Below are 115,343 nucleotides of genomic sequence, written 5' to 3'. Positions count from 1 at the left end.
AGTAACTTATAGCCATCGTCACAAATCCGTAATTCGATAATAACATCGCAATATTTTGAGCTTTTTCAATTCCTCCGTCACTTCCTGATAAAACTATAATTGCCGCCCTAGGATTATTGGGTTCCTCAAAGAACAGTCTTCCCTGCCATGCATTTTTTATGATATCCATATATTGAATACTCTCTTTTTTATACCATCGGTCAAATGATTCTTGCGCAATAATTCTATTAGCTAATAAGGCTGTTATTTGATAAGTAACCTTTTCTTTTAATTGAACACGATTTAAATCTATCACTCTTTTCTGTTTCACTACTTCAATAGGCCGAAGTGTTTCAAACAAACCCATGTCTCTAACCCCAAGATAATCTCCTCCTATTGACGTTGAAGTATTTACGGATACAACACCTGATGCATCACTTAAATAAATAGCCTCTGATTTCCAATATGTTGCCTCAGAAAAATTCATTGGGGCATTAATATTATAAAAGCACTTTGTTTCTAATATAATTGTTACTTTTTCAAAACCCTCAAACCCCTTTATATAGATATCTAATCTTTCATCCATGATCTGTTTAGGATCGTTAATCACAATTTCATAACTCACTAATATTCGCCCTTTCTTAAAAGCCCTCATAATTTTTATAACCGTTGACATCTCTTAAAAATTTCAACTTATCTTTCATAACATTGTAGTGCCTCTCTACCTATTGCACCACCGAAAATCAGCATTACACATTTGTGTATCTTTTTGAGTTATGCTACTCTATAAAACAAATAAAGTAAATAGATTATGAACAAGATACACAATCTTACAATTATGTGTATCTTATAAGGAGATTTTTATGAAAAAAACACAGCATCCTTCTGCTTTAAAATCCAAAAGAGAAATATCCGAAGCTCTGCTTAAACTGATGCAGTTATACCCCTATTCTGAAATATCTGTAAAGCAAATCATATTGGAAACTAATCTTGTCAGAAAAACATTCTACCTAAATTTCAACAACAAGGATGATGTACTCTATTCCATCATTGACGGATTAATTCTCGAATATACAGAGGAAAATTCTTCTTCCGATAATGACCCTATCTCAATTATTTTTAATTTTTGTAGTAGAAATAAAGAGTTTCTTTCATTACTCCATAAAAATAAAATGTTTCACTACTTCCTTCTAAGGATGAACGAAATTCTTCCTACCTATATTGACCAGATTCATGACTACAACAATCCGTTCAAAAAAGTTATCGTCGACCTCGATCCTGATTATCTAATTGCATTTAATATCGGAGCCATTTGGAATGTTATTTTTAAGTGGATTGATCGAGGAATGGTTGATTCTTTAGATACAATCAAAACATCTGTCAGTCAGTATATAAAACGACTATAGAATAACTCCCGATGCAAGATTTAACCACACACAAAAAACGTAATCTGATATTCCTCTTACCAAGCAAATCGGTATGAAGCATATCAAATTACGGTTTTTCAATATTATAATTTCTATCCCTCAACCCTCTTCGGCAAGTACGGTTCGAGCTCTTTTCGTAAGGCTTCGAGTGCTAGGCAATAGGGAATGGGAATGTCATCAATTGGTTCGAGAATTTTCTCTAACTCCGCTTCGCCCTGCTCATCTAAATAGACATTCATTTTTCTTCGAAGCGATAGCAGCTCCTGCACAACATTCTCTTTTCCAAAGGTGATGGCTAAAGAATACGCGTTGTTGTCGCTATCCTCTCTGGCCCCTGAGCGTTCTGCGATATACAGAATTTTCTCCATTAAGTACATCATCTCATAAAAATCTTGCTTCTTGATTTCAACCTTTTCGTCCATGATCGCTACTCCCTTCAAATACAGGCTTTCACCCCCAATAATAAAGGCTCCGGAAGTAAAATTCCGGAGCCTCTGCCATTATTTCTTTATCAAACATTATCTAACTATCCTAATCTCTTCTTACAAATGAAAAATTTGGTTAATATTTTTTTCCATATAAACTTTTTGCTAAATCTGTATATTTTCTTATAAAATCTGTTTTTGCCTCAGTATATCCATCTCTGTCATATTCAAATTTTTTCCAAAGCGATAGTTTTAAGACTTCGTATTCTTTGCCTATTTCCTTATGCTCATTCAAATAATCTCTAAAATACAGTTCATCATTATCTCCGACAATTCTAATATGAAGATGGAATACTCTTTCTGCAAATCCTTGTTCTGTGTATCCTTTGTTTAATGTAATGCGGGCTTCAGTCGTATTCATACATAGCCAACCCTTGTTTATTAGAATATTTTTAACAATATCTAAATCCGTCTTGTCGTTTACTTCAACTAATATATCCACAATATTTTTCGCCCATATTCCTGATATAGCCGTGCTTCCGATATGAGATATTCTTTTTGTGCATTTACTCGGCAATGCTGATAATATTGATTTTCTTTCTTCTTCATACCATTTTGTCCACTCTTTATTATGTTTGACTAAAAATATCGGAAACAGTTGCCAAAGCTCTTTTAAACTCATTTGCTCGAATTTTTTATTCATATCTAACCTCTACAATTCTAATTTATATATTTACAGCATCTCATAGAAATCTTGCTTCTTGATTTCAGTCTTTTCGTCCATGATCGCTAATCCCTTTAAATACAGCCTCTCAACCCCAATAATAAAGGCTCTAGAACTAAAATTCCAGAGCCTATTCCATTTATTTTTAAAAGTTAGCTTACTAAACTAGGTTTTCTTCCTACTAAAATAAATTGGTCCGTTAATAAGGAAAGCTGTCGGAAATGCCATATAGTTGTATTCACCTTTTGTATAATAAACGGCATAGAATACGGTAACTCCCATAATTATACTTACAATAAGATACTTGAAGATACGATTCATATCATTCATCTCCAGTCTATACTCTATTCAATCTTTTTGCTTAAAAACTTATCAAAATAACCCTTGTTTAAAAATATAGAAAATGACAAAAACATTAAGAATATGAATATAAATTTAAATTCTCGATTCCATTGTTCAAACCCAAAAAACAAATTAACAAACAAAAATAACGCTACGTGGCATAAAAAACCAAAGAGAAACACTTTAATACCGCTTAATTGTCTCATTTTAACAATCCCCTTTACTCTTTTCGACAATAACTATATAAAAACTACTCATACTAGTTCCTTTTTCTAATAAAAAATTTTTTGAGAAATTATTTTTCTCCTCGCCAAACATAAATCATGAATAGAATATTGAAAATAAAAATTAAAGAATAAAATAGAGTTGAATTTGACATCACAAAAGCCACAAATTCTTTATTTTGTGCAAGTATAATACCTACTAAAAAAAATATAGTAGATATCAAAAAATGTAGTTGTAATCTTTTACTTCTAGTTTTCAACTGAAATCACCACCTATTTGTTTAGTGTGCTTAAGGCAAATAATTTATTGTGGATTCATCTTTTCTAGGATTTTTACAACTCAAAAATTAACCGCTTTCATCTACTCATATTGTACTGAATCTTTTTGCGAATTACTATATTAGAGTTCGACTTATCTAACATTATTCTTAAAAATTTGGTGCAAAATGGGTTCTGCTTTATAATGTAGTGCACCCCAAAAGTTAGACAGAAAATCTAACTTTTGGGGTGCACTTCATAGCCCTAGGGTGTTTTTATTTAATTCTCCTTTACGGGGGTCAGCGTCATCCTATAATAAAGCTTTTTTCTTGAAGCCTTTATCACTCCAAGAAAGATGGTAAGCATTCTTGTGAGGATTAGACTTAATAACTTTCATTTCATAACCATCCCAAACAATGGCTACTTGATTCTCAAGGGCAATGGCATCAGCAATCTGTCCAGAGTAAAACTCATCAAAAGCTGCTCTATCAGGCTCATCATAATGTGGACAATGTAGATAAGGAATTATACCCAGACCCTTCACCCATTTATGTTTTGGATTCTCTTTCCCCTCAATAAACTCACTATCACAATGACCCGCTATAAACCAACAGATAGAACCTGCACTTAAACCTGACAGCACCTTCCCACTTTTATAAGCTTTCATTAGGGCCTTATCTACACCATATTCTTGCCAAACTTTCATCATATAAGCCGTATTACCACCACCTACATAAATGATATCTGCACTTTCAATCTTTTTATTAACTTCTTCCCTTTTTACTTCTACATTAGATAAATACAAGGTATCAGTTTTGCATCCTAAACTCCCATAATAATCATTAATAGTCTCTATATAAGCCTCAGCATCTTTACTTGCTGTAGGTATAAATAAAAAGTTAGGATTTTCCTTTTTAGCTGACTCGACAATAAACTTGTCTATTTCATAAGTTTCATTACTGACTATTTCTCCACCGCCAATTGCTATAATCATAAATTATCTCCAATATTTAAAATTTGTTTCTATAGTAGAGTGCTTGAAACCAAATCAACACAGTTACTATTTGCTGTTGTCATAATGATTACACTAAATAGACAACCTCCTCTAAAAGAGTTGTAGATTTGAAAATAGAAATTTTCTCATCTCCACAAAGTTATTCATAGTCCTTATCCTTACTTCTACTGCGATATCACTTTTAAGAACGGATGATAGCATCGCAATGCCTTGTTCCGTAAAGACGTAAGATATATATCTTCTCCCATAGGCAGTTTTACGCTTTCAAATCGCTTATATCCGGCGCTTTTAACCGTTATATAACAGAAATGTTTTTGTTACTGTCATTACCACTCGATATGTCCATTGATGTCGTTTGGTATAATCGGCATAAAATCAAGGTTTTTGTTATCGATTTTAGTCTTATTATCCATTTTATTTCTGTTTATCTGATTTTTTGCAAGCATATTGCAAGTACATTTTTTAAACTTTCTTATTTTCCATAGTCAGCGGAAAAGTCATGTTATATGCAATTCTTATATCTTTTGCAAAATCCAATAATATATTAATAGTAGAGTAGTCCATATAATAATACTCTATAAGACTAGATTTAATTATAAAATTCCATAATTCACTACTATCAAGCTGTTCTTTAAATATATTTTTTAAATCATCATTTGTAAAATCCTCTTTAAGATTTTCAAACATATTTTTTATTCTATCAGATGTATATAGTGTTATTTCTTCGGTTTGCTCAACGCCTCTCCAAAAATCAATATATTTAGTCTGATTGTTTATTAATTCATATATTATTCTGTATAAATAACTTTCTGGTGCAAAGTATCCAGGTGCAAATACCAAATTTGGCTTATGTTGTCTATCATTTAAACCTTTTTCCTTAGGATTAAAATCTTTCTCCAAATAATCTTTAACCATTGGATGTTGAGATTTTTCCTTCAATCTTGCATCTCCATCCAAGAATATAATTACCCTATTAAAATATTCATCAGCTTCTGAAATATTTATTAACTCATCACATCCGCAATGTGTTACAACCTGTTTTAACTCGTCTTTAATATTAGCTATATCTTCAAATTCAAGTATTCTTTTTCTAATAGCATCATGATTAGAAACATTCTCAGAATTACGAAAATATGTAGCATCGGAAGATTCCTTTATCGATTTTATTATGTTTCTAAGCGCATTTACATGTTGAATAAACAATTCCCGCCCCACATGATCTTCAAAATATATTTTAGGAAGTGTTTTCTGAAAATTTATTTTATTAAACATATCATTTTTTAATAGCTCATAAGATTTAATGCTGGCCACTATCGGCATAGATGGATTCTTTAGATATATAACTTTAGTATCTTCAGAATTTTTTTGTTCTTGTTTTAAACTTTCTTTTAAGATAGTTAAAGAATGTGTGCTAACAATAACCTGAAGAGAGATTTCATTACATAGTTTTTTCAGCAGTTCAAATAATCGTATTTGAGTATCTGGATGTAGAGATACATCAATTTCATCAATGCAAAGCAGAGCCCCATTATAGTCACTCTCCTTTGATAGCAAGTAAATATCAATCAATGCACTTATTATATTCCCAATGTTATCCTGCCCTATAGATTGTGAAAGAGCCGGTGTTCCTTCTATTTCCATATGTAAAGAAGATCTTGGACAGGCCTTTTTCTCTATTATCGAAATTTCATCAGATAATTTAATCGAACCGGGAATAACAGAGTTATACCACTCTCGGTAAATATTCAGAACTTCTTCTTTTGCAAAAGGATTATTTTTTCTTATTTTACTAATATGCGTTAAGTCTTTATTTTCTCCTAGTGGATATAGTCTAGATAAACTTAAATAAATAGTTGGTATTTTTACTCTTCCCGCTCCTCCTACACCAAAATTTGATTTAGCCTCTTCTTCAGCTTTTTTTATTGTGTAACCATCCAGATATTTATTTGTAGTTCGTGGAATTATTCTAATACCACGATTAGTACCTGTATCATCTTTAAACGAAAGTCTTTTAGTCAATGCGATTGACTCACTACTTTGTCCATATTTTAAATATATTTTATAGTCCTGATATTCTTCGGTTTGATCAATATTAAAAAAGTCTAAAAATTCAGGTTGAAAATTGCTACCTAACGAACTTCTCTTACTAATTCCAGAACCGGACGCAATTAATGATAAAATATTAGATTTTCCCACACCATTAACTCCGCTTACAATGGTTATTTTTTTACCTAATGGAATAATAACATCTCTAAAATTTCTAAAATTTTCTAAAATTAACTCTGTAGGCTTCGTGTACATATATCTCTCCTTAGAATAAATTTACATTAATATTATTCTTCATTAATTCATTAATATCTGGGGCACTAGAACTAGATTCAAATATAATTAATTCCTTGGCTTTTCTTTTTTTTGCCACACTATAATTAAGCTCAATTCTTTTTATACAATATTTTTCATAAATTTTTTCTATCTCTGGTTCATCGTCATATGTTATGATCCAATCACAATTAACTGTATCGCCTATTAATTTTTCTATTCGAATATGGTCATTGTAATTAAAAAAATTAAGATATAATTGTTTTCCTTTATTAAAGTATGGTGGATCGAAATATATAAATGCGTTTTCTTCATATTTAGGCACATAATTCTCTAAAAATGATTTTATGTCTTTGTTGTATAGATGGATTTTCGATTTATTTTCCGCAATTTTTTTAATTCTGAACATTAAATCTTCACGATTAAATCTGGCGTCTAGTTTCCATTGTCCAGATTGTTCCATTCCACCTATCACTCCTGCTTTTATAATCCCTGAACGGTTCGTTCTATTCATATAAAATGTTGCAAATCCAAGTTCAAAACTATATTTTTTATTATTTTCAAAACAAATATTTCTTTGTCTATTCCATTCATCAATTGTAAGAGGAACTCTACTCAACTGTTCTAAAAACCTATCTGTTTCCTCCAATATTGCTCTCCAAAAAGAGTATATTCCTTTATCTAAATCATTTATGACAATTTCAGAAACTACGCCCTTTTCAAGCAACTCGATTGCAACTCCAGCTCCACCAGCAAAAGGTTCGATATATATTCCACCCCTATGCCCATATTTATCAATCAGTAATTCTATCAGTGGCGTAAGTTTTCCTTTTCCGCCTGGATACCTCAATGGTGAATAAAACATCTATTCCACCTCCTAAATCTGCAAATTAAGTCTTATACTCTCAAGTAGCCTATTTTCTCATTCTATCATGCCAACCTACAGTCTCTAATGGCATTTCAAGATATTTATCAGATACTTCATACAGATACTTTACTTAAGTTTATTTTTAATTATTTTCTTAAGAGCATCTCTATCCATTGAAATAATTTTCATTCCAGCAAATGTTTCTTCATCTCTAGTATAAAATTTTAGAAAAAATTTTTCTACTCCCACTCTATTGTTGCCGGCGGTTTGCTCGTGATGTCGTAGACGACGCGGTTGACGTGCGCTACTTCGTTGACGATACGGGCGCTGATGGTTTGCAGCACTTCCCAAGGGATGCGAGCGAAGTCACTCGTCATGCCGTCGATACTTGTTACGGCACGGATTCCAATCGTGTAGTCGTACGTTCTGCCGTCTCCCATTACCCCGACGCTGCGGATGCCTGGAAGAACCGTGAAGTATTGCCATACGTCGCGCTCAAGGCCGTTTTTGGCAATTTCTTCGCGTAAGATGGCGTCTGATTCACGAACGATTTCGAGTTTTTCTTCGGTTACTTCGCCAAGCACACGGATTCCAAGTCCTGGTCCTGGGAATGGTTGGCGCCATACGATTGAGTCTGGCATGCCAAGCGCTGTTCCAAGAGCGCGCACTTCGTCTTTGAAGAGCGTGTTTAAAGGTTCAATCAGCTCGAATTGCATGTCCTCTGGAAGTCCCCCTACATTATGGTGAGACTTGATAGTTTGCGCTGTTTTCGTTCCCGATTCGATAATGTCTGTATAGAGCGTTCCTTGCGCAAGGAAATCCACGTCTGTGAGTTTTGCCGCTTCGTCGTCGAATACGTACACGAACTCATTTCCAATGATCTTCCGTTTTTGTTCTGGGTCACTCACGCCTTTTAGTTTCGATAGGAAACGTTCCTGAGCATTCACGCGGATAATATTGAGGCCAAATTTACCAGAAAGGCTCTCCATTACTTGGTCGCCTTCCCCCTTACGAAGCAAGCCGTGGTCTACGAAAATACAAATCAGTTGGTCGTCGATTGCTTTTTGCAAGAGAACCCCAACCACACTAGAGTCTACTCCACCAGATAGCCCAAGTAAGACTTTCTTATGGCCCACTTTTTCGCGAATTTTCGCAATTTCCATTTCAATAAAGCTATCCATCGACCAGTCGCCTGTTGCCCCACAAATATCGAACACGAAGTTACGAAGCATGTCGTTCCCATGAATACTGTGGCGCACTTCTGGGTGGAACTGTACGCCGTAAATGCGACGTTCTTGGTTTTCAAAAGCCGCAAATGGCGTGTGCGCATTCGAAGCCGTCACGCTGAAGCCTTCCGGAATCGCTGTAATACGGTCTCCGTGGCTCATGAGTACCTCTTCCTCTTCAGCTAACCCTTTAAATATGCCTGAAGTCGTGTTAAAGACATCGACTTTCGCAGAACCATATTCACGCGTTGTGGAAGATTCTACCTTCCCGCCGAACAGATGCGTTGTCAGTTGCATCCCGTAGCAAATCCCAAGCACCGGAATTCCCAATTCAAAAATCGCAGGATCCACGGTAAAAGCATCCTCTGCATAAACGCTATGTGGTCCCCCTGAAAAAATAATCCCTTTTACGTTGCCATGTGCCTTAATTTCTTCGGCTGTAATGTCGTTGTGTAGCAACTCGCTGAACACACCGAATTCACGAATACGGCGCGTAATCAACTGATTGTACTGACTACCAAAGTCAAGCACGATAATCTTTTCTAATGAAGTGGTTTGAGCTGTCATAAGAGGCCTCCTTAGTTTTAGTTCTTTTTCATTGTAACAGAAAAGCCCGAAAATTACTTAAAAAAACAGAATTTTTTGTTCGGATTTTTTAATCCTGTTTTTCGCGTCGCACCAAGCTTTCATTCGGATATATAAATTAGTATATAGAGTGTACACTTGCTTCCTGCACTCTCTACAAACATTATTAAATCAACGTTTCTAGTTATTGACACTCCGTTTAAAAATTGTGTTTTTAATTTTTGAAAAGTAGCATATATGCTACTTTTCGTTTTTTGCAAAAAGAGGAAAAGGACTTACCGTCTCTTTCCGTATACGCTTAACAGTGCACATCATCGGTAACTCTTTTGACAAAACCTCCTTAGTTCTTTCGATGTCGTTTGCAGACCACATACGAAACTTCACTAGGGAGGCTTATTTTCTATTATCAGACTGCGAAGCTTTTTGATTGGTGACCAATCCAAGGTTGCATTAAAAAACAAAAAACAGTAAATCCTTTTTTGATTTACTGTTTCTTGTTAATCTTTTATCCTATTTTTCTTTCACATATTCCAGAATGGCATCGCAAATATACTGCGCAGTTCCATCGCCGAATTGATCTAAGTTATTTTTAAATTCTGGATTTTGAACATAGCCATAACCAATGTTTGAAAATACATCGATTGGGCATTCGAACGAGTATTTGCAAATATGTTTATGAAGTTTCTCTGCTAAATCTACATTTTCTTTAGATGCCACGCTCATTTCCTTTGACATATTTTCAGAGAAAGCGAAGAATATTTCGTTAAAACCATCCGTCAATTCTTGTTCCTTGCCCTTTTGTTTTTCAATGGCTTCTTCAATAACTTCCTTCCCGTACATATCGATTGCAGCTTGCTTGTATTTTTGATTATCTTGGTATGTAAACCCATTAAATTTTTCTTTTGTTGACATTGTAATTTTCCTTTCTTCATAATCAATCGTTTTCCGTAATGTTTCCATCAATGTTAAGAGTCTTTCGTTTTCCTTTTGCATTAAGGTCAACTGTCTTTTCAAGTGAGTTAGTAGTTCGGTATCATCTTTTGCCATAAGTGATTTAATTTTTTTAAGTGGAAATCCTAAGTATTTGTAAAAGAGTATGGTTTGCAAGCATGCCATATCTTCTTCTGTGTAACACCTATATCCATTCTCTGATTTCTGGGGAGATAATAACCCAATCTCATCATAATGGTGCAACATTCGTACTGACACACCACTAATCTCACTTGCTTTTTTTATCATGTACATGTATCCACCTCCTAACAATTTACATTCTAAACCATGACACAATGTTATAGTCAACACTTATTGCAAAATATTTTTTTAATTATAACTCACTGCCTTTTATAGCTTATCTTTAGATGTTTCTAAAAGTACTTTTCGGATATTTCATTTCAGATTTAATTAGAACCCAAAAAAAACTCCATCCATTAGACATGCTATTGGATGAAGTTCAGGAACCTTCTACAAATATGTTTAGTTTGGTTACTTAATTTTCTTAATCGGAATCCATCGATTCACTCTCGCGCAATAGTCCTTATAGGCTTCTCCGTGCAGTTCGTAGAGCCATTTTTCATCGGTAATACGAATCACGACGGTTAATAACACCCACTGAATCGGAATAAGAAGTAGTAACCACACATTATGGATGGTTAGGGTAATCCCGATGCTGCTGAGCCACCACGAAAAGTAAATTGGATTGCGAGTGCGCGCGTAAATTCCTGTTGTCTTGAGTTCGCTAGTTTGGATACTTGTGCTAATAAACGACTTCACCCCGCTGAGCCACTGAATTCTCGCTGCAACGAACATTAAGAGGAAGCCAATCAGATAAAACAAATCTTTAAAGCCACCCTTTAACAGTCCGCTCTCGAGCACTGACTGACTCAGCAGCAAACCCGTCAAATTCGGCACAAGGATAGTTATGTATATGTAAGGCGCTGCTCCATAAGTCGGTATTTTTTGATGTTTTTTTTGATCACTTTTTAAGTACATGTTCTCACCTCATTATTAAAGAAACCATACTATAAGCTACAATTTTTCACCTACATTTTACCACTACTATTCCGCGTTTTAAACAGGATTTTTAAGGATTTTACAAAAAAAGAGATTCCCCCACAAATAGGAATCTCTCTTCATTTATTGAGTATTCAGTTATGTCTTTTTAGTCCTCTAACACAAAAATCTCTTCAACATTGAGCTGGAGTAACCTTGCAATCTTCATTGCAAGTTCAAGGGTAGGATTATATTTATCATTCTCAATGGCAATAATGGTCTGTCTGCTTACACCCAATGTTTTTGCCATATCCTCTTGTCGCAATCCTGCTGCTTTTCTTAGCTGTTTTATATTATTTTTCATATGCCATCACGCTTTCTGGAAAAAATACACGCCAACAGCCAATACCACGATAACAGCGACAACTGCTAGAATGACTCCTTGAACAAGTTTATTTGGTTCTTTATACTCTTCATCACCAGCAATCATATTGCGTTTCATTGCGGTTTGAGCAAATCCTTGCACACTTACAGATAAGAGCAAAATCAAGCAAGGTAGCATTTCAAGTTTGCCACCACTAACAAGTGCTTGATAGATATTAAATCCTGTCCATGCACATAAACCCAAAAGCGCTGTTTTATAGCCCCACGCCTCAGAACGCAACTGAATATCTCTGTCCATTTCATCCATCTTTTTCATGGCTTTGTTCCTCCAAATTTTCGTAATAATGTCAAGAGCTCTTTACATTTAAAATTATACTCTCCTACCTAAAAATGTCAAGAGGTTTTTACATTTTATTTTTGCAATGAACATAGATGTACTCTTTCTTACGATTCCCCGTACTCTTACTAAGAATCCCGTACCGCTTCACCTACTAAAACAGTGGCACAATTTTTTGTAAAAAAATAATCGATTACGAAAAATCAAGCGGATTTTATAATCGCAGTAATGGGGGATAGCAACCAATGTGAATTACTGACTCTAGGGTGAAACCCGTAGAGTCAGTTTGAAGCTTGGTAGAGGTTGAGACGTAGGCTCAATCTGGTGCCCCATTACAGTGATTATAAAAAAATCCGCAAGGATTTTAAGTAATCGATGTACCTAATATTTTTTAATTTGCACAAAATCAATGTGATGTCCCACTGTTTTATGGAGGATGAAGTCGGCGCGGGTTTTCGTTGGTAAGATGTATTCTTTAAGGTTCTTCAGGTTAGTCTTCTTCCACACATCTTTCGCCATCGCAATCGCGTCCGCACGATTCCCAATCGCATATTGATAGTAATAGTTATCTGGCTGTGATTTCGCACGGTCCATCAAGAGCTCGAAACGCTCCAAGTACCATTGCTCAATCAGCGTTGCATCGGCATCAACGAAAATCGACCAGTCGAAGAAATCACTCACGTAGATTTCACGATTAGGTGGCAGTTGCAACACATTAATCCCCTCTACAATCAAGATGTCGGGCGACTCAATCGTCTGCACTTCCCCTGGCACAATATCGTAAATCTCATGCGAATACACTGGCGCATCCACGCTTGGATTACCGGTTTTCACTTCGAGTAGGAAATGAACGAGAGCTTCCATGTCGTAACTTTCCGGGAATCCTTTACGATCCAAGATGCCACGTTGAATTAACTCTTTTGTTGGAAGCAAGAATCCATCCGTTGTCATCAGCGCCACTCGTTTACTTGGGTAGCGTTGTTGTAGCATCGTTTGCATTAAACGAGCCGTTGTACTCTTCCCAACGGCCACACTCCCTGAGACTCCGATAATAAATGGTACTGTTTTCTTCTGTTGATTCAGAAACTGTTGCTCCTCGGTATGTAGTTCAATATGTTTTTTAAAATATACATCAAAATAATCCAGCATCGGCACATACACTTCTTGCACGTCCTGTAGGGAAATGCGGTCATTTAATGACGTTAAGTGCGCAAGTTCTGCGCTTGTCATCGTGAATGGATGCATGCCTTTATATTGGCTCCACTCACTTCTTAGAATCTGATAATACGTCTCGTTTTCTCTCAACGGATTCGTCTCCTTCAGTTACAGGTTTACTATTCTTGAATTGTACCATAAGTAGCACACTGTTTCTATGATTCGTTTCTTTATAATCTTAAGTTTTTCCCATGAAATCAGCATGCTTGTTTACGAAGGGGAACGAATCTAGTAGAATGTGAATTGAAAACGAAGAAAGGGATGTCGTATGAAACTACAAAAGGGAACAGGCCTTGCCAATGGTAAAATCATTTTAGCCGGTGAACATGCTGTCGTTTATCATAAACCAGCCATTGCACTGCCCATTAATGCAGTGTTCGTGAAAGCCGACATTGTCACAGCAACCAAAGGGCAAACAATCGAATGTGAATTGTACTCAGGGGACCTTCAAAGCATGCCCGCTTCAATGGAAGGATTGCAGTTTGCGATTCAAAAAGCATTTTTACTTGCCTCTTCAAAAGAAGTCACGAGTCATGCTTTTGTCCTCTCCATCGAGTCAACGATTCCAGCTGAAAGAGGCATGGGATCCAGCGCTGCAGTAAGTGTGGCGGTCGTGCGTGCCATTTTTGATTTTTTCAATACGCCTTTATCCGATGCCACTTTATGGGACATCGTTCAAGGAGCGGAAACCATTTCGCATGGCAATCCAAGCGGTGTTGATACAGCAACAACGAGTGGCACTCGTCCGGTCTTTTTCCAAAAGGAACAAGAACTTCAAACGCTTGAACTAGATATGCCAGCGTATCTCGTCATTGCGGATTCAGGCGTTACCGGGAATACGAAGCAAGCGGTCCATCATGTAAGTACCCTGCAAGAACGCATCATCGACCCGACCACTAACGAAACTGGTTCAGACGCGGTTCAATCGATTGGCGCCATCGTTCAAGATACAAAGACCGCCATCGAAACCAAGGATCCTCTAAAACTCGGCCAGCTGATGAATTCTAATCACGACCGCCTTAAAAAATTAGGGGTTTCGCATGATATCATTGAAGCCCTCGTCAGTACCGCTCACGAAAATCATGCACTCGGCGCAAAAGTCACAGGTGGTGGCTTAGGTGGTTGTATGATTGCCCTTGTAGCTACAGAGAACGACGCCCTTCATTTACAAGAACAATTCATGAAAAAAGGAGCGCAAGCGGTCTGGATTCAGTCGCTCGCTAAAAAGGAGAAGAGCTAATGACCACATCGATTGGAATTACGCGTGCGCATACGAATATCGCGCTCATTAAATATTGGGGAAAAGAAAATAAAGAGCTTTTCATTCCGATGAATAGTAGCCTCTCTCTAACCCTTGAAGCCTTTTATACCGATACAAAAGTCGAACTCAGCGATACGTTAACGGAAGACGAGTTCTATCTCAATGGCGCCAAACAAGACGAAGCGGCGATCGCTAAAATCACGCGCTTCTTAGACTTATTCCGCACAGAAACTGGAGATACGCGTCGTGCTCGTGTCGAGAGCTTGAATTTTGTCCCAACTGCAGCAGGTCTTGCGAGCTCTGCTTCCGCCTTTGCGGCACTTGCTGGGGCGATGAACGAGGCAACCGGTCTTAACATGCCTGCTCAAAAACTATCGACTTACGCGCGTCGTGGGAGCGGTAGCGCGACTCGTAGTCTCTTTGGCGGATTTGTCGAATGGAATAAGGGAGACTCCAACGAAAACAGTATGGCCATCCCTGTCGACGATGCCAACTTTGACATTGGGATGATTATTATCGTCGTAAGCGCGGCCGAGAAGAAGATTTCAAGTCGTGCCGGCATGGAATTGACCGTTTCGACTTCTCCATTTTACGAAGGTTGGGTCACTTCAGCGGCAACCGATTTAGCCGACATCAAAGAGGCCATCAAGGACCGCGACATTCATCGTATCGGTTCGATTGCGGAATTTAACGGCATGAAAATGCACGCCACGATGCTAGCAAGTAACCCTCCATTCTGTTATTTTGAACCGGAGAGTATTGTCGCCCAACAAACGATTCGCACGATTCGAGAAGAACGAGGCATTCCGGCCTACTTCACGATGGATGCTGGTCCAAACGTTAAAGTCATCTGCAAGGCGAGTGATATCCCTGCGATTCTGGAAGAGCTTGGTAAAGTATTCCCGAGTGAAAAACTCATCCCAACGCTTCCAGGAGAAGGCATTCGTACATTGACAGAAGACGAATGGAACGCTTCTCGTGCAGCTTTCGAAGGGAAGTGAGCGCGTGACGATTACTTCAAAAGCTCCCGGTAAACTCTTTATTGCCGGAGAATATGCGGTTGTCGAACCAGGTCACGGCGCTATTGTCGCAGCGGTGTCGCGCTATTTAACAGTTACGATCGATGTAACTACTAGTGTAGGAACACTAACCTCTACGCAAAATCCAGACATCAATGTGGAATGGGCTCGCGAAGGAGAACTGTTCCACATAAAGGCAGACCATCCTTATAGACTAGTCGAAGAAGCGATTCTGGTCGCAGAACAATATGTTCGGGAATGCGGCACGCCAACTAACGCACTCTACTCTCTTTCGATTACAAGTGAACTCGATGACGCTAAGCGTGGCATTAAATACGGACTCGGTTCGAGTGGTGCCGTTGTGGTCGCAACGATTCAAGCCGTTCTTGATTTTTACGAAACTCCGAGAACACCACTACTCGTTTATAAGCTGAGTGTTTTAACGAATCTCCTCTTATCCCAACGTGGATCCTTTGGAGATATCGCCGCCTCTTCTTTTGGAGGACTGGTGTATTACACAAGTCCGGACCGAAGCGATTTACTCGAACAATTACAAAAACAATCGATTAAAGACATTTGTGATGCTGTCTGGAAAGACCTCACCATCGTTCGTCTTCCAGAAATCCCAAACTTCACCCTCTTAGTAGGATGGACAGGAAAAGTCGCTATCACAGATTCACTCATTCAAGCCACTGAGAAGAAACGCAAAGTGGCAACCGATAGCGTCTTTTACAAAGAATTTCTTACAAAGAGTCATGCCATCGTTCAAGACTTACAAATAGCTTGGAACAAACAAGATATCCCAGCCTTACAAGAAGGCATCCGTGCCAACCGCGCACTCTTAAATCAATTTGCAAAAGTGATGCAGCTGGAAATTGAAACCCCCGCACTTCAAACACTCTGCGACCTCGCCGAACAAAATGGTGCCTGCGCAAAAACATCTGGTGCTGGTGGTGGCGACTGCGGGATTTGCTTTACACAAAACGAACAACAACGACAACAAATTGAAACCCAATGGGCACATGCTCAAATTCAAGTGCTTCCGCTGACCATTGCTGAAGCCTGGTAAAGGAGATTAATGATGGATTTATTTCAACAACAAATGAATCGAAAGGACGAGCATGTCGGTCATGCAAACCAGCAATACCGTGCAACGAGCGCTCCCGAATTCGTGGAGACGCGCTTCGTGCATCATCCCTTCACAACCGTTGATGTGGCAGATGTGTCATTGCAGACCAAGATCGCTGGACTCACCTTCAACGTTCCATTCTTCATCAACGCCATCACGGGTGGTAGCCCACTCACGACTGCGTTAAACCAGCGCTTAGCCATCTTGGCTCGTGAAACAGGTATGGCAATGGCGACAGGTTCGATGAGTATCGCGATGAAATTTCCTGAAAGTACACAAAGCTTCAAGGTGATTCGTCAAGAAAATCCAAATGGAATCCTCTTTGCAAACCTTGGGGCACATTACAACGCTGAGGCTGCTAAACGCGCTGTCGACATCATCGAAGCAAATGCGATTCAAATTCACGTCAACCGTGCACAAGAACTCGTGATGCCAGAAGGAGACCGAGTCTTTAGCAACTGGCTTAAAAACATCGAAGAAATCGTCAAAGCGAGTGCCGTTCCCGTTATCGTCAAAGAAGTCGGATTCGGATTTAGTCGTGAAGCCATCGCGCAACTAGAGAGTATCGGAGTGAGTGCGATCGACATTAGCGGTACTGGAGGTACGAATTTCGCCAAAATCGAAAACGGCCGTCGCAAAGAAGATAAACTCGATTTCCTAGAAGACTGGGGACAAACGACCTTGACATCGCTCATGGAAGCCCAAGAAAGCCGCACCCCAATCATCGCTTCCGGCGGTGTGAAGACACCGATGGACATGGCCAAATGCTTCGCTCTAGGAGCTAGCCTTGTCGGATTGTCTGGTGAAATGTTGCATCTCGTACGGAAAGACGACTCCCTTCCAGACGCCATTACTACTGTTCAAACCTGGAAAGAGCAGCTGACAACGATCTTAACGCTTGTCGGTGCTGATAGTATTTCTAGTCTCCAACAAGCTCCTATCGTAGTCGCACCAAGCATCCAAAACTGGTGTGATGCCCGCGGGATTGATTGGAAACATCTTGCACAGCGTTAATACTCAAAAACAGCCTACTTTTAAAAAAGTAGGCTATTTTTATATCACTAATCTACTTGACAGTTGATATTTTTATCAGTAGGATTAATGTATTGATAGCGGTATATGTTGTAACAGACTATACTTGCACTCTCGAGAAAATATCGAGAGTGTTTTTTTATTTATTGAATGATAAAACCAGCTTAGACATTCTGCCTAAGCTGGTTTCATTTTTTACGGGAAAAATAAGAAATGGATAATGCGCAGTACGTAGAAGAAAATCCCCACAATCAGTAACAAGACCATCGCGACATGCACATAAGGTCCTACTGGTGTGTTCACGAAGGCTTGTAGCGCTGGGAGTTTCGAATATAAAACAAAGTACAAGGCGCTAATCCAGAACCCGAGTCCTAATAATCTTTTCATGAGATGTCCTTTCTATAAAACGAAGTACTGCATGATTAAGCTAGAAACAGCCACCATAAACCAAGTTGCTAAACCTGTTAAGATTGGTTTTGCCCCTGCTTCTTTGAATTGTTTGAAAGAAACTTGCATTCCGATACCTACTAATGCCATCGCCATCAACCATTTAGATGCTAATTTTGCATACGGTACAAGGAAATTTGGGAATAAGCCCACACTTGTAATAATCGAAGCGACCATGAACCAAATGATAAACATTGGCACGATTTTTTTCCATTGAACGCTTTGTCCTTCTTGTTTCATACGGCGTGCTTCGACTAAAGATAACACAATACACGCTGGAACAATCATCAATGCACGAGTCAGTTTTACGATTGTCGCGATTTCTAGGGCTTCCGCACTGTAACTTGCGCCGGCTGCGACCACGCTGGATGTATCGTTAATCGCTGTTCCTGCCCAAAGCCCGAACTGCGATGCGTCCATGCCCATCATATGTCCTAAGAATGGGAATAAGAATACCGCCATTACATTGAAAAGGAAGATGGTTGAAATCGACAACGCTACTTCATCGTCTTCGGCTTTAATGATTGGTGAAGCTGCAGCGATCGCCGAGCCCCCGCAAATGGCAGTCCCGAATCCAACAAGAATCTTCAATGGACGAGAAAGTTTGAAGAAGTTCCCTACAAATAGCGCTGTTAAAAATGCAATCGAAATCGTCACAATCGTCACTGGGAACGATGACGCACCTGTTTGGCTCACTTGCGCAAACGACATTGTAAATCCAAGCGCAATAATCGAATAATGTAATAATTTTTTCGCTGAATAGTTAATTCCCGGTCTAAAATCACTTGGGATTTTCCAAAATTGGTTTAAGATCATCCCTAAAATAATGGCAAATACCGCACTCCCTATAACTGGGAATAGCTTATCGAGCATCACTGAGACAACCGCAATAGCAAATGTACAAAGCAGCCCTTTTCTTTTTTCCATGAATGATGACATTTCATCAGATCCTTTCAGTACTAAATCTTTACTAGTATAGCACAAAATGCCTTGTTTTTCTTACGCAAATTGAAAGATCCTCCCCTTTTTATCGTATCTCAGGATAGGAGGGATGAAAAATGAGAAAGATTTTACCAACAAATGATTTAATGTTTAAAAAAATGATGACTAGCGAAGGAAAAGAATATATCTTACAAAATTTTATTCAAGTTGTTACTGGGATGAAACTATCTAATGTGAAGCCAACCAATCCATATCAAATTCAAAAATATCGTGAAAATCTCGCTGGAGTAAACTTAGAAATGTACCAAACCATCGTGGATATTGCCGCAACAACAGAAGAAGGCATTGATATTATCATTGAAATGCAACTATATAAGCATAGAGGTTTCTTTGAACGCATTCGCTATTATATGGCATCAACTTATATGGATAGTTATTCTGCAGGCCATCAAACCTATAAACCTGTTATTTCAATTGTCGTAACTGATTTTTCTGTTTTTAAAGAAGATCCTGAACCAAGAGTAGAAATCGGCCTTGTGAATTTAGAAAAAAATCGAGAAGTTTTAAATGAAAAAGGTCAACCTTTCGAACGCGTTTATCTCGTCAATTTAGCAACCACATTACCTAACCAGGACGAAGCCTTCAATGAGTGGAGAAATTTCCTTAAAAATGGTACAATCACGGCAAAAGCATCCAAAGAAATTCAAGACGCTTATGCTGTTGTTGATTTCTATAATTTAGATTCGGAGGAAATGAAGATGGCGGAACAAATGGAAAAATACGAAGAAGTCTATTGGAAAACAATCGAATATGCCAAAGAGACCGCTAGAGAAGCAGGACTTAAAGAAGGTCAAGTTTTGGCATTTCTTAAAATGAATCTTCCTATCACAGAAATCATAAAGCACACCGGATTATCTGAAGAAGAGATTCAAAAAATTATAAATACACTATAACAAAAAACCGCTTAGAATCACTCATCATCGATGACTCTAAGCGGGTTATTTTTTAGAATTGTTTTACGACAACCCCATCAGGAGTTCCTACAAGCACGATATCGGTCATGTTTGTGAAGAGGCCTTGCTCTACCACACCTGTCATGCCTTTGATTTTTTCTCCGAATGCAATTGGGTCTTTAATTGGATACACATCCAAGTCGATAATGTAGTTTTTGCTATCCGTTAAGTAGCGTTCTCCGTCACGTTCGCGGAACGTTGGTTTGTATCCTAGCGCTTCAAAACGTTTGAATAATTGAAGCGAACCATAAGGCACCACTTCCACTGGTAATGGGAAACGACCTAAATAGTCGACCATTTTTGATTCGTCTACAATCCAGATTACGCTCTTTGATTGCTCGGCAACGATTTTTTCGAATAATAACGCACCGCCACCGCCTTTGATTCCTGAAAAATCAGGAGCGATTTCGTCTGCACCATCGATTGTGACGTCGATATAATCCACTTCATCCACGCTCTTCAATGGAATTCCAAGTGCTTCTGCTTGTTTCTTCGTTGCTAAAGAAGTTGTTACTCCAACAATTTCAAGCCCTTCTTCTTTTACTCGTCGACCGATTTCTTCCACAAAATAGTAAGCTGTCGAACCAGTTCCTAATCCAACCGTCATTCCACTTTCTACATATTCTGCGGCTTTCTTGCCGACTAATTCTTTCATGTTCATTCAAGTTTCCCCCTGAGAAATTATCTATGTTGAGTATAGCATAACAACCTTCTTCAAACTATCTCTTCTAGCAATTTTCTACTTCTTTTTATGAGAGGCAGCTGCTTCTAAGGCGCGTTTTAAATAACGACCCGTGTGACTGTTTTTATCTTTGGCCACTTCTTCTGGCGTTCCTGTCGCAATGACAAGACCTCCACCGCTACCTCCTTCTGGTCCCATATCAATGATATAGTCAGCGGTCTTAATCACATCTAAGTTATGTTCGATGACCAGTACAGTATTCCCTGCTTCGACTAAACGATTTAACACTTCAAGCAGACGCGCGATATCGTCTGTATGCAAACCAGTTGTTGGTTCATCGAGCATGTAGAAGGTATTACCCGTTGAGACACGTTGGAGTTCGCTCGCTAACTTCATCCGTTGCGCTTCCCCTCCAGAGAGCGTTGTGGCAGATTGGCCAAGGGTGACGTAGCCTAACCCTACATCTTTAATCGTCTGTAATTTGCGTTTGATTTTCGGTACTGCTTGGAAGAATTCTACTGCTTCATCAACGGTCAATTGAAGAACATCCGCGATACTCTTTCCTTTGTATTTCACTTCGAGAGTTTCAGAGTTATAACGCGTTCCGTGGCAGACTTCACACGGCACATATACGTCTGGTAGGAAGTGCATCTCGATTTTTAGAATGCCGTCCCCTTTACATGACTCACATCGTCCACCCTTCACGTTGAAACTGAAGCGTCCTTTCTTATATCCACGGATTTTCGCTTCGTTTGTGGTCGCAAATAAATCACGAATATCGTCAAATACACCTGTATACGTCGCAGGATTGCTTCGTGGGGTTCTTCCGATTGGGCTTTGGTCGATATCAATAATCTTATCCAGGCTCTCAAATCCTGAGATGCTCTTGAATTTCCCTGGTTTTTCCTTCGTACGTGTAATCTCACGCGCTAAGGCTTTCTTCAATACGCTGTTCACAAGTGAGCTCTTTCCAGAACCGGATACCCCTGTTACGGCAACAAAACGACCGAGTGGCACATCCACATCGATGCCTCGTAAGTTATTTTCCGATGCGCCTTTTAAGTGGATCCAACCCTTATCTTCCCTGCGGCGTTCGCTTGGGACTGGAATGTATTTTTTCCCAGCTAAATATTGACCGGTGAGTGATTTCGCATTCTTCTCCACTTCTTTTGGAGTGCCTGCAGCAATAATCTCGCCACCGAATTCACCCGCACCTGGACCGATATCAATCAAGTAGTCCGCAGCACGCATGGTATCTTCGTCATGTTCTACGACAATCAGCGTATTTCCTAGGTCGCGCATGCTCTTCAAGGACTCAATTAAGCGGTCATTGTCTCTTTGGTGAAGTCCAATCGAAGGTTCATCTAAAATATAGAGGACGCCCGAAAGGTTTGAACCGATTTGAGTTGCTAAACGAATTCGTTGCGCTTCTCCCCCAGATAAAGTTCCTGCGGCACGGCTTAAGGTTAAGTATTGCAAACCAACATTGCGTAGGAATTTCAGACGAGAACTTACTTCTTTTAAGATTGGAGCTGCGATTTGCTCATCCGTTTCAGATAAGTTTAAGTCTTTGAAGAAGTCAATCTCATCATCCACAGACAGAGAGAGGACTTCGCTAATATTTTTCCCGCCCACTTTGACAGATAAGGCTTGTTCGTTTAAACGGAAGCCATGACAAGTCTTACAAGCGGACTCTGTCATATATTGACGCATTTGTTCTCTTGTAAAATCACTATTGGTTTCACGATAGCGGCGTTCCACATTCACTGCCACACCTTCAAATGGAATTTCTACATCTCGGACTCCACCAAATTCATTTTCATGATGGAATTGGAAAGTAGCATCTCCGGAACCATACAGAACCATATTGACTTGTGACTGTGTCAATTTTTCAAACGGAATATTCATCGGAATCTTAAATTGCTCACAAAACTGGCTGAGCATCGATGGATAATAGTTGGAGCTAATAGGATTCCACGGAACAAGCGCTCCTTCTTCCAATGTCAAACTCTTATCGGGAACAATTAATTCCAAGTCCACTTCGAGTTTTGATCCAAGGCCATCACATTCCGGGCAAGCTCCAAATGGCGCATTAAAGGAGAAAAGACGCGGCTCTAATTCGCCTACTGTAAATCCACAAATCGGACATGAATGGTGTTCGCTAAAGAGATGTTCTTCCCCACCGATCACATCGACAATGGCATACCCCTCCGCTAAACGGAGAGCTGCTTCAATCGAATCGAATAGACGTGAACGACTCTTATCACTCACCACGATACGGTCCACAACGATTTCGATATTATGCTTTTTGTTCTTCTCTAAATTCAGTTCTTCGGTAACTTCATGCATCTCGCCATCGACGCGCACACGCACATATCCATCTTTTTGAATTTTTTCAAAGACTTTTTTATGCTCCCCTTTCTTTTGGACCACAACAGGAGCAAGCACTTGAATCTTTGTTTTTTCGGGCATTTCCATCACACGATTGACCATCTGTTCGAGAGATTGGCTTTCAATCGGTGTTCCATCGTTTGGACAGATTGGTTTCCCAACACGTGCATATAATAAACGTAAATAATCATTAATTTCTGTGACCGTTCCTACTGTTGAACGTGGATTTCTAGATGTGGTTTTTTGGTCGATAGCAATCGCCGGGCTTAAGCCATCGATACTATCTACATCAGGTTTGTCCATTTGCCCTAAAAATTGACGCGCATACGCAGACAGACTTTCCACATAACGGCGTTGTCCTTCAGCGTATAAAGTGTCGAAGGCTAACGAACTTTTCCCTGAACCCGATAATCCTGTGATCACGACAAATTGATCACGAGGAATACTCACATCAATGTTTTTTAAATTATGAGATCGTGCTCCATGCACGACAATATGGTCTTTTGCCATTTGAATACCTCTTTATAATTGATACCACTATTGTATCAAATTTTTGCAACACGAACAAATGTTCTACAGTTCGATTTTCATTTCTACTGGACAATGATCGCTTCCGGTAACATCACTTCTGATTTTTACTTCTTGAAGGAAGGCTGTTAATGGTTGTGAAATCACAAAATAGTCAATTCTCCATCCGACATTTCGAGCACGGGCTCCTCCCATGTAACTCCACCAACTGTAGGCTCCTAGGGTGTCTGGATATAAGTAACGGAACGCATCTACTAAGTCATTATTGACGACTTGATCGAATTTTGCACGTTCTTCTTTTGTAAATCCTGCATTCATTGTATTTGTTTTTGGATTTGCCAAGTCGATTTCTTTATGAGCCACATTTAAGTCCCCACAGAAAATTACAGGCTTTGTTTCTTCTAGTTTTTTGATAAAAGCAAGGAAGTCATCTTCCCATACTTGGCGATACTCGAGGCGAGATAAGTCACGTTTCGCATTCGGAGTATACACCGTCACTAAATAGAACTTCTCGTATTCCGCTGTAATCACACGCCCTTCTTGGTCATGCTCTTCTATTCCAATTCCATATTCTACAGATAAAGGTTTTTCTTTCGTAAAAATGGCTGTCCCTGAGTATCCTTTTTTCACTGCTGAATTGAAGAATACCTCATATTCACTAAATTCCATTCCCAACTCTACTTGGTCTTGTTGCGCTTTTGTCTCTTGTAAGCATAAAATATCTGGATTGCTCTCTAACACATATTCTTGCAGCGCTCCTTTATTTAAAACAGAACGAATGCCATTCACATTCCATGTTGCTAGTTTCATCTTGATTCCTCCCTCATAATGTCTCTTGTCATAGTATCAACTCTCTCGCTTTTTTGCGAATAAAAATAACCGAAAAGGAAAGCACGTAGCCGTCCTTCTCGGTATTTATTTGTGATTTGTCATTTCTTTTAAAGATCCTTGGTTTTCAGTGGGTAGACAGACATAGAAACTCGTTTGTCCGTTTTCCGACTCGGCAAACATGATTCCTCCATGGGAATGTACAATGTTTTCCGCAATCGCTAACCCTAAACCTGTGCCACCTGTTTCTTTTGAACGAGAGCCTTCTGCACGATAGAACCTTGTAAAGAGTTGATCCAATACTTCTTTTGAAATCGGGTCGCCTTCATTTCTTACCGCGATGGTAATAACGCCCTCTTTCTTCAACACTTCCATTAAGATGGTTGAATTTTCATGACCGTATTTAATGGCGTTCGATAACAGATTGTTAATCACTCGTACCATTTTCTCAGCATCTAATTCCAGCACCACGTCACGGTTTTCTGAAGACACTTCTATTGCCATGTGACGTTTTTGAGCTTCTAATTCAAAGTCCGCTGCAATTTGCTCAAGAAAATTCACAATCGGAATATCGTTCAGTCGCAGTGGAGCCCCATTCGGTCTACTCGTCGTGTATTCAAACAAATCATCGACAAGCAATTTCATTTGCTCGGCTTTTGAATATGCGATTTCTGCATAACGCTTTGCATCCTCCGTATCAATCTTCGGCTGATTCACAATCAAGCCTAAGTATCCAAGGATGGACGTCAATGGTGTCCGGATATCATGTGAGACGTTTGTAATCAATTCATCTTTTGACTTTTCGATAGCGCGTTCTTCTTCTAGAGCGTTCACCGTCGAATCTACAAGACGATTAATACTATTCACAACTTGTCCCATATCCCCACTTAACTGGAATGGAATTCGTCTATCGTATCGTCCTTCCGCAATCAAATGCAGTTCATCTAAAATATGATTCAATTGCATTTGTTGATATCTTCTCATTAATCTCCAATAGGTAAATGCAATCGCAAAAATAATGGAAGTAATCGTGAAGATATTTTTATAGAGAAGCATTTGATCCGTGCCAATTTGCAACACGTCTCGTGCTGAGAACTGAATCGAAATGATTCCCGGCTCATTCACTAACTGACTAATCATCACTAAGATACCTAGATAGAGTAGAAATACCACACAGAGAGTGACAATCCCCTCTAAAACCAGTTCACTGATTTCTTTACGCGTCAGTGTGAGAATGGTCGGTTCGTTTTTTGCTTTTCCAATTTGAAGAATCTTTTGTTTATTTGTCTTCAATTTTATAGCCTACTCCCCATACTGTTTCGATGACTTTTTCTCCTCCAGTGGCTTCAGCAATTTTATCGCGCAAGTGACTTACGTGTACCATTACTGTTTTTGTAGAAACAATACTTTCTTGTTGCCATACGGTCTCAAAAATTTCATCAGCGCTAAATACTCGGTTTGGATGACTCGCTAATAAGAATAAAATTCCAAATTCTAATACCGTTAATTGAATTTCTTTTCCATCAGAAGTAGTCACTTGATGCGATTCTTTTTTGATTGTTAATGGTCCGATAGTAATTTCTTCGTTTGCTGGACCTTCTTGCGTAATGGTCGAACGGCGAAGTAATGATTTCACACGGGCAATCACTTCTAGTGGGTTGAATGGTTTCGTCACATAATCATCCGCCCCATTGGTTAATCCTTGAATCTTATCGATGTCTGTAGACTTCGCACTTAATAAAAGAATTGGTAATTGCGCATTTTCTTTACGCACTTCATGAACCACTGAGATTCCGTCTAGACGTGGCATCATAATATCCAAAATAATCATATCGATATCTGGATACATTTTTAATTTTTCGAGAGCTTGTTTTCCATCGTATGCTTTTACGATTTCATAGCTTTCATTTTTTAAATAAATGGTTAATAGTTCAACGATTTCGCGATCGTCATCTACTACTAAAATTTTCATGGGCATTCCCTCTTTTCGTTCTTTTTTCAATTTTATCCTATAAAAAAAAACCTATTTATGCTAGTCATTTTTAAGATTCTTGAATTTTACTTAATAATTTCCTAAGAAACGGCTTAAAAACGGCATATCGGACGACCCCATTCTGAACTTTTGTTATAATAAAACACGAAGAACTCTAAAGGAGAAACCTATGACATCATCACCAATTCAACACCAGACCGTTAAACTGGTCGCTACTCAAATCGAAAAAACCACTTCACTAGAACAAATCTTGACTCCTTTTGCTCTAGATGAAACCATTATTCGCCATTTAACGAAAGAGCAAACGGGACCTTTCGTTCATTTTTGGACACTAGAAGATATTATTATTCTTGGAATGACCGATACAAAAGTCCCATTTCTAGAGGAAGGCTTAGATCGACTTCGCTCGCATGGATTTACTCCCATTGTCCGCCAAGCAGGAGGCCTTGCTGTCGTTAGTAACGAAGGGATCTTAAACATTAGCCTTCTTTTCAAAAACGAACAAATGCCTACAATCAATCAAGCGTACGAGTGGATGCAGCAATTAATTCAGCAAAGCTTCCCAGAATCTACCTCGTTAGGTGGAATCAATGCATTTGAAGTCAGTGATTCTTATTGCCCTGGCGATTATGATTTAAGCATTCAAGGAAGAAAAATTGCCGGCATTGCACAACGTCGCTTAAAAGATGTGGTTTGTGTGTCCATTTACTTGAGTGTGTTTGGAGACCAACACTATCGCGGTCAAGTCGTTCGTGATTTTTATGACCATGCAATCCAAGGTCAAGAAACCAAATGGCATTTCCCAACGGTAAACGCCGATAGCATGTGGAATATTGGAGATGCTTTAGGACTCTCCCTCACGATTGAAGAAGTACAAATTCGCGTCTTACAAGCATTAACACAGATGGGTTGCTCTCTTGAAGAGACAAAAATCGACTTCACTCTCACTCCAGAATTCCAGAAAGCACTTGAGCGATTTATTCAAAGACAATAACCCTTCAAAAATAGCGTTATAAAGGCTTTTTTCAACAAAACCCTCTTGCATTTCCGCCAAAAATAGCATACACTGGAAGTGCTTATGATAACATTTCACAATCTAAACGAAAGAAGGAGTAAAACGAATGACAGAAGCATTCAAACGTGAAAAAGTATTTCGTGACCCCGTTCACGATTATATCCATGTGCAACATCCAATTATTCTGGAATTGATTAACAGCCGTGAATTACAACGACTCCGCAGAATTAAACAAACTGGCGCCTCTATGTACACTTTCCATACTGCAGAACATTCCAGATTCTCGCATTCTCTTGGAGTGTATGAAATCGCTCGACGCATTTGCGATAATTTTGCCAGAAATTACGCTACTCAAGAAGAAGGAGATGGCCTTTGGGACGATCGTAATCGCCTCGTAGTGCTATGTGCTGCTTTACTGCATGATGTAGGACATGGCCCTTACTCTCATACCTTTGAGAAAATTTTCGACACGAACCATGAACAAATCACTATTGATATCATCTTGTCTGAAGGAACCGAAGTGAACCAAATTTTACGTAAAGTGTCTTCTACCTTCCCACAAGAAGTGGCCAGCGTGATTCAAAAAACGCATCCAAACCCTCAAGTGGTGCAATTGATTTCGAGCCAAATCGATGCGGATCGTATGGACTATTTGCTTCGTGATGCTTATTTCACTGGGGTAAATTACGGAACCTTTGACCTAACGCGTATCTTACGTGTGATTCGTCCATATAAAGGTGGCATTGCGTTTACGTATTCAGGAATGCATGCTGTTGAAGATTACATCGTGAGTCGTTATCAAATGTACATGCAGGTTTATTTCCACCCCGTTTCTCGTGGGATGGAAGTCGTGCTAAATCACCTATTAAAACGCGCTTCTGCTTGCTACAACTCAGAATCAAATCCTTTAAAACACTCTGCAACATTCTTAAAACCTTTCTTCGAAGGAACTTGGACATTGGAAGATTACTTACGTCTTGATGACGGCGTATTAAACACATACTTCTCCCACTGGCTCTTAGAAGAAGATGCGATTTTAAGTGACTTATCCGACCGTTTCATTAATCGTCGTCCATTCAAATCAGTGCCATTTAACCGCATCAATGATGGCGCAAAAATCGACCGAATGAAACAAATCGTAGAAGCCGTTGGGTTTGACCCTGAGTATTACACTGCAATTAACAACAGTTTCGATTTACCATATGATTTCTATCGTCCAGATTCTATTAAACCAAGAACACAAATCGAACTCGTAGAACGCAACGGAAATATGGTCGAGCTTTCTCAAGTCAGCTCGATTGTAGAAGCCATTTCTGGAAAGGTTCGTGGAGATGAACGCCTCTACTTCCCTCGTGAAATGGTGACACGCGACATGCAAAACGAACTCTTTATGGACGACTACGAAGAGTTCCAAACGATCGCTGCACAATTAGACGTATTTTCGAATCAGATGAAATAACAGGATACGAGGGCGAACGCACAGGACTGAATCACTGGACCGGAGTAACGCAAGGGACTTGGCACAAGTCGTGCGGCTACTACGGGAAGTGGACGTCAGTCCTGTGAGCCCGAGTTCAACTACACAGGATGTGAGCAATCGCGTTCAGAAATGGAACGTTGGACTGGAACGCCGGAAGGAACGTGAAACGTTCTGCGGACGTTTCAGGAAACGCACGCCATTTCTGCGATTGCGAGCTCAACTACACAGGATACGAGGGCGAACGATCAGGTTTGAACTCAACTTCGCAGGATATAAGCATCATCTATCAATTACTTTTTATAAATAAAAAAACACAATATACCTTATAAGGTATATTGTGTTTTCCATATTTTACGGAGCACTCCGAAAGATTTCCGTAATGGACAAGAAGCATTGTATTTTTGCTCAGATTCTTATTTTAAAGACGTCCAATTAACCAGCTCAAAACATTACTTAACGCTATTTAACAAATTTCAAGGAGGAATTATGGCTATCAAATTAATCGCCATCGATATCGACGGCACACTGCTCAATTCAAAACGCGAAATCACACCTCGAGTAAAGGCTGCTTTAAACGCCGCAAGCGCACAAGGAGTCTATGTGGTTCTTTGTACAGGACGCCCATACCCTGGTGTAGAAGGTCTTCTTCAAGAACTCAACCTTGTGAACGACCACGATTACGTTGTGACTTACAACGGAACACTTGTACAACAAACAGGTTCGAAAAAAGCACTCGTTCGCTTCTCAATGACACATGACGACTTAAAACGCGTGAACGATTATGCTACAAAATACAATGTGCACTACCACGCTATTGACGAAGAAGCGATTTACGTTCCAACAGAAACAGTCGGCAAATACTCTATTCACGAGAGCGAACTAGTCGGCATGCCAATCGTGCACCAATTATACAAGGACATTCCAGCCGATAAAGAATTCGTCAAAATCATGTTCGTGGATGAGCCTGAAGTGTTAGAAGAATTAATTCCAAATCTTTCTGACGACTTCAAGAGTAGCTACAACATTTTCCGTAGTGCCAGCTTTTACCTCGAAGTCATTCATCCTGAAGCCAGTAAAGGAAAAGCCGTGCATCATCTAGCCGATAAACTTGGCCTTACACCCGATGAAGTGATGTGTCTTGGCGACCACGAGAACGATCGTGATATGATTGAATACGCGGGTCTTGGCGTTGCGATGGGAAATGCGATTGATTCGATTAAAGAAATCGCCAACTTCGTGACAACAACCAACGATGAAGATGGCGTTGCTGTTGCCGTTGAAAAATTCGTACTAAACAAGGAGAACTAGTCATGCTGCATGAGATGACTCTTTTCCCAAAACCGTATGCTTCCATTTCCTCCGGTCAAAAAACGATTGAGCTTCGTCTGTACGATGAGAAGCGCCAATCGATTCAAATTGGTGATCAAATTCGATTTACTAATACCGAAGATGCTTCGCAAACGACACTCTGCGAAGTGGTTGGGTTGCATGTTTTTAAAAACTTCACAGAACTGTATGAAAACCTCCCGCTACTACAATGTGGGTATACTCCAGATGACGTGGACAACGCACATCCCGATGACATGTTGACTTACTATTCAAAAGAAAAACAAGCACAATACGGTGTTGTCGGCATCGAACTCAAACGCATTTAAACTGTAAAACGGACTCACGATATGAGTCCGTTTTTAATTAACTTTTAAAGTACTTCTACATTTTGATAAGATATCTTTATAAAAATAGAACGTTCGTTTTATAAAGAGGTGTTTTTTGTGCTTTTTCCCGAATGATACGGGTTTTCGAAATTGTAATTTTCGTTATTTTATGTATAATATAAAAGTAGTTCATTCAAAGAGGGAGGACGATACAATGAAATTGAAAAGAAGTGAACGCCTTATTGATATGACACAACGTCTATTAGATAATCCACATACGTTAATTTCATTAACTACATTTACAACTTTGTACCAGTCCGCAAAATCTTCTATTAGTGAAGATATTGCTATCATTAAGAAGACTTTTGAAAAACAAGGTGTTGGGATTATCCGTACAGTCCCTGGTGCTGCTGGCGGAGTGATTTTTGTACCAAAAATCAAACGTGAACAAGCATTGGCTGCTGCGGAGAAATTAAAAGAACAAATGAACGATGCAAGTCGCTTATTGCCAGGGGGATATATTTATCTTTCTGATTTACTTGCAAAACCAAATGTATTACATGATTTAGGAAAAATGATTGCATCTGCTTACGAAGATAAGAAGATTGATGCCGTTATGACCGTTGCAACAAAGGGTGTTCCTATTGCACAAACGGTAGCGAATTATTTAAACGTTCCTTTCGTCATTGTTCGTCGTGATTCAAAAATTACAGAAGGTTCTACTGTAAGTATTAACTACGTTTCCGGTTCTTCTTCTCGTGTTGAGAAAATGGAATTATCTAAACGTACACTTCCTAGTGGATCTAATGTATTAATCGTTGACGATTTCTTAAAAGCTGGTGGTACGATTAACGGAATGCGTAGCTTAATTCAAGAGTTCGATTCAACCACTGCAGGAGCGGTTGTGTTCTGTGAATCTGGAGTGTCTAATCACAATGTGTCTGATTATTCTTCTATCATTAAAATTACAGAAATTGATACCGAATCTCAAAAGATCAAAGCTGTTTTAGGTAACTTCTTTGATAAGCATGAATTTTTATAAGATAAAATGAAATAAAGCGAAGAGCCAAATTGGTTCTTCGCTTTTTTGTGTACTCTGCAATTACCATATATGGTAATTGCGTTAAATTAGAAATAAGAATAACGACCACAATGGCAATGCTGCTAAGTAAGCAATGGTGGTCATCGTCACCACATTCGTCGCAAAATCGACATCTCCTTTAGCTTCTGCCGCTAAAATTGGCATAATCACGAGCGTTGGAATAGTCGACTGAATAATAAAGGTTTCTTTTAATAAGGGATTATCCGCTCCTCCAACAAGTAACACCAATACCATTATGATTGGAAAAATAACAAAGCGCCCTGCTAGCGCAAGTACGGTATCGCGGTCGATGCGCAATGTTCCAAGACCACTTTGCTGAAGGTTGATCCCGATATACATAAGGGACAATGGCGTTACTAAACTTCCTACTATACTAATGGAATTTTGTGCAAATGATGGAATTGGAATTCCAAACGCCACAACTCCTAATGCCACCAAGAACGCAATAAGCGGGGGCGAACAGAGGCTCTTCCACTCGATTCCTTTATTTTTAGTTCCATCAGGACGGTCAATTGCTACGACATAAGTTCCCACAGTAAAAATCGACAATGTATTAATGACGTAGTAAACCAAAAAGTACGGCATCGCTTCTACTCCAAAAAGAGAAAGATTGAGCGGCAGCCCCATAAAAACTGTGTTCGCATTCACGAATGTATTGAGCATCACTCCGCGTCTTCCAACTGGAACTTTGAACAAAACAACAGTGCCCCATGCCACGATGTATCCTAGAATCACCGTAATCAACGGATAAAGGCTTGCTCCAAAGAAGCTCACGAGTTGTTCTTTTGTAATAAATTTTAATACTGAAACAAAGATGGACGCTGGCAAAGCAATCTTCAAAATCAAATCCGCAATGCTCTTACTGAATCCTTCCTTAAACCATCCCTTGACCTGCAAGAGATAGCCGAGCGCGATGACCGCAAGTATCGTCACCATACTCGATAACGCCTGTATAATCACATGCTTGTCCTCCAAAAATAGTTATTTTTACAGATTCTTTCGATCCAACAATGTGAAGGTTAAGTAATCTGTAACAATTGTCTGCAATCTTTCGTTATATCCACAATTCCCAGAAGCGTAGTTAATCACCATTCCTTGCAAAAATAAATAGGTACCACGGACGATATTGAATAATTTCTCTTCACTGATTGATTGATGTAATACTGCTTGAATTAACGATTTTAGTATGTTGAAACTCTTCATTCTTAACTGATTAATTGGTTTTGTGACTTCGGGTAAATCAACTTCTTCCCCTTCAACAATGAATAAAAGCTGGTTAGAGCTCGCATATTGGAATCCAAACTGAATAAAATGATGGCAAACTCCTAATAATCTATCTTCTACACTCTGGTTCGATTGATAGATTTCTAATGACGTTTGATATAACTTTTCTAGTGGGGCACTGGCAACTTCAAACAGAATTTCATCCTTATTTTTGAAATAAAGATAAATAGTTGTATGAGAACATCCTGCACGTTTGGCAATTTCTCGAATCCCAACCTCTTGAAAAGACTTTTCTGCAAAAAGACTACTTGCCGCTTCTAAAATTCTATCTCTTGTTAACTGTTCTGAAACCATTTACTTTTCCCCATTTCTTGCAATGCATTCTTCACTTCTCCACCATGAGCAACAGAAAGTATAGCTTGGCTATATTCTTTCAATACTGTGTGAGCTGTTTCTAAAGCTTTCGGCATATCTGCTGTATATTCTTTCATTGGTGCGCTCAACACTCCCGCCCTGTTCGTCGTCAGAAGATCTCCTCCAATTAGTAGATTATCCTCTACATGATAATAACAGGTATGTCCCGGTGAGTGCCCTGGTGAATAAATTGCTTTGAGCCCGGCTTGTTCTAACAACTCATTTGATTCGGGAGTTCCTAATTCAATAAAATCCTGCTTTTTAAAAGTGATAGGCTCTAACTTCTCTCGACCAGGATATGGTTTTTCTCCTGAGACAAAAGGAATTTCTCTGCTGTCGATTACAATTGGAAGATTTGGTAATAGTGTTTTTAATCTTGGAATTCCTCCAATATGGTCAGAATGTCCATGTGTTAAAAATACTCCAGAAACTCTTTTCTTATCATAAAAATTACGAACAACATACTCTGCCATTCGTGGTAATAATTTAGCTAAGCCACTATCAATCAAGAAGTATTGGTTATCCTTTTCAACAACCCAAATACTAACAATGAATATCCCAATATCAAACTCGAATTTTTCAATATGTGGACTAATTCTTTTTCTCTTGGAAATTAAACGATATATCAATTGATTCATTTCAACACCTCAACTGTCAATACTAACCACTGGTTACCACGTAATATAAACTCTTTTTTCACTCAAGTCAAGAAATAAAAAAAGCCTACCAAATGATGGTAAGCTTTATTATTATGCTTTTTTACGTAAGGCACTCATAATAAATGAGATAAATAAGATTACAAGGAATACACATGTAATCGCAGCTCCTGGAGGTGCTTCGTAAATATAGGACGCTGATAGACCTGCAAAAAATCCAATCAGACTAATGATAATTCCGCCAATAATCACTCCATTAAACTTACTGCTTACTCGAAGCGCGATTGACGCTGGTAATACGATAACGGCCGATACTAAAAGTGACCCTGCGATTGGCATCATCACAGCAATCACAACACCTGTGATAATCGTAAAGAGATTCGTCATCAATCGAACGGGCAATCCCGCGGTCATCGCAGTGTCTTCATCGAATGATAGAACATAGAGTGGTTTACGGAAAATCGCATATAAACCAACTACAACAATAGCTAGTAAAATCATAATCCACATTTGTTCATTTGTAATTGTCACAATCGAACCAAATAAAAATTGATCCACACTCATCGTTGAACGCCCTTTTTGTAAGTTCATTAAAATAAGGGCAATCGCCATTCCACCAGACATCAAAATCGCAACGGTGATTTCGGAATATCCTCTAAAATACTTTCCAATGGCTTCAATAAAAATTGCAGCAATAATGACTACAATTAGTGTTGTGAAGGTTGGATTCATTCCTAGAAGAAACCCTAGCGCTACTCCGACTAAAGAAACATGCGATAAAGTATCCGCCATGAGCGACTGTCTTCTAAGAATTAAGAACAATCCAAGAATTGGCGTGATAAAAGCCATTGCTATTCCTGAGATGAATGCTCTTTGCATGAAACCATAGAAAAACATCTCCATGGAGAATCCTCCTTTCGTTGCAGATGGATATGTTTATCCACATATTGTTCAAGCGCTTCTTCCTCGTGAGTCACCATTAAAATGGCTTTCCCATGATGAGCGCATGCATGATGTAATAGATGATAGAATCGTTCTCTAGAAGCTTTGTCCATACCCGCAGTCGGCTCGTCTAAAACGAATAAATCTGGGTCTGTTGCAAAAATTCGCGCTAAACAAATGCGTTGTTTTTGTCCCCCAGATAAATCTCCGATACGCTTATGACGCTCATCCCACATTCCAACGGATTTGAGAGAACGTTCGATATGTTCGTGATCTTCTGCTGTTAATTTTTTAAACCAGCGACCTTGTTGGTATCGCCCTGAAGCCACTAATTCATAAACATTCGAAGGGAAACCTACATTAAAAGAAGAAATCTGTTGCGGAGCATACCCAATCGATAACTTCTCGCCATTACTATTTTTCTTAGCAATCACTGCTTTCCCTGTCTTTGGTGTTAGAAGTCCCAAAATATTTTTAACGAGTGTTGACTTTGCCGCACCATTTTCCCCAGTCAAAATTACAAATTGACCCGGCTCCACTGTAAAGCTAATATCTTCAAGTACTGTCTCTTGTTCATATGAGAAAGAAAGATGTTCTACTGAAATATAACTCATGACTTTCTCCTTTCTAAATCGTAGTGATTCTTTTTTATACAAAGGATAGGATAGCATATTGAGTGCACTCCGTCAATGTTTCGCTCTTCCTAGGCTTATCATTCGCTTCTGTCAAAAAAACGGGTTATACTCTAGTCTGCTTAATAAAAAGGAGGCAGACAAATGTCTATTATGATTACTATTTTAACCGCTCTCGTGGCACTGGAATTCGTGTATATTTTCTACTTGGAAACACTCCAAACGACTTCAGACGCTACAAGCCGCGTCTTCAATATGAGCGTTGAAGCATTGAAAAATACCAATATTACGACGCTCTTCAAAAATCAAGGCGTCTATAACTTGATGATTGCTGTTGGATTAGTCTTTGGATTAATCGTTGGTTCTAAAGAATTGATTGGATTCTTACTGTTTAATATCATTGCAGTAGCAGTATACGGCGGACTTACTAGCCAAATCAGCATCATCTGGAAACAAGGTGGACTAGCGATTGTAACGTTCATCTTATTACTTGTTTTATAGTTTCAATTTTATCTCTAAGAATTATTGGGAAAATTTACCAATAGTTCTTTTTTTATATTGCTTTTTAGATTTCGTAGTGATATCATTTAGATATCAAATAGACAAAGGAGTCTTTTTTATGAACGAAAAAATTTTAAAAACAAAGTCTAACGGTTTTGCCGCATTATTTTTCATTGTTCTAATGATAATTGTTGCGATTGCAAGCTTTATTTCTTCCATCGCCTTTTTGAAGAATGAAGCATTATCTGTCGTGGGTGTTCTTCTAAGTATCTTTTTATTTATTGGATCGGTCATTTCATTTGGTGGTCTGAAAGTTGTGAAACCTCAAGAAGCCATTGTTTTGACTCTTTTTGGGGATTACACAGGAACGATTAAAGATCCTGGATTCTATTTTGTAAATCCTTTTAGCGTGGCAGTGAATCCTGCTGCTAAAACAAAACTTGGTCAAAGCGGAGATGTCGATCGTCAAAATACACCAATCGCGGTTGGTAACTCAGGAATTGAAGCCAACTTAGATGCCTTTAAAAAACATATTTCCTTAAAAATCATGACCTTAAATAATTCTCGTCAAAAAATTAATGATTGCTTAGGAAATCCTGTAGAAATCGGAATTGCCGTAACTTGGAAAGTGGTTGATACAGCTAAAGCGGTCTTCAATGTAGATAACTATAAAGAATACTTATCGCTTCAATGTGACAGCGCCCTTCGTAATATCGTACGCATCTATCCATATGATGTCGCTCCAAATGTCGACACTACAGGTGATGGGATTGCCGACGAAGGTAGCTTACGTGGTTCTAGTGAAGTCGTTGCAAAACGTATTCGTGATGAAATTCAAGCACGTGTAGAAAATGCAGGACTTGAAATTATCGAAGCCCGTATTACTTATCTAGCATATGCTCCAGAAATTGCTGCTGTAATGCTTCAACGTCAACAAGCTTCAGCAATTATTGATGCTAGAAAGATGATTGTAGATGGTGCCGTTGGAATGGTTGAAATGGCGCTAGAACGCTTAAGTGAAGGAGAACTCGTAGAACTTGATGAAGAACGTAAAGCTGCGATGGTTTCTAACTTACTAGTTGTTCTTTGCGGAAATCATGATGCTCAACCAATCGTTAACACAGGAAGCCTATACTAACGATGGCTGACTTAAAGAAAAAACAAATTCCATTACGACTGTCTTCCAAATTATATGCTGCTATCGCATCATGGGCAGAAGATGATTTTCGATCAGTCAATGGACAAATCGAATACTTATTAACAGAATGTGTGAAACAAAGGAAGAAAGACGGCAAATACGTCTCTGAAACCATTGATGAACCATTTGAAATCGATATTGAATAACAAAGAGGATGGACGAAATTCGTCCATCCTCTTTTTCTATTTATTCAAATTGTCAGCAGATTGTTTATTGCTCCAACCAAAAAAATTAAGCTCTATGATTACGGAGAATCATGCGGATTTTATAATAACAGTAACGTGGTTCGCAAAAAATACGAATTAAAGGGAGTTCGGAATTTATTCCGTACTCCCTTTTTGAGCTTTTTAGGCGAGAGACACTAGGCTCGAGCCGGTGCAACGTTACCGTTATTATAAATAAATCCGCAAGGATTTGAAGTAATCATTTTGCACTTTATTGTTTAATTTTCTTTTGGCTATGCAGCGGTTTGGCGAAAATCATACGACCTGCTGCAGTTTGAAGCGCGCTCGTAACGACTACTTCAATCTCTTCATTCATATAATATTGACCGTCTTCCACGACAATCATTGTTCCGTCATCCAAGTACGCTACCCCTTGCTGACGCTCCGTTCCTTGTTTCACAACGGTAGTCTTCAACGTTTCACCCGGAATCACAACTGGTTTAATGGCTTGGGCTAAAGCATTGATATTAAATACTGGAACATTTTGGAACTCACTTACTTTGTTCAAGTTAAAATCATTGGTGATAATAATTCCATCAATGGATTTGGCCAATCGAATCAATTTGCGATCGACTTCATTGATATCATCATAATCCCCTTCGTAAATTTCTACTTGAATATGCTCTTCTTTTTGAAGGGCGTTCAAAATATCTAAACCTCGACGACCTCTTACTCGTTTTAAGCTATCCGCACTATCCGCAATGTATTGAAGCTCGTTCAATACGAATACCGGAATCACTAGTACCCCTTCTATAAAGCCTGTTTTAGCAATATCGTAAATACGACCATCAATAATAACACTCGTATCAAGCAGTTTATATTTTCTAAAATTATCTCCTGCTTTACGCTCTAACACTGGAGAATCTTCTGTTTTTTTCTTATTGACTGTGAAGACTCTTAAAATATCCTCACGACGAGTGGTTCCTACGTAAAATCCAAGATAACCAAAGATAATGCTAAGCGCAATCGGCAGCGCTTGAGTAATTGCAGGAATTTGCAAATTAGTAAACGGAAGGCCAACTAGCCAAGCCACTAATAGTCCAATCAGCGCTCCTATCATCCCGAAGAGTAAATAACTTACTGATAGTTGACTCACAATTTTTTCAAGTCTACGAATTCCCGCTAAAATTGGATCAGCAACGAAAAATGAAATACAGAATAAAATAATTGCACCTAATAAAATATTCGTTACTTGAGATGTTAGCCATTCATTTGAAATATTGAACGTTTGCCATAGACTTGGAAAGTACGTCGCTCCTAAAGATCCTCCGAGCAATACGAAAATGAATTGTAATAATTTTCTTCCGTATGCTCGAAATTTTTTGGGTTGTTCCATCCAATCCTCTCCTTTCTATTTTTCATGATTGAAGGCTTTATAAATAGCCTCTTTGACAGAAGATACACCGACAACTTCGATATTTTCAGGAATTTTCCATCCATCTAAGTTGTTTTTTGGAATGAAGACACGCTTGAATCCGAGTTTTTCTGCTTCACGGACACGGTCATAGACACGGTTTACTTTTCGAATTTCACCTGTCAAGCCAATTTCGCCGATAAAGCAATCCCCCATCTGCGTTTCTTTTTCCTTATAGCTTGAAACGATACTCATCGCAATCGCTAAATCGACTGCGGGTTCGCCCAGTTTCAAGCCGCCTGTTGATTTAAAGTAAGCATCTTGGTTTTGCAATAGAAGACCTGCACGTTTCTCAAGTACCGCCATCAAGAGCGCAACACGATTATAGTCTAGACCACTTGTCGTACGGCGTGCATTTCCAAAGGCTGTTGGGGACAATAGACATTGCACCTCGGTTAAAATTGGTCTTGTCCCTTCAAGAGACACGACAATTGCGGAACCAGTTGCGCCAGCCAAACGTTCTTCTAAAAAGACTTCCGAAGGATTGGTTACTTCATTCAGCCCTTCTTGATGCATTTCGAAGACCCCAATCTCGTTCGTTGACCCAAAACGGTTTTTCACAGAGCGAAGCACTCGGAAACTATGATGCTTATCCCCTTCAAAATAAAGAACGGTGTCCACCATATGTTCCAACATACGAGGACCTGCCAACGCTCCCTCTTTTGTCACGTGACCCACAATAAAGATGGCGATCTGATTGAGTTTCGCAAGTCGCATGAGTGTTGCCGTTGCCTCACGAACATGAGACACGCTTCCTGCAACCCCATTTGCTTGCGGATGTGTCATCGTTTGAATCGAGTCGATAATGACATAGTCTGGTTTTAAGGCTTCCACTTGCGCAACGATATCTTCTAAGTTTGTCTCCGCATAAATATAAAATCCGTCTGCTTGCATCCCAAGACGCTCTGCACGCATTTTAATTTGAGACGCACTTTCCTCTCCGGATACATAGAGAACGGTCCCTTGTGTTTGTTGTAATTCACTAGAAACTTGTAATAATAAAGTCGATTTTCCAATCCCAGGGTCCCCACCGATTAATACTAAGGAGCCTGGCACCACGCCACCACCAAGCACACGGTCGAGTTCGCTAATGGATGTTTTTACACGGTTGACGCGTTCATAAGAAACCTGGTCCAGTCGCATCGGTTTTGTTTTATGGGCTTCTTCTGACTGTTGGACTAAAGAAGGTCGTTTCGTGTTACTCGTCGTTTCCTTAAACTCTTCCATTGTGGACCAATTTCCACAGTTTGGACATTTTCCTAAATATTTTGGTGAATTATATCCACATTCTCTACATACAAAACTTGTGGCTGTTTTTGCCATATTGGCTCCTTTCTAACGAACGCCAGAAGAACCAAAACCGCCTGTACGTTCATTCATATCATTTTCTTCGTCCGTATCTGCTTTTAAGAATGGTAAGAAAATACCTTGGCCAATACGGTCGCCTTTTTTAATTTCTTTATCGAATAATCCAAAGTTGATTAATTGGAAGTAAATATGTCCTTCGTTATCTGGATTATTATAATAGTCGCTATCAACAACTCCAATTCCGTTTGGTAATACTAAAAAGTGTTTAAGTGGATTACTTGAACGGTTCGCAAGTTGTAAATATTCATCTTCTTGCATATAAGATTTAATTCCTGTTGGAACAAGAATCGGTTTTAATACTTTTTGTTCTTTTTGTAATTCTGCCTCAACCGTTTCTTTATCGGTTGTATAAATCCATTGTTTTAATTGAGTAGCAGCAAATTTAAAGATCATTTTCCAAATACTTGGTAACACAATATCTTCTGCCGCTTCAAAATCATAACCTGCCGAATGTTTTGTAGAACGTTTAGGAACATTAATTCCTTTCCCTTCATAAGCAGATATAACTTCAAATCCACGTTTTCTTTCCATTTCATCACCTTTTCATTTAAAGTTTCTACCTCTTATCATAACAAAGTTTTGGAAAGCTTGCACTCGTGTTCACTCTTTTTTTGAAAATCCTTACATTCTTTATCTTAAGATACGGTAAAAAGAATCCTTCAAATTGTATTTTTCGGCAATATGCACAAAAAACAGGATACTTTTTGTGCAATGTACCCTATCACTTTTCTATTAAAAATCGTAAACTAATAGTGTTAAAACAATGACAGGGGGAAATCCTAATGGTAGAAATGCAATTAAACCATATTCACAAAAAATATGACAACGCGGAAAACTATTCCGTAACAGACTTTAACTTACACATCAAAGATCGCGAATTCATCGTATTCGTAGGACCTTCTGGATGCGGTAAATCAACTACACTTCGTATGATTGCTGGTCTAGAAGATATTTCTGAAGGGGAATTAAAAATCGGCGACGTTGTGATGAACGACGTAGCTCCAAAAGATCGTGATATCGCGATGGTATTCCAAAACTATGCCCTATATCCTCACATGAGCGTATATGATAACATGGCATTCGGTTTGAAATTACGTAAATACGACAAAGCTGAAATTGACAAACGCGTTAAAAATGCTGCTGAAATCTTAGGTTTAGCACAATACTTAGAACGTAAACCAGCTGCTTTATCTGGTGGTCAACGTCAACGTGTGGCTTTAGGACGTGCGATTGTTCGTGATGCGAAAGTATTCTTAATGGACGAACCTCTTTCTAACTTAGATGCTAAATTGCGTGTTGCGATGCGTGCTGAAATTGCAAAATTACACCGTCGTTTAGAAACAACAACTATTTACGTAACACACGACCAAACAGAAGCGATGACAATGGCGGACCGTATCGTTATCATGAAAGACGGTTTCGTACAACAAATCGGTACTCCACAAGAAGTGTACAACACACCTAACAATGTATTCGTAGCTGGATTCATCGGATCACCAGCAATGAACTTCTTCAATGTCACATTAAAAGACGGCGTGATTACAAACGGTAAAGGTTTATCATTACAATTACCAGAAGCGAAGAAAAAACTTCTTGAAGAAAAAGGCTATGAAGGAAAAGAACTTATCTTCGGTATTCGTCCAGAAGATATCAAAGGTTCTCAAATCGCTATCGATACTTATCCTTCATCTTCAGTAAAAGCAGAAGTTGTTGTATCAGAATTACTTGGTGCAGAAACAATGCTTTATACTCGTGTTGATGATACTGAATTCGTATCTAAAGTGGATGCACGTGACTTCCACAGCCCAGGCGAAACAGTTGAATTAGCATTCGACTTAAACAAATCTCACTTCTTCGACAAAGAAACAGAACAAGTGATTCGCTAATCATCTATAATTGAAAAAGCTGACGGCTCTGATATAGAGCTGTCAGCTTTTTTGCATTTTTTACTCTTCTACTTCTTGAAACTCACAGTCAAAGCGATAGGCAAAGAATTTTTCAATCACCGATTTGATTTCATTATCACTAAGATTTTGAATAATACTATCAAAATCAATCGCTTCTAATTCTTCCTCAGTAAGTTTCTGATAAGGAGGTAAATCAGAGTACTGTCTTAATTCATCATAGACAATGAAGTCCCCGTCGATAAATGATTCAATGAGTCCACGTCTTTGAAGCAGGTAAAACAACTCTTGGTAGCTATCCCCTGTAAAACGATACACCGTCTTATCCGAATAAATTCCACAACAGTGCGTTTGATTTAAATTTAATTTTACTTTGGCCATTTATTCTCCGCCTCCATTACTCTATTAAAATGAATCTATCTAAAAAAGCAGCTACAGAACATTTACGGAACAAAACATCTATAAATGTTGATATATAAGGAACTTTTAAGGAGAAGAGGAGATTTGAACTCCCGCGCCGCTTTCACGACCTATCGCATTTCGAGTGCGACCCCTTCAGCCTCTTGGGTACTTCTCCATATTTTAAGTATAGTACGGATTTTTGCTTCAATCAATGCTTTTTTATCAATAGTGTTAATTAACTCTGCTGCTGAAACTTACAGATAAAGTAATTTTATTATTGATACTACTGTCATTCAAAATTTTTAGTTCGAAAATTGATATTCATTCATAGTTTCATTATAATAAACATACATTAGAGGTGCGATTTATCGCAGGCTCTACAGATGATATTTTTTAGAGAGGTTTTACCGGCTCTGCATAGGACACCTAAATTAGGTGTCCTTTTTTATTTTAAAACATCGCACTACTAACTCGGTTGATACTATCCATTATTAAGGTATGAATAGAAAGTCAAAAGGATAGTCAATTTATATCTATACAAAATAAAAAACCACCGACAGCTGTCGGTGGAAAAAAGGATTAGAAATATTTATTTGGGAGGATACAAAAATTACCTGGTTATATTTTTAAAGAAAAGCTCATAAAACGTTGATATAACAACATTTTAATTTTTGCAATTTTAGAAAACTGTGTATTATTTTAGACATATAGAAGGTCAAAAGGATGGTCAAAAAGCAGGAGTTACTTCTCCTGCTTTTGTAATTTTTCAGCATATTCAGTTAATGTACTACCAGTTCTTATAGTCAAGTTTTCTATTTTGCGTTCACCATTAACTAATCGACTTAAAATAGATAATGTAACGCCTGTATCTTTATTAATTCTATATTGAGTTGCATTATTTAACAGCCATTCAATTTTCTTGGTATCTACTTTCATATTATCACCTACTTAAATATAAACCATACTATTAACCCAATAAAGATAAGCCATGCGACAAATGCTTTCCAATCGAAAGGTTGCCACCCTTTTTTAAATGTTACTTTCATAATCGTTATTTTTATGATAAGATATAGGCAATCGAGAGGGGCTATTCGCCCCACTCAATCGTCCACTCGAAGAAGAAGATAAACAAGTTGAGTCTGATTTTGAAACTTTGTTTTAGCTTCATTTTGAGTGGCCTTTTTTTTGCCAATCTTCTCATATTTTTCTCCTTTCTTTATCGTTAAGGGTATCTCCCTTACATTTAATAGTATACCACTTTAGTGGTATACTGTCAACGGTTTTTATTAAATATTTTTGAGAAAATGTAAAAAATAAGCCTGCTCAATGAGCAGGCTTTATAAATTATTTAACTGTAATTAACCCTTCAGGCTCAACAGTGAAGTCAGGTTTTTCTGCCATAGTTCCATCTTCAGTGATGTAGTACCACCCATCTTTTCCTTTAATAAATGCATTTGACTCCATGAAGCCGTTGCTAGTGTTTAGGTAGTACCATTTATCCTTGTATTTAACCCAACCAGTAGCCATACTACCGTCTTCCTTGAAATAGTACCAGCTATTGCCAGCCATAAACCAGCCCGTTACCATAGCACCGCGTACGTCTAAGTAGTACCATTTGTCGCTAAGTTTAACCCAACGATTAAGCATACAATAGCCGTTTTCGTCAAAGTAAAACCACTCATTATCTACCTTGCGCCATTTGTTAGCGGGGTATGTTCCGTTGGCTTCACGATACCACCAGCCTACGCTATTCTTTTGCCATCCTTCGTAGTTTCCAGCGTCCGCTTGTAGCATTTCTTCTACTGTGTCCCCTAACGATTGATAGTACTTGATTTTCTCAATTACATAATTACGTAGCGAATCGTTGCTATTGCCATGAAGCGCTAGCGAACGCGCTGGGCAAGAAGTAGGCGTAAATTCATTATGAAAGGCGATATTTTCACTATTAGGCGTAGCTCCGTAGTATTTCATATCTTCGGACATTTGTCTAAGCGTCATGTCTTCATTTTCTAGAAATTCCGCGTCAGTAGTTCCGTATTGTTGTACGACTTCATAGCCTAGACTGTATAGATTACCTTCGTAGTTCGCTGTACTCCACGTTCCGTTATAAGTGTCTTCTACTCTGGCAATAGTATTACGACTAATGTAGTAGTGAGCGTAGCCCCTGTCAGATTTACCAGCGTTATATCGGTCTCTCAACCACCCTACATACTCTTCTGGTGTCATGCTACCAGCGTCATTATGTAAAATGTAGTATCGTGGCGCTTCTGTTGGGCGTCTTCCTGCTAGGCCGTTAAAAATTGTGTTGTTGATAATGTTAACCATATTCATATCTCCTCAAAAATAAAAGGGAACTCTTTATAGAGGTCCCTTTGTTATTTAGTTTTTTTATTGGTTGTTAGGTTGTTCGTATGTCATAGCGCGCGTGCTGTCGCTGATTCCGCTAGTTGTTGGATCGTTAACAATCCCGATAATCATTAATACAGCAAAGAGTGCATTAATGAATACTAATAGTTTGTCGATTGTTTCTCCTAGTTCTAACTTAACCCCGAATACAGCTAAAAATGTTTGCAATAAAAGCGCTAACGCTGGTACCAGCGTTAACCAAAATGCTTTATTTAATACTCGTACTTTCCAATTGATCATCATAATTATTCATCCTCTTTCTTGTTTGTAATTTTTTTAAATTTATTTTCTTGTTGTTGCCGCATTGTTTTTAGGTACGGTTTGATTGTTTCTGGGAAAGGCAATCCTATCGATTCCCAATTTTCAGCTAGTGATACTGCATAGCTAAAAATAAAAAATAGGCATGTTGTAATGCCAATTTCTCGATGCCCTAAAGCTCTAGCGTATACGGCAGTTACTATTACAACTGCACACACTAGAGCGTGCCTTAGTAGTCCATTCGTACTAGTCTTGCTATCAAATCGTTTTAGTTTAAAGGCCTTGATGTATCCAGAGATGACATCGAAGCAAATCAACCAAAACAAGATTTGAATGTATGGGCTACGCATGAGATTTTGAAGATGCATCGATAATACATGAAATTCTACATCAGATATGCTGAAATCTACCATTTACTACAACTCCATAATCTCGACAGCCGTCTCATATTTTCTGATTTCGTCATCTTTCGTAGCACTTTTTTGTTCTAAACGAGAAATCTCTTCTTGCAGATTTTGAACTTCCTGCTCTTTTTGAATTTTCTGAAATATCAACTTTTCAATTTCAGTTTTTGTATCTTTTCGTTCCTGTTTTAGACTAACTAATCTATTCTTAACTGTTTCTAATTCCATATCTATTCCTCCTTAAATTTCAAATGAAATGTTATCTAAACATACCCAACCGTTGTTAACGGATTGAGAATTATACACCATTCCATAGGGTGTTACACCACCGTAGAAGAGTGAGCCGTTTCCATGAATCCCAGTGAAATACACTTTTTTATTAGGCCTGAATCCTTCGGGTAAATAAAATAACGCTCCTGAACCACCAGAACCGCCTTTGCAACTCCCTCTGATACAAACTTTACCATTTGCATCTTTTTTAAATTCTACTGCTCTATCTTCTCCGTCGTAATGTTGCCAGCCTCTCTGCAATTCTGCTTTTTTCCATCCAGTATCCAAGCTTGAAGTTATAACACTAGTCCAATTAGCCCATCTATTAGACTCACATCTACGAATGTACAATTGGTCTGAATTGAATGGAACATAGAATTGTACACAATAGCTTGAATCATTACTGTGCGTAATGACACACACGTAACCATAATTGTTAGTATTAGTAGGATTGTGTTGCACGCCAAAAGCATGATATCCTCCAGCTGTTCTTAAATTGTTTAAATCGCCATTATATTTTAAGGACTTGCCATCTCTGGATGTCACTACGAATTCCTGAATAGGTTTACCTCGAGACATTATGCCTTCTTCAACATTTAAAGTACTGTGAAACGCAACTGGAAGAAAAGACTCAAAGTGCCCTTCCAGTTCTGGGAATCCACCTACTGCTGCACGATTGTCACCCCATGCCCACAACACTTTTGAAGAGCGTACTACCAACACTGAATCTACTAAATCGCTTAATTTATCTTGAATAACCAATCTCACATTATATGATTTTGAGAGCTCATAGAATGCACCGCAATCAATTTGTCGGTTTATTTTCTCTGTGTTTTCATTTGTGAAATTTACGGCATCAATCCATCGATTATCCTTCTTAGATGAGTACTGGATTTTAAGCGTATATGGATTTCTATTAATTCCATCAATCACTAATGGACTGACGTTTGCAATGACATTAGCCATTATTCTTTTATTAGTTCCATTTCCCGTTCTGTTAGCTAAAAAAGCTATAATTCGTGGTGAGTAATAATCCAGAATTTTAACAGTGGTCGATTTAGTAGCTGTACGTCCTCTTGAATCTGTTACTTTTGCAGTGACGCTTAATGTTCCTGCCTTATTTGCTGGGAAGTCACCAGCATTTGAACGTACTACTAAATTATCAACAGAAATTTCTGTTGATACGATCTTTGAATCATATACTCCAGAAGCTCCTTCTGCAGTCACTCGTATAATCGATTTATCTTTAATGTAATTCCCAGAAGGAACAGATTCGGCAATTTTTGCATTTCTTTCCACAATGTTTATTGTGTTTAAAGTTGGAACGATTGATGTTGGAACTTTAATACTCAATCCTCTTTTGTATTCATCGTTTCCAATTTGAGTACTGTCGTTAAATGTACGAACACATACCTCAAGCGTTCCAGTATCACTGTTTGTAATACGACTTGCATATTCTAACGGAACTGTAAATTGAACATTTGTATCATGCCCTTTACCTAAATCAACCCATTCGCTGTCGTTAACTTTCCACCAAACTTGATGTTTGAAGTTGTTAACCTTTTTATTGATGTTCAGAGTAATTTGTTGGCCAAGTTCAGTTACATTTACTGAATCGATGGAACTTGCTCGAGGGATGTTAGTTAATGTTACTGTTCCGCTAAACCAGTCAATGTCTCCTTGGTCAGCAACATTAAGAATTCTTGCCCAGATAGTGATACTCTTGCTGCCATCTTCATTATGTGGAATGGTTAAACTACCGCTTCCGAGAAGAACCCTGTTAGAATTTCTCAAATCAAAGCTGACATATTTACTTAAGACTCTCTGGTCATTAATTTCTACTTCTGCTAGACTTTCGTTATTTAAGTCATATACCCAAGTACTGCCTCGTTCCAACCACAATTCCCATTTAGTAGGAGAATCGTTGTTTTCGATGCTGTAGCTGGTTTCATTTACTTCTAATGCTAGTTTGGCGTAACCGCTACTTGTATATTTTTCAATTCTAGCCATTTACAGCACCTCCAACGTAAGAAATAGTAGTGAATTCATTATTGAATTTTTCAAAAATATGATTAGCAATAGTAACGGAATTCCAGAATGTGGCACTGACAATGTTCATCTGTTGGCCAGAGACATAGGCAACGACACGACCAGAGTCGATAAATTCCATACGTTCATTATTGATACGTATTTGTAACTTCTCGCCATTCTTACCAATCAACATGCCGTCTTCAGATATGCTGAAATAAGTTGCAATTGCGTTAAGAATAACTTGAGATTGCTCTATATTTAATTCGACAGCTTTAGTCCTTTGTCCAAGTCCTTTAATCTCTGCAGCAGTCTCTAATATACGCTTATAAGATTCTTCCATATTTCCAAAACGGCCTGTTAAATCTCTAAGAGTATCTTCAGTAACAGAGGTCTTGTTGATGATTTCCATTATTTTTGTATACTGATTGGCATGTTCTCTGTTACGCTCTTCAAATTGTTTTTGAAGACGCTCCAACTCTTTATCATCTTTATCAAGAACTGGCTTCCATTCTCCGTTAGAATAAATTTTAGGAACTTCTTTTTCCGGAATACTCGTATCTGTCCATAAATCTCCAGCGCTAGGATTTGCTGGAGGCGTTGAACCAATGGATTTGTTTACTATAAAATCTTTAATAACAATCGAATTTCTAGCAATAACATTGCTAGCTTCTAGCGCTTCACATATAAACGTAGCCTCTCTATCAACATCACTTGATGTGATTGTTAGTTCTCTTGCGGCAGTTTCGTGTAACTTATTCCATTCTGTATCATTAGTTCCATATTTACTTTCTCTAATCCATCTAAAATTAAAACGAATAGTCATATCCGTACCAAGTTTAGAAACAGTTGAAATTAATTTAGTCTGGATGTTCCCATTTTGGAATACAACCCCTGAAGTGGATTTTAATTCTAAAACAAAAGGTACAGCAGTAGAATCAAAGACTCTCTCCTGTACCAATTGACTTAGTCTCTTTAATTTTTCGTTAACGAACACCTCATTGCTCTCTATATTTGAAATCGTTACTGTGCCAACAGTTTTGTTTGACAATGAACGTTTGATGGATGTAATTCTAGCAGATAATGCTATTGCTGGTTTAAATTCGCTGTCTGTAATTTCTGCTCGTTGACCGATTTTTACGTCTAATCCAATTTCAGATAAAGCAACTTCATACTTCACTTCTGGATAAGCCCGTTTCTTTAATTGTCTTAATCCCTCTTGAAATAATAATTCTTTTGACTTGGCAGTACTCTCATAAATATCTACAATATAGCCTCCATCTCGTGCAACATCCGCATGTCGACTCCATCGAGCGCCTTCCTGTAGATCATGTATAGTATCTCCACCAACCCAGTATCTACCATCGTTGTAACTGATTCCTTCAATTGTTAATCCGTCAGGCCCATGCACTCGAAGTGCAGTCGCTAATTTGTCAATACTTGCTGTTTTTTCTATGTTTGAGACGTTAGTTCCATATTCTAATCGGATAACTTTTTCCGCGTTATAATTTTTATAAAAATTAATTAGCTTTCTGTGCGGTTTGTCATGCAACATCTCAACGCTGTATACAATTTCTGCATCGAAATGTTTAGCTAAAGCTCTTAGACGTTTAGTAGCTGTATCGAATTGCTCGAATTTCAATTTTCTAACAGTAGAAGAAGATATCTCATTGATTCCAATTTCCCAACCTGCGTCTAATGTAAATTTGGATACATAGTATTCTAAATTATAAGATTTATCCGCCTCGTACGGCCATACAGATTCGCCTAACAAATCAAGCCCTGCATCCTCGGCTGTAATAATTTTGGTGTTATGATCTTCTTTTGTATTAGTGACTTCAAAACATCGTGTTAAATCTCCATCTGATACAAATAAATAACAACCAAGATCAACGTTCTTCACGGATTCGTGATTTTTATTTACTTTGAATTCGTAAATACCAATTCCGGTATCTAAATCTTGTTCAAACATGTCATCGTATGCGATTAACTCTCCAATCGAGCCGAAGTGTAGTTGGCAAAGTTTATTGTACTTTCTGTCAGTTACTGTAATCATTGCCATGCCTCCCTGAATTTCGCTTCAATTTGAATATTTGTATTCGGCTCTGTTAAAATGCCAATCTCTGTCTGACCTACATTTAATTCAAACCACGAACTACTTATGTTTACATATTTAATTGTTCCGTTAATTGTTAATTGTTTTTTTCTAAAATCGAACACTACTACATCGTTTGGGCTAATGACTACTTCTCCTGTTTCATGGCCAAATTGAACGTACTTTCCACTTGGATGAATAAAACTAATCATCTTATAATTATCCCCTGATGTAAAACTAAAAAGAGGCGCTGTTGGTAGCACCCCTTGATTGTCAAATGTATAAACAAGCTGACCTGTATTTGTTCCTCTAGTAGCAGTCTTCTCAATTTTAGACAATCCTTCGAATGAGAATGTTACTTGTAATTGAACGACGTATATATTTTCGTGTTTAGTAATCGAAGTAACATTGAATTTATATGCAGTATATACACGATTCAATGATGTGTCCGGTTCAAAATCAACATTTTCTTGCATAATCCATCTGTTGAAATGGTCTAAATCTGTCTGTTTAGTCGTATGGATATGAATTTCAAACGTCTTCACTTGCTCTTTTCGTTCATAACTTTTCTTAAAATATGAACTTCCATTTTCACGTCGCTGGATTGAATTATTGCTTTCAGAGAAGAATAGGCGTTCATATTCTGCCACTATTACTCGAATTGGTAAGTCCGTATTTTTAACGTGATTAATACTCATTTCAAATCCAATCACAGAATCACTCCTCTCGCTCTCTCAGCATGTCTTTCTTTCATTTTCATTTTTCTGATAATCTCTTCAGCTAATTTTGTAGCTAACTGAAGTACATCTTCATCATTTCTCACAATTAATTCATGTGGATAGATATTTACATTCACTCCACCGTTACTATCTAAATGTGCAGCAATACCTTTTCCGATTCCTGAAAGTGTATGATCATTCAATGGAAGAATAGCTTCTTTCCCTGCTTCTCCGCCTACCATTAGATTATTTCCGTTTTGGCCAAAGATTGTAGGTTTGGTCATAATCCCACCTTTTGCGTACCATTCAATGCCAATACTAGGTAACCCTCCACTCAACCAATCCAATGGGTTTGGTGAGCCACTAATACTGAAATGTGGCAATGGGATGTGCGGCCAACTAATCTGGAAGTTGAATAATCCTTTGATAGCTTCAATAGCACTACTTACTGCATTGTATGCTCCATTAATTGCACCGGATATAGCTCCTGTAATTCCATTCCATATGCTTTCTGTTGTAGATAAGATTCCATTCCATACACTTGAAATAGCTGAAGCAATTCCATCCATTAATGAACTGATAGTTGATGAAATGGTTCCTAGAACAGTAGATACAATGTTTGATAATGTATCCCATGCTCCTGACCAATCACCAGTCAAGACTTGTAAGACAGCTTGAATGATTCCTAGAATCACATCGAGTGCTCCTTGAATCACAGTAGTAATTACATTCCAAACGGTTTGGATGTAAATTGAAATTCCATCAAATATTCCTTGGATAAATGGAGCTAAAAATGATAGTACTGTCTGAATAACTGTTGAAATAGTATTCCATACAGTTTCTACAACTTGTTGAATACGTTCATGATTTGTTTCCCACCAAGATACTAATGTTCCAAAAATATTTTGAATAAATAAAGAAACAGCACCTACTACAGTTTCGATTACTGATTGAATAGCATTCCATACAGATTCTACTGTAGAACCTAATCCAGGGAAGATTCCTTCTAACCATTCCAGAATAGAACCAAAATTGGTTACTACTGCTGTGACTATGGCAATTGCTGCAGCAACTCCACCAATAATAGCAACCAGTGGCAACATTGAAGTTCCAAACGTTGTAATTGCTATAGCTATCGCAACCAATATAGGAGATAATAAAGCAGCTATTGCAAGTACTCCTCCTAATACAACTATAAATTGTTTAATAGGAGCGGATAAATTTTGAAACCATTCTGCTACTTGTTTTAGTACTGAAATTAATGCATCCATGATTGGAGCAACTGCTTCGGCTATTGCAGCACCAATTTCAGATAAGGCCAATTGCACTGCGTTAATTTTTTGTTGCTGTTTGTCAATCGGATCTAATGTGGCTTCAAATGTTTTTGCTACTGTTCCACTAGCTTCTTTTGCAGTTCCGGATAGTTTTTCGAGCGAAAAAGCGCCACGTTTAATGGCATCTACCATTCGTGTAGCACCCTTAGTTCCAAATACATTAGAAGCTTCAGTTAGTGCCTGAGTCGCACTAGAAGCATTCTTGATTTTATCGATAGTTTCTTGTAAACCTTGAGATAGTGTTTTGCCTTCTTTAGCATAAGCCACTGCAGCTTTACTCATACTCGATAGAGCTGCTCCAGAATCTACACCCGCCTTCTCTAGTGAACCAATCAATGTTGCTGCCTCATCGAAAGACAAACCTAATTCTTTTATTTGAGGAGCTCCTGAAACCATCTTAGAAAATAATTCATCTACGGACACACCTGTTGCTTGAGCAACATAAGTGACTGTATCTAATGTGCTTGATAAATCAGAAGCAGATAGCCCGTATGCTTCTATTGTTTTCTTAGCGTTAATGGTACTTGCAGTAATATCAGAATCGTTAATTTCAGCAAATTGAATAATGCTTCTTGAAGCTTCTTTTAAGGCATCGTCAGTAAGTCCGAATTGTGTATTGACTTCACCTATAGCCGAACCTACTTTTTCAAATGAGTCTACTGGCAAATCTACAGCCAACTGATCATAGATTTTTTTGAATCCTTCTAGCGCTTCGTCTGTGGTTGCTCCCGTTTTAGTAATAATGATATCGAACCCTGAATCAACATTTCTATACGCTTTTTGTGTTTTTCCAGCAAAGTCAATCATTGATTGTCCTGCTTGAGATGCTACTTGAGCTGCTTGCTGTAAGTTTCCTTGTGATAGAAGTTTATTTGTTTTTTCAGCAGAAGATTTAGATGCTTCTCCAACTTCTGTTAGTTCTTTTTTTACATTCTGGATACTTCCACCATCGTCCAACTTATCCAAAGCTTCTCTTAAAGCATTTATATCAGCTTTACCATTAGAAGCCTCTTTGGCCATCAATTCTAAAGCACGTTCCATGTCTTTACTCGATGCTTTACCGTTCTTGATAGAATCAGTTAGTTTATCTCCTAAAACGTGTCTGTAGGCTTCTATGTCTTTACCTGTGGCAGAAAAGAATCTTGATAATCTTTCTGTAGACTTTCCAAGATTATCTTGTTCTTTGTTCAGGTTTGTTAGTTGTGTTTTATAGTGTGTTAAGGTGCTTTCTGTGGTTTCTAATTCACGTTTGAATGCACGATAATTTTCTTCACCAATCTTACCTGCTTTAAATTGTGCTTCGACCTCTGCTTGAGCATTTTTTAAAGTGGTAAGTTTTTCTTTTGTATTTTCAATTTGTTTGGAAAGTAATGTTTGCTTTTGAGTAATTAATTCAACACTGGCAGGATTAAACTTCAAAGCTTTGTCCACTTGTCTCATTTCAGTTGCTGTGCTTTTAGCAGCAGCATTTGCTTTTTTAAGAGCTTGTTCTAGCGGTTGCACATTACCTTGCAATTCAATCGTAATACCTTTAATGTTTCCTGCCATTTTCTCACTCCTTTCTTCAAATTAAAAAGGCTACTGATATTCAGTAGCCTAAAAGTTATCCATATCACTTTGAGTTGCTCTTCTGGAAGTGCTTTGTTCAGATTTATGTTGAGAATGTAATTCAACGTAATCTGTCTGAAAGTCTAAAGCGCCCCCTACTGTTAAGTGTTTTAACTCTTCAATAGATAAACCACTTTCTTTACAGCATAATAAAAAGGACTCTACCGTGAATGCTTCTTCACTCGCTTCTTCACTTGTGTCGGTTTTTTTTTAGTAACTAATGAAACTTCTAGTAGTTTCCCGACATTTTGCATAATGTCTTTAAGTTCTAAATACGAGTTCACACGATAAAAATCTAAATAATCTGGAACTGATGGATCAGCAGTAACAGCAAAAATCCAGAATAAACGATAAAACAATTCTGAATCAAATGCTTCTAGACTGTCTGTATCTAAATCTTCTAAAGAAAAAGATTTTCGTCCGTTAAAAACCTTTGCTACAAGTAGCAATTCTTTAAAGAAGTCTTTATTGAATTGTTTTTTATATAACAAAGTTGTGAAAGCATTGCTTTCTAAAGTGATTTGTTTACCTTTAATTGAAATGGTTTGTTTCATATAAATCTCCTTTTACATTGTAGCTTTAACTTCATCAAAGAATTTGTTATACATTTCTTTTGTAGTTCTCTTAGATGTTTTATATTTAACAACCTTATCGTTTGGACGTGGACTAGCAATAAAGTTTAGTTCTACTTTATTAAAGTTGTTTCCATCTTTTGTAGCTGAACCTACAGTTGGTCGTTTAACAACTACTTGAGTTAAACAGTGTCGTACAGCACGTTTATCACCTTCGATTTGGAACATAAGTGTAATAGGATTGCCTTGTGAAGTACTTCTTTCAGCAATTAGTTCATCAACTTGTTCTTCTCCAACTGCATACTGAAGGAATTCTTCTGATACGTTATAAAACACTAATTTGCCTGTGTATCCATCGTTTGAATATGATACGTAATAATCAATATTATCTGCTTTTAATTTGATGTCTGTACTTTGTGGATCTAATTGTAACTCAACCGACCCTGGCATTTTTTCAGGCTTAGAATATTGAATTTCATCTCCAGCTTGAACAGTTGGTTTACTCCAGTGTACGTTTTCTAAACCGAACGTTACTTTATTTTCTACTTGCGGTGTTTGTGTTGGTGTTTGTGTTTGTTCTGCACCCATTTATTAATCTCTCCTTATAATGATATTTGATATGCTAGCATATACATTCTTTCATCTTTTAAATAAGTTTCTTGGAATGTATACGTTAACTTGTTTGTGTCGAATAATTCTTTTAATTTTTCTTCTAAAGATAAATCTTTAAACTTTGAATAAACTTCAATGATCACATCTTTAGTCACAAAAATTGTGAAGTTATCTGCATTTAAATGCTGTTCTGATGGATTGTAGTAAATAATATATGGCAGGTTAGGTTCTTGGCCTTCTTGGAACATATAATACTGTACTGGCACTCCTAAACTTTTTAGCTTTTTATATAGTTCCTGTAATGTAATCATTTAATTACCTAACCTCCTTCTTATATTTTCTTCAAATTCCTTTATGATTTCTTCTTCAATAGGTTTAATGTGTGTTATTGCTGGAACTCGTCCGCCATCTTTTTTTGCGTGTCCAAATTCAAGAATATGAGCTATTCTATATTCTTCTTTTTGATAAATAGTACGTTTCCCTTTTTTATCTTTTTTAGTATTCCAGTCGCTAGCGTAATCTCCTGTTTTTTTCGGTGAATTACTTTTTAGTTTTGAAACAGTTTTTTCAGCTAGTTCATCAACTGATTCATCTATTTCTTTTGCGACATCTTCACTAAAATTAGTAAGTGCTTTAGCAATTTCTGATTCAAGATCATAACTCAAAATTATCACCTATCAATTCTTCACACTGTAATTCTATAAAATCATCTTTTTCTGATTTAAAGGCTCTTCGTATTACGTACTTCACGTCATCGCATTCAAGGAATGATTCTTTTTCATATTCGAACCATCGTATTAAAACTACAAATACAGGCTTATATCCAAATTGAGCGCCATAAAATAACATACTGTTAGTTACGCTTTTTTCAGTTGCTAAAACTTTCCTCTTAGATAAACGGATGATTGGTTGTCCCAAATCATCCGTTCCATTAATTGCTTTCTTGATTAAAGTTATTTCTTTATTCCACATTATCTTTTCCTCTCAAATTTTCCAACAAGAGATTGTTTAATCGATATTGTAAGTGCTTTGGCATAATAATATTGTTGTCTCTATTGTCATATCTAAACGCTGCATAATCGACTATAAAATCAATGTGGTGATAGCTTTCTGGATTTAATGTGATTCCTTTTTGGTTACAAAGTTCATCAATTACTGATTTGAGTAAATGTTTTAAATACTCATCTCTAAATTTCCCACTAATTCCTAGTTTAGCCTTCAGTATCTCCAGTAACGGTGTCGTCTCCAGTTGAATCAGCTGTTTCTTCAGTTCCTCCTTCGTCTTCTGTTCCTGGTGTTTCTGTTGCTCCATTTTCTTCATCTCCTTCTTCAACTAGTTTGATGAATAGAAAGCCCGCTCGATTATCTGATGTTGACAACTCTCTTAATCTTGTTTTAGTAACTCCTGAAGTAGGGAAAATATCTCCTACATTATAAATACGACCGTTCGGAAATTCTTCCGAACAGTCATTCATATCAGCAAAACTTCTAATTACTACATATTTCATACTTTAATCCTCCTATACTGCATCTGTATAAGTAACAAATGCCCCTGCTTCTTCATTTGTTTTAGTTAAACCAAAACGAGAGAATAAACCTAGTTTTTCTCCATAAATTTCATTAGGTGTCCATTTAACTGTAGTTTGTTCACGGTCAAATAAAGCGACAAATTCGTATACATCTCCAATGAATGCTTTCATGTCGTTTTCTGCTCCTAATAAATCGTCGGGTACAGTATAAATAATTTTATTTTTAAATTTATATCCAGTAGGAGATGTAGGGTCTGGTTGTAACATATAGCGTCCTTCTTTGTCTTTCACTTTATCTAAAGCACTAAACATAGAATCTGTAGCTACAATAGAAACATCGTAAACAGATGGAATTTTCTTATTAATTACATCTTTAAGGCCGTCAAATCCTGAAGCGTTAACAGCAGTTGCGCTCTTCAAAATAGATGCAATTTCAAAGTTTTTAGTATTAACTTCTTGGTTAACAGCATCTTCTTCCACTAATCCCATGATGTTGTAATTAGCGTCATCAATCATTTCTTTAGATACTGATAATTCTCCACGATAAGTATCTACCGTCCAATTAACTTTATTAATTGGAGTTTTTGCTAAATCTGGATTTTTTTCTAACTCTGAGGTTTTTTTCATTTTGTTTTTTGATTTGCTGATAACAGCGTATTCCCCAGAACCAGTAGTTACAGGAACGACACGTACTAATTTGCTTAAATCTACACTTCGAACTTTTGTTTTTTGAGGTTCTAGTACTTCTTTCGGAATCAGAGCTCCACCATCTACGGTTGTTAATCCTTCTCGTTTTTGTCCTTTGCTTCGAATGTACTCATTCAACAATTCTCTAGTTTCTGCAATCTCATTAGTTTGTTTGTTGCGATTTTTTTCATACTTAACTCTTTCCCTTCGATTGTTCTTAATTCTTCATTCAACTCTTCAATTTCGATTTCTAACGCTTCTTTTTCAGAACTTCTTTGATCTAATTCTTTTTGAACTTCTTCTACTTGTGATTCAAGCACTACTAAATCTTCTTCTGTTTCAGAAGCTTCGATAGCAGATAATAGTTCTGCAGAACGTGCGTTGATTCCTTCCAACACTTTATTAATGTCATCCATTTTTTTATTTCTCATTGAAATTTTTGCTTTAATAACTAAACCTTTATTTTTCATTTTTTAATTTCTCCTTTAAAATATTTTTTCGAATATTTAATGCTTCCTTTTTGTAGTCTTCATAATTCTTCTGTCTAGCTGCGATTTCTGTTTGAGGGTAAGCCGGGAATGTACACGGACTTACTTCAATCAGTTCCATTTCTGTAACTTTCTTTAAGATAGTTCCGTCAGTACGCTCGATAATTTCATATCCGTTTTCCCAAAAACCAAAACTACATCCGTCGATGTCTTTTCGTTGGACTCTTGCATGAGCGCCAACAGCATCAGGATCTGAACTATTAATTTCAATAACACCAAATAGTCCAATGTTGTCTGACTTTAATTGAAGAGTTTTGTTTCCAGTTCTTCCTAAACACAAATTTGAATCGTGATTGAATAAAGCTCTAACATCAGGTTTGTTCCCTAATGCTTTATCTACTGCATTTTTTTCAATCAATTCAAAGAAGCCTGGCCACAATTCTGTTTCTACTCCATATTTAATAAAGTAGCCCTCGAGGATAAGTCTTCCATCTTCTTCACTACGTGCATTAAAATTGGTAGTAAGATAACTTTCTCTTTTATTCATCATCATTCTCACCACCCTTCAATTTTTTTTGATTTCCTAAATCTTTTTGTGGAAGATAGTTTTCCAGTACGATAATTTCATTCATGTCTTCATCAGGAGGCATTCCTATCCAATCTCGCAACTCATTTCTTCTTAAAGCTGCAATTTGTACCATTTGAGTTCCGGCACTAACCAATTCAGTAATGTTATATGAGTAAAGCGATCTAGGATTTAAACGGAAATATTTATTTTCACTTGTGATTAAATCTCTAGTGAGTGTTTGAGAAATGATTAAAGAAATTGACATAATTCTTGTGTTGATAAAGTTGTTGTATTCTTCTTTGTCAAACTTATCTACGCCCAAGAAAAAAGCTGGTACTCCAATGAGTCCAGCTATTGTTTTCTTATCAATTTCTACTGATTCGTTGATTGCTATATCTTTAAGTGTTAGTGGCTTTACTTGTTCTACTTTTATCATTTCTGCTGGAATTATCCACGGGTCACCAGCTTGTGCGCTACTTAAATAACTATTTTTTATTGCTGTTTTTCCTTTTTCTGTGGTTAACTCTTCAGTATCTCCATTCACACTAACTACAAGACTAGGAATATTTTTATTTCTCATAAAGCTTTTTTTCGTTTTTGAAGCCTGCGTTAGATTATCTGCTATATCTCTTAACGTGATTCTATATCCTGTACCGATATGAGGTCGGCTTGGGTTAGGGTTCATTGCAAAATGTATTACTTCATCAGGCGTTAGAGTCACACTGCCATATTCAATTTGATATCCATCATCATTTGGATTATCAACAAATCTTACACTTCTCATATTCAGTGGCATTAATTCCCCAATTAATTCTGTATCTTGGATTGTTCCAACGTGTACTACAGAATTTCCGTCTCCATCAAGCAACAAATCTTTTACAATTTTATAAATCCAATTTTTTCTAGTCATATAACGATATGGTTCTATATCGATTTTTCTTGCTAGTTTATTCTTTATCCGTACGTCTCCATTTCCCGTATTCTCCATCAATTGGATTGTCATATTCGATACCAAATCAGCAATTTTATCGACTGCTATCAACACATCTGGATGCTTATTCAATGGAATATACGAATTATCAAAGAATAGTAAATCCTCCATTTGGGTAGGTGTTACATATCGTATTTCAGTCTTCTTTTCTCTTTTCTTTAAAAAGTTTAAGAATCCCATTTTATTCTCCTTTCAGCCCAAAAAAGCTTTTAGCTTTTTCAGAATTGTTATTGTCCTTTTCTTCTAGCATTTGAACAGTTGCGAACACAGTTGCATCAAAAATATCAATACGCTGTGTTCCACCATCTCCATCCGCTTTTTCGTATTGGATCATATCATCCGTTTTTTCAATTGCTCGAACATTCCCTACACAGTATTCAAATGCTTCACTATGTGCATAGTAGAATTCTTTGTTTTTAACTTTCATTTCAATCCTTCTAAAGCCTTCTGACTTTTTCCAGAAAAACTGTGGTTGGTCTTTCATTTTGAATTTATTCTTTTTCATTTTCATAACAAATTCACGTCCGAATTTTCTATCAAATCCAACACTTCGAATATTGAAACCTAACTGTCTCATTTTGATGAACCACTTTACAATGTCATCGTATAAAACTGTTTTTGTATTACTCATCGTAAGCCAGCCGTCATCTTTCCATCCGAACAATGGAATTCCATCATCTTCTGCTTTCTCTTTAGCAGCAACGATAGGAAAGAATGCATGAGTTACTGCTATATCTATTTTCTTTCCATCGTGTTCGTACTCTCCAACCAGCGCTGCAGCAGTTAAGTCGTGCATTTTAGAAAGATCAGCACCGCCATACCACTTAATCGGCAATTTAGCAAGCTCGTCAATTGTCCAATTGAACTGCTCGTCACTTGCGATGAACTCATCCACATTGAAGTAAGTATTCATCGAGTTGGTAAACACGTTCAATGTTGTATTGAAAAATTCCATCCGCGTTTGTGGATCATTAAGCGCCATCTCGGCTTCAGCTCTTAACTCTTCAATAGTCACTGTCACACCGCATGAAGGATTAGCCATCCTTAATGTCTTATCTGAAATGTAATCAATCGGCATTCCGTCTTTATCTTCATTCGCTTTACAAATAAAAATAAATAGTTCGTCGTTCTCAATACTCTGTTCAAGAACTTTCTTACAGTACTTCAAGCGATTAGCTAAGAATCCATTTGGAATATCTCCTGCTGTGCTGATGATAAATAACAGCTTATTTCGATACGCACTTAATGTCTTCTTCATCTTTCCGTACTTCTTAGAGCTACGCATAGTGTGTGCCTCATCTAAGATGATGAAGTTTCCATTCAATGCATCTAATCGAGATTCATCGTTTGCTAGCGCTTGTACAAAGAAAGAGCCTTCCTTACCAAACTCGCCAGTAATGGAATGCTCTGAATTATTATCTTTAATACTGATATGTTTATCATGCCAACGATCTACATTAAATCGCATAAATCCAAATGCTTCTAGCGATTGTCTAATTCCAGCTGCTACGATGTAGCACTTAGACGAACTCTTACGTTCCATTAGTGATCTACATAGAGCAAGCGAAGCAGTGAAAGCTGTCTTCCCTTGTTTACGTGGAATAAATACTAGAGATTCTTTAAACCTAGTTTCTATAGTTCCAGTTTTATAAAATCCTAGAAGATTAACCACAATGAACATTTGCCATTCTTGAAGTTTCATTGGAGTATTACGAAGACTTACTGCACTAACGTCTTCTCCTTGATAATGAACTATCACATTTTCAATGAAGTTAACAGCTACGTTAATATCATCCTCGTTTAGATAGAACTTTGGATTTTCTAAATCTCTAAAAAACCGTTTAGCTTCAAGTATCTTTTCTTCACACGAATCGATTTTTCCATCAATTACATCGTTCGCATAGTTGATAGCTCTCTGAACGTATGGATTCATCGCTTACCACCAAGTTTGTTCATAATATCGATGATAGACGAATCTGAATCTTGAGCGATGATTTCTCCTAGCGATTTAGGATTAAGCATGAGCCTATCTGAGTAAGTTAAAATATCGCGTCTCAGAGTTTCCATAACATTTACTAGAGGAATCTTTCTGTAGTTTTCCGCGCCAGCTTTATTCACGTAAATTTCTGCTACTTCGTAATCCCGTTCAGCGTGTTCTTTTTCATACTTTGTATACTGGAATAACAAGCCGGCATAAATACTAATTAAGTCCGCATACTCTTTGCGATAAGTTCCTAAACTTTTCATTTTCTTTTCTGTTGCTTTTTCAATTGTTTTCTTTGTAATTGGTCTCGCCAAAACTCGTCCTCCTTCCTATAAGCCTTGAGATTTTTACCCCTTTTCTATAAAATGCCCCGCGGTTGGAAAAAGTCCTTTCCACCGGTATTCCAAGTCATCCAAAATTTAATTTTTGAGTGGGGGGGTTGAATAAAATTTTTCAAATTCTCGTTTTTTTCGTTTTTGCCATTCTTTTCCTTTTTTAGTAATTTCATCCGTGTTCCGATTATGCATCTTGTTATGTTGATAGTTCGATAGAGCTACCAAATTCCAAGCTACAAATTCTAGTTCAGGATATTCTCTCACTGGATAAATATGATGAACCATTTCTGCTGGAACTGATTGTCCGTATCTTAGTGACTCTTGACATCGATAACCGTCACGAGCCATTACATAATTTCTCAATCTTTTCCATCGAGATGTATTCAATGTTTTTCTAACCATCTCCTACCTCCCTATTAGGATTTATTCCCTTTGAATTAAACATATCTTATATTCTGTTTAATTCATGATTCTGATTATTTATTTGCTATATCAATGTTTCTAATTCAATCTCGAAACGAACTAACAGTTTCCTCATTATGTTTAGTTGATAATTACAAACCAAAATTAGTCATCACTTTATCCTGCTGGTCTTGTCGAATTCCAATATATTTCAAAGTGATTGCAGGACTTGAATGATTGAATAGTTCCATCAATGTAGCTACATCTTTGTTCTTTTTGTACTGATGATAACCAAACGTTTTTCTCATTGTGTGAGTACCTACATTATCAATTCCACATTCGTCAGCAGCTATCTTAATAATTAAGTATGCAGTGCATCGACTGATGTGCTGATTCTTTCCGTTTCGACTTTGAAATAAATAATGGTGTAGTGGTTTCCCTTTGATGTACTCCCGCAGTTCTTTCTTTAAAACAGGAGGCATTTTCCTTTTGAGTTGTTTACCTGTTTTCAATTCTTTTGTTTTGATGTACCATCCTTGCACATCTTTAACTCGCAGATTGATAATATCGCTAATGCGTAATCCGGAATTAATTCCAAGTAAGAACATCATGTAATTACGTTCGTTCCATTCTCGTAAGTAATCCTTCATCGCTTGAATATCATCTTTATCTCGAATCGGTTCAACGTAATTCATTGCATTCTCCTTTCGATAAAAAATAAGAGCGCACAGTTTAATGTACGCTCTTGATATTCGTTAATAGTCGTCCAAGCTACTAACATGTATACACCTTTTTCAGGACTGGCTTTTTAAAGATGTTTCCGCATCTCTATCCTTGTATCTACACGATACCACAGTACATATTATAAAATATTTCTCTAAAAATGTTTTACAAACTTTTTTAGTCATTTTCTACAACAAATACAACTAATCGTATTCAACACCTTCCGATGTTCCATCTTGATATACATCTACACCTAGTGCGTACGCTAGTTGTTTAATTCCTTCCATTCGTATATCTCGAATAGTGAATTCACTGTAATTCATTTCACTTCCAATTAATACATCGCTTTGTTCCTGGATTAATGATCTGTAAATTACTACTCGGTTAACTGAAGGAATACTATTCAATGCAGTGTTCACACGTTCAACGTAATCTTTGAATTTCTTTCCTACAGTGTCACTCCATAGTGCAGCATCTTCTGTAGATGAGTGAAACTCGTTAGTAAATGAAGGTGGAACAATCGTATACTGAGGAGTGATGCGAGGCGCACTCTTCAGATACAACTTATTTAATGCGTTCTTATATCTACCGATGACTTTCATCACTTCTCGCTTGGTTGCTTTATAATCTAGTTCCGGATAATCAAATAGGTGAATACTTTCCAAATACTTGCACCTCAATTCATTAGAATGGCAAGTCATCGTCAGATACTCCGTTGAATGGACTTTCTTCGATTGGTTGAACTACATTGCTTCTAGATTCTGTTACTTTCTTTGATTCTAATAACGAGAAGTTCTCAGCAACTACTTCTGTGATATATACTCTCTTACCGTCTTTATCATAACTTCTAGTTTGAATTCGCCCTTCGATTCCAACCAATGAGCCTTTGTTTGTGAACTTTGTAAAGTTTTCTGCAGCAGCAGACCACATAAAGCAGCTAATGAAATCTGATTCATATTCACCGTTTTGGCTCTTAAATTTCTTTTGTACAGCTACGCTGAATTGCGTGTACTTTGTACCGTTTGCTGTAAATTTTAGTTCTGGTTTCTTGGTTAGCCTGCCTACTAGCACAACGTTATTAATCATTTATTTACCTCCAAATATTTCTCGTGAGCTTTCAAATCTCCTTTTAGAATTCGACTCACTCGTTTAAATTCTTTGATTGCTTGAGACCTCATAGGTTTAATTCCATCCTTACGTGCCTCGTCTGTTTCTGGAATATAATATCCAGTTCTGCCGTTCCGTTCGCCGATGATCACAATACCGTATCGATTAACTAGCGTATCAATTACTTTCTTAACTCTACGTTCCGATAGCTTAGTAATACTTGAGATATCCACTCGATTAATTCGTCGAGTATCACTCACTGGAATCAGTCTTAATACCATTCGTTCTTCTGGACTCATTCTTTCCATTAGCGGCTCTCCTTAAATTCTTCTAATCTGTCTAAATTAAATCCAGACCAGGCATTTTCGAAGTGGTCATCCAGTGCCACTACAGGAAGCTGCTGGAAGCCGTTTAATTTAATTTCTTCTAGCTTCTCTGGATGCTCAGATACATCCACTGTCTCGTATTTAATTTTATTTCGATTGAGCCACATCTTAGTCATCTCACACTGGATGCAATTTGGTTTAGAATAAACTGTTAACATCGAAGTCCTCCTTGTTGACCGATAATCCTAATACGTTTTTTGTACTAAAGATTGCTCTTTTCTTTTGACCGTCTGACGCGCTTAAATAATAAAAGTAATAATATAATCGAATAGGTACTCTTTCTTCAAGTTAGTCACGTTTTCAAATCTTAATGTTTGTCCATGTTGTAAAAATATAGTAAGGTGCATTGTTATTCCTCCCTGAATACGTTCTTTTGTATTTGTATGATTATTTTGTTAGAAAATGGTTGGTTAATTATTTCTACTGAACCTTTTGGAAGAGTATCAAGTATATCTTTTACTTTTTGTTCGTAATTTATTTCTTTTTCCTTTTCCTTAATACGTTTTTCTAATTCGATATGTTCCATTATTTTTTCAATATAATGAATATCTGAATCTATAGTCTTATTTGACCTATATATAGCTACTAATGACATAACAATCGATAAAATATTTACGATAGTTAGTATTGTTAAATTTAAATCCATGTTATTCCTCCTTTAGATTTCGAAAGAATTCTTTGATTTCTTCAATTTCTCTTGCATTTTCTTTAACCTTTATCATAAACGGTTGACCCATGAGGTGGATTTCTGCATATTTTCCTGTTGCATCTTCCCTAAATTCCACACTTATTACACAACGTGGGTTTATCAACACTGTTCTTTTATTCGAAACGTCATAACAAGTTATCATCTACTCCACTCCTGTATTCAAATTGATTATGTGTGGTTTGTCAGTGTCTACTTCCACTTTTAACACTCCGTAACATTTACCATATTGGATCACTCTAACAGACACTCTCTCACACTCGACATTTGGAAAAATCACGATTGGTTTTACCTTTGAAGGTACGTTGTTAGGTAGTTCAATCTCTAATTTTCGTGATGATACTGATTCACCTACACTGATGTTTTCATGTTTTTCTGTCATTCTAAATTTCCTCCTCTAAATCCACAAAAGGATTGATAGGTTCATCAATGTCATAAACTTTAGCACTTGGAAATTCAGAAATTTCATCAAGTAGCACTTGAAATCTTTGCTTAAATTCTTCGGTCGTGTCATCCCATAAATGTATACTCATTTCTTCGTATCCATCATCTTCCATATCGTCATATATCCAATCCAACACAGATTCCACAGACATTTTTTTAACTCTTTCTTTTGAAATTCGAAAACCGCTTCTATCAGCTACACTTAACGAGTTCCATTCACTTTTTAGATCATAACATTATAATCGGAATTCGCCTTGTTCATCAAAAATTAAAACATCATCCGTTATTTCGTTGATTGTTTTCATTTCCTAACCACCTTATCGTTTCTTCTCTTAATCAATTCTAGTTCTTGGATAGTTTGTTTTCGTGATTTAATTACAGCACTCTTAAATTCATCGCCTTTTATCTTAGATTTTTCCCAAAATAATAAAGAATCTTTTTCTTTCTCAATTCTATCTTCAATACTGCTTACGTGTATTCTTATTTCTGTTTTCGCAAAATTCGAGAACACTTTATTACACTTTGGACAGGTAAGATAGAATTCCATTTCTTTCAATTTTTCCGATGTGAGCATGCTTTCTATGTCTAGCCTGCTTTCGCAATACGGACATATAACCTTATTCATAATTTCCATTTACTCACCTTCACACTCCACAAACAATTCTTTGATTTGATCGCCAAATATTTCAATAGCTTGTTTAGCGTCTCTTTCACTTTGAAAATAACCAAATATATGAAATCCATCTATTCCGTACTGACAATATACTTTCAGTCTGTTGAAATCATAGTCGTATGCTATGAAATACTTCGAATCAAAATGGTTAAAATCTGGTTCCCAATCTCTGTTGGATATGTCTTTAAAATCTTTGAATTTGGTTATCAATTCTCTTCGTTTCGCTTCTAATTCGGCTAATTGCTCTGAAACAAAAGCATTTCCTTGAACTACATTGTTATTATGTAAATTTACATCGTCATAAATTTGTTTTTCACATCCTCCATAACTTTGTAACACAAAATATACGTCGCCTCTTTGAAACGGCATTTCTAATTTCCAATCATTTTGTTTATTTTCTTCTTTTAAACCTAATTGGTGTTTTAAAAGAATTGTTTTCGCTTTTGTTTCAAAATCTATTAACAATTCGTCTAATTCACCTTTTAATTTTAATTTATCCCAAGTATCCATCGTTATCCTCCTTGTGATTTTTCAGGAATTGTTCGAATTCTTTAGAATCCATTTTGATAATGCTTCTAATCTCCTTTTCCTTTTCATTGCCAGCTACCATTCCGATGAATAGCGTAACGATAGCAAACGTGATATGAATTCTACTAATTCCAAACACATTAAGCATAAAAATCGTGTATGTTATGATTTGCCAAAATACTACCCATAATTGATTTGTTTTCATGATTAATCCTCTAACCTTTCAATTAACAAGTCCAAATGTTCCTTTGCTTTTTTTAGATCCTCGAGCATTTTACCTTTGCTAGGCGCTCGCAACACATACTTCAAAACGTTACCTGCAATATATCCATCAAACGAGTTCTCGTATTTTGGAATGAAATTTTCCATTACGGTGAAGACTTCTAACCCGTTAATTCCTTGGTAATGCTTTGGATGTTTTACTGCCTCTTTGATTTTTGCATTTTCATATAATTTACTCACATTCACTAAATCCATTACTGCACCTCTTTAACGAACACACCATTGATAACTTTACCTTTGCGGTCCTTAATCTCATGATAAGCACTTTCTAAGCAATCTAAGAAATCAAGATTACGTTGCATGCAATACCCGATTAGTACTACAGTAATATCTCCAACCGCGTCAATCTCTTCATCGCGGTTGATATGGATATATGCTTCTTTTAATTCATCCACTTCTTCCTGTAGTTTAATTAGCTGGCCACTTCCGTCCAGCGTATCCAAACCACGTTCTACAAACCAGTTTTGAACTAATCGGATTAACTCTTCACGTTCGATTCGTCTTTTTTTAATTGGATCATTTAAATTCATTTAATTCCAGCTCCTTCAAAATATTCTTCTAATCTATCCATGATTTTCTTACGTGTGTTCCAACCAATCTCGTATGGATTACGTAAGAATTGATTTAATGTTGTTGTTCTAATTTTCAAGATATCCTTAGCCATGTGATTGAAATTATTCTCAGAACCTGCAATCATCTTTTCGATATCTTCCCTGGTCTTCTTCAATGCTGAATCGTAGAATGCATCTAATCTATTACGTACTTTAATTTTATCCTTTTGGTTGATTATGAATGGTTTTGTTGATGCAATCACTTCAATTATGTTTCCAGGAATCCCATATTCATGCTTGAATTTTTGTGCAGCACCATAAGTCTTGAATGTCATAGCTTCTCGTTGCTCTGATTTGAATACAGATGTGTGCATTGGATGCTTCTTATCAAGGTATCCCTTCAGAGTGCTGTAATCATTAATTTCCTTAAAGTACATATTCATATTTTTAATTACAAATGCCATACTCTCTCTCCAATTCGGCCATTATTTCGATGTGGCTTCTAATTTTTTTCATAATGTCGCTATGTGGTTTGGATGTTTGGTAAGTGGCTATTATTACACTGTTTCTGTCTTCAATCAGACGGAAGCCATAAAGCTTCTCTAATTGGGCCACTTCCAATGCTTGCCAGATAGCTTTGTCTTTCTGTTCCTTCTGCTGCTCAATGTATGCTGCTGCATACGGAAGATGTTTGTACAGGCTCATTGCCTTAATGTTTTTTTGACACTGTTTTGCTTCCTGCAGCATAACCATTACAGCTCTTGTAGTCCTTAACCCTTCAGACTTCATAATCTTTTCGAACTCTATCGCATTCATAGTCATTTGAATTCCTCCACAAAGTCCATTCGAGCTTTGAAAAATTTGAAAGTAGAATCCATCAAATCTCCTTCTCTGTTCTTTTTGATTGAGAATTTAACTCGTTGATAGCCTTCATGATTGGCTTCTGTTTCTTCATTGCTCAAGAACCCGACTACATTCGAATCTTGCTCAATAGAGCCAGACTCTCTCAAGTCACTTAGTACTGGTGACTTATCCTGGCGCTGCTCCACTCCTCGTGATAATTGCGATAGGATTACGATAGGAACTTGCTGTTCGTTGGCCAAATTCTTCAATTCTCGTGTAATCTGCTCAATTTGTAGCCTTCTGTCACGATTATTATTCACTTTAATAAGTCCCACATAATCAATGACTGCTAAGTATTTACCTGGTGATTGTCCTGCAGCTCTTTCTTTGATAATTCCTAGAATATGGTTCAATTCAGACACTGTGTCATATACTTTCAAGTCTTTGTGTTTAAAGTATTCGATAGTCGCTCTCACTAGCTCCTTATCGCTATCTTTAAGCATCTTATTCATCTTGCGTAAGTAGTATGTGTTAAGTGTCGTCATTTTGGCCACGAATCTTGAGAACACTTCTTTTTTGCTCATTTCTAGGCTAAACAAGTCTACTATTAAATCTTCATTTCGTCTCAAAGCTCTATCAATCAGATTGATAGTCCACGCGCTCTTTCCAACCGATGGACGAGCTCCAACAGTAATTAACATTCCAGGGCCGATGCCTCCGCCTAAAGCCGCATCTAATCCGCTAAATGTCTTGATGCCGTCTTCAATATCATGCTCAAGCTCATACTCGAATTGCTCGAATGTTTCAGCTAAATCACCAACATTCTTTTTGCGTGAGAGCTTAGAAATTGCATTCAACAGTTCTAACATCTCAACTTCAAGCTGCTTAGTTGGGAATGCTGTGTGTTCTTCTTTTACTTTCTCCAACTTAGCTCTTAAATACTCATGATGTAGCTGATTGGCTAGATAGTCCAATCCGCTTGTAGTCGCGTTTTCTTGCTGCAAGGCCATTAGATACTCGTATCCGATAGTCTTATCTTTTAATTCAGCTCTTAATTTAGCAAATAGCTCCATCAGTCCATCTAGACGGTTGCCATTATTATTCAAGATTTCAAAGATCGTTTTGAAATTGTTATCAGTAAACCACTCGGCTTGCAGATATGTTGATTGTGCCTTGTCAAAATCATTCAACAATGCTGCTATGATTGATTTCTCTAGTTCATAGTGGTTCATATCAAGCCTGCCATTCTGAGCCAAATAGCTCTCTCATCTTATCTGCTACCGATTGCCCAGAAGCTCCTTGCTGCTTAGGTCTAGCTGGTGCTTCGTTTAAGTAATCCTCGAATTTCTCACTGAATAGCGTTCTTGGTCTGAGATATTGATTCATCTTTTCATTGTTTAGCCATTGCTTACACTTGATATCAATAACTCTCTCGAAGTCTTCCACTGTGAAGCCATTATCCAGTAACTTATGTACTAGCTGTGCAGTCTTCTTAGTCTTAACAGAGTACTTCTTACCTGTTCGCTTATTCAGATAATCAATGATATGGTTAGTCTCATCAGTCCATACAACCTTAGGCGGTTTCTCCTCTGAGACATTATTCTCTGTAGTACTCTCCTGGTAGTCTCTGGTATAGGTCTGTTCATTTTGAACAGTTCCATCTGTACAATCTGAACAATACGTCTGTTCATTTTGAACACATCGTCTGTTCACTCGTTCATAGTTGATTGTGTACCATTTTGTTTTATCAAATTTCTTCTTGTTGAAATTTCCTACTTTCACTAATTTATTTTTTTCTAAATTTCCTAAAATCCGTCTGATTGTCATTGTTGACCAGAATGGGAATTCTAATTGCCATTCGTCTAGAGTTTTGTAAAACCAATATTCTTGGTTAAACTCGTGTGTGCTTTTTAATAACCAGTAATGCATTTGCTGTAGCATTATTGATTCGTTTAAACCTACCTCTTTAGCTAATGAAGGTAATACCTGTAGAGGTGGTTCATTAATTAATAAACTACTCATTGCTTTTTCCCTTCACCCGTGTTACAATTTATATGTGTGTTGACGGCTGTTTTCAGTCGTCTTTTTTTGTGTCAAAATTTCTTCTGCTAAATCTAATGCATCTTCTTCAGTTCTATGTCTAGTGCTAAATTGAAAATTGTTATCACTTGTTGACATAGTAAGGACAACTCTGTCAAGATTAGGCATTAATGTTCCAACAGTTTTGTTCTTAACAACGATATCTGTTAATCGATTGTCGAATAAATTAACTAATAAGCTATACATAACTTCATCTCATTTCCGTATAATTGTTATTTCTTATCAAGTTGTACTTATTGTGAGCTTGATTAGATGCTCCTACCCATAAATGAAGAAATGCAATCATTCCAACTGCTGTTAATGTTGTGTATCCTAAAAATTTAAAATACAGCTTAATAAAATTTCTGTTGAACTCTTTCCGCTTCATTTTCCTAGATTCGGTACGTGTCATTTTGTCACTCCTTAAATTTTGTATTTTGCCATGAACTCATCTAAATCCCTGGCATCGTATCGAATTGTTGCGCTTCCGCTTGGTCTCTTAATTACGATTTGTTTCAATCCCATCGATACACACTCATCAAAATCTCTATCGTCAATTCCTCCGATATAAGCCTTTGCTTGTTTCTTGTTTAAGTATCTTTGTTGATTGCTCGTTGTTGGCAATCGTTCTATCGCATTCGCTACGATTTCAACAACTTTTGAATTGAGAGTTGTTTCAAAATCTGCGCTTAATAAATTCACTGCTCTTCTCCTCTCGTTTTAACCCATTCATACTCTTCAAGTTTTCTTTTTATCTTTTGTTTAAAAGTCCATAAAATCATCAAAGATAATCCTGATAAGATGATTGCTATTGATAGTGCGATTTTATTAAAGAAAACAATAGCTAAAACTAAAAAAACAAATGCTAGAAAGCTTAAACATCCGAATCCATTAGTTAGTTCTGGATTTTCTTTTATAACTTGTTTAGTAATCCTTCTTTCCACATTTTCACCTCCTATTTCATGTTTTTTCATATTGTTGTAACCTTCTTTCAATCCTATAATTGAGGTTGGGAAAGGAGGTGTTTTTATGGATAATAGACTAGGTACATTTTCAACAGGTGATAGACATGTTAAGTTCACTGATTCTTGCCGATTAGATACCCACACTTGTTTCGAAGTAATGATGTGGGATCAATCATCTACAGAGTTACCTATACATGTTCTTGATATTGATAATAATCATAAAATCCTTGTTTTTAGAAATGGGATTTATATCGACTGTTACATCCATGACCCGTACATTGACTTAAAAGTTAATGGTAAATTTGTTCGATTCGGCCCAAGTCCTTCAGGAGTTGAAATTATTCAAATCGAACCTTAGTTTTTATCGCGCTTTGTCAACGCTTTGACTTAGCGCGTTTTTATATGCAACTTCTAATTCTATGTGTTTCATTAAATCCACAACATTATCAATTTGAAAATTGGAAACAATTAAACCGTTAAAAAAGTGAACTGCTCCAAACCCTCCATCTTTTTGAATAATTGAGAGTTTTATGTTTCCATAAATAATGTCAGCAAAATTCGAACCTATAGAAGCTTCTGGAAATTCTTGTTTTATGAACTCTTTAACTGTATTCCAAATTTCATAATATTCATTTCTTACTTTTTGGATTGTTATTTTTTCCATTCTTATCACCTCCTATTTCACTCATTTTCATATTGTTGTAACCCTCTTTCAGTTCTATAATCGTAATTGGAGAAAGGGGGTGTTTATATGTCTAAACCTATTAAACCAGGAACAGATAACCAACCAAAAGGCACATATCAAGAAGTTGGGCCAAAAGGCGGTGCTGTAAATCGACCTCGTGTTGTTCATATTGGTGATGGAGATCGTCTTCCTCCTACTCAAAAGCCTGGGAACAAATGGGTCAAAAAATAGTTTTATTGGGTCGTCTCTTAGGAGATGGCCTTTTTAATTTTCCAAAAGCAAAAACACAAACTTAGAAAATTAATTTGCAACCAAGATTCTGCATACTTGATGCCATTTTCTTCATAAAATGTCATGTAATGGTGCATTCGTATCACCTCCAATTATTCGAATTAAATCGTATTTCTAGCCTAAAAAAATATGATCTAATTTAACTTTGTATAGTGCACTTAATTGGTGTAGCAAATTCATAGGAATTTTAGTACTATCTTTCTCATATTTTGCGATAGTTTGTTGATGAACTCCTAGTTTTTCGGCTACTTCTTTCTGAGTTAAATTAACGTTAACTCTTGCAGCTTTTAACGAAATTTGTGTCAAAATCCGTTCCTCCTTTCATTTTTCTTTTACTTATGAGTCTATAATAATACGATTTAATTCGTATGTCAACACTTTTATTATAAAAAATTCGATTTTTTTGATATTTTTTTGTTTACAAATACGATTTAAAACAGTACTATAATATCAATAGGAAATAAGGAGGTGCTAGAAATGGCACGAGGAAGAGGAAAATACACTCCAAATGATATAGAAATCATGAAGAGAATATCTGTTAATATCAATGATTTACTTAATCGTACTAGAACTAAGCAAGTTGAATTGTCTAAAAGAACTGGGATACCAACAAGTACTCTAACGGGATATGTTAAAGGAACATCTATGCCTAATCCTGGTAATGTGCAAAAGATTGCAGATTTCTTTAACGTAGAAAAATCTGCTGTAGACCCTCGTTTTGCTCAAAACTCCATTTCGACTGATGCACCAGCGTGGGCAACTAAAGATGATGTTATTGTTTTTGATGAAGCGTTAAAACGTAACAGCGTTATTATGTCCTATAATGGTGTAGAATTATCTGAAGACGATAAGATACAATTAGAAGGCATGATAAAAGCAATGCTGTGGGAGAAAATTCAAGAAAATAAAGGTGGGAATTAATTGGAAGTAACTGAGTTAGTTAATCGTCACAATACGGCTAATCCGTTTATAATCGCTGAATATGAAAATATTGACGTGAAATTTGTGTCGTTACCTAGCGATTTGAAAGGCCTAATGTTATCGACTCCAAATGATAAACCTATGATTTGGATTAATGATAATATCCGTGATTGTAATTTGAGATATCTAGTGATGGCTCATGAATTGAAACATGCATTAGATCATTATGGGTTAGATGGATTCTACACTGCTGCATACCATGGGAAAGGGAAACTAGAGAATGAAGCAGATAGGTTTGCTACGGAATTAATGCTACTCTTCTATCAGGAAAAGTATGAAGATGTTCCGGAAACGTTCGATACGTTAAAAGCAACATTTGGAATCAAGGAAGAAATGAGAAAGTATTACTAAATCTTGATAAATCTTGATAAATCTTAATATATATCAATTGACAAGTACTCTTGGTAGATGTATACTATAAATAATTCAAAAAAGTAAACCATCTCTTGAGAGTAGATACCCCACCATAAGGGGAGCGTCGAAATCAAGAGTTTTTTTTATGCAGAAAGGAAGTTTTTATGAAAGTAGCAATCTTAGTTGATGGTGGATATTACAAAAAAAAAGCTATGAAGGCTTTTGGAAATATTAGTGCAAAAGATAGAGCTATGGAGTTATATAGTTATTGCAATAGACATTTGAAAGAAACTCTCTTTCAAAAAGAAGTTCATCATGATTTGTATAGAATATTTTATTATGATTGTCCACCAATTGATAAACAAGTATTTCATCCGGTACTAGGAACAGTAGTTGATTTTTCGAGAAGTGATACTAAATCTTGGACAAATGATTTTTTTAAGGAGCTAAGCCGTAAAAGAAAAATCGCTCTCCGTTTAGGAGAATTGAGTGAAAATACTGTCCATTATAATTTAAAATACGATTCTACAAAAAAATTAGTAAATGGTTCTAAAAGTGTTGAAGATTTAACTACAACAGATTTCGAGTTAAATTTAGAACAAAAAGGTGTGGATATGCGTATAGGTTTAGATATTGCGCAATTAGCCTTTAAGAAGCAAGTTGAAAAAATTATATTAATTGCTGGAGATAGCGATTTTGTTCCAGCAGCTAAGTTAGCTCGTAGAGAAGGAATTGATTTCATTTTAGATCCTTTAGGAGCTCATATTAAAGATAATCTATCGTTACATATTGATGGACTAAGAACATGTGACAGTGCTTTTAAAACATTATCAAACTAAAAAAATATCACACTGCTATCCGCCAAGAAACCAGTGTGATAAGTCTTAAAAATCACCCTAAAATAGGGCTATTTGTTATGTCCTATTTTACCATAAACAGAAAGGATGGTAAAGAATGGCAAAGAAAAGAATCGATGATAGAATCAAGCCTTATAAGAAGAAAAATGGGCAAGTCTATTATCAATTTAAAATCTATTATGGCACTAATCCTAAGACAGGCAAGAAGCAGTATACTACCAGACGTGGATTTGAATCGGTCTTAGCTGCAACTACTGCACTTCAACGACTAGAAGTTGAGTTGATGGATACTGGATTGGTTGTTAAACAAAAGTTCACTTACAGAGAGCTGTATAACGAATGGCTAGTAACGTATCAAAAAAGAGTAAGACCTAGTACGTTTCAAGCGACTGTGACTTATTTCAAGAAACACATACTGCCTGCGTTTGGTGACTACTACATCGATACAATTACCATTCAAGATTGCCAGGCTCAAGTGAACAGATGGTATTCGAATTATCCAAAGAGTACTCAGTCTTATAAGATATACGCTCAAATGATATTTAAGTATGCTCAGAAGTTGAATCTGATTGAAAAGAATCCTATGAGCTTAGTAGACTTGCCAAAGTCTGGTGATTTTAAAGACGATAAATTAAAGTATTATGATCGTGAGACATTAATCAGATTTCTTGAATATATCGAACCATTTAAGGAAGTATATACCTTCTTTTATCTATTAAGCTATACTGGATTAAGATGTGGTGAAGCATTTGCCTTAACTTGGAATGATATCGACTTTAGAAATCATTCTATAAGCGTAAATAAGACGGTAGCACGCTCAATGGAAGATAAATATATATCACAGACCAAGACTAAGAACGGAATGCGTACAATACGTATAAATGGAAGTTTAGAGCGATTGATTAGTGAGTGGAAGGAATTATCTGGAAATGAAACGTATGTGTTCCAGAATCGCAATAACTCGTTTTATTCATCCAATACAGCCGTTTACTGGTTGAATCAGATACTAGAAGGCACTAACTTTCCTAGAATCACACCTCATGGATTTAGGCACACTCACGCATCGTTATTGGCCGAAGCTGGAGCAGATTTAAAAGATATCCAGGACAGATTGGGCCATGGAGATATACAAACTACTGCTAACATATATACACACGTTACAAACAATAAAAAAGATAATACGAATGATAAATTTGACAAATTGATGTCTATAGAAGGTCAAAAGGATGGTCAAAAACAAAAAACGGAAAATAAAAAAACCACGAAACCGTTGATATAACAGGCTTCGTGGAAAAAAGGATTAGAAATATTTATTTGGGAGGATAAATATTCTCTTTGGGAATAACTAAAGTATAGACACTCCTTATGAAATTAATGTGAAAATATATTCTCTATTTTGCACTTTCTTTTTATTTTTTTTATGAGAATATTTACTTATTTATGATAAGCATGACCAGAATTAATTCGGAATGCTCGGTAAATTTGCTCGGTTAGAACGAGTCTCATAAGCTGATGTGGTAAGGTAATACGACCAAATGATATTTTCCGGTCAGCCCGTTTTTTCACGGCTGGGCTTAACCCTAGAGATCCCCCAATAACAAAGACCATCGAACTCTTACCATGGAGCGCAAAAGTATCCATCTCTTTTGCTAGTTGCTTTGAACTCACTAAGTCTCCTTCAATCGCCATGGCCACAACCACGTCCCCATCTTTAATTTTAGCAAGGATGCGTTCTCCTTCTTTTTCGAGTACTTGCTCCATTTCTTTATCACTTAAGTTTTCAGGAGCCTTCTCGTCTGGCACTTCCACTACTTGGAACTTGCAGTAGCTGCCTAAGCGTTTTGCGTATTCATCTATTCCTTGTTTTAAATATTTTTCTTTTAATTTTCCAACACTCACAATCGTGATATTCATATTATCCCCTCACTTCATCCAATATCTTACCTTTTTTTGAGGAAAAATGCTTGTTTTATCCTCTTATCCCCTACTTATCCACAAAGTTATCCACATGTACACATGTTCGCCACTAAATTTTGATAGTTTTTATCCATACCCCCTAGATATAGATTCCATTCATTTAAATGTTACATAAATGTTATATTTAATTTTCGGAGGGATAAGTCAGTTATCCACAGTTATACACACTAAAGATGACCTTTAAAAAACACTGTTATATCAACGTTCTTTGTCATTTTATAAAAAAGTTATCCACAATAATTCTTTTTCATGTTTATAACTTTTTCCAATCAAAATCCTTATTCTAGGCCTTTTATCACTTTCTATTTTCAAAAGGTGTTTCCCACTGTTTGGACTTGACAAGGAGTTTTCCAAAGACTTTTCCACAGAGTTATCCACAATTCGGTGGATAAGTTTGCGGATAAGTCCAAAAAAATCGGATTACACATTGGTAATCCGATTCTTCATTTACTTTATAAACTTGGGTTATTGGTTTCTGTTAAGGAAACTGTGGTTGTTTGTTTTTGTCCGTTACGATAATACGTTACTTCCAATTTATCTCCCACTTTATGGCTATAGAGTATTTTTCTTAGATTTTGAATTCCCTCTACTTTTTGGCCATCCATTTCTACAATGACATCATATGGTTGAAGTCCTGCCGCTTTTGCACTTCCCTTAGAAGACACTTCAGCAACCACTACACCACTCTTCACATCTTTTGGTAAATTCAATTGATTAACAGCCTGTGAATTCACATTCGATAAGTTCACCATTGAAATTCCTAGAGCTGGACGAACGATTTTACCATTTTTTTCCAATTCATTAATGATGTTTACGACCTCATTACTTGGAATTGCAAATCCCATACCTTCAACAGAGGATTTAGAAATCTTCATAGAGTTAATCCCAATGACTTGTCCCGCGCTATTAATAAGAGCTCCACCTGAGTTCCCTGGATTAATTGCCGCATCGGTTTGAATCGCATTTACAATCCAATCTTGTTGACCATCGCCATCCACATCTGTTGGAACTGGACGATTATTTGCAGAAACAATCCCTTGCGTAACACTGGTAGCAAATTCACTGCCGAGAGGAGATCCAATCGCAATAGCCGTTTGTCCTGCTTTTACCTCATCAGAGTTCGCAAATTCCGCTACAGTACTTACTTTATCTGCAGGAATACGTATCACTGCTAAGTCCGTCCATTGGTCACTCCCAACTAATTCTGCCTTTTCCCTAGTTCCATCTGCTAAAAGAACTTCTAACTCTTGCGAATTTGCAATGACGTGATTGTTCGTTACGATGTAGGCATATCCATTTTCTTTTTTATAAATAACGCCACTTCCTTCTGAAGCTGTCGTTAATTCATCATTTGATTGTTGTTGTTGCTGCTGAGTCCCGTAAAGAGAATTACGGCCAGACGATTGTTTGTTAATAACTGAAACCACTGCATTTTTTACATTTTCTACAACCTTAGAAATATCATTATTTGTATTTGCAGCAGCCGTAGAGGTTTTTGTAGTCGTTACATTACTCTCTGAAGCTTGCGTAGTAGGCGTTGGCGTTTGATGGTTTAAAGGATTTGTAATCGCCATAATTCCAATTCCACTTGCGACTGCAATGGTTCCTCCAACAATCCCACCAACAAAGCCATTTCTAAAGCTTTTATTCTTACGTTTTCTTAACTGTTTTTGTTGTTCTTCTTCCATTTGCTCACTCCTCTCGTTGTTACTTTAAAGATAAATTCTAAATATGAATTTTGTGTGAACAAACACTTATAGTCTATTTAAAAATCTCTTGCATTATTCCTAAGAATTTAAACTTCAAATAGGCTTGTAGGCTCATACGGATCCGTATGAAATAATTCGAAGGAATGATGAACTCCTTTATCGTGCGTTCTAAATACGGATTCTGCTGTTTGATAAGCAATTTCCTTCATATTATTGTCTTGACTTAAATGGCCTAAATAAATGCGTTTCGTCTGGTCCCCAAGCATTTCACACATGGCTAAAGCCCCATCATCATTGGATAAATGGCCTTTATCACTTAAGATTCGTTGTTTTAAATGCCACGCATAAGGTCCCATTCTTAACATTTCAAGATCATGATTGCTTTCAATTAAATACGCATTGGCATTTTTGAGGAGTCCACGAAGTTTGTCACTCACATATCCAGTATCCGTTAGCATAACAAATTGGCGTTGATCCTTTTGGAAGCTATAAAACTGTGGAGCCGCCGCATCATGAGAAACCGCAAAACTCATCACATCAATATCTCCAAAAGTCAGTGTTTCTCCAGTATTGAAGATTTCTTGTTGTTCAAGAGCAACCTTTCCAATTTTTCCGGACATTGCTGCCCATGTTTTTTCGTTTGCATAAATAGGAATGCCATACTTTCTTGCAAGCACGCCAATTCCTTTGATGTGATCTGAATGCTCATGAGTCACTAAAATCGCATCAATATCGGATATAGAACGATTTATTTTCTCCATTTGCGCACTAATAGCTTTACCAGTGAGTCCACAATCCACTAATAATTTTTGCTTAGGAGTCTCAATATAAGTTGCATTACCTGAACTACCACTCGCTAATAAACTCACTTTAAAACCTAATTCTTGCATACTATGTCCCTTCTATTGTTGCTGCACTGTTTGTGTTGTTGTGTTATTGGTTGTTGTACGCTGCGTTTGCGTATTCGTTGTTTCCAAGGTTTCATTCGTTAACACGGTCCCATGAATCGCATCCACACGACGTGCCACTAATTGACCATCCGCTTGACGTATTTCAACATACCAAGCAGGAGAATAAATAGAAAATTCTTTTAGCACTAATGATTGGAAGTAAGATAACTTAACCGTTGAAACTGTTGATTTTGCTGGAATCTTTCCCGCTAGGAATAACACTTCAACAGCGCTTTGAGCAGTAATTAAACTTCTCTCATTTCCAAGCACTTGTACATTTCCCGCATAGGTTTGTTCATAACTAACGGCTTGGTCATTCGTATTCAATGTGACAATAATTTGGCTGGTTCCATCCATAATACTCAATTTATCTGCTTTTTGTGTATAAATCACTTTACGTGTAGTCGCATTATAAGAAGACCATATATATTTATCACCGAATAAAACCTTATTATGGATAAACGCTGTTAAGTCATTAAAACTCTCCTCATTTACTGGATTCGATAGACTTAACTGAATCGGTGGTACTAACTCTGCATTGATGACATTTTTTTCCAATGACACGATCTGGTTTTGTAAATTATTCAAACCTGACTCAATGGAAACAGGGGTTAGTTGGATAATCGGAGCCGTTTCATCCGTTGAAGTTAGTGACGGCAATGTAATTCCATCTTGTTTCATCTGATCGATGACGTTAATACTTGTATTCAAAGGGGTTTTAGATTCTACCTTTTTCTGCCAAACGAGTCCAAATAGGAATACATCTAGGAAAAAGAAACAAACAATCAATACGATTGCACTTCTTCTAAAGTCCATCTCCGTCACCCCCTACTGTTTGTTTATTCGCGGCATCTCCGGCTTTTTTATCCGCTTTTAATTCTGATAATGTCTTCCATTTGTTATTTATTTTTATATACCAAGTCGGAATAAATTCTACGATTTGATTGTTTTCGCTGCTGGTTGTCCAAGAATAACCAATTCGAATATCTTCTATCTCATTCATGGAGAACCCTTCATTAAGCAGTTCCGCTACAATATCTTTTCCACCAACAATCGTTACTTTTTTATTTTTGGTTGGTAGAGGTGTTTGCGCAATTAAAGAGGAAGTTCTTAATTTTTCAATTCCATTTGTAGTCGCTTTTACTTGAGTCATTCCTTCTCTTCCGCTAGAAAGAATTGGATAGGAGCTCACATACCGAACATACTCTACTATATTGGAACTTAAATCTACTGAAGAAAAACTCATTCCTAACTGCCATCCGCCTAGACGCTTCATCTGTGTAAAAGTCTGCGTTAAGTTATTCGTATAAAGAAGTGTTTCATCCCCTGGTTTATTTTCAAAGAAAGTAATGATATTCGTTGTACGATCCATCTTCAATTGCGATAAATTGTCGTTATACACCACACTCTTTCCATCTCCACGTGTTCTAATTTCCGTTTGATTTGAAAAGAGTTGGCGGATATAGAAGGTAATTGGAATTTGCTCAATCAAATACGCAGATTGTTCAACGTTTACCTTATCTTGCTCCACAAAGAATTGTTTTGTCTTTCCTCGATATGATTCTACTTCATAAAATTCATCTGATTTATACAAAGCATCCATCTTCGCACTTAAGCTTTCATTGATTTTCGCACTGTACACATTTTTATTTTCATCATTGACAAAGTATGCCGTATGCGGTTCATCTGTTCGAATAACAATCCGTGAAAATCTCTCATTCACATAATCCTCATTCAACCCGTCAAAATACCGATTCATAATTCCAAAAGAAAGCAAACCATCAAATAAGATTTGCGAATGAGCTTCTCTTAAAACAAGGTTCTCATAACTAGTATCATCTAAGTTAGACAACCGTGTTACATTCGAAAAGCTTTTTGATAGATAGGTATTGACTTCTTTTAGAATCGACATTTGGCTTGTCATTTCAAACTTATTGTTATTGGTTAAGACAAGTCGGGTCGGTCTAAACACATCCTCAAGCGTATAATTCGCTCGAATCTGCGCTCCGGAATCTTGAGAGGTCGTCAAATTAGTTGATTGTTTTTTAACTCCAAAAAATTCAACTGGACGAATAACAATTAAATACGTAAATACAAAGCTAAGGAGCATCAACACAAATAAGGTCGATAATAGTACTCGAAAATTTTTAAATTTCATCCCATTCACCATCCTCTTCAAATGGAACATAAGGTAATGAAATAAAGAATGTGGATCCTTTATTTTCAATACTATTCACCCAGATTTTTCCTCCATGAAGTTGTACGACTTCTTTAGAAATCGCAAGACCAAGTCCACTACCTCCCATTGCTCTTGAACGAGCTTTATCTACACGATAGAAACGATCGAATAGGTGAGGAATATCTTTACGTGGAACTCCTAATCCCTCATCACTCACACTAACAATAAGGTCGGTATGTGTTTCCATGAGTCGAACAATAATTCGTCCTCCATCTGGAGAATATTTAATCGCATTATTGATAATATTATCTAATACTTGCGTCATCTTATCTTGGTCGATTTCTACCCATAGATTTCTTTGGGTAATATCTGTGAGAATACGATAGTTCTTTTCTCTATACTGGTCGGATTGTAAAACCATATCAAATCGATTCACAATATGCTTCACGAGTTCATTCATATTCACAAACTCTTTATCAAGTTCTAATCGATTTTGGTCCATCCGTGATAAGTTCAGTAAGTCGGTAATCATACGCATCATCCGATCCGTTTCGGTTTCAATAACATTTAGAAACTCCGGAGCGATTTCTTTGTTTTCCCATGCCCCGTCCACAAGAGCTTCTGTATAACTCTTAATACTCGTTAATGGAGTTCTTAATTCGTGAGAAACATTTGATACGAAATTACGACGTTCGCGGTCAATTTTTTCTTGTTCCGTAACGTCCGTTAATACGCATACAAGACCACTAATAAATCCAGATTCACGCTGAATCACTGAAATTTCACATTGGACAATGGTTTCCTCGCCATCTTCTTCAATCGTAATCATTCGCTCTTCTTGAGATTCCAATAAATCTCTAAAAGAAACACTATGATCTAAACGCAATACTTCAAGCAATGGCGTTCCTATAATCCGCTCATTTCGTAAATTCAAAACATCTAATGCAGCCGCATTAATAATCACAATTCTTCCACGACGGTCTGTTGCAATAACCCCATCACTCATATGACGTAGGACACTGTCTAAACGTTGTCGCTCCGCTTCTGTTCCTTCTTGGGCTTCTTTGATTTTTACAGATAAATCATTAATCGCTTGTCCTAACTGTCCAAGCTCATCGTCTCCGTAAATCATCACTTCACCCGTATAGTTTCCTTCTGCAATTTGTTCTGTCTGTTGTTTCATTTCCGCAATCGGTCGAGTAATCCCTTGAGAAATCATGACCGTAATCACAATCGCTAAAATAATAATAAAAATGGAAGAACTAATAAAGATAATCCCAATATCTTTAACTTGGGTATAACGAGATTCAATATTAGACGTTACCGAAATGATTCCCACTGGATTTCCTGAAACCCCACTGACGGGATCAATTGGTGAAACGTATTTCCAATATCTAGAATCTCCGTCAATATAGTTATAACTGTACACAGTATTTGAGACCACCACATGTTGCACATCAGCCTCTGTAGAACGAGTCCCAACAATTGATTGCTGCGTTTGATTCGTAGTTCCCAAAATATATCCCTGCATATCCATAATACGAATTTCTACAATACTATTCCCTGTTGGATAATCTTGTAATAATTGCGATATTTCAGCCGATTTGGCCTCGTCTGTTGTATCCTTAGCTAAAATTGGCTGCACATTATTTTTCAAAAACCCTACTTGTAGCTGAATTTGTTCCTGAAAGTTCGAAATCATTTGAGATTCTAATTGCGTTAAGAAGTTCGCGACAATGAGTTGCAACGAAATCATCAAGAGCAAGATAAACAGCATTGGAATCTTAAATTGAATGGAACGAAAAAATCGTTTCATCTTCTTCATGAGTCACTTTCTCCTCTACTTTTTAGCAAAATACGCTTTTCTTGCCAGAATATACCATGGCAAGGAAAAGCGCATTCGTTGTTTAAGCTTCTTTTTCTTGGTCTGGGGTTTTAATATAATATCCTACCCCACGGCGAGTCATAATCCATGTTGGATGACTGGGTGTGTCTTCAATTTTTTCACGTAAACGACGAACTGTTACGTCTACTGTACGAACATCCCCAAAGTAATCATAGCCCCACACTGTTTGCAATAAGTGTTCACGAGTAATCACTTGTCCGATATGTTTTGCTAAATAATGAAGCAATTCAAATTCACGATGCGTTAGTTCGATTTCTTCACCACGTTTTGAAACCACATAGGCATCTTCATGAATCGTTAAAGCGCCTAAAACAATTTCGTTAGCTGTTTTTTCTTCTTCTGTTTCCGCTGGAGCTAATTGTTGACGACGTAAGTTTGCTTTTACACGCGCTATTAATTCTCGGTTTGAGAAAGGTTTTGTTACGTAATCGTCTGCTCCTAATTCCAGACCTAACACTTTATCAATTTCAGAATCTTTAGCCGTTACCATGATAATAGGAACATGACTTGTTTTACGAATTTCACGACAAACTTCTAATCCATCAATTTTTGGTAACATTAAGTCCAAAATGACTAAATCTGGATTTTTTTCATGAAAAGCAGCAAGTCCTTCTTCACCATCAAATGCGGTAATGACCTCAAATCCTTCTTTTGAAAGACTAAACTTGACGATGTCTGAGATTGGTTTCTCATCATCTACAACTAGAATTTTCTTCATATCAATCTTCCTTTACTCTATTCTTTTTTATGCCCAAACACTTTCTAAAATGTTGGTTTGTTCTCTATCTGGTCCTACACTGAAAGTAGAAATGCGAACGCCGACTAATTCTGAAATACGACGTACATAGTTACGTGCATTTTCAGGTAGTTCTTCTAGTGAACGGCATCCTGTAATATCTTCACTCCAACCTGGTAATTCTTCATAGACTGGTTCACATTGACCTAGTTCAACTAAGCTTGCTGGGTAATGGGAAATTTCTTCTCCATTCGGTTTGCGGTAAGCCACACAAATTTTTACTGTTTCTAAACCAGTTAATACGTCAATACTGTTCAAGCTTAAGTTTGTAATGCCTGATACACGTTTAGAGTGGCGCATTACAACGCTATCGAACCACCCAACACGTCTTGGACGCCCAGTGGTTGTACCGTATTCACGTCCGACTTCACGGATACGTGAGCCGATTTCATCGAATAATTCTGTTGGGAAAGGGCCATCCCCTACACGAGAAGTATATGCTTTACATACCCCAACCACTTTATTGATTTTTGAAGGTCCAACACCGCTACCAATCGTTACCCCACCAGCAACTGGGTTAGAAGAAGTTACAAATGGGTATGTTCCTTGGTCGATATCCAACATCACCCCTTGTGCCCCTTCGAATAACACACGTTTTCCTTGGTCTAATGCATCATTTAAAATCACAGAAGTGTCGCAAACGTATTGTTTCATTTGTTGACCATATTCATAGTACTCTTCAAAAATATCATCGAACTCGATTGGATCTGCATCGTACATTTTAGTAAAGAGACGGTTCTTTTCCGCTAAGTTGATTTTTAGACGTTCAGCAAACACTTCTCTATCGAGTAAGTCTGCCACACGAATACCAACACGAGCAGCCTTATCCATGTAGCAAGGTCCAATCCCTTTATTCGTTGTCCCAATTTTGTTGTCGCCTTTTGCTTCTTCTTGTAATTGGTCTAGGCGAATATGGTATGGCAAGATAACATGCGCACGGTCCGAAATCCGTAAGTTATCAGTAGTCACATTTCTTTCATGTAAATATGCAAGTTCTGTAATGAGAGATTTTGGATTTAATACAACTCCGTTTCCGATGACGCTGATTTTCTCTGGTGAAAAAATACCGGATGGAATTAAATGAAGTTTATAAGTGACCCCATTAAACTGAATGGTATGCCCTGCATTGTCGCCCCCTTGATATCGAGCGATTACTTCTGCATTTTCACTGAGGAAATCCGTAATCTTACCTTTACCTTCGTCTCCCCATTGTGTTCCAACAACTACTACTGATGACATTTGACGCACCTCTTCTATTTTTTTAAATTTTACTATGCCATTGGAGCTCTTTGCTCAATTTCATCTGGCACTAAATTTGTAAACTTATTAAATTCCTTCATGAAGTTCAATTCAACCGTTCCACGTGGACCGCTACGGTTTTTCTCAATAATAACTTCAATGGTACTATTTGGTTCCACTTCTGGAACATGTCCATTTTCATCTGGCTCTTGACGATAATAATCATCACGATATAAGAACGCTACGATATCCGCATCTTGCTCAATGGATCCAGACTCACGAATATCCGACATGATTGGTCGCTTATCTTGACGTTGTTCCACTCCACGAGATAATTGAGAAAGTGCAATAACTGGAACTTTTAATTCCTTCGCTAATTTTTTCAAATTACGAGAAATTTCAGAAACCTCTTGTTGACGGCTCTCTTTTCCGTTTCCTTCGATTAATTGTAAGTAATCAATCACTACTAAACCGAGATTATTTCGCTCTTGCTTCAAACGACGACATTTCGCACGAATCTCTGACACACGAATTCCTGGCGTATCATCGATATAAATAGGCGCTTCAGCAAGAACCCCTGTCGCCACGAAATATTGCGTATATTCCTCATCGGTCAATTTCCCTGTTTTCAAATGTCCTGCATTAATGCTCGCATGAGAACAGATAATCCGTTCTACTAAAGACTCTGCCCCCATTTCAAGACTGAAAATAGCAACTGTTTCATTCAAATTAACCGCAACGTTCTTTGCAATGTTTAACACGAAAGCAGTCTTCCCGACAGAGGGACGTGCTGCTAAAATAATTAGCTCATCGGCATGAAGACCAGAAGTCATTCGGTCTAAACCGATGTACCCTGTGGCAATACCTGTGACTTCTCCATTATTTTTGGATCGCTCTTCAAGACTTTCATATGCATCATGTAAAACATCGCGAATTGGAATGAATCCAGCTTTATTTCGTCCTTCAGACACAGAAAGAATATCTCTTTCAGCTGTATCTAAAACATTTGCAATCGTTTCATCTTCTTGGTACGCATTTTTTACAATATTCGTCGATGTTTTAATTAACTTACGACGAGTTGATTTTTCTAAAACAATTTGAGTGTAAAATTCCACGTTGGCTGCTGTCGGAACTTTATCAAGAAGCTCAATAATACCAGCTTCTCCACCCACATTATCAATTTGGTTCTTTTGCCTTAATTTTTCCGAAACGGTGATTGGATCGATCGCTTCCGAATTTTGATTTAATTCAATCATTGCGGCAAAAATCAATTGATGAGCAACGCGATAAAAATCATCGGGTACAAGAAACTCCATGACCGAAATAATCGAGTCTTGTTCCAAAAGAATAGAACCCAAAACGGCCTCTTCTGCCTCTAGATTTTGTGGCGGAACTAAATTGGGATATAGCTCTTCCATTCAAACACCCTTTCTACTAAAAATAGCCATAAAAATACAGTTTCATTGTATCACAAAACACCCTAATAAAACAGAAGATTGGGCTCAAAATAAAAGATAACTTAATTACCTTGTGATTTTTATCACATGTATATAAAGAATAAAGAGACTATCCAAACAGGATAATCTCTTTTCTAATTTTTAACTTTATTGAGCGACGATATTCACTGTCATAATCGCTTGAACATCATGGTGTAATTTAACAGGGACACGTGTGTATCCTAACGCTCGAATTGGAGCCGCTAATTCAAATTTACGACGATCAAGTTCTACATTAAAAGTTTTATTGAATTCTTCCGCAATTTGTTTTGCTGGAATTGCTCCGAACAAACGACCATCTTCCCCAGCTTTAGCCTTAATGGTAACTACTGTTTCTTCGCGTTCTAGGAACTCTTTTAAATCTTTGGCTTTAGCTAATAATTCAGCATTATGTTTTTCTTCGGCTTTCTTTTGTCCTGATAAAGTTGCAAGGTTTGCTGAAGTGGCTTCTTTTGCAAAACCGTTCTTAATTAAGAAATTTTGTGCATAGCCATCAGCTACATTTTTAACTTCGCCTTTTTTACCTTTGCCTTTTACATCTTTTAAGAAAATTACTTTCATGTTTCTTCCTCCTAATTATAAGTTAATTTCACTACCAATTTCTTCAATAACTTGAATTAATTGGCGGATTGCATCTTCAATCGTGATATCCGATAACTGAGTAGCAGCATTCGATAAATGACCACCACCACCCATTTTCTCCATTACACGTTGAACGTTCTTATTACCAAGACTTCGCGCGCTAATGCCAACCCGGCCATCATTGCGTTTAGTCACTACAAATGAAGCATCGATGTTTTCCATAGACAACATCATATCTGCAGTCTGGGCTGCAACAACAGTAGGATAAACGGTGTTTTCTTCACCATGAACAATTCCGACATTATTAGGAAGCATTTCGAGTGAGTTTAATAAATGTGAACGCATTAAGTACGTATCTACATTTTCCTTTAATAATCGTTGGATAAGGATTGTATCCGCACCAACAGATTTCAAATAACTAGCCGTATCAAAGGTACGAGACCCTGTACGAAGCGTGAAATTACGCGTATCCACAATAATACCAGCAAGTAATGTAGTTGCTTCGATTGGCTGAATTTTCTCAGCTTCTTCAGATTGATATTCTAGTAATTCTGTAATCAATTCACCGACAGATGAAGCATACGGTTCAATATAAACCAAGTCAGGATTTTCAGGGAATTCCTCTCCACGACGGTGATGGTCGATAACCACTAATTTATTCGCCCTTTTAACAATAGACGGAGCAGCACATAGGGAAGGCTTACTTACATCGACAATAATAACAAGTGTATTTTCAGTAATTAACGCTTCTGCCATTTCTGGATTTACGATAGCAGAAGAGAGGAGTTCATCTTTCTTAATCACTTCCATCAATTTCTTGATATCATGCGAATATTGCTCTGGATTTGTGACAATCCAAGAGATTTTACCGTGCATTTTAGCGATTCTTCGAATACCTAAACATCCACCAATACTATCCATATCTGGATATTGGTGGCCCATAACCATTACTTGATCTGCTTCTGCAATAAGGTTTTCTAATGCTTGAGAAACCATACGAGAACGCACCCTTGTACGTTTTTCTAGTGGGTTGCTCTTACCACCATAGAAGCGAGTTTCTTCGTTTTTAGACCGTACAACGACTTGGTCACCGCCTCGTCCTAAGGCTAAATCAAGGTTATCTTGCGCAAATTTAGCGATTGCACCATAATCCATCTCTTCTTGAGTATCATCCGCATATGAGAACCCCATACTTACTGTTAGCGGGGTGTTTTGTTGAGCTGTTGTCTCACGGACACGGTCAATAATATCAAATTTCGTTTTTTCAAGTTCAGAAAGGATGTTTTTATCTAAAAATGCGACAAAACGGTCTGAACTAACACGTTTTAAGTAGATATTATTGTGATTTGCCCAGCTAGTAAGCTGATTCGTCACGAAGTTATTCAAGTTTGATTTCTTACGGTCGCTCAGCGATTGAGAGACTTCAGCAAAATTATCGACGAAAATTTGTCCAAATACAGGTCTTTCGTCTAAATACGTCTCTTTAATTAACGCATATTCCGTAATATCCATCATGTAGAGCATTCCAATATCGTTATGGTAGACTATTTGGAAGTATTTATCTTTCCAATGGACTACATTATCATTATCATCATCAAGATTTTGAACAATTTTCGCTAAATCTGGATCAACTACTTCGAGTTTAAACCCTAATAGCTCTTTGCGTTCAAAATACTTTTGCAGATAAGGATTAATCCATTGAATTTCTCCATTATCATCTAGTAAAAGCATTCCAATCGGCATTTTGATAGAGGCATCTTGCGAACCTTTATTGATTTTATACGATAAGTTCGTTACATAATGATTCGTTTCCTGAATAATATAGTTTGCGAACGAGTAGAGGAGTGTTCCTAATAAAATAATAAATAAAGTAAGGATAAGTCCCATCCATATATTCATTACGTATGCCACAACCAGCATACAGAGAATAATTGCTATAAATGAGAATCCGTATTTCTTCATTGTTTCACTTTTAAGAAATGTCGGTAAAGCCTTAATACGTTCTTTTAGGCTTTTCTTCATTCTTGCACCTTCTTTCTATATAGCTTATTTTACCATAGTTTTAGCCCTTCGTCAGTTCTCTAAAATTGTTTCACGTGAAACAATTTAGGAGAGGGTAGGGGTACAAATGTTTCACGTGAAACATTCTTTTATATGTATTCGATTTTTTATAATGATACTGCTTAAATCTAAACAAATAGAAATTAACTTTTAATAGGATACAGCTTTATAAAACAAAAAAGGATTGAGAAATTCTCAATCCTTTTATTTAATATTAGTCAACTGTTGTGAATGGTAATAATCCCATGATACGAGCACGTTTGATTGCAACAGTTAAAGTACGTTGGTGTTTAGCACAAGTACCTGTTACACGGCGTGGTAAGATTTTACCTTTTTCAGAAATGTAACGTTTTAATAATTCTACATCTTTGTAATCAATGTAGTCTACATGGTTTGCACAGAAGTAGCAAACTTTTTTACGACGGCGTTGACCGCCACCTCTACGTTGTTGAGCCATTATGGTATCCTCCTTTTAAACTTTAGAATGGTAAATCATCATCTGAAATGTTGATTGTCTCTCCATTACTTAAGAATGGATCTGACATTCCACCACCAAATGATGAAGTAGGAGTGTTAAATTGATTAAAGTTATTTGATTGGTTTTGTTGGAATCCACCTTGTGAGCTTTGATCGTTTGCAGGGCGTTGTTCAGTAACATTACGTGATTCTAACAATGAGAAGTTCTCAGCTAGCACTTCAGTCACATAAACTTTTTGGCCTTGTTGGTTATCATAGCTACGAGTTTGAATACGTCCTTCAATTCCTACTAGTGAGCCTTTACGAGTGAAATTCGCAAAGTTTTCTGCAGCTTTACGCCACATTACGCAGTTGATAAAGTCTGTTTCACGTTCACCGTTTTGGTTTTGGTAACGACGATCAATTGCGATAGAGAAGCTCGCATAAGCAGTTCCGTTTGAAGTATAACGTAAATCAACGGCACGTGTTAAGCGTCCAACTAATACAACATTATTAATCATTTAATTCTTACTCCTTTCAAGATTTTTGTTTACTTATAATAAACAATTATGCTTCTAATTTAACGATCATGTGACGTAAGATGTCATTGTTGATTTTCGCTAAACGGTCGAATTCATCGATTGCAGCAGCATCTTCAGCAGTGATGTTCACTAAGTGATAGATACCTTCTTGGAAATCTTTAATTTCATATGCAAAACGACGTTTCGCCCAGTCTTTAGATTCAACAACAACTGCACCGTTGTCTGTTAAAACAGCATCAAATCTTGCAACCAATTCAGCTTTAGCAGCTTCATCGATGTTTGGACGGATGATATATAAAATCTCGTATTTTGATGTTTGACTCATTGACTGTCACCTCCTTATGGACTTTTGGCCTACTGAATTCTCAGCAAGCAAGGAGAGTATCATTTCTAATACTCACGTTCTGTAATTATAACAAACTTTGATATGAAAAGCAATTTAAGTATTTTTATTTTTTAAACACTTCTTCTTTAAAGCTATTAGTTGCTTTCAGTAATTGTTTAAATACTTTTGCCTTTAATTCAACCACATTTTGAGGATTTACCGTACCATTCTTCAAACTTCTTAAATCTTTTTGTACGGCTTCCTCAAATAGCGTTTCTAATTCTTCATAGCTGGTAATCGTTTTTCCGTTCAATTCAAATGAATGGAGTCCATTCTTAGCTTGCTGAACAACTTCTGCAAAGTAGGCTTTCTTCCATTCTTCTAAATTGTTAAAACGACCTTTAGAAATTTTTTGAATAATAAATTCATCGCTAAGTACTTTTCTCTCTACGTCAGCAGCATTTTTATATTTGTTAGAAGCATAGCCAATAAAGCCTTCTTCATAACCAAAATATCCCCACATTCGGAATGTATTATGTTTGAATAATAATCCCCCAGGCGAACCTTTACTTGTATTTCCGCCATAGATTCCAGCTGTCATACGGACGTTTACATATGCAGAATCATAATCATCTGGTTTGAAAATACGATTATCAAAATCACGATTCGTAATGAAGTTATGATCTACCAAATCATTTACTGAACGTAATTGAATTTGTTTTTCTTCTTGGGTAAGTGGGCGAACTTTATCATATTGATCATTTTGATTTTGCTTCGCATTTCGAAGTTCACGATCTACTTTCTTAAACCATGCATTATTCAAGCTTTGGTTATTTTGTTTAATAACAGATTCACCTTCTAAATAATCCAGTAGCATTAAGGTGTCGTTATAACCCTTCATATAATGATCAATTTCCGTACGCGAATGTAAATCGTTTGGATTTGGATTATACCATTGGTCACCATTATTTGGACGTTCAAAAGCCATATTCAATCCTAACGCTCCATATTCGCCCATACCTCCTGGTACGGCAGACTGGAGCATCCCTTGCGCAAAAGCTTCAACACCTGTTCCTTCTCTATGACGATAACCACCAAGATATACCACTCGGTCATTAATGTGTGTCGTTTCATGCGTATAGGCAGAAACCCCATATTCACTAATGGAGTCAGACATTACAAAGACAACTTTTTCAGTTGGATGAGGATTTGCATAAATATATGCATAGGCACCTGCATAACCACCATTGTTTCCATAGTAATCTCCAACAGGTCCATAAAATTCTCGAATCGGAGCATAAACATTTAGCTGTCCATATCGACCGTATTGATCTGGCCATCCTTGTCCATGAACATTATAGCCTTCCCAAATTGGAGTTACCGTATCTTTAGCGAGTCTACCTTTTACTTTATCGATGGCTAAGCGATACCAGAAATCTAAATAATTGAGCTGACGATCGGCTACTAAATTAATATCAGCCTTCATTTCTTCAATCGTCTTTCTATATTTATCCGCAGAACCAATCGTAAGAGTATTATAATTTGAAATCAAGAACATCTTTGCCTTATTTACATTTAATAAAGGTAAAATCATTCTTCTATGGACAGGAACTTTTAAATTATCAAATATGCGATATTTTACATATTTTAATCCTTCCATCTTAGAAGCACGTTCTACGATATAAACTTTCTCCTTGGTTGCATCAATAAACCAATCATTCATATTTTTAAATTCAGTCAATAGTTGACGGTTATAATTTAAAAATTCATCTAAATTTCTAGCTAATGTATGTTTTGCTAAGGCTTCTCCAAAGGCGTCAAAGGTACGATTTCCTTTTAATGTACTTTCTTTAGAACCAATCTCAATCAATCTTTCCAATACATCCGAATTAATTCCATAGAAATCTGGTTTAAAGAGCATTAATTCTTTGATATTTAATTGGTCAAAATGAACCCCATAATAACGATGTAAATAGGACATTCCTAGCATTAATGCTGCTTTATTTTTCTCTACCTTATCAAGAATCATTTGTTTTGCCGCGGAAGATTCGTTCAATTGATGGTCTTCGTTTTGAACTAATTTAGTCACAAATGTTGTTAAGTTTTCTTTTACATGTGCAAAGCTTTCTTCTAAATAAAGATCTTTTACATATTCACGTTTTTTCTCAATCGTATTATCTTGAGGTTTTTGACGTTTTTCAAGATACTGATACACCTCATTCGACTGTAATTCTACTGAAGTTAATTTTTCAACAATGTCATGAATCAATGAACTATGATTTTTATCAACAATATTCGGCGTATATTTAATCCCTAATTCCACAATATCGTATTCTTTAACATTCGAAATCCCTTCAGTACTTTCTCTTAAAGTATAGAATTCTTTCGTTTTATCTGCATAATGCACGAGGATACGATCAGCTTGACTTAAATCCGTTACAAAATTTGTTTGATTCATCGCAGTAACCGATAAAATCTCTTTTTGATTAAACGCATGGTTTTCTTCTAAACGGTTCGCTTGATTAACAATAAACTCCTTATTATAAAACGGCTGAATCTTTTCCAAGTTCTTATAAGCTTGTTTATGCGATTCTTTGTAATCTTGAATCGCAGCATAAGGATTTTCTTTTGAAACAACTCGATTTAAAGCATCAATATGGGATTCTTCGCTTACAAAAGTATTCGCAGTAATGTTATAACTTGCCACACGAGCATCTGCAGCTTCTTTCGTTAACTCGATTTGCTTACCAGGATATTTATTATAGGTCTTTTTACCTTCGCTATAACCTTGTACGCTATATAATTGATTGATATGTGGTTGAGAATACTCATTGGTCATATCATCCGAACCAAATAGCATTTCTCCATTGATTACTTTTGCATAACTCACATTATCTTTTACTGTTCCAAATGGCCATGTTTTACTTGCAAATGCCGCTGATTGAATAGGTTCTCTTACATGAATGATTCCTTTCGCAACAGACTGAGTGAGCGAACCTTTCGTCCCCGTTAAATAATCTCCGATCATTCCGTACTCAACATAAGGCACTAATAAACTAGCACGGACTTTATTCCCTGTTAAAGTAGCATCGACATAAGCCCGTCTTACAATTGCACGGTAATTTTTGTCTGCAATCCCTCCTAAATTAGAAGCATTTCCACTTGTTGAATGTAATTTTCCAATAAAAGCAACATTTTCAATACGAGTGCCTTCATTCATATAATTGACAATCCCAGCCACGTTGTTTCGACCAGAAATAGAACCTGTTACTTTAACATCTTCGATCACTGAAGATCCATTCATCGTTTGAGCAACTGTTGCAATATCATCTTGATTTTTTTGATCAATATCTACATTTTCAAAATTCACATTTTTAATAGTTGCATTCTTAATGACATTGAATAATGGATGCTCCAAGTCTTTAATAGCAAAACGTTTACCATCTTCACTTAATAGTTTTCCAGTAAATTCTGCTTTAATATATGATTTTCCTTGAGAGGCCACATTACGAGCACTCATACTTTGACCAAGTCTAAATTCTCCTGTCGGATTTTCACGAATCGCATTCACTAAGTCTTCAAAATCATAATACACATTTCCCACATGAGTTCTTGGTTTTTCGATAAAGTAAGTATATACATCATCAAAAGTTTGATTTTTCTGACGATCTACTAAATTTTCAGCCATAGCTGTCACTTTATAGACTTCTTTTCCGTTTGAAAGAATTTCTTCAATCGTTTTTACCGCTAATAAAGTTGTTTTTTGATTTTCAGAAGTGATTTTTAAATAATAATGACTGGTGTCTGTTGGAACAGATGACAATCGAGTTTCGTTATGTTCCTCTTGATTTTCATATCTAATCAAACGAACCTCTCTCACATCTTTAATTTCAATTTTCTTGAGTTCTAATCGAACTGTTTGGTCTTCCAACAGTTGAGTTTCCGTGCCATTCCCTCTATCAAATGTCATTGATGTAGATAGAGTATAGTCTTTATAGTAATCAAGACCTTCTAGAACAAAGTGTAATTCATTCTCTGAAAGGGTTACTTCTTTTTCAACTTTGCCTTCTTTTTTCAAGGTGAGGGTAATCGATTGAATGGTAACGCCTTCTGGTTTAGATAATGAATAATCCACTTCAACCGTGCGTTTTAAATCATTTTTTTGTAAAGAACGAATCGATAAAACTGGTTTTTCTAGTTCTTTCGTTCCTTTTTTAATAATCTTATTTTCAGCGGGTTCTATAATGGTTTCTTCTACACTAGGTGCTTCAGAAGTTTTTTCCCCTTTAACAGTTTTAAACGTTTTTGTAATTTTTTTACGTCCTTCTTTACCATTTTTTGAAACGGTTATCGTTCCTTTTGGTAAAGTCGCATCCTCTTCAACGATTTCTTTAAAAGGAATACTTTCAAAGGTTTCTTCAGAGATTGTTCCTTCAATGGCTTTTGTTCCTTGAATGATTTTCTTCGGTTTTGCTTGTTTGATGACTTCTTCAGTAATGTGTATTGGGTCTCCAACTTTAATGCCATTCACTGTTTTATAATGCTTTGTGAGGATAGATTGTCCCTTTTCGCCTTCTTGAAGGATTGTTACATCGTCTGTATATTTAGAAGAATCTTCTGTAATTTCAGTCGTAAAATCAACATCAACTGTCTCTTTTTCTTCAATAACTGCTTCTACGACAGTGTTTTCCTTTGTTCCGACTGCTACAATTTCATCTACAGCAGGCTTCGAGATAGTGGATTCAATCATTTTTCTTTCTTCATGTCCATTTTCTACTCGTACTTCTGTAAAGACTGTCTGTTCTCCATTGGTTCCTTGTTGAAGGACTTTCGTTTCTCCTTTAGGAAGAGTCGCATCATTTTGAACGATTTTTCCATGAGGAATTGGTTCAACGGTTACTTCTAATGTAGGTTTATTCACAGTAGGAGAGGGTTCTCCTTCTTCAGGAGTTACTCTAGTTTCGACGTTAGGAAGTGTTGTTTCTTCCTTTGTTCCATTAGCAACTACTTCAGGAACCGCTTCTTTTGAGATAATAGAGTCTACGATGACTTTTACTTCTTTTCCGTTTTCAATACGAATTTCCGTAAAAATTGTTCGTTCTCCATCTACACCTTTTTGAAGAATTTTCGTTTCTCCTTTAGGAAGAGTCGCATCATTTTGAACCGTTGTGGTATAAGGAATCACTTCCTTTGTCACTTCCAATCTAGGTTTGTTCCCAGTTGAAGAAATTTTATCTTCATTTGGAGTAACTGGAGCTTCAACGGTTGTACTTGTTGTATGATTTTGAATAGCTTCGGTAGTATTTGCAGTAGATACTTCTGATAGAGTAGTTGGTTGCTGTTGATTTTTTGCTTCTACATAGCCCACATATTCATACCCATCGATTTGGATGATTCCTTCTTGAGTTGGTTCATGAATGGCTTTACTTAAATCCATCGCAAATGCTGTAGAAGGAATAAAGGTAGCCATCCCCGCAGTAGTGAAAAGAATCGCTCCTAGAATCTTATTTTTCTTTTTCTTAGAAACTACCAAGATGATACTGGATGCCGCTAGAGTTAATCCACCTAACACAAAAGAAATTGAATTTGTTTCTGTACCTGTATGCGGTAAAACTCCCATGGTCTTTTTATATACTAAATAATAAACTTCTTCCTCTTGTGGAGGTACTTCATACTGAATCAACTGCTTTTCTTCATCACTTAAACTAGCATAATCCAAATAATGATACTGTGTGGTCCCAGCAGCACTTACTGTAGTGCCCATACCAAAAAAAGCTGAACCAATTAATACAGATCCAGCATATTTCTTTATTTTTCGAATGGAAAAAATTTCTTTTTTCATAATATACCCTTCCTTTAACCCCTAATCCTTTTAGAAAACTAATCTTAAAATATTGCAACTCATTATAACACATTTTATTAAAAATCCTATCCATTAATTCTTATAAAAAACATATTCATTTCATACAAAATTTTCTTTGATGTATCATAAATGATACGTATCATTTATGATACATTCATCCGATTAAAAACTATAAAAATAGCTCCTACAAACAAAAACTGTAGGAGCTGTTTTTTTTTATTTTATCCCCAAACTTCATGAACGATTTCGTCAATCAGTTTTAATTTATCCCATTGCGCTTCAATCGTTAAGATATTGCCTTCTTCTGTAGAAGAGAATCCACATTGAGGGCTGAGGCATAATTGTTCAAGAGGAACGTACTGACTGGCTTCTTTAATACGAGAGATAACTTCGCCTTTATCCTCTAAGTCCCCTGATTTAGAAGTAATTAAGCCAAGTACGACTTTTTGGTCTTTAATATAGCGAAGTGGAGTAAAGTCACCAGCACGGTCACTATCATATTCCAAGAAGAATCCATCCACACGGCAATGACCAAATAGCGTCTTCGCCACTGGTTCATAACCACCACTTGAGAACCATGTTGAGCGGAAGTTTCCGCGGCAAATATGCATGTTCACCACTAAATCTTCTGGTTTCCATTCAATGACACGATTTAATACATCCACGTAGTCACGAGCGATTTGTTCGAGGTCGAATCCACGCGCTTCATATGCTTCACGTTTATCTAACGCACAGAACTCACCCCAGCTTGTATCATCTAATTGAATATTGCGGCATCCTAAGTCGTAGAAGCATTGTAGCGCCTTACGGTATGCTGCCACCACGTCATCATAGAAGAGGACTTCATTGTCTTTGTAGCGCTCAATTGGCACATAGTTTTTCTCACGAACTTGCGTAATCAAATGCAACATACTTGGTGAAGGGATTGTTAGTTTCACCGGTGTTTCGCCAGCATGCTCTTTTAAGAATTTGAAGTGTTTTACGAATGGATGATCCTCAGAAAAATCCACTTTTCCAACGATACGTAATGTTTTTGGCTTCACATCTTTATCTTTGAATTGAACAGAGAAGTGGTCTACTTCGACAAGTTCAACCCCATCTAAGTTTTCTAAGAAATCTAAGTGCCAGAATGCACGACGGAATTCACCGTCAGTGACAGATTTGAGGCCGAGTTCTTTTTCTTTCTCGATTAGGGCAATGATTTCTTCGTTTTCAACGCGTTCGAGTTCTTCGGCAGTGATTTCTCCGGCATTAAACTTCGCACGGGCTTCTTTTAGACGCTCTGGACGTAAGAAACTTCCTACGTGATCGAGTCTAAAAGGCGCTTTTTGACAACAGCTACAGTTTTCGTGATTTGACATGTGTTTTCCTCTTTTCGTTTATTCAGCTTCTGGTAAATACGCAATGGCGCGAACAGGTGAACCTGGAGTATGGTTCCAGTTAGGGTATGAGATTGAAATCACAGCACCAACTGAAGGAACTTGGTCAAGGTTCGCTAATACTTCCACTTGGAAGATATCTTGGCTTAATAAATAGTATTCATTTGTTAACCCATGTGCGGCAGCGTGAACACCTGAGTCTGTATCTAATGTTTCGTGACCTACAGCTTTCACATGACGTTCGTGAATTAAGAATTCAAGCGCATCTTTTGCCCAACCTGGTGTGTGTTGAACATCATTTTCATCTAAATTACGAACTGCATCTTGGTCTGGCCAGCGGTGTGACCAGTCACTACGGAATGCTACAAAGGCACCTGGCTGGATTTGTCCGTATTCTTCTTCGAATGCTAAAACGTCTTCTTTTGTTAATTCGAAGTCTGGATTTTCGGCTACTTCTTTTGAACGGTCGATGACGTAAAGTGGTAATAATAAATCTTTCAACTCGATTTCATCCAGGAAACGTCCGCCTTCATAGAAGTGGCAAGGAGGGTCGATATGTGTACCGTATTGTGTTACCACTGATAATTGTTGGACATGGAATCCATCTTTTAAGGTAAATAAATCTTTTTGTTCCAATGCTGGTAGAGCAGGGAAGTGAGGGCTATTCGCATCGATTTGATGGCTTAAGTTTACCCATTTTGCTTGTTTTAATGTTTCGTAAGCTTTGGCTAATTGTTGTTGAAATGCTGTCATAATGACACTTCCTTTCTAAATAGGGGAAGGCTGCGGTTCAAAAGTTATTCTCCCCACAGCCTTTTTGTTCGTTTTATAATGTGAGGTTATTCTCCCCAAACCTCACGGGCGATTTCTGAAATCAATGCAATTTTCTTCCATTGATCTTCTTCTTTAATGACATTTCCTTCTTCTGTTGAAGCAAATCCACATTGTGTACTTAAGTATAAGTTTTCAAGTGGCACGTATTGGCTCGCTTCTTTAATACGAGCGATGACTTCATCTTTGTCTTCTAAATCTGCAAATTTTGAAGTTAAAAGACCAAGAACCACTTTCTTACCGTCAGAAACTTTAGCAAGAGGCTTGAAGTCGCCGGCACGGTCTGTATCGTATTCTAAGTAGTACGCATGTACGTGTTCGCCTGCTAATAGCTCATCTTCTACTTTTTCGTATCCCCCTTGAGAAATCCAAGTAGAGTGGAAGTTACCGCGACAAACGTGTGTGTTCACTACTAAGTCTTTTGGTAGTGCATCAAGAACTGAGTTGTTCAATTGTAATGCACGACCTGCAAAGTCACGACGAACTTCTTCTAATGGACGGTCTGCGTTGAAACGTTTTGCAAAACCATCGTCTGCTAAAGCGCCCCATGTACAATCGTCAAATTGAAGCGTGCGAAGGCCTTCGTTGTATAAGTCTGTAATTACATCCACATATGCGTTTTTAATTGCTTCGAACAACTCTTTTTCTGTTGGATAAACTGCTTTCCAAGCTGCAATATGTTTAGGTGTACGAATTAATTCGAAATAGAATTGTGATGGAGAAGGGATTGTGAATTTCACAATAACATCTTCGTCTTTCACTAAGTCACGTAAGAATTTGAAATGTTCGACGAATGGGTGATTTTTTCCATCGATTGGAGCTGTTAATGTTGATGTATCGGCTTTTGTTTCAATACCGTTAAATTTATAACCATGTTCACCAACTGTATGTTCCACACCATTGAATCCCCAGAAGAAGTCAAGGTGCCAGTAAGCACGGCGGAATTCACCGTCTGTAACGCCTTTTAATCCAGCAGCGATTTGTTTTTGTACAATTTCTCGAATCGTTTTATCTTCTACAGCTGTTAATTCTTCACGTGTGATTTCGCCTTTTGCAAATTTTGCGCGTGCTTCTACTAATTCTTTTGGACGTAAGAAACTTCCTACGTGGTCTACTCTAAATGGTGCTTGTTTTGATGTCATAAATTTATTTCTCCAATCTATCTTCGAATTTCTTCTTACGGGATGATTATTCTCCCCAAACTTCACGAGCGATTTCTGAAATCAATGCGATTTTCTTCCATTGATCTTCTTCTTTAATGACATTTCCTTCTTCTGTTGAAGCAAATCCACATTGTGTACTTAAGTATAAGTTTTCAAGTGGCACGTATTGGCTCGCTTCTTTAATACGAGCGATGACTTCATCTTTGTCTTCTAGGTCAGCAAATTTTGAAGTTAAGAGTCCTAATACGACTTTCTTCTCATTACCCACTTTAGCAAGTGGCTTGAAGTCGCCTGCGCGGTCTGTATCGTATTCTAAGTAGTACGCATGTACGTTTTCGTCTTCGAATAATGCGTCGCTCACTGAATCATAGCCACCTGAACTTGCCCATGTTGAGTGGAAGTTACCACGGCATACGTGAGTGTTTACTGTTAAATCTTCCGGTAAATCTTCTAGAATTCCGTTGTTTAACTCTAAAAATTCACGTTTGTGTTCTCTTCTTAATTCTTCAGGTGTTAAATGACTTTCTTTTGAGATGATGTTTAAGAAGTTATCATCTACGATTACACCCCATGTACAGTCGTCGATTTGTAAGAGACGGCAACCTGCATCGTATAATTCTTTAATCACTTGTCTGTAAGCAGCAATGATATCTTTAAAGAGTTCTTCTTTTGAAGGGTATACTGAGAAAGTTTGCTCAATATGCTCTGCGTCACGAATCAATTCGAAGTAGAATTGCGCTGGAGCAGGGATTGTTTGTTTTACGATGAAATCTTCGTCTTCGAATTGTTTTAAGAATTTGAAATGTTCTACGAATGGGTGATTTTCACCAGTGATTTTTCCAACGACATCTGCTGAGTCTGGTTTTGTAATTTCATCGTGGAATTGGTATCCAATTTTTGCTTGTGTATGTTCCACTCCGTTTAATCCCCAGAAGAAATCTAAGTGCCAATATTGGCGACGGAATTCGCCGTCTGTGAATCCTTTTAATCCAGCTTTCTTTTGTTGTTCGACTAACTTTTCGATGGCTTTATCTTCGACGGCTGTTAATTCCTCGCGTGTAATTTCTCCTTTTGCAAATTTTTCTTTTGCTTCTACTAGTTCTTTTGGACGTAAGAAACTTCCTACGTGATCGACTCTAAATGGTGCTTGTAATTTTGACATTGGTCATTCCTCCTATAAATAAAAAATCCTCACAGTATTGCTACTGCAAGGACGAAATTTCGTGTTACCACCTTGTTTTGTAGAATCCTCACGAATCCTACCTTACCGAGTACGCACGCTTGGTGTTATACTCTACAGCTATAATGGGCTACCCATTTACATCTAATGATTCGATGTAAAATCACTCCGAGGCCATCTTCAAAAATTCCATTTGATCTCTTCCCACCAGCCGAGACTCTCTTAGCAAATTTTCTTTTTTACTCACCTGTTCTTTGTGATGTCTTATGAACATGGTCTTAGGATAACAGAGAACAATCCGCATAGCAATAGGTTTTCTTATACCGTTTTTCTATTGTTTGTTATAACTATTGGTTATATACCTGCAAAACCCTATAAGGATGGTTATAAAAAAGACTTAGAGAAAATCTCTAAGTCTTAAAATCATTATTCAGAATCAACTAATTCATGTAATTTTTTCTTATAGAAGAAGATTGCGAAAATTGATAGTCCTAAAATGATTCCTACATAACCAATCGTCAATCCCCAAACAAGAGTACGATTCCATTCTGGTAATTTAGCTAATAAATAACCTGCTCCAAAAATAAATCCGAAGAGAATCACTAAGAATATCATCGACTTAACGCCGCTACGAGAACGATTCAATAGTTCCACTACATTCGTCCAGCTTGGCGTAAAGAGTTTCAAGTCCTTTGCATATCCCCAACGGCTAAGACCTAGACTGATGATTCCCCAATATAAAATAATCCCTAAAATCATATAAATTGGGAAACGTAGAACCGTAAAAATAATAGTCAGTAAAAGTACTGGTAACGCAGATTGAATGACAAACAAAATCCAGAATTTACGCTCTAAAAATTGATGCATATCAAACGGGAGAACTTTCAAATAATAATAGTTTTCTCGCTCGAGTGAAATCCCAACTGCCAATAAGTTATTTCCTCCGGTGTTAAAGAAGGCGATAAACGTCAAAAACATTGCAAAAGGTAAGAAAGTATTTAAATTAATAAACTCCATAATACTCACACCTTCTGGAAGAGAAGACATATTCATCATTGTTGGTAGGAAGAATAGATAAGGTAATACACCTGCAGCAATAATCGTTTGAGTTAAAACAGACCCTTCTAATAATTGCCTTAAAGTATATCGAAGAAAGAATCTAAATGATAACTTTCCTCCACTTAATTCCATTTTTTTAACTCGTTCAACTTTTACTTTATTAGTAGATGTTTGAGAAACCGCATCGTAGAAATTAGGTAATACAATAAATTTAACGAGAGCTATAAGAATTAAGAATGCAACAACAACGATTCCAATTAGAGGATATGAACTTAAATCCATTGGATTAAGAAGTACATCATAAAAAGCTTTAATAGGCGATAAATATACAGGAACTTCTCCTTTAAAAGTTTGAATTCCAGTATTGCGATTCATCAAAAATTGATAACCAATGACCGCGCCAATCGAGACAATAAAAATTAATACATTGGCAATCACAGATTGATATTTTCTAAAAATTGGAATTTTTGCTAAAAAGAAGCATAGTATAAACATTAATAAATAGACGCTCGTACTTAGTAAGAGTGCTCCAAATAATCCAAGTGGAATCGTTAAGAAATAATTTCCTCCTGAAAAATAGACATGGATTCCAAAAAACATAAATATTGGAAGTAAGCCATATAATGAGGCCACTACAACAGATAGACTTTTTCCTAAAATCACTTCTGTTTCTGTAAATGCATATGGACGGTAAGATTCAAAATCTTTACTTTCATAAAATACATTATAGATTGACGGAAGTGCTTGAGAAATTAAAATCATCATAAACAAGAATATAGAACTTGCAAATTGGAGTGGAGAATAGGAACGTCCTGAAATCATTCCTACAAATCCAAAAAATCCCCCAAATATAACCGCAAACATCAATTGTTGCATCAATGTTCTCATCGCAACATTCACTGGTTTTGTCGGGTTCTTCGCTTGTTTCTTTCGATAATTTTGCAATTGTGCCGGTTGTGTCGCAAAGATTAAATTGGTCTTCACCAGCGTTAAAATTCGTTTAAACCGCATGTGAATCCACTCCTTCTTGTTTGCCGGCAATTGATAAGTAAATTTCTTCTAAAGTACTTTCTGGTTGTTGTCCTTTCAACTCTTGAATCGTACCATAGAAGAGTAGTTTTCCTTTTTTCAAAATCGCAATTTTATCGCAAAGCTGTTCTGCTACTTCAAGTACGTGAGTAGAGAAAAGAACGGTATTGCCTTTATCAGCATGTTCGCGCATTAATTTCTTCAAGTCGTAAGAAGCTTGTGGATCAAGACCCGTCATAGGTTCATCGAGTACCCAAATATCTGGGTCAGACAGCAAGGCCCCAATAACAAATACCTTTTGACGCATCCCATGTGAGAAGGAATCAATGACTTCATAGCGATGTCCTTCAAAATCAAATAATTCTAGTAAATATGCTAGACGGCTTTCTACTTCGTCTAGAGTCATGCCATAAGAAGAAGCAACTAATTCCCAGAATTCATTGGCTGTTAAGCGTAGGAATAGGTCTGGACTATCGGCTACATAGCCAATTTTTTCTTTAATCGCAAGTCGATTTGCTGAAAGTTCTTGTCCATCGACAAAAATTTCTCCACTTGTTGGATTGATGACACTTACTAGGGATTTAATGGTTGTTGATTTTCCTGCACCATTATGTCCAATCAGTCCGATGATTTTTCCACTTTCAATCGTTAAATTGAGTCCATCTAAAGCGACTGTTTGTCCATATACTTTTGAAACATTTTTAAATTCAATCATGCAAATTCCTCCTTATGCCCCTGTATATCCCTATTATATAACTAGAATCCGCATAAAAAAAGAGATTTTCTTGCCTTCAAAGAGAACTTTTTTGCTAAAAAGCTTTATATTCGATTACTATGAATCCTTACGGATATCTTCATAATAGTGATAATAGAGCACCGGTTCGAGCCTATGGTCTCTCACCTTTAAAGCCATCCCCCATTACCACTATTATAGAATCCATATGATTCTTCGTAATCTTAATGAGTGCTTTTTATACTCTTTTTAGCATCATAAAGAAAAACAGAACACAAAAAGCCATCAATTGATGGCTTTTTGCTTACTGATTATTCATTTTCTTCGTCAACTAATTGTTGCGCAAAGTCTTTCATATTGCCTTTGATGGCTTCATCTGAAAGGGATGCAGTTGGATTTTCTGTTGCTACTGATTCAGTCGATGAGTCAGTGGCTTCAGATCCTTCTTCTGTTTCTTCTTCGCGGTCTACAATCGCTAATGAACTTACAATTGCATCTTGATCAAGACGCATCATACGAACTCCAAGAGCGCCACGGCCTGTTTGAGACACATCTTCAGCATGGAATCTGATGATAACCCCTTTATTGGTCATAATGAGTAAGTCTTCGTCTCCAGTTACCGTACGTAGGCAGACTAGTGGCCCATTTTTCTCGGTAATACGAAGTGTACGAACCCCTTTACCGCCACGGCCTTTCAATGCGTATTCGCTAGCAGCTGTACGTTTTCCGTATCCTTTTTCACTCACGACTAATACTTCATTATCAGGAGTTAAAATATCCATTCCGATGACATAGTCGCCGTCACGTAGAGAAACCCCACGAACACCTGAAGCGGTACGACCCATCGCACGAACTTTATCTTCATGGAAGCTTACAGCGTTACCGTGATACGTTCCAAGGATGATGCCATCATTTCCGCTTGTGACTACTACACGAATCAATTCATCATCTTCGCGTAATTGGATGGCACGTAGACCATTTGTACGAATATTCTTGAATTCTGATAGACGGACACGTTTCACTGTTCCACGTAATGTTGTGAAGAACAAGTAACGTTCTGTTTCGTCAGATTCAGGAACACTGATAATCGCTTGAATTTTCTCAGCTGAATCAATGTTTAATAAGTTGATAACCGGTAATCCTTTTGCTGTACGGCTATATTCAGGAATTTCATACCCTTTTGCTTGGTAAACTTTCCCTGTATTCGTAAAGAAGAGGAGTGAATCATGTGTTGAACATGAAATCATATTTTCCACGTAGTCATCATCATGAACGCTCATTCCTTGAACCCCACGTCCTCCACGGCGTTGTGCCTTGAATTCAGTGTTGGCAAGACGTTTGATATATCCATTCTTCGTTAATGTAATCACGACATCTTCTTGTTCGATTAAATCTTCATCTTCAAGGCTTAATGCTTCTCCGACTAATAATTCTGTACGACGAGGATTGTCGAAACGTTGTTGGATTTCAAGTAATTCTTGTTCGATGATTTCGTAACGAAGTTCTTCGCTTGCTAATACTTTTTCTAAGTATTGGATGGTTGCTTGCAATTCGTTGTATTCTGCATCAATTTTCTCGCGTTCTAATCCTGTTAAACGAACCATACGCATATCGAGAATCGCTTGTGCTTGTTTATCGCTTAAGCCGTATTCATTCATGAAGCGGTCTTTGGCGATATCTCCACTTGCTGAACTTCTTAAGATGGCCACAATTGCATCGATATGGTCTAAGGCGATTTGTAATCCTTCTAAAATATGAGCGCGGTCTTCCGCTTTTTTCTTATCGAATAAGCTACGACGACGAACGACTTCTTCTTGGTGATCTAAGTAGTGGCGTAAAATTTCTTTTAAGCTCAATACTTTTGGCTCTTGATTCACAATCGCAAGCATATTGAATCCGAAGTTGGATTGTAATGGTGTTAATTTGTATAAATTATTTAATACAACGGATGCGGAAACATCACGACGCACTTCAATTACGACACGCATTCCGACACGGTCAGATTCATCGTTTAAGTAAGTAATTCCTTCGATTTTCTTCTCGTGGTGTAATTGTGCGATACGTTCTACTAAACGCGCTTTATTTACCATATATGGTAATTCAGTGATGATGATGCGTTCTTTTCCGTTTTTCAATTCTTCGATTTGTACGCGTCCACGAACCGTAATCGATCCGCGTCCTGTTTCGTATGCACGACGAATTCCAGATTTTCCTAAGACAATTCCTCCAGTTGGGAAGTCAGGTCCAGGGAGAGCTTCCATTAATTCAGTAGTTGTGACATCAGGGTTCTTCATTAATAAGTGAAGAGCTGAGATGACTTCCGCCAAGTTATGTGGTGGAATATTTGTTGCCATCCCAACCGCAATCCCTGTTGCACCATTTACTAATAAGTTTGGAATACGTGCTGGTAATACTTCTGGTTCACGTTCTGTTGAATCGTAGTTATCACGGAAATTAATCGTATCTTTGTTAATATCGCGAAGCATTTCAAGAGCAATTTTACTCATACGAGCCTCTGTATAACGCATCGCAGCGGCTCCGTCTCCATCGACAGAACCAAAGTTACCGTGACCATCAATTAATGGGTAACGGTATGAGAAATCTTGTGCCATACGAACCATGGCATCGTAAATTGCAGAGTCACCGTGTGGGTGATATTTACCCATTACGTCCCCGACAATACGCGCAGATTTTTTATGCGGTTTGTCCGGCGTTACTCCAAGTTCACTCATTCCATATAGAATACGACGGTGCACTGGTTTTAATCCATCGCGCACATCTGGTAGGGCACGCGATACAATAACACTCATCGAATACTCTAGAAATGATTTACGCATCGTTTGTACTAAATCAGTTGATTCAAAAGTTTCTTCAAAGTGTTTCACTTCTTCAGACATAATTCGTCTCCTTTTCTATTCTTCTCTTCAAATTCGTTTACTAAATTAGATATCTAAATCTTCCATATTGATGTATTTCGCATTGCTTTCAATGAATTCACGGCGTGGTTCTACACGGTCTCCCATCAAGATATCTAAAATTTGATCCGCTTCTGCAGCATCTTCTACAGATACTTGTAACATTGAACGGTTTTCAGGGTTCATGGTTGTTTCCCATAATTGTTCCGCATCCATTTCCCCAAGACCTTTGTATCGTGATAATTGTGGTTTTGGATGTGCTGGTAATTCTTTTAGTTTCGCTTCAAGCTCTTTATCATTTTGAATGTAGTATTCATTCTTACCTTGTTTCAACTTGTAAAGAGGTGGTTGCGCGATATAAATATATCCAGCTTCCACTGCAGGGCGCATATAACGATAGAAAAGAGTAATGAGCAATGTACGGATGTGACTTCCATCGACATCGGCATCGGTCATGATGACTAATTTTTGGTAACGAGCTTTCGATAAATCAAAATCTCCACCAAAACCAGTTCCCATCGCTGTAAAGAGCGAACGAATTTCTTCGTTGGCTAAAATTTTATCGAGTGTTGCTTTTTCAACGTTCAAGATTTTCCCGCGGATTGGTAAAATCGCTTGGAAATGACGTGAACGTCCTTGTTTTGCTGAACCACCCGCAGAGTCCCCTTCGACGATGAATAATTCAGAAATCGTTGGGTCATTGCTTGAGCAGTCTGCTAATTTACCTGGTAAGTTTGAAATTTCTAAACCAGATTTCTTACGAGTCACTTCACGGGCACGTTTTGCAGCAAGACGTGCTTTCGAAGCTAAAATCCCTTTTTCAACAATCTTACGTGCGACTTGAGGGTTTTCCATTAAGAATTTATCGAAGTGCGTTGAAAACAGTCTATCTGTAATCGTACGAGCTTCAGAGTTTCCTAATTTCGTTTTTGTTTGTCCTTCGAATTGTGGATCAGGATGTTTGATAGAAACAACAGCCGTTAAACCTTCACGGACATCTTCACCGCTTAGTTTTTCTTCGTTTTCTTTCATCAATTTTTGACGACGCGCGTAATCATTAATCACACGTGTTAAGGCCGTCTTCATCCCTGATTCGTGAGTCCCACCTTCATAAGTGTGGATATTATTCGTGAAGCTGAGAAGGTTTGTATGGTATCCAGAAGTGTATTGCATTGCAACTTCTACTTGAATGCCATCTTGTTCTCCTTCTACATAAATTGGCTCTTCGAATAACACTTGTTTTGATTTATTTAAGTGTTCGACATAACTCTTAATCCCGCCTTCGTAGCAGAATGATTTTCTCACTGGCTCTTCTGGTCGGAAATCCGTAATCGTTAATTTTAATCCTTTGTTCAAGAACGCTAATTCACGCACACGGTTGGCTAATTTATCAAATTCAAATACCGTTGTTTCTTGGAAAATTTCAGGGTCTGGTACAAAGTATACGCTCGTCCCATGTTTATCAGTTGTCCCAATGATTTTTAAGTCTTCTAAAACGGCACCACGTTTATAAGATTGCTCATAAATATTGCCATCTTTAAATACTTGAACGGTTAAGTCTGTTGAAAGAGCATTAACAACAGAAGCCCCAACCCCGTGAAGACCCCCAGAAACTTTATAGCCTCCGCCACCGAATTTACCACCGGCGTGAAGCACTGTAAATACTGTTTCTACGGCAGGACGACCTGTTTTTTCTTGAATATCCACCGGAATCCCACGTCCATCATCAGTGACACGAATATGGTTTTCTTTGGTGATTTCAATTTCAATATGAGTGGCGAATCCTGCTAAAGCCTCATCAATCGAGTTATCCACGATTTCCCATACAAGGTGATGAAGCCCAGCACTACTTGTTGAACCAATATACATCCCAGGACGTTTACGAACAGCTTCGAGTCCTTCTAATACTTGAATCTGACTGGCATCATATTGCGCAGCTAATTCAGCTTTGTTTTCTTCTGTCATATGCTAATTCTCACTCTCCGTTTTTAAAATAGTTCCTTTTTCAATCGGTATTACGACTGGTTCATTAATAAATTGTTGCTTAATCCCATCCAGGCTCGTTGTGGTAATAAAAGTTTGCACCTTATTTTCAATCGCCTTAATCAGATGAGTTTGTCTGTCATCATCGAGCTCGGAAAGTACGTCATCTAATAGTAGAAGAGGGTACTCGCCTGTCGATAATTTCATCAATTCGATTTCCGCAAGCTTCAAACTCAGAACGGTCGAACGTTGCTGTCCTTGCGAACCATACGTTTGAACTGGAACCTCATTTAAATAAAAAATCAAATCGTCACGGTGCGGTCCAATCAGCGTTGTGGCTTGATCCGCCTCACGAGTTTGATTCTTCTTGAATTGATTCATATAAATTTCTTTCATTTGCGAAGCTGTTAAACCATCCTCCAGGGGAATCGTTGCTTGATACGAAACCGAGAATTTCTCACGACCAAGCGATAACTGGTCATGAATCGGAATGGCTAAAGCCTCCAATTGCTTCATAAAATCGAGACGATGAAAGACGATTTTACTAGCTAACTCGCTTAACATCTCGCTTAAAACCTCTAAGTATTCGTCAGGCTGCTTTTTCTTAATCGCTAGCTGCTTCAAATACGTATTGCGTTGTTTTAAGACGCGATTATATTCCACTAAATCATAAAGGTAGAGGGAACTCATTTGTCCAAGTTCCATATCCACAAATTTACGTCTGTTTTGCGGAGACCCTTTGACAAGCGTGAGGTTCTCAGGGGCAAATAAAATAACATTTAAGTTTCCAAGGTAGGAACTCAGTCGTTTTTGCTCCAAATAATTCACCTTTGCAATTTTTCCTTTTTTAGAAAATTGCAATTCTAAATTCGTCTTTGTCGCTGTTTTTTCAATAGTCCCTTTAATCGTCGCAAAGTCTTTTTTCCATCCAATCAGTTCTTTGTCGTTTGTAGTGCGGTGGCTCTTTGTCATCGCCAAGGCATAAATCGACTCCATTAGGTTGGTTTTACCCTGTGCATTTTCACCAATAAAAACATGCACACCGTCTGTAAACTCTAATTGGACAGATTCATAATTACGAAAGTTTTGTAATTGTAAATTAGTCAGCTTCATGCGTCATGTGTGTTCAAATCATTTTCATCCGATTTCATTTCTTTCACAATAAAAATACCCTCATCAGGTATTTCGACACGTGTATTCGGATATAATTTTCTACCACGTCGATTTTCTAACTCTCCATCTACAAAAACTGTATATTCTTGCAGGTACCATTTTGCTTGTCCGCCCGTTGTAATGACGTCAATATGTTTTAAAAATTGCCCTAATGTAATGTACTCATCAGAGATCGATACGATAGTTGTCATGAACTTCCTCTTTTCTAATGGATATTGGTGAGAACTCCATTAAACTCATGCATGCTCACATATTTTTAAGTAGAATAACTCTACATTATTATACATTTTTTACAAGCTTTTCGCAAAGAAATTGCAAATTTTAGGGGGTTATTTCAATTTTGAGGCAAAAACATCAAAAAAGCCTAAAAAAACAAAAAACAAAATTTACTAGGATTTTTTCAAAAATTTGGATTTTGGGAGCTAAAATCACCCCAAAATCGTGCTGCCCGAAATTCACTTTGATATGCTCCCTCTAAAGTAGACACTTAAAAAAGTAAACTACTTTAGAGGGGGCATTTTTAAGTTGGTCAAAAAACATACTGCAAAAGAATTAGAACAATTCATAGAATTGTATTTAGATGGTGTATCTTTTCATGAGCTGCGTAGTGAATATGGTTTAAAGATATCGCCCGGAAGCTTTAATATGTATTTTCTGAATTATAAAGCACACGGACCTTCTGTATTAGAAGATCGAGATGGGTTTAACACTTATACAAATGAATTTAAAGAAAAGGTGGTCAAAGAGTTTTTAGAATCGAAAACTTACTTTACTGCAATCGCAAGAAAATACAAAATCCCTTGTGCTAAAACTGTACGAAATTGGATTATTAAGTATACTAATGGTGAGGCCGAGAAGGCCTACTATCCTAAGCCAGAGGTATATACTATGAAATTTAGAAAAACATCGCATGAAGAAAGAATATTTATCGTCAAAGACTGTATTCAAAATCAATTAGACTATAAACAAACCGCACAAAAATTTAATGTCTCTTACAACTCAGTGTATCAATGGGTTAAAAAATATCAAAAATATGGTCCTGATGGATTAGTAGATAGTCGAGGAAAACGAAAACCAGATAATATACAGACAGAAACCGAGCGTATTCGTGCAGAAATGGCTATATTAAAGGCACGAAACGAATATTTAGAAACAGAAAATGCCGCACTAAAAAAATTACAAGAAGTGGAAAGCGAGTTGATGTTTGCCAGACGAAATTTGAAGCGGAATATCAAACGATTAAAAAATTAAGTAAAAGAGGATTTCATATTACTCAATTATGTAAAGCCTTAAACGTTAGTAGAGCCGGCTATTATAAATGGTTAAATCGAGTCCCTTCGGAATCTGAAAAACGACTACGTCGTTTAATGTCATTAATACACGAAGTATATGAATCCGTTCAAGGTATATATGGATATCGTCGTATCACAATCTATTTAAACTATTATAGAAATGCGAAGGTGAATCATAAATGTATTCAGCGCCTTATGAAATTAATGGGATTAAAGGCAATTATACGAAAAAAACGTTATCGTTATAAATCTAACTCTGAAGAATACACCGCAGCTAATATTTTAAATCGAGAATTTCAGAAAGATTACGAGCCAATGGCTCTACTATTAACGGATATCACTGAATTGAAATATGGAAAGGGAGAAAAAGCTTATTTAAGTGCAGTTTTAGATTATGGCACAAAGAAAATAGTTGCATATCAAATATCTAAACAAAACAATAATCAAATCGTTAAAGATACTTTTGATCAAATAAAGAGAAAGATAATTCCAACAAAAACAATGATTCATAGTGATCGAGGATTTCAATATACTTCTCATTTCTTTAAGCACTTTATAGAAAAAGGACAAATAACACATAGTATGTCACGTCCTGGCCGATGTATAGATAACGGACCAATTGAATCATTCTGGGGAACATTAAAGGAAGAAGTATATCGTTTATATCATTTCAAAACCTATGAGTCTCTCTTCAAGAAGGTTGAGGAGTATATCCACTTCTATAATGAGAAAAGAATTACTTTATCAATGGGGTTAAAAATTCCTGCATAAATAAAAAGACGAGTTCATTAGAACTCGTCATACAATTTAATTATTTTCCTGTCTACTTGACAGGGTGCACTTCACTTATAAGTGAATTTCGGGAAATTTAGCAGATGAGGGTTGAAATATATGCTATACTATTGACAAATAAAGCATTTCGAGGATTCTGATATGAATATTGAGCCATTAAAAAGAGAATTAGAGGAAGAAATTAAACATAGAAATTACGATTCATTGGTTTATGTATTATTTGATGAATCTAATACCACGCTATTTGCAGTACATCTTTTCTATAAAAATCATTTATTCATGGTGAATAGTAGAGATGATAGATCTTATGTTTTAGGAAAGACATTTGAATTTACAAATTTCATTGATGCAAAAGAGAAGTTTTTCAATATTTTAGACTTTATTGTTCGAGAAGGTCGTAGAGAGGTAGCTAAACGCGGAAGTTATATGTATTCTTCTCCATTGTGGGATGATTATAAAAACTAAGAATCAAAAAGGAATTAGGCAGCATTCACTGCTTAATTCCTTTTTCTATACATAAAAAAACTCGAGCCTTCAAAACGAAAGCTCGAGTGAAAGTTTGATAACTTACGATTACCCGTTGAATGTACGAACAGGTGTCACTAATTGAATGAAGCTATGTGGAATACCAGAGTGGTCTTCTTTTAGTTTCAATGTAAATGGACGGTTTGCTTCTAAGAAGTTAATCACAGCTTCTGAAGAACCGAATAATTTCAACGCTTCTTTTAAGTAGTCAGGGTTAAATGAAATTTCAAGTGGAGCTCCTTCGAAGTTTTCCACAGCGATTTCTTCTTCAACCGTACCCACTTCAGGAGATTTCCCTGTTAATAGAATACGTTCTGGAGAAAGAGTTAGTGTTGCAATATTGTTTTTATCAGTATGTGACATTAATGAAGCACGTTCTACGGCTGCTACAAGTTCACTTGCAACGACTGTAATGGAAGTGTTCGCTCCGTCGTTAATTAAACGGTCTGTATCAGGATACATACCTTCTAATAAACGAGAGTAGAAAGATAATGTTTCTGTTTGGAACAAGATTTGATTATCTGTAATCGCAAAATCGATTGTTTCTAATCCGTCGATGATACGAGATAATTCTAATAATGTTTTACCAGGTAATGTCATTTCGAAAGTCAATGCATCACTTCCAGCTGGCATTTGTAGTGGAATGATTCGTTGGCTTAAACGGTGAGAGTCTGTTGCGACTGCTTTTAATTTGTTGTCTTTAATCACCATATGAATCCCTGTTAAGATTGGACGAGATTCTGCTGTTGAAACGGCAACCGCTGTTTGTACAATCACTTGTCTAAATAATGGTACAGGAATGGTAATTACATGATTTTTTTCGATTTCAGGTAATTGTGGATAATCCACTGCAGATAAACCATTTAATGTAAATGATGCACTACCTGCTGTAATCGTTGCTTGTAATTGATCGTTTGTTTCGATAGAGAAGAGATTTAAAGGTAATTTTTTAACGATTTCTCCAAAGAAACGAGCAGGAAGAACGATGCTACCTGGTTCTTGGACTGTTAATTGTAGTTCTTCGTCTTCGATAGGTAAGAATACTTCGATAGAAACTTCTGAATCACTACCTGTTAATGTTAAACCTTCTTCACTTGCAACTAATTTAATCCCAGTTAAAATTGGAATCGTTGTTTTTGATGGAATTGCACGTTGAACATCGACTAGATTTTTTAAAAATCCTTGTCTGTTTACTGAAAATTTCATAACTTCCTCCTTTTGGATGTCCTTTTATATTTAATTTATTTATTAAAAAAATAGTAATAGTAGTAGGGGCTGTGTATTCTGTGGAAAAGTGAAGAATCCCTACAGTTCTTTCATTTTTGATTGTGGATAACTATTGTGGATAAACAGCTTGAATTTTTTGAGTTATCCACTGACTACTGATGAAGCAATCCTTTAATTTCATTAATGACTTGAGTCGTTTCAGTATTTTCTTTTACTTCTAAGCTAATTTTTTCATAAGCATGAAGAACGGTTGAATGGTCTCTACCAAAGTCAGATCCAATTTTTTGTAAAGAACTTCCTGTTAATTCACGTGAAAGATACATGGCGATTTGACGAGGTTGAACCATTGTTTTCGTTCTCTTTTTCCCTTTAATATCTTCAACAGTAATATTGTAATATTTGGCAACAGCACTTTGAATATCATGAATCGATAGTAATTTCTCTTTACCACCTGGTAGGAGATTTTTCAAAGCTTCTGCGGCTAAATCTGTTGAAATATCTTCGCCAACCATCACGGAATAGGCTTGAAGACGCATTAGAGCTCCTTCCAACTCACGTACGTTTGATTGAATATGTCCTGCCACATAGCTCAGTACATCGATTGGAATATTAAAACCAAGGGATTGTGCTTTATTTTGTAAAATCGCAATCCGAGTTTCTAAGTCTGGTGGAGTAATATCCACAGGAAGACCAGAAACGAAACGAGAAACAAGTCTTTCTTGAAGAGCTTTAATTTCTGTTGGTTGTCGGTCACTAGTAAGTACGATTTGTTTTTGGTTATTGAATAAAGCATTAAAAGTATGGAAGAATTCCTCTTGTGTTGCTTCTTTTGCAGCTAAAAATTGAATATCATCGACTAGTAAAATATCCACATTGCGATAACGATTGCGGAATTCTTGTGGTGTCTTTGATCCAATGGAAGCAATCATTTCATTCATAAACTCTTCACTGGTTACATATTTAACACGTGCTGTTGGATGATTCTTCTTATAATCATTCCCAATCGCTTGCATTAAATGGGTTTTTCCAAGACCTACACCCCCATAGAAAAAGAGTGGGTTATAAGCCGTTCCAGGGTTTTCCGCTACATACCGAGCGGCAGCCGTAGCCATTTGGTTCCCTTTCCCGATAATGAATGTATCAAAAGTGTATTTTGGATTTAAATGAGAATCCTCTTCAATCGCAGTTGGAGAAGGATGACTTAATCCAGTCGTTTGTGTTTCTTCTATATTACTGTTGTTTGATTGAAAAGAAGAAATCGTTGGTTCGAAATCAGACTCTGGTGTAATAAATCTAGGTTCAAATGATTGTCTGAAATAGTCGTACCCAAATTCAATAATGTCTCTTAATAAATTATCTTGCCAATATCTGGCAAATGTTTGAGAAGGGACTTTAATATAAAGAATATTTTTCTCGATACGAACAGGTTCAGCGGGTTTTATCCAATGGTTGAATGTAAACTCGGAATTTGTTTTTTCAAATTGTTCTAATAATATATCCCAAAAATCTTGAATGGAATTCAT

124 protein-coding genes, 1 tRNA gene, 1 pseudogene and 1 other annotated feature (1 of these 127 running past the window's edge) are annotated in these 115,343 nt (G+C 37.0%); of the genes and pseudogenes, 24 read left to right on the top strand and 102 right to left on the bottom strand.

The annotated features are described in order from the left end of the window. A protein-coding gene (locus NQ540_RS00630; protein ID WP_156780480.1) for an acyl-CoA thioesterase/bile acid-CoA:amino acid N-acyltransferase family protein crosses the window boundary here: on the bottom strand, nucleotides 1-604 show its beginning. It extends 647 nt beyond the left edge of the window; 604 of the gene's 1,251 nt are visible here — the first part of the coding sequence; it begins with the start codon at nucleotides 602-604; the stop codon falls past the left edge of the window. 238 nt (nucleotides 605-842) lie between these two features. On the opposite strand from NQ540_RS00630, the gene NQ540_RS00625 reads away from it, so the two are divergent. After that, a complete protein-coding gene (locus tag NQ540_RS00625) occupies nucleotides 843-1,385 on the top strand; it encodes a TetR/AcrR family transcriptional regulator (protein ID WP_005607952.1) in 543 nt (180 codons plus the stop codon). A gap of 113 nt (nucleotides 1,386-1,498) precedes the next feature. On the opposite strand, the gene NQ540_RS00620 is transcribed toward NQ540_RS00625, so the two are convergent. From NQ540_RS00620 to coaA, 11 genes are all read right to left on the bottom strand, one after another. Next, complete coding sequence (locus NQ540_RS00620; protein ID WP_005607955.1) at nucleotides 1,499-1,828, bottom strand: hypothetical protein; 330 nt, start codon at nucleotides 1,826-1,828, stop codon at nucleotides 1,499-1,501. Nucleotides 1,829-1,967: 139 nt separating this feature from the next. Beyond that, a complete protein-coding gene (locus tag NQ540_RS00615; RefSeq protein WP_005607957.1) occupies nucleotides 1,968-2,534 on the bottom strand; it encodes a GrpB family protein in 567 nt (188 codons plus the stop codon). Between the two features lie 1,155 nt (nucleotides 2,535-3,689). Continuing rightward, nucleotides 3,690-4,373: a Type 1 glutamine amidotransferase-like domain-containing protein gene (locus NQ540_RS00610; RefSeq protein WP_005607965.1), complete on the bottom strand. Its 684-nt coding sequence runs from the start codon at nucleotides 4,371-4,373 to the stop codon at nucleotides 3,690-3,692. A gap of 483 nt (nucleotides 4,374-4,856) precedes the next feature. Then, nucleotides 4,857-6,695 (bottom strand): AAA family ATPase, encoded by a 1,839-nt coding sequence (locus NQ540_RS00605; RefSeq protein ID WP_005607971.1) that lies wholly within the window; start codon nucleotides 6,693-6,695, stop codon nucleotides 4,857-4,859. Nucleotides 6,696-6,705: 10 nt separating this feature from the next. Next, entirely contained in the window at nucleotides 6,706-7,578 is an 873-nt protein-coding gene (locus NQ540_RS00600; protein WP_005607974.1) for a DNA adenine methylase, read from the bottom strand. Nucleotides 7,579-7,820: 242 nt separating this feature from the next. After that, nucleotides 7,821-9,374 (bottom strand): glutamine-hydrolyzing GMP synthase, encoded by a 1,554-nt coding sequence (gene guaA / locus NQ540_RS00595; RefSeq protein WP_005607982.1) that lies wholly within the window; start codon nucleotides 9,372-9,374, stop codon nucleotides 7,821-7,823. Between the two features lie 528 nt (nucleotides 9,375-9,902). Then, complete coding sequence (locus NQ540_RS00590; protein ID WP_039849298.1) at nucleotides 9,903-10,637, bottom strand: MerR family transcriptional regulator; 735 nt, start codon at nucleotides 10,635-10,637, stop codon at nucleotides 9,903-9,905. 237 nt (nucleotides 10,638-10,874) lie between these two features. After that, nucleotides 10,875-11,225 (bottom strand): methyltransferase family protein, encoded by a 351-nt coding sequence (locus NQ540_RS00585; RefSeq protein ID WP_160313172.1) that lies wholly within the window; start codon nucleotides 11,223-11,225, stop codon nucleotides 10,875-10,877. 325 nt (nucleotides 11,226-11,550) lie between these two features. After that, nucleotides 11,551-11,745 carry a helix-turn-helix transcriptional regulator gene (locus NQ540_RS00580; protein ID WP_005607997.1) on the bottom strand — a complete coding sequence of 65 codons (195 nt, stop codon included), beginning with the start codon at nucleotides 11,743-11,745 and terminating at the stop codon, nucleotides 11,551-11,553. 6 nt (nucleotides 11,746-11,751) lie between these two features. Beyond that, nucleotides 11,752-12,081 carry a hypothetical protein gene (locus NQ540_RS00575; protein ID WP_005607999.1) on the bottom strand — a complete coding sequence of 110 codons (330 nt, stop codon included), beginning with the start codon at nucleotides 12,079-12,081 and terminating at the stop codon, nucleotides 11,752-11,754. Between the two features lie 402 nt (nucleotides 12,082-12,483). Then, nucleotides 12,484-13,407 carry a type I pantothenate kinase gene (gene coaA, locus NQ540_RS00570; protein WP_039849299.1) on the bottom strand — a complete coding sequence of 308 codons (924 nt, stop codon included), beginning with the start codon at nucleotides 13,405-13,407 and terminating at the stop codon, nucleotides 12,484-12,486. Nucleotides 13,408-13,585: 178 nt separating this feature from the next. Between coaA and mvk the strand changes: the two genes are divergently transcribed. The 4 genes from mvk to fni are packed head-to-tail and all read left to right on the top strand — an operon-like array spanning nucleotide 13,586 to nucleotide 17,740. Continuing rightward, the gene (gene mvk, locus NQ540_RS00565; RefSeq protein WP_005608005.1) at nucleotides 13,586-14,557 is read left to right on the top strand and encodes a mevalonate kinase; all 972 of its coding nucleotides are present in this window, start codon (nucleotides 13,586-13,588) and stop codon (nucleotides 14,555-14,557) included. Further along, nucleotides 14,557-15,579 (top strand): diphosphomevalonate decarboxylase, encoded by a 1,023-nt coding sequence (mvaD, locus tag NQ540_RS00560; protein WP_005608008.1) that lies wholly within the window; start codon nucleotides 14,557-14,559, stop codon nucleotides 15,577-15,579. Before mvk ends, mvaD begins: the two co-directional genes overlap by 1 nt. Further along, entirely contained in the window at nucleotides 15,557-16,666 is a 1,110-nt protein-coding gene (locus NQ540_RS00555) for a phosphomevalonate kinase (RefSeq protein WP_005608011.1), read from the top strand. The genes mvaD and NQ540_RS00555 overlap by 23 nt, the downstream gene beginning before the upstream one ends. Before the next feature lie 9 nt (nucleotides 16,667-16,675). Then, on the top strand, nucleotides 16,676-17,740 hold the full coding sequence (fni, locus tag NQ540_RS00550; protein ID WP_005608014.1) for a type 2 isopentenyl-diphosphate Delta-isomerase: 1,065 nt from the start codon (nucleotides 16,676-16,678) through the stop codon (nucleotides 17,738-17,740). A 213-nt stretch (nucleotides 17,741-17,953) separates the two neighbouring features. Here fni and NQ540_RS00545 read toward each other — a convergent pair whose 3' ends face one another. Both NQ540_RS00545 and NQ540_RS00540 read right to left on the bottom strand, forming a co-directional pair. Continuing rightward, nucleotides 17,954-18,145 (bottom strand): hypothetical protein, encoded by a 192-nt coding sequence (locus NQ540_RS00545; RefSeq protein ID WP_005608016.1) that lies wholly within the window; start codon nucleotides 18,143-18,145, stop codon nucleotides 17,954-17,956. Nucleotides 18,146-18,157: 12 nt separating this feature from the next. Next, nucleotides 18,158-19,144 (bottom strand): YeiH family protein, encoded by a 987-nt coding sequence (locus NQ540_RS00540; protein WP_156780481.1) that lies wholly within the window; start codon nucleotides 19,142-19,144, stop codon nucleotides 18,158-18,160. A 119-nt stretch (nucleotides 19,145-19,263) separates the two neighbouring features. Between NQ540_RS00540 and NQ540_RS00535 the strand changes: the two genes are divergently transcribed. Then, entirely contained in the window at nucleotides 19,264-20,100 is an 837-nt protein-coding gene (locus NQ540_RS00535; protein WP_005608020.1) for an Rpn family recombination-promoting nuclease/putative transposase, read from the top strand. A 52-nt stretch (nucleotides 20,101-20,152) separates the two neighbouring features. Here NQ540_RS00535 and rpiA read toward each other — a convergent pair whose 3' ends face one another. The 5 genes from rpiA to NQ540_RS00510 all read right to left on the bottom strand — a co-directional run bounded on the left by rpiA (nucleotide 20,153) and on the right by NQ540_RS00510 (nucleotide 26,561). Beyond that, nucleotides 20,153-20,821, bottom strand: a complete 669-nt coding sequence (rpiA, locus tag NQ540_RS00530; RefSeq protein ID WP_005608021.1) for a ribose-5-phosphate isomerase RpiA — start codon at nucleotides 20,819-20,821, stop codon at nucleotides 20,153-20,155. A 78-nt stretch (nucleotides 20,822-20,899) separates the two neighbouring features. Beyond that, nucleotides 20,900-23,743: an excinuclease ABC subunit UvrA gene (gene uvrA / locus NQ540_RS00525; protein WP_005608023.1), complete on the bottom strand. Its 2,844-nt coding sequence runs from the start codon at nucleotides 23,741-23,743 to the stop codon at nucleotides 20,900-20,902. Nucleotides 23,744-23,806: 63 nt separating this feature from the next. Continuing rightward, nucleotides 23,807-24,571, bottom strand: coding sequence for an exodeoxyribonuclease III (locus tag NQ540_RS00520; RefSeq protein ID WP_005608024.1), 765 nt, complete (start codon nucleotides 24,569-24,571; stop codon nucleotides 23,807-23,809). 105 nt (nucleotides 24,572-24,676) lie between these two features. Further along, nucleotides 24,677-25,882 (bottom strand): sensor histidine kinase, encoded by a 1,206-nt coding sequence (locus tag NQ540_RS00515; RefSeq protein WP_005608026.1) that lies wholly within the window; start codon nucleotides 25,880-25,882, stop codon nucleotides 24,677-24,679. Then, nucleotides 25,869-26,561: a response regulator transcription factor gene (locus NQ540_RS00510; protein WP_039849301.1), complete on the bottom strand. Its 693-nt coding sequence runs from the start codon at nucleotides 26,559-26,561 to the stop codon at nucleotides 25,869-25,871. The genes NQ540_RS00515 and NQ540_RS00510 overlap by 14 nt, the downstream gene beginning before the upstream one ends. A gap of 190 nt (nucleotides 26,562-26,751) precedes the next feature. Between NQ540_RS00510 and NQ540_RS00505 the strand changes: the two genes are divergently transcribed. The 5 genes from NQ540_RS00505 (at nucleotide 26,752) to purR (ending at nucleotide 31,774) form a co-directional block, all read left to right on the top strand. Continuing rightward, a complete protein-coding gene (locus NQ540_RS00505; protein ID WP_005608030.1) occupies nucleotides 26,752-27,576 on the top strand; it encodes a lipoate--protein ligase family protein in 825 nt (274 codons plus the stop codon). A 127-nt stretch (nucleotides 27,577-27,703) separates the two neighbouring features. Next, a complete protein-coding gene (locus NQ540_RS00500; RefSeq protein ID WP_005608032.1) occupies nucleotides 27,704-29,056 on the top strand; it encodes an HD domain-containing protein in 1,353 nt (450 codons plus the stop codon). Between the two features lie 507 nt (nucleotides 29,057-29,563). After that, nucleotides 29,564-30,385 carry a sugar-phosphatase gene (gene yidA, locus NQ540_RS00495; protein WP_005608034.1) on the top strand — a complete coding sequence of 274 codons (822 nt, stop codon included), beginning with the start codon at nucleotides 29,564-29,566 and terminating at the stop codon, nucleotides 30,383-30,385. A 2-nt stretch (nucleotides 30,386-30,387) separates the two neighbouring features. Further along, nucleotides 30,388-30,732 (top strand): ASCH domain-containing protein, encoded by a 345-nt coding sequence (locus tag NQ540_RS00490; protein ID WP_005608036.1) that lies wholly within the window; start codon nucleotides 30,388-30,390, stop codon nucleotides 30,730-30,732. A 214-nt stretch (nucleotides 30,733-30,946) separates the two neighbouring features. After that, a complete protein-coding gene (gene purR, locus NQ540_RS00485) occupies nucleotides 30,947-31,774 on the top strand; it encodes a pur operon repressor (protein ID WP_039849302.1) in 828 nt (275 codons plus the stop codon). 81 nt (nucleotides 31,775-31,855) lie between these two features. Here purR and NQ540_RS00480 read toward each other — a convergent pair whose 3' ends face one another. The 5 genes from NQ540_RS00480 to NQ540_RS00460 form a co-directional block, all read right to left on the bottom strand. Next, nucleotides 31,856-32,794 carry an AEC family transporter gene (locus tag NQ540_RS00480; protein WP_223429384.1) on the bottom strand — a complete coding sequence of 313 codons (939 nt, stop codon included), beginning with the start codon at nucleotides 32,792-32,794 and terminating at the stop codon, nucleotides 31,856-31,858. 27 nt (nucleotides 32,795-32,821) lie between these two features. Next, the gene (locus tag NQ540_RS00475; protein WP_005608042.1) at nucleotides 32,822-33,412 is read right to left on the bottom strand and encodes a TetR/AcrR family transcriptional regulator; all 591 of its coding nucleotides are present in this window, start codon (nucleotides 33,410-33,412) and stop codon (nucleotides 32,822-32,824) included. After that, entirely contained in the window at nucleotides 33,394-34,110 is a 717-nt protein-coding gene (locus NQ540_RS00470) for an MBL fold metallo-hydrolase (protein WP_005608044.1), read from the bottom strand. Before NQ540_RS00470 ends, NQ540_RS00475 begins: the two co-directional genes overlap by 19 nt. Nucleotides 34,111-34,221: 111 nt before the next feature. Continuing rightward, complete coding sequence (locus NQ540_RS00465; protein WP_039849303.1) at nucleotides 34,222-35,031, bottom strand: metal ABC transporter permease; 810 nt, start codon at nucleotides 35,029-35,031, stop codon at nucleotides 34,222-34,224. Then, entirely contained in the window at nucleotides 34,980-35,684 is a 705-nt protein-coding gene (locus NQ540_RS00460; protein WP_039849304.1) for a metal ABC transporter ATP-binding protein, read from the bottom strand. Before NQ540_RS00460 ends, NQ540_RS00465 begins: the two co-directional genes overlap by 52 nt. Nucleotides 35,685-35,846: 162 nt before the next feature. Between NQ540_RS00460 and NQ540_RS00455 the strand changes: the two genes are divergently transcribed. From NQ540_RS00455 to NQ540_RS00445, 3 genes are all read left to right on the top strand, one after another. Next, entirely contained in the window at nucleotides 35,847-36,203 is a 357-nt protein-coding gene (locus NQ540_RS00455; RefSeq protein ID WP_039849305.1) for a DUF1304 domain-containing protein, read from the top strand. Nucleotides 36,204-36,321: 118 nt separating this feature from the next. Then, on the top strand, nucleotides 36,322-37,341 hold the full coding sequence (locus tag NQ540_RS00450; protein WP_039849306.1) for an SPFH domain-containing protein: 1,020 nt from the start codon (nucleotides 36,322-36,324) through the stop codon (nucleotides 37,339-37,341). 2 nt (nucleotides 37,342-37,343) lie between these two features. Further along, entirely contained in the window at nucleotides 37,344-37,547 is a 204-nt protein-coding gene (locus NQ540_RS00445) for a type II toxin-antitoxin system antitoxin (protein ID WP_005608052.1), read from the top strand. Nucleotides 37,548-37,836: 289 nt separating this feature from the next. Here the strand turns inward: NQ540_RS00445 and NQ540_RS00440 are convergent, their stop codons facing one another. From NQ540_RS00440 to NQ540_RS00430, 3 genes are read right to left on the bottom strand one after another with little or no spacing between them, the layout of a single operon-like run. Beyond that, nucleotides 37,837-38,961, bottom strand: coding sequence for a PIN/TRAM domain-containing protein (locus NQ540_RS00440; RefSeq protein WP_005608054.1), 1,125 nt, complete (start codon nucleotides 38,959-38,961; stop codon nucleotides 37,837-37,839). A gap of 15 nt (nucleotides 38,962-38,976) precedes the next feature. Then, a complete protein-coding gene (radA, locus tag NQ540_RS00435) occupies nucleotides 38,977-40,362 on the bottom strand; it encodes a DNA repair protein RadA (protein ID WP_039849307.1) in 1,386 nt (461 codons plus the stop codon). Nucleotides 40,363-40,374: 12 nt separating this feature from the next. Beyond that, on the bottom strand, nucleotides 40,375-40,938 hold the full coding sequence (locus tag NQ540_RS00430) for a dCTP deaminase/dUTPase family protein (RefSeq protein ID WP_005608058.1): 564 nt from the start codon (nucleotides 40,936-40,938) through the stop codon (nucleotides 40,375-40,377). 251 nt (nucleotides 40,939-41,189) lie between these two features. Here NQ540_RS00430 and NQ540_RS00425 point away from each other — a divergent pair, with 251 nt between their 5' ends. After that, nucleotides 41,190-42,293, top strand: coding sequence for an ABC transporter ATP-binding protein (locus NQ540_RS00425; RefSeq protein WP_005608060.1), 1,104 nt, complete (start codon nucleotides 41,190-41,192; stop codon nucleotides 42,291-42,293). Between the two features lie 60 nt (nucleotides 42,294-42,353). Here NQ540_RS00425 and NQ540_RS00420 read toward each other — a convergent pair whose 3' ends face one another. The 46 genes from NQ540_RS00420 to NQ540_RS00195 form a co-directional block, all read right to left on the bottom strand. Beyond that, a complete protein-coding gene (locus tag NQ540_RS00420) occupies nucleotides 42,354-42,692 on the bottom strand; it encodes a hypothetical protein (protein WP_005608062.1) in 339 nt (112 codons plus the stop codon). A gap of 108 nt (nucleotides 42,693-42,800) precedes the next feature. After that, nucleotides 42,801-42,888 (bottom strand) — tRNA-Ser (locus NQ540_RS00415). A gap of 566 nt (nucleotides 42,889-43,454) precedes the next feature. Further along, the gene (locus NQ540_RS00410; protein WP_005608064.1) at nucleotides 43,455-43,649 is read right to left on the bottom strand and encodes a hypothetical protein; all 195 of its coding nucleotides are present in this window, start codon (nucleotides 43,647-43,649) and stop codon (nucleotides 43,455-43,457) included. Between the two features lie 408 nt (nucleotides 43,650-44,057). Further along, nucleotides 44,058-45,038, bottom strand: coding sequence for an N-acetylmuramoyl-L-alanine amidase family protein (locus tag NQ540_RS00405; RefSeq protein ID WP_039849308.1), 981 nt, complete (start codon nucleotides 45,036-45,038; stop codon nucleotides 44,058-44,060). Between the two features lie 63 nt (nucleotides 45,039-45,101). Continuing rightward, nucleotides 45,102-45,359, bottom strand: a complete 258-nt coding sequence (locus tag NQ540_RS00400; protein WP_039849314.1) for a phage holin — start codon at nucleotides 45,357-45,359, stop codon at nucleotides 45,102-45,104. A 5-nt stretch (nucleotides 45,360-45,364) separates the two neighbouring features. Next, entirely contained in the window at nucleotides 45,365-45,790 is a 426-nt protein-coding gene (locus NQ540_RS00395) for a phage holin family protein (RefSeq protein ID WP_005608071.1), read from the bottom strand. 3 nt (nucleotides 45,791-45,793) lie between these two features. Continuing rightward, a complete protein-coding gene (locus NQ540_RS00390) occupies nucleotides 45,794-46,009 on the bottom strand; it encodes a hypothetical protein (protein ID WP_005608073.1) in 216 nt (71 codons plus the stop codon). Between the two features lie 12 nt (nucleotides 46,010-46,021). Beyond that, nucleotides 46,022-48,061: a DUF859 family phage minor structural protein gene (locus tag NQ540_RS00385; protein ID WP_005608074.1), complete on the bottom strand. Its 2,040-nt coding sequence runs from the start codon at nucleotides 48,059-48,061 to the stop codon at nucleotides 46,022-46,024. Continuing rightward, nucleotides 48,054-50,135 carry a phage tail spike protein gene (locus NQ540_RS00380; RefSeq protein ID WP_039849309.1) on the bottom strand — a complete coding sequence of 694 codons (2,082 nt, stop codon included), beginning with the start codon at nucleotides 50,133-50,135 and terminating at the stop codon, nucleotides 48,054-48,056. The genes NQ540_RS00385 and NQ540_RS00380 overlap by 8 nt, the downstream gene beginning before the upstream one ends. After that, the gene (locus NQ540_RS00375) at nucleotides 50,132-50,887 is read right to left on the bottom strand and encodes a phage distal tail protein (RefSeq protein WP_005608076.1); all 756 of its coding nucleotides are present in this window, start codon (nucleotides 50,885-50,887) and stop codon (nucleotides 50,132-50,134) included. Before NQ540_RS00375 ends, NQ540_RS00380 begins: the two co-directional genes overlap by 4 nt. Then, complete coding sequence (locus tag NQ540_RS00370; protein ID WP_005608077.1) at nucleotides 50,884-53,775, bottom strand: phage tail tape measure protein; 2,892 nt, start codon at nucleotides 53,773-53,775, stop codon at nucleotides 50,884-50,886. The genes NQ540_RS00375 and NQ540_RS00370 overlap by 4 nt, the downstream gene beginning before the upstream one ends. 221 nt (nucleotides 53,776-53,996) lie before the next feature. Beyond that, nucleotides 53,997-54,389, bottom strand: a complete 393-nt coding sequence (locus tag NQ540_RS00365) for a hypothetical protein (protein ID WP_005608078.1) — start codon at nucleotides 54,387-54,389, stop codon at nucleotides 53,997-53,999. A gap of 12 nt (nucleotides 54,390-54,401) precedes the next feature. Next, entirely contained in the window at nucleotides 54,402-54,995 is a 594-nt protein-coding gene (locus tag NQ540_RS00360) for a major tail protein (protein ID WP_005608079.1), read from the bottom strand. 14 nt (nucleotides 54,996-55,009) lie between these two features. Then, nucleotides 55,010-55,285 (bottom strand): hypothetical protein, encoded by a 276-nt coding sequence (locus tag NQ540_RS00355; RefSeq protein WP_259912550.1) that lies wholly within the window; start codon nucleotides 55,283-55,285, stop codon nucleotides 55,010-55,012. Between the two features lie 45 nt (nucleotides 55,286-55,330). Next, entirely contained in the window at nucleotides 55,331-55,684 is a 354-nt protein-coding gene (locus NQ540_RS00350; protein ID WP_050755111.1) for an HK97 gp10 family phage protein, read from the bottom strand. Next, nucleotides 55,674-55,991, bottom strand: coding sequence for a phage head closure protein (locus NQ540_RS00345; protein WP_005608082.1), 318 nt, complete (start codon nucleotides 55,989-55,991; stop codon nucleotides 55,674-55,676). Before NQ540_RS00345 ends, NQ540_RS00350 begins: the two co-directional genes overlap by 11 nt. Then, the gene (locus NQ540_RS00340; protein ID WP_211204711.1) at nucleotides 55,981-56,331 is read right to left on the bottom strand and encodes a hypothetical protein; all 351 of its coding nucleotides are present in this window, start codon (nucleotides 56,329-56,331) and stop codon (nucleotides 55,981-55,983) included. The genes NQ540_RS00345 and NQ540_RS00340 overlap by 11 nt, the downstream gene beginning before the upstream one ends. Next, nucleotides 56,231-56,527 (bottom strand): hypothetical protein, encoded by a 297-nt coding sequence (locus tag NQ540_RS00335; RefSeq protein ID WP_050755112.1) that lies wholly within the window; start codon nucleotides 56,525-56,527, stop codon nucleotides 56,231-56,233. The genes NQ540_RS00340 and NQ540_RS00335 overlap by 101 nt, the downstream gene beginning before the upstream one ends. A 12-nt stretch (nucleotides 56,528-56,539) precedes the next feature. Beyond that, complete coding sequence (locus NQ540_RS00330) at nucleotides 56,540-57,394, bottom strand: phage major capsid protein (RefSeq protein ID WP_327050066.1); 855 nt, start codon at nucleotides 57,392-57,394, stop codon at nucleotides 56,540-56,542. Further along, on the bottom strand, nucleotides 57,370-57,705 hold the full coding sequence (locus tag NQ540_RS00325; RefSeq protein ID WP_005608086.1) for a hypothetical protein: 336 nt from the start codon (nucleotides 57,703-57,705) through the stop codon (nucleotides 57,370-57,372). Before NQ540_RS00325 ends, NQ540_RS00330 begins: the two co-directional genes overlap by 25 nt. Then, nucleotides 57,695-58,270 (bottom strand): HK97 family phage prohead protease, encoded by a 576-nt coding sequence (locus NQ540_RS00320; protein ID WP_050755115.1) that lies wholly within the window; start codon nucleotides 58,268-58,270, stop codon nucleotides 57,695-57,697. The genes NQ540_RS00325 and NQ540_RS00320 overlap by 11 nt, the downstream gene beginning before the upstream one ends. Then, on the bottom strand, nucleotides 58,263-59,462 hold the full coding sequence (locus NQ540_RS00315) for a phage portal protein (RefSeq protein WP_005608094.1): 1,200 nt from the start codon (nucleotides 59,460-59,462) through the stop codon (nucleotides 58,263-58,265). The genes NQ540_RS00320 and NQ540_RS00315 overlap by 8 nt, the downstream gene beginning before the upstream one ends. A gap of 1 nt (nucleotide 59,463) precedes the next feature. Then, nucleotides 59,464-61,215: a terminase large subunit gene (locus NQ540_RS00310; protein WP_005608097.1), complete on the bottom strand. Its 1,752-nt coding sequence runs from the start codon at nucleotides 61,213-61,215 to the stop codon at nucleotides 59,464-59,466. Next, entirely contained in the window at nucleotides 61,212-61,580 is a 369-nt protein-coding gene (locus NQ540_RS00305; protein WP_005608099.1) for a P27 family phage terminase small subunit, read from the bottom strand. Before NQ540_RS00305 ends, NQ540_RS00310 begins: the two co-directional genes overlap by 4 nt. 105 nt (nucleotides 61,581-61,685) lie before the next feature. Next, a complete protein-coding gene (locus tag NQ540_RS00300; protein ID WP_005608102.1) occupies nucleotides 61,686-62,003 on the bottom strand; it encodes an HNH endonuclease in 318 nt (105 codons plus the stop codon). 152 nt (nucleotides 62,004-62,155) lie between these two features. After that, nucleotides 62,156-62,698: a site-specific integrase gene (locus NQ540_RS00295; protein ID WP_005608105.1), complete on the bottom strand. Its 543-nt coding sequence runs from the start codon at nucleotides 62,696-62,698 to the stop codon at nucleotides 62,156-62,158. 231 nt (nucleotides 62,699-62,929) lie between these two features. Then, the gene (locus NQ540_RS00290) at nucleotides 62,930-63,391 is read right to left on the bottom strand and encodes an ArpU family phage packaging/lysis transcriptional regulator (protein WP_050755113.1); all 462 of its coding nucleotides are present in this window, start codon (nucleotides 63,389-63,391) and stop codon (nucleotides 62,930-62,932) included. A 19-nt stretch (nucleotides 63,392-63,410) separates the two neighbouring features. Beyond that, entirely contained in the window at nucleotides 63,411-63,812 is a 402-nt protein-coding gene (gene ssb, locus NQ540_RS00285) for a single-stranded DNA-binding protein (protein ID WP_005608108.1), read from the bottom strand. Further along, nucleotides 63,809-64,141, bottom strand: coding sequence for a hypothetical protein (locus NQ540_RS00280; protein WP_005608110.1), 333 nt, complete (start codon nucleotides 64,139-64,141; stop codon nucleotides 63,809-63,811). Before NQ540_RS00280 ends, ssb (NQ540_RS00285) begins: the two co-directional genes overlap by 4 nt. Continuing rightward, complete coding sequence (nrdH, locus tag NQ540_RS00275) at nucleotides 64,141-64,377, bottom strand: glutaredoxin-like protein NrdH (RefSeq protein ID WP_005608112.1); 237 nt, start codon at nucleotides 64,375-64,377, stop codon at nucleotides 64,141-64,143. The genes NQ540_RS00280 and nrdH overlap by 1 nt, the downstream gene beginning before the upstream one ends. A gap of 191 nt (nucleotides 64,378-64,568) precedes the next feature. After that, nucleotides 64,569-64,865 (bottom strand): hypothetical protein, encoded by a 297-nt coding sequence (locus NQ540_RS00270; RefSeq protein WP_005608114.1) that lies wholly within the window; start codon nucleotides 64,863-64,865, stop codon nucleotides 64,569-64,571. A gap of 1 nt (nucleotide 64,866) precedes the next feature. Beyond that, nucleotides 64,867-65,070, bottom strand: a complete 204-nt coding sequence (locus NQ540_RS00265) for a hypothetical protein (protein ID WP_005608115.1) — start codon at nucleotides 65,068-65,070, stop codon at nucleotides 64,867-64,869. Then, on the bottom strand, nucleotides 65,071-65,307 hold the full coding sequence (locus tag NQ540_RS00260) for a hypothetical protein (RefSeq protein ID WP_005608117.1): 237 nt from the start codon (nucleotides 65,305-65,307) through the stop codon (nucleotides 65,071-65,073). It abuts the gene before it with no gap. Nucleotide 65,308: 1 nt separating this feature from the next. Further along, nucleotides 65,309-65,521, bottom strand: coding sequence for a hypothetical protein (locus NQ540_RS00255; protein WP_005608119.1), 213 nt, complete (start codon nucleotides 65,519-65,521; stop codon nucleotides 65,309-65,311). A gap of 149 nt (nucleotides 65,522-65,670) precedes the next feature. Continuing rightward, entirely contained in the window at nucleotides 65,671-66,003 is a 333-nt protein-coding gene (locus tag NQ540_RS00250; protein WP_005608121.1) for a hypothetical protein, read from the bottom strand. Continuing rightward, complete coding sequence (locus NQ540_RS00245; protein WP_005608123.1) at nucleotides 66,004-66,552, bottom strand: hypothetical protein; 549 nt, start codon at nucleotides 66,550-66,552, stop codon at nucleotides 66,004-66,006. Beyond that, nucleotides 66,536-66,775, bottom strand: coding sequence for a hypothetical protein (locus NQ540_RS00240; RefSeq protein ID WP_005608125.1), 240 nt, complete (start codon nucleotides 66,773-66,775; stop codon nucleotides 66,536-66,538). The genes NQ540_RS00245 and NQ540_RS00240 overlap by 17 nt, the downstream gene beginning before the upstream one ends. A 2-nt stretch (nucleotides 66,776-66,777) precedes the next feature. After that, nucleotides 66,778-67,047, bottom strand: coding sequence for a DUF3310 domain-containing protein (locus NQ540_RS00235; protein ID WP_005608127.1), 270 nt, complete (start codon nucleotides 67,045-67,047; stop codon nucleotides 66,778-66,780). Beyond that, on the bottom strand, nucleotides 67,047-67,382 hold the full coding sequence (locus NQ540_RS00230; protein ID WP_005608128.1) for a MazG-like family protein: 336 nt from the start codon (nucleotides 67,380-67,382) through the stop codon (nucleotides 67,047-67,049). The genes NQ540_RS00235 and NQ540_RS00230 overlap by 1 nt, the downstream gene beginning before the upstream one ends. Beyond that, on the bottom strand, nucleotides 67,379-67,867 hold the full coding sequence (locus tag NQ540_RS00225) for a hypothetical protein (protein WP_005608129.1): 489 nt from the start codon (nucleotides 67,865-67,867) through the stop codon (nucleotides 67,379-67,381). Before NQ540_RS00225 ends, NQ540_RS00230 begins: the two co-directional genes overlap by 4 nt. Further along, complete coding sequence (locus NQ540_RS00220) at nucleotides 67,851-68,225, bottom strand: hypothetical protein (RefSeq protein ID WP_005608130.1); 375 nt, start codon at nucleotides 68,223-68,225, stop codon at nucleotides 67,851-67,853. Before NQ540_RS00220 ends, NQ540_RS00225 begins: the two co-directional genes overlap by 17 nt. Next, nucleotides 68,222-69,478, bottom strand: a complete 1,257-nt coding sequence (locus NQ540_RS00215; RefSeq protein WP_005608131.1) for a replicative DNA helicase — start codon at nucleotides 69,476-69,478, stop codon at nucleotides 68,222-68,224. The genes NQ540_RS00220 and NQ540_RS00215 overlap by 4 nt, the downstream gene beginning before the upstream one ends. A 1-nt stretch (nucleotide 69,479) precedes the next feature. Then, on the bottom strand, nucleotides 69,480-70,268 hold the full coding sequence (locus NQ540_RS00210; RefSeq protein ID WP_005608132.1) for a conserved phage C-terminal domain-containing protein: 789 nt from the start codon (nucleotides 70,266-70,268) through the stop codon (nucleotides 69,480-69,482). A 21-nt stretch (nucleotides 70,269-70,289) separates the two neighbouring features. After that, on the bottom strand, nucleotides 70,290-70,532 hold the full coding sequence (locus tag NQ540_RS00205; RefSeq protein WP_005608133.1) for a hypothetical protein: 243 nt from the start codon (nucleotides 70,530-70,532) through the stop codon (nucleotides 70,290-70,292). A gap of 216 nt (nucleotides 70,533-70,748) precedes the next feature. Continuing rightward, entirely contained in the window at nucleotides 70,749-71,027 is a 279-nt protein-coding gene (locus NQ540_RS00200; protein WP_005608136.1) for a hypothetical protein, read from the bottom strand. Beyond that, entirely contained in the window at nucleotides 71,024-71,299 is a 276-nt protein-coding gene (locus NQ540_RS00195; protein ID WP_005608138.1) for a hypothetical protein, read from the bottom strand. Before NQ540_RS00195 ends, NQ540_RS00200 begins: the two co-directional genes overlap by 4 nt. A 55-nt stretch (nucleotides 71,300-71,354) precedes the next feature. On the opposite strand from NQ540_RS00195, the gene NQ540_RS00190 reads away from it, so the two are divergent. Continuing rightward, nucleotides 71,355-71,648 carry a hypothetical protein gene (locus NQ540_RS00190; RefSeq protein ID WP_005608140.1) on the top strand — a complete coding sequence of 98 codons (294 nt, stop codon included), beginning with the start codon at nucleotides 71,355-71,357 and terminating at the stop codon, nucleotides 71,646-71,648. A gap of 3 nt (nucleotides 71,649-71,651) precedes the next feature. Here the strand turns inward: NQ540_RS00190 and NQ540_RS00185 are convergent, their stop codons facing one another. Further along, complete coding sequence (locus NQ540_RS00185) at nucleotides 71,652-71,954, bottom strand: hypothetical protein (RefSeq protein WP_005608142.1); 303 nt, start codon at nucleotides 71,952-71,954, stop codon at nucleotides 71,652-71,654. Between the two features lie 87 nt (nucleotides 71,955-72,041). Between NQ540_RS00185 and NQ540_RS00180 the strand changes: the two genes are divergently transcribed. After that, on the top strand, nucleotides 72,042-72,206 hold the full coding sequence (locus NQ540_RS00180) for a YjzC family protein (protein ID WP_083789029.1): 165 nt from the start codon (nucleotides 72,042-72,044) through the stop codon (nucleotides 72,204-72,206). 174 nt (nucleotides 72,207-72,380) lie between these two features. Here the strand turns inward: NQ540_RS00180 and NQ540_RS00175 are convergent, their stop codons facing one another. Further along, nucleotides 72,381-72,572 (bottom strand): helix-turn-helix transcriptional regulator, encoded by a 192-nt coding sequence (locus NQ540_RS00175; RefSeq protein ID WP_005608146.1) that lies wholly within the window; start codon nucleotides 72,570-72,572, stop codon nucleotides 72,381-72,383. Between the two features lie 171 nt (nucleotides 72,573-72,743). Between NQ540_RS00175 and NQ540_RS00170 the strand changes: the two are divergent. The 4 genes and pseudogenes from NQ540_RS00170 to NQ540_RS00155 form a co-directional block, all read left to right on the top strand. Continuing rightward, nucleotides 72,744-72,989: pseudogene (locus NQ540_RS00170) on the top strand (helix-turn-helix domain-containing protein); the annotation flags it as partial. A 198-nt stretch (nucleotides 72,990-73,187) separates the two neighbouring features. Further along, nucleotides 73,188-73,598, top strand: coding sequence for an ImmA/IrrE family metallo-endopeptidase (locus tag NQ540_RS00165; protein ID WP_005608152.1), 411 nt, complete (start codon nucleotides 73,188-73,190; stop codon nucleotides 73,596-73,598). Nucleotides 73,599-73,765: 167 nt separating this feature from the next. After that, the gene (locus tag NQ540_RS00160) at nucleotides 73,766-74,440 is read left to right on the top strand and encodes an NYN domain-containing protein (protein WP_005608154.1); all 675 of its coding nucleotides are present in this window, start codon (nucleotides 73,766-73,768) and stop codon (nucleotides 74,438-74,440) included. 115 nt (nucleotides 74,441-74,555) lie between these two features. Further along, a complete protein-coding gene (locus NQ540_RS00155; protein WP_005608156.1) occupies nucleotides 74,556-75,737 on the top strand; it encodes a tyrosine-type recombinase/integrase in 1,182 nt (393 codons plus the stop codon). Between the two features lie 155 nt (nucleotides 75,738-75,892). On the opposite strand, the gene rlmH is transcribed toward NQ540_RS00155, so the two are convergent. The 25 genes from rlmH to yaaA form a co-directional block, all read right to left on the bottom strand. Next, complete coding sequence (gene rlmH, locus NQ540_RS00150; RefSeq protein ID WP_005608158.1) at nucleotides 75,893-76,372, bottom strand: 23S rRNA (pseudouridine(1915)-N(3))-methyltransferase RlmH; 480 nt, start codon at nucleotides 76,370-76,372, stop codon at nucleotides 75,893-75,895. A gap of 515 nt (nucleotides 76,373-76,887) precedes the next feature. Further along, nucleotides 76,888-78,123, bottom strand: a complete 1,236-nt coding sequence (locus NQ540_RS00145; RefSeq protein WP_005608160.1) for a S1C family serine protease — start codon at nucleotides 78,121-78,123, stop codon at nucleotides 76,888-76,890. Between the two features lie 107 nt (nucleotides 78,124-78,230). Continuing rightward, complete coding sequence (locus NQ540_RS00140) at nucleotides 78,231-79,034, bottom strand: MBL fold metallo-hydrolase (RefSeq protein WP_005608162.1); 804 nt, start codon at nucleotides 79,032-79,034, stop codon at nucleotides 78,231-78,233. A 12-nt stretch (nucleotides 79,035-79,046) separates the two neighbouring features. Further along, the gene (locus NQ540_RS00135; RefSeq protein WP_005608164.1) at nucleotides 79,047-79,910 is read right to left on the bottom strand and encodes a two-component system regulatory protein YycI; all 864 of its coding nucleotides are present in this window, start codon (nucleotides 79,908-79,910) and stop codon (nucleotides 79,047-79,049) included. Then, the gene (locus tag NQ540_RS00130) at nucleotides 79,900-81,252 is read right to left on the bottom strand and encodes a YycH family regulatory protein (RefSeq protein WP_005608166.1); all 1,353 of its coding nucleotides are present in this window, start codon (nucleotides 81,250-81,252) and stop codon (nucleotides 79,900-79,902) included. The genes NQ540_RS00135 and NQ540_RS00130 overlap by 11 nt, the downstream gene beginning before the upstream one ends. Continuing rightward, nucleotides 81,242-83,098, bottom strand: a complete 1,857-nt coding sequence (gene walK, locus NQ540_RS00125) for a cell wall metabolism sensor histidine kinase WalK (RefSeq protein WP_005608168.1) — start codon at nucleotides 83,096-83,098, stop codon at nucleotides 81,242-81,244. Before walK ends, NQ540_RS00130 begins: the two co-directional genes overlap by 11 nt. Nucleotides 83,099-83,180: 82 nt before the next feature. Further along, a complete protein-coding gene (gene yycF, locus NQ540_RS00120) occupies nucleotides 83,181-83,897 on the bottom strand; it encodes a response regulator YycF (protein ID WP_005608170.1) in 717 nt (238 codons plus the stop codon). A gap of 27 nt (nucleotides 83,898-83,924) precedes the next feature. Beyond that, nucleotides 83,925-85,214, bottom strand: a complete 1,290-nt coding sequence (locus NQ540_RS00115) for an adenylosuccinate synthase (RefSeq protein ID WP_005608172.1) — start codon at nucleotides 85,212-85,214, stop codon at nucleotides 83,925-83,927. A gap of 32 nt (nucleotides 85,215-85,246) precedes the next feature. Then, nucleotides 85,247-86,632: a replicative DNA helicase gene (gene dnaB, locus NQ540_RS00110; protein WP_005608173.1), complete on the bottom strand. Its 1,386-nt coding sequence runs from the start codon at nucleotides 86,630-86,632 to the stop codon at nucleotides 85,247-85,249. Nucleotides 86,633-86,818: 186 nt separating this feature from the next. Then, nucleotides 86,819-87,271 (bottom strand): 50S ribosomal protein L9, encoded by a 453-nt coding sequence (rplI, locus tag NQ540_RS00105; RefSeq protein ID WP_005608175.1) that lies wholly within the window; start codon nucleotides 87,269-87,271, stop codon nucleotides 86,819-86,821. A 15-nt stretch (nucleotides 87,272-87,286) separates the two neighbouring features. Then, nucleotides 87,287-89,314, bottom strand: a complete 2,028-nt coding sequence (locus NQ540_RS00100) for a DHH family phosphoesterase (protein ID WP_005608177.1) — start codon at nucleotides 89,312-89,314, stop codon at nucleotides 87,287-87,289. Nucleotides 89,315-89,567: 253 nt separating this feature from the next. Next, a complete protein-coding gene (gene rpsR, locus NQ540_RS00095) occupies nucleotides 89,568-89,810 on the bottom strand; it encodes a 30S ribosomal protein S18 (protein WP_005608178.1) in 243 nt (80 codons plus the stop codon). 22 nt (nucleotides 89,811-89,832) lie between these two features. Continuing rightward, on the bottom strand, nucleotides 89,833-90,330 hold the full coding sequence (ssb, locus tag NQ540_RS00090) for a single-stranded DNA-binding protein (protein WP_005608180.1): 498 nt from the start codon (nucleotides 90,328-90,330) through the stop codon (nucleotides 89,833-89,835). Between the two features lie 46 nt (nucleotides 90,331-90,376). After that, nucleotides 90,377-90,676, bottom strand: a complete 300-nt coding sequence (rpsF, locus tag NQ540_RS00085) for a 30S ribosomal protein S6 (RefSeq protein ID WP_005608182.1) — start codon at nucleotides 90,674-90,676, stop codon at nucleotides 90,377-90,379. A gap of 124 nt (nucleotides 90,677-90,800) precedes the next feature. Continuing rightward, on the bottom strand, nucleotides 90,801-96,518 hold the full coding sequence (locus NQ540_RS00080) for a ZmpA/ZmpB/ZmpC family metallo-endopeptidase (protein WP_005608185.1): 5,718 nt from the start codon (nucleotides 96,516-96,518) through the stop codon (nucleotides 90,801-90,803). 242 nt (nucleotides 96,519-96,760) lie between these two features. Then, nucleotides 96,761-97,900, bottom strand: coding sequence for a 5-methyltetrahydropteroyltriglutamate--homocysteine S-methyltransferase (locus NQ540_RS00075; RefSeq protein WP_005608187.1), 1,140 nt, complete (start codon nucleotides 97,898-97,900; stop codon nucleotides 96,761-96,763). A gap of 18 nt (nucleotides 97,901-97,918) precedes the next feature. Continuing rightward, nucleotides 97,919-98,671 carry a cyclase family protein gene (locus NQ540_RS00070; RefSeq protein ID WP_005608189.1) on the bottom strand — a complete coding sequence of 251 codons (753 nt, stop codon included), beginning with the start codon at nucleotides 98,669-98,671 and terminating at the stop codon, nucleotides 97,919-97,921. Between the two features lie 86 nt (nucleotides 98,672-98,757). Continuing rightward, on the bottom strand, nucleotides 98,758-99,891 hold the full coding sequence (locus NQ540_RS00065; RefSeq protein WP_039849310.1) for a 5-methyltetrahydropteroyltriglutamate--homocysteine S-methyltransferase: 1,134 nt from the start codon (nucleotides 99,889-99,891) through the stop codon (nucleotides 98,758-98,760). Nucleotides 99,892-99,937: 46 nt separating this feature from the next. Beyond that, nucleotides 99,938-101,074, bottom strand: coding sequence for a 5-methyltetrahydropteroyltriglutamate--homocysteine S-methyltransferase (locus tag NQ540_RS00060; RefSeq protein ID WP_005608193.1), 1,137 nt, complete (start codon nucleotides 101,072-101,074; stop codon nucleotides 99,938-99,940). A 44-nt stretch (nucleotides 101,075-101,118) separates the two neighbouring features. Next, nucleotides 101,119-101,356, bottom strand: a binding site (T-box leader). A gap of 162 nt (nucleotides 101,357-101,518) precedes the next feature. Beyond that, nucleotides 101,519-103,162 (bottom strand): hypothetical protein, encoded by a 1,644-nt coding sequence (locus NQ540_RS00055; protein WP_005608195.1) that lies wholly within the window; start codon nucleotides 103,160-103,162, stop codon nucleotides 101,519-101,521. Beyond that, on the bottom strand, nucleotides 103,152-103,895 hold the full coding sequence (locus NQ540_RS00050) for an ABC transporter ATP-binding protein (protein ID WP_005608196.1): 744 nt from the start codon (nucleotides 103,893-103,895) through the stop codon (nucleotides 103,152-103,154). The genes NQ540_RS00055 and NQ540_RS00050 overlap by 11 nt, the downstream gene beginning before the upstream one ends. Before the next feature lie 329 nt (nucleotides 103,896-104,224). Beyond that, complete coding sequence (gene gyrA, locus NQ540_RS00045) at nucleotides 104,225-106,810, bottom strand: DNA gyrase subunit A (RefSeq protein ID WP_005608197.1); 2,586 nt, start codon at nucleotides 106,808-106,810, stop codon at nucleotides 104,225-104,227. Nucleotides 106,811-106,855: 45 nt separating this feature from the next. Further along, the gene (gene gyrB / locus NQ540_RS00040; protein ID WP_005608198.1) at nucleotides 106,856-108,793 is read right to left on the bottom strand and encodes a DNA topoisomerase (ATP-hydrolyzing) subunit B; all 1,938 of its coding nucleotides are present in this window, start codon (nucleotides 108,791-108,793) and stop codon (nucleotides 106,856-106,858) included. A 3-nt stretch (nucleotides 108,794-108,796) separates the two neighbouring features. Beyond that, nucleotides 108,797-109,924 (bottom strand): DNA replication/repair protein RecF, encoded by a 1,128-nt coding sequence (gene recF, locus NQ540_RS00035; protein ID WP_005608199.1) that lies wholly within the window; start codon nucleotides 109,922-109,924, stop codon nucleotides 108,797-108,799. Continuing rightward, nucleotides 109,921-110,175 carry a S4 domain-containing protein YaaA gene (yaaA, locus tag NQ540_RS00030; RefSeq protein ID WP_005608200.1) on the bottom strand — a complete coding sequence of 85 codons (255 nt, stop codon included), beginning with the start codon at nucleotides 110,173-110,175 and terminating at the stop codon, nucleotides 109,921-109,923. Before yaaA ends, recF begins: the two co-directional genes overlap by 4 nt. 334 nt (nucleotides 110,176-110,509) lie before the next feature. Here yaaA and NQ540_RS00025 point away from each other — a divergent pair, with 334 nt between their 5' ends. From NQ540_RS00025 to NQ540_RS00015, 3 genes are all read left to right on the top strand, one after another. Next, a complete protein-coding gene (locus NQ540_RS00025) occupies nucleotides 110,510-111,235 on the top strand; it encodes a helix-turn-helix domain-containing protein (protein ID WP_005608228.1) in 726 nt (241 codons plus the stop codon). Beyond that, nucleotides 111,127-112,047 carry an IS3 family transposase gene (locus tag NQ540_RS00020; RefSeq protein ID WP_324602848.1) on the top strand — a complete coding sequence of 307 codons (921 nt, stop codon included), beginning with the start codon at nucleotides 111,127-111,129 and terminating at the stop codon, nucleotides 112,045-112,047. The genes NQ540_RS00025 and NQ540_RS00020 overlap by 109 nt, the downstream gene beginning before the upstream one ends. 162 nt (nucleotides 112,048-112,209) lie before the next feature. Beyond that, nucleotides 112,210-112,533 carry an Imm59 family immunity protein gene (locus tag NQ540_RS00015; RefSeq protein WP_005608201.1) on the top strand — a complete coding sequence of 108 codons (324 nt, stop codon included), beginning with the start codon at nucleotides 112,210-112,212 and terminating at the stop codon, nucleotides 112,531-112,533. Nucleotides 112,534-112,641: 108 nt separating this feature from the next. Here NQ540_RS00015 and dnaN read toward each other — a convergent pair whose 3' ends face one another. Then, on the bottom strand, nucleotides 112,642-113,799 hold the full coding sequence (gene dnaN, locus NQ540_RS00010; RefSeq protein ID WP_005608202.1) for a DNA polymerase III subunit beta: 1,158 nt from the start codon (nucleotides 113,797-113,799) through the stop codon (nucleotides 112,642-112,644). A gap of 173 nt (nucleotides 113,800-113,972) precedes the next feature. After that, a complete protein-coding gene (dnaA, locus tag NQ540_RS00005; RefSeq protein ID WP_005608203.1) occupies nucleotides 113,973-115,343 on the bottom strand; it encodes a chromosomal replication initiator protein DnaA in 1,371 nt (456 codons plus the stop codon).

It is taken from the genome of Granulicatella adiacens ATCC 49175 (genome assembly GCF_025150565.1).
In the GTDB taxonomy this organism is placed as follows: Bacteria; Bacillota; Bacilli; order Lactobacillales; family Aerococcaceae; genus Granulicatella; species Granulicatella adiacens.
The sequence above is the reverse complement of the archived record's forward strand: the minus strand, read 5'-3'. Positions and strand labels throughout refer to the sequence as shown.

What these genes read in the sequence shown, in the direction of transcription:
- NQ540_RS00625 (WP_005607952.1), top strand. Translation starts at nt 843, where the DNA reads ATGAAAAAAACACAGCATCCTTCTGCTTTAAAATCCAAAAGAGAAATA.
- NQ540_RS00620 (WP_005607955.1), bottom strand. Translation starts at nt 1,828, where the DNA reads ATGGACGAAAAGGTTGAAATCAAGAAGCAAGATTTTTATGAGATGATG.
- NQ540_RS00615 (WP_005607957.1), bottom strand. Translation starts at nt 2,534, where the DNA reads ATGAATAAAAAATTCGAGCAAATGAGTTTAAAAGAGCTTTGGCAACTG.
- NQ540_RS00610 (WP_005607965.1), bottom strand. Translation starts at nt 4,373, where the DNA reads ATGATTATAGCAATTGGCGGTGGAGAAATAGTCAGTAATGAAACTTAT.
- NQ540_RS00605 (WP_005607971.1), bottom strand. Translation starts at nt 6,695, where the DNA reads ATGTACACGAAGCCTACAGAGTTAATTTTAGAAAATTTTAGAAATTTT.
- NQ540_RS00600 (WP_005607974.1), bottom strand. Translation starts at nt 7,578, where the DNA reads ATGTTTTATTCACCATTGAGGTATCCAGGCGGAAAAGGAAAACTTACG.
- guaA (WP_005607982.1), bottom strand. Translation starts at nt 9,374, where the DNA reads ATGACAGCTCAAACCACTTCATTAGAAAAGATTATCGTGCTTGACTTT.
- NQ540_RS00590 (WP_039849298.1), bottom strand. Translation starts at nt 10,637, where the DNA reads ATGTACATGATAAAAAAAGCAAGTGAGATTAGTGGTGTGTCAGTACGA.
- NQ540_RS00580 (WP_005607997.1), bottom strand. Translation starts at nt 11,745, where the DNA reads ATGAAAAATAATATAAAACAGCTAAGAAAAGCAGCAGGATTGCGACAA.
- NQ540_RS00575 (WP_005607999.1), bottom strand. Translation starts at nt 12,081, where the DNA reads ATGAAAAAGATGGATGAAATGGACAGAGATATTCAGTTGCGTTCTGAG.
- mvk (WP_005608005.1), top strand. Translation starts at nt 13,586, where the DNA reads ATGAAACTACAAAAGGGAACAGGCCTTGCCAATGGTAAAATCATTTTA.
- mvaD (WP_005608008.1), top strand. Translation starts at nt 14,557, where the DNA reads ATGACCACATCGATTGGAATTACGCGTGCGCATACGAATATCGCGCTC.
- fni (WP_005608014.1), top strand. Translation starts at nt 16,676, where the DNA reads ATGATGGATTTATTTCAACAACAAATGAATCGAAAGGACGAGCATGTC.
- NQ540_RS00545 (WP_005608016.1), bottom strand. Translation starts at nt 18,145, where the DNA reads ATGAAAAGATTATTAGGACTCGGGTTCTGGATTAGCGCCTTGTACTTT.
- NQ540_RS00540 (WP_156780481.1), bottom strand. Translation starts at nt 19,144, where the DNA reads ATGTCATCATTCATGGAAAAAAGAAAAGGGCTGCTTTGTACATTTGCT.
- NQ540_RS00535 (WP_005608020.1), top strand. Translation starts at nt 19,264, where the DNA reads ATGAGAAAGATTTTACCAACAAATGATTTAATGTTTAAAAAAATGATG.
- rpiA (WP_005608021.1), bottom strand. Translation starts at nt 20,821, where the DNA reads ATGAACATGAAAGAATTAGTCGGCAAGAAAGCCGCAGAATATGTAGAA.
- uvrA (WP_005608023.1), bottom strand. Translation starts at nt 23,743, where the DNA reads ATGGCAAAAGACCATATTGTCGTGCATGGAGCACGATCTCATAATTTA.
- NQ540_RS00520 (WP_005608024.1), bottom strand. Translation starts at nt 24,571, where the DNA reads ATGAAACTAGCAACATGGAATGTGAATGGCATTCGTTCTGTTTTAAAT.
- NQ540_RS00510 (WP_039849301.1), bottom strand. Translation starts at nt 26,561, where the DNA reads ATGAAAATTTTAGTAGTAGATGACGATCGCGAAATCGTTGAACTATTA.
- NQ540_RS00505 (WP_005608030.1), top strand. Translation starts at nt 26,752, where the DNA reads ATGACATCATCACCAATTCAACACCAGACCGTTAAACTGGTCGCTACT.
- NQ540_RS00500 (WP_005608032.1), top strand. Translation starts at nt 27,704, where the DNA reads ATGACAGAAGCATTCAAACGTGAAAAAGTATTTCGTGACCCCGTTCAC.
- yidA (WP_005608034.1), top strand. Translation starts at nt 29,564, where the DNA reads ATGGCTATCAAATTAATCGCCATCGATATCGACGGCACACTGCTCAAT.
- NQ540_RS00490 (WP_005608036.1), top strand. Translation starts at nt 30,388, where the DNA reads ATGCTGCATGAGATGACTCTTTTCCCAAAACCGTATGCTTCCATTTCC.
- purR (WP_039849302.1), top strand. Translation starts at nt 30,947, where the DNA reads ATGAAATTGAAAAGAAGTGAACGCCTTATTGATATGACACAACGTCTA.
- NQ540_RS00475 (WP_005608042.1), bottom strand. Translation starts at nt 33,412, where the DNA reads ATGGTTTCAGAACAGTTAACAAGAGATAGAATTTTAGAAGCGGCAAGT.
- NQ540_RS00470 (WP_005608044.1), bottom strand. Translation starts at nt 34,110, where the DNA reads ATGAATCAATTGATATATCGTTTAATTTCCAAGAGAAAAAGAATTAGT.
- NQ540_RS00465 (WP_039849303.1), bottom strand. Translation starts at nt 35,031, where the DNA reads ATGGAGATGTTTTTCTATGGTTTCATGCAAAGAGCATTCATCTCAGGA.
- NQ540_RS00460 (WP_039849304.1), bottom strand. Translation starts at nt 35,684, where the DNA reads ATGAGTTATATTTCAGTAGAACATCTTTCTTTCTCATATGAACAAGAG.
- NQ540_RS00455 (WP_039849305.1), top strand. Translation starts at nt 35,847, where the DNA reads ATGTCTATTATGATTACTATTTTAACCGCTCTCGTGGCACTGGAATTC.
- NQ540_RS00450 (WP_039849306.1), top strand. Translation starts at nt 36,322, where the DNA reads ATGAACGAAAAAATTTTAAAAACAAAGTCTAACGGTTTTGCCGCATTA.
- NQ540_RS00445 (WP_005608052.1), top strand. Translation starts at nt 37,344, where the DNA reads ATGGCTGACTTAAAGAAAAAACAAATTCCATTACGACTGTCTTCCAAA.
- NQ540_RS00440 (WP_005608054.1), bottom strand. Translation starts at nt 38,961, where the DNA reads ATGGAACAACCCAAAAAATTTCGAGCATACGGAAGAAAATTATTACAA.
- radA (WP_039849307.1), bottom strand. Translation starts at nt 40,362, where the DNA reads ATGGCAAAAACAGCCACAAGTTTTGTATGTAGAGAATGTGGATATAAT.
- NQ540_RS00430 (WP_005608058.1), bottom strand. Translation starts at nt 40,938, where the DNA reads ATGGAAAGAAAACGTGGATTTGAAGTTATATCTGCTTATGAAGGGAAA.
- NQ540_RS00425 (WP_005608060.1), top strand. Translation starts at nt 41,190, where the DNA reads ATGGTAGAAATGCAATTAAACCATATTCACAAAAAATATGACAACGCG.
- NQ540_RS00420 (WP_005608062.1), bottom strand. Translation starts at nt 42,692, where the DNA reads ATGGCCAAAGTAAAATTAAATTTAAATCAAACGCACTGTTGTGGAATT.
- NQ540_RS00410 (WP_005608064.1), bottom strand. Translation starts at nt 43,649, where the DNA reads ATGAAAGTAGATACCAAGAAAATTGAATGGCTGTTAAATAATGCAACT.
- NQ540_RS00405 (WP_039849308.1), bottom strand. Translation starts at nt 45,038, where the DNA reads ATGGTTAACATTATCAACAACACAATTTTTAACGGCCTAGCAGGAAGA.
- NQ540_RS00400 (WP_039849314.1), bottom strand. Translation starts at nt 45,359, where the DNA reads ATGATCAATTGGAAAGTACGAGTATTAAATAAAGCATTTTGGTTAACG.
- NQ540_RS00395 (WP_005608071.1), bottom strand. Translation starts at nt 45,790, where the DNA reads ATGGTAGATTTCAGCATATCTGATGTAGAATTTCATGTATTATCGATG.
- NQ540_RS00390 (WP_005608073.1), bottom strand. Translation starts at nt 46,009, where the DNA reads ATGGAATTAGAAACAGTTAAGAATAGATTAGTTAGTCTAAAACAGGAA.
- NQ540_RS00385 (WP_005608074.1), bottom strand. Translation starts at nt 48,061, where the DNA reads ATGGCTAGAATTGAAAAATATACAAGTAGCGGTTACGCCAAACTAGCA.
- NQ540_RS00380 (WP_039849309.1), bottom strand. Translation starts at nt 50,135, where the DNA reads ATGATTACAGTAACTGACAGAAAGTACAATAAACTTTGCCAACTACAC.
- NQ540_RS00370 (WP_005608077.1), bottom strand. Translation starts at nt 53,775, where the DNA reads ATGGCAGGAAACATTAAAGGTATTACGATTGAATTGCAAGGTAATGTG.
- NQ540_RS00365 (WP_005608078.1), bottom strand. Translation starts at nt 54,389, where the DNA reads ATGAAACAAACCATTTCAATTAAAGGTAAACAAATCACTTTAGAAAGC.
- NQ540_RS00360 (WP_005608079.1), bottom strand. Translation starts at nt 54,995, where the DNA reads ATGGGTGCAGAACAAACACAAACACCAACACAAACACCGCAAGTAGAA.
- NQ540_RS00345 (WP_005608082.1), bottom strand. Translation starts at nt 55,991, where the DNA reads ATGTGGAATAAAGAAATAACTTTAATCAAGAAAGCAATTAATGGAACG.
- NQ540_RS00340 (WP_211204711.1), bottom strand. Translation starts at nt 56,331, where the DNA reads ATGGAGCAACAGAAACACCAGGAACAGAAGACGAAGGAGGAACTGAAG.
- NQ540_RS00335 (WP_050755112.1), bottom strand. Translation starts at nt 56,527, where the DNA reads ATGAAATATGTAGTAATTAGAAGTTTTGCTGATATGAATGACTGTTCG.
- NQ540_RS00325 (WP_005608086.1), bottom strand. Translation starts at nt 57,705, where the DNA reads ATGAAAAATAAAGGTTTAGTTATTAAAGCAAAAATTTCAATGAGAAAT.
- NQ540_RS00320 (WP_050755115.1), bottom strand. Translation starts at nt 58,270, where the DNA reads ATGAATAAAAGAGAAAGTTATCTTACTACCAATTTTAATGCACGTAGT.
- NQ540_RS00315 (WP_005608094.1), bottom strand. Translation starts at nt 59,462, where the DNA reads ATGGGATTCTTAAACTTTTTAAAGAAAAGAGAAAAGAAGACTGAAATA.
- NQ540_RS00310 (WP_005608097.1), bottom strand. Translation starts at nt 61,215, where the DNA reads ATGAATCCATACGTTCAGAGAGCTATCAACTATGCGAACGATGTAATT.
- NQ540_RS00300 (WP_005608102.1), bottom strand. Translation starts at nt 62,003, where the DNA reads ATGGTTAGAAAAACATTGAATACATCTCGATGGAAAAGATTGAGAAAT.
- NQ540_RS00295 (WP_005608105.1), bottom strand. Translation starts at nt 62,698, where the DNA reads ATGAATTACGTTGAACCGATTCGAGATAAAGATGATATTCAAGCGATG.
- ssb (WP_005608108.1), bottom strand. Translation starts at nt 63,812, where the DNA reads ATGATTAATAACGTTGTGCTAGTAGGCAGGCTAACCAAGAAACCAGAA.
- NQ540_RS00280 (WP_005608110.1), bottom strand. Translation starts at nt 64,141, where the DNA reads ATGGAAAGAATGAGTCCAGAAGAACGAATGGTATTAAGACTGATTCCA.
- nrdH (WP_005608112.1), bottom strand. Translation starts at nt 64,377, where the DNA reads ATGTTAACAGTTTATTCTAAACCAAATTGCATCCAGTGTGAGATGACT.
- NQ540_RS00270 (WP_005608114.1), bottom strand. Translation starts at nt 64,865, where the DNA reads ATGGATTTAAATTTAACAATACTAACTATCGTAAATATTTTATCGATT.
- NQ540_RS00265 (WP_005608115.1), bottom strand. Translation starts at nt 65,070, where the DNA reads ATGATAACTTGTTATGACGTTTCGAATAAAAGAACAGTGTTGATAAAC.
- NQ540_RS00260 (WP_005608117.1), bottom strand. Translation starts at nt 65,307, where the DNA reads ATGACAGAAAAACATGAAAACATCAGTGTAGGTGAATCAGTATCATCA.
- NQ540_RS00255 (WP_005608119.1), bottom strand. Translation starts at nt 65,521, where the DNA reads ATGTCTGTGGAATCTGTGTTGGATTGGATATATGACGATATGGAAGAT.
- NQ540_RS00250 (WP_005608121.1), bottom strand. Translation starts at nt 66,003, where the DNA reads ATGGAAATTATGAATAAGGTTATATGTCCGTATTGCGAAAGCAGGCTA.
- NQ540_RS00245 (WP_005608123.1), bottom strand. Translation starts at nt 66,552, where the DNA reads ATGGATACTTGGGATAAATTAAAATTAAAAGGTGAATTAGACGAATTG.
- NQ540_RS00240 (WP_005608125.1), bottom strand. Translation starts at nt 66,775, where the DNA reads ATGAAAACAAATCAATTATGGGTAGTATTTTGGCAAATCATAACATAC.
- NQ540_RS00235 (WP_005608127.1), bottom strand. Translation starts at nt 67,047, where the DNA reads ATGGATTTAGTGAATGTGAGTAAATTATATGAAAATGCAAAAATCAAA.
- NQ540_RS00230 (WP_005608128.1), bottom strand. Translation starts at nt 67,382, where the DNA reads ATGAATTTAAATGATCCAATTAAAAAAAGACGAATCGAACGTGAAGAG.
- NQ540_RS00225 (WP_005608129.1), bottom strand. Translation starts at nt 67,867, where the DNA reads ATGGCATTTGTAATTAAAAATATGAATATGTACTTTAAGGAAATTAAT.
- NQ540_RS00220 (WP_005608130.1), bottom strand. Translation starts at nt 68,225, where the DNA reads ATGACTATGAATGCGATAGAGTTCGAAAAGATTATGAAGTCTGAAGGG.
- NQ540_RS00215 (WP_005608131.1), bottom strand. Translation starts at nt 69,478, where the DNA reads ATGAACCACTATGAACTAGAGAAATCAATCATAGCAGCATTGTTGAAT.
- NQ540_RS00210 (WP_005608132.1), bottom strand. Translation starts at nt 70,268, where the DNA reads ATGAGTAGTTTATTAATTAATGAACCACCTCTACAGGTATTACCTTCA.
- NQ540_RS00205 (WP_005608133.1), bottom strand. Translation starts at nt 70,532, where the DNA reads ATGTATAGCTTATTAGTTAATTTATTCGACAATCGATTAACAGATATC.
- NQ540_RS00195 (WP_005608138.1), bottom strand. Translation starts at nt 71,299, where the DNA reads ATGAAAAAACATGAAATAGGAGGTGAAAATGTGGAAAGAAGGATTACT.
- NQ540_RS00190 (WP_005608140.1), top strand. Translation starts at nt 71,355, where the DNA reads ATGGATAATAGACTAGGTACATTTTCAACAGGTGATAGACATGTTAAG.
- NQ540_RS00185 (WP_005608142.1), bottom strand. Translation starts at nt 71,954, where the DNA reads ATGGAAAAAATAACAATCCAAAAAGTAAGAAATGAATATTATGAAATT.
- NQ540_RS00180 (WP_083789029.1), top strand. Translation starts at nt 72,042, where the DNA reads ATGTCTAAACCTATTAAACCAGGAACAGATAACCAACCAAAAGGCACA.
- NQ540_RS00160 (WP_005608154.1), top strand. Translation starts at nt 73,766, where the DNA reads ATGAAAGTAGCAATCTTAGTTGATGGTGGATATTACAAAAAAAAAGCT.
- NQ540_RS00155 (WP_005608156.1), top strand. Translation starts at nt 74,556, where the DNA reads ATGGCAAAGAAAAGAATCGATGATAGAATCAAGCCTTATAAGAAGAAA.
- rlmH (WP_005608158.1), bottom strand. Translation starts at nt 76,372, where the DNA reads ATGAATATCACGATTGTGAGTGTTGGAAAATTAAAAGAAAAATATTTA.
- NQ540_RS00145 (WP_005608160.1), bottom strand. Translation starts at nt 78,123, where the DNA reads ATGGAAGAAGAACAACAAAAACAGTTAAGAAAACGTAAGAATAAAAGC.
- NQ540_RS00140 (WP_005608162.1), bottom strand. Translation starts at nt 79,034, where the DNA reads ATGCAAGAATTAGGTTTTAAAGTGAGTTTATTAGCGAGTGGTAGTTCA.
- NQ540_RS00135 (WP_005608164.1), bottom strand. Translation starts at nt 79,910, where the DNA reads ATGGACTTTAGAAGAAGTGCAATCGTATTGATTGTTTGTTTCTTTTTC.
- NQ540_RS00130 (WP_005608166.1), bottom strand. Translation starts at nt 81,252, where the DNA reads ATGAAATTTAAAAATTTTCGAGTACTATTATCGACCTTATTTGTGTTG.
- walK (WP_005608168.1), bottom strand. Translation starts at nt 83,098, where the DNA reads ATGAAGAAGATGAAACGATTTTTTCGTTCCATTCAATTTAAGATTCCA.
- yycF (WP_005608170.1), bottom strand. Translation starts at nt 83,897, where the DNA reads ATGAAGAAAATTCTAGTTGTAGATGATGAGAAACCAATCTCAGACATC.
- NQ540_RS00115 (WP_005608172.1), bottom strand. Translation starts at nt 85,214, where the DNA reads ATGTCATCAGTAGTAGTTGTTGGAACACAATGGGGAGACGAAGGTAAA.
- dnaB (WP_005608173.1), bottom strand. Translation starts at nt 86,632, where the DNA reads ATGGAAGAGCTATATCCCAATTTAGTTCCGCCACAAAATCTAGAGGCA.
- rplI (WP_005608175.1), bottom strand. Translation starts at nt 87,271, where the DNA reads ATGAAAGTAATTTTCTTAAAAGATGTAAAAGGCAAAGGTAAAAAAGGC.
- NQ540_RS00100 (WP_005608177.1), bottom strand. Translation starts at nt 89,314, where the DNA reads ATGAAGAAAAGCCTAAAAGAACGTATTAAGGCTTTACCGACATTTCTT.
- rpsR (WP_005608178.1), bottom strand. Translation starts at nt 89,810, where the DNA reads ATGGCTCAACAACGTAGAGGTGGCGGTCAACGCCGTCGTAAAAAAGTT.
- ssb (WP_005608180.1), bottom strand. Translation starts at nt 90,330, where the DNA reads ATGATTAATAATGTTGTATTAGTTGGACGCTTAACACGTGCCGTTGAT.
- rpsF (WP_005608182.1), bottom strand. Translation starts at nt 90,676, where the DNA reads ATGAGTCAAACATCAAAATACGAGATTTTATATATCATCCGTCCAAAC.
- NQ540_RS00080 (WP_005608185.1), bottom strand. Translation starts at nt 96,518, where the DNA reads ATGAAAAAAGAAATTTTTTCCATTCGAAAAATAAAGAAATATGCTGGA.
- NQ540_RS00075 (WP_005608187.1), bottom strand. Translation starts at nt 97,900, where the DNA reads ATGTCAAATCACGAAAACTGTAGCTGTTGTCAAAAAGCGCCTTTTAGA.
- NQ540_RS00070 (WP_005608189.1), bottom strand. Translation starts at nt 98,671, where the DNA reads ATGACAGCATTTCAACAACAATTAGCCAAAGCTTACGAAACATTAAAA.
- NQ540_RS00065 (WP_039849310.1), bottom strand. Translation starts at nt 99,891, where the DNA reads ATGACATCAAAACAAGCACCATTTAGAGTAGACCACGTAGGAAGTTTC.
- NQ540_RS00060 (WP_005608193.1), bottom strand. Translation starts at nt 101,074, where the DNA reads ATGTCAAAATTACAAGCACCATTTAGAGTCGATCACGTAGGAAGTTTC.
- NQ540_RS00055 (WP_005608195.1), bottom strand. Translation starts at nt 103,162, where the DNA reads ATGCGGTTTAAACGAATTTTAACGCTGGTGAAGACCAATTTAATCTTT.
- NQ540_RS00050 (WP_005608196.1), bottom strand. Translation starts at nt 103,895, where the DNA reads ATGATTGAATTTAAAAATGTTTCAAAAGTATATGGACAAACAGTCGCT.
- gyrA (WP_005608197.1), bottom strand. Translation starts at nt 106,810, where the DNA reads ATGTCTGAAGAAGTGAAACACTTTGAAGAAACTTTTGAATCAACTGAT.
- gyrB (WP_005608198.1), bottom strand. Translation starts at nt 108,793, where the DNA reads ATGACAGAAGAAAACAAAGCTGAATTAGCTGCGCAATATGATGCCAGT.
- recF (WP_005608199.1), bottom strand. Translation starts at nt 109,924, where the DNA reads ATGAAGCTGACTAATTTACAATTACAAAACTTTCGTAATTATGAATCT.
- yaaA (WP_005608200.1), bottom strand. Translation starts at nt 110,175, where the DNA reads ATGACAACTATCGTATCGATCTCTGATGAGTACATTACATTAGGGCAA.
- NQ540_RS00015 (WP_005608201.1), top strand. Translation starts at nt 112,210, where the DNA reads ATGAATATTGAGCCATTAAAAAGAGAATTAGAGGAAGAAATTAAACAT.
- dnaN (WP_005608202.1), bottom strand. Translation starts at nt 113,799, where the DNA reads ATGAAATTTTCAGTAAACAGACAAGGATTTTTAAAAAATCTAGTCGAT.
- dnaA (WP_005608203.1), bottom strand. Translation starts at nt 115,343, where the DNA reads ATGAATTCCATTCAAGATTTTTGGGATATATTATTAGAACAATTTGAA.